The organism is Myxosarcina sp. GI1 (assembly GCF_000756305.1).
GTDB lineage: Bacteria > Cyanobacteriota > Cyanobacteriia > Cyanobacteriales > Xenococcaceae > Myxosarcina.
In genome coordinates, this window is the sequence record NZ_JRFE01000006.1 from 1 (window position 1) to 115,343 (window position 115,343).

Here is a 115,343-nt window from a genome sequence, read left to right on the forward strand (position 1 = left end):
AGGAAGATCTAATAGTACACCAAAAGGACTTTGTCTAATTAATTCGTTGGGATTGCCTTCACCACTTTGTTCAAAAGTACTAAAGTCGTAATCGGAGTTGGTATTGCTATTAGGAGCACCGCCGCCTAAAGGGTTTCCTCCGCCAGCACCGTCACCGAAAGGGTTTCCTCCAGCAGTAGAGTCTTCGCCACCCATTGTGGAGCTTTCGCCGCCATCGCCAGGGGCATCGCTGCCACCCATCGTGAGGGCTTCGTCACCTTTGCCTAGTGCAACATTACTAGAACCATTGCCAGCACCGCCACCAGTACCGCCACTCGGTAAAGAACTCGTACCAGATTCGCTCAAGCTTCCGTAAACCCCATCGATAATATTCTGACCTGCCGAATTGTCATTTCCAGGCAGTTCGCTATCGGCAGATGCTCCAACTACCCCGTCAAAGTCAAAAGTGTAGTTGGAATCGCTAGCAGATTCATCGCTAACCAGGGATACATTGCCGTCTGCATCTGTTTGTAAGTAGCGATCGGCATTACCAGTGATGTTTGAGTTATCTTTGTCTAAGTTAAAGCGGTTGCCGTTTATGCTGTTACCATCGCCAGCAACGCTATTACTGTTACCAGAGATATTGTTATTGTTACCGCTCGGACGATTGCCGTTGCCATTAACTTCGTTGTTATCTCCTGTGTTCCGATTACCATTACCGTTAGTAACAACATTGTTATCGCCAAAATTCCAGTTGCCGTTTCCAGAAGTGTTGTTACTGCTACCAAAATTCCAGTTACCGTTACCGTTAACAGTGTTTTGATTGCCAGTGGGATTTTTTGCCGTATCTGGTGTTTCATCTTCGCCAACTGGAGCTGGTGTAGTACCACCGCCAGCAAAAATTGGGTTATTGCCACCAAGTGCATCTGCTGGAATACCGCCTTCTTCGCCAACGCCTTGCGGATTGCCACCAGTGAGAGGATTATTTTCCCCTTCAAAAATGGAATTGAAGGGAGTACCGCTTTCTTTGTTTAGGTTCCAATTACCGTTTCCGTTAGTCTGATTGCCATCACCAAAATTCCAGTTGCCGTTACCTTCAGCTTGGTTGTCATTTCCGTAAAACCAGTTACCGTTGCCGTCAGCCTGGTTGTTGCTGCCAGAATTTTCTTCGGAATCGCCAATAAAATTGTTGCCATTACCGTTTTCGGTATTGTCAACACCAGTATCGATACCACTAAAATCGGCGTTCATCATCGAACCACCTCCACCAAACGAATTCTTTTCAACGCCGTCGGCAGTCTCATCAGCAACGTCATCGCTGTCAGTAAAAGGGCTACCGTCGGTATTGGGGTTGAAGGAATCGAAGGGATTATTGCTGTTGCTTTCAGGAGTGCTATCGCCTCCAGCACTCGGAACCGATGTTGGTTCGTTTATCGATCCGTTTAATGTTTCTTCCATAAGAAGTTTGAATTAAATGCCTGTATAAATAATCTTCAAAAAAAGCGATCGAGTTCCTGCCGATGCTAATTGCACCTCGCCGCACTGACAAAATGGCAAAACGCGATGGTTATGTCGATCGCGTAGCGAAGCCATTCCGTAGGCTTATCGTCCGAATATCTGTAAATACGACTGTGCGATCGGTAGCAGGTGACTACAAGCACTCTTTAGTTAAAAGCTCATTAACCCTGATTTTTCGTAAGTCAAGAATTTATCAGAACAATGACAATTTTGCTTCACAAGCAGCTTAAAAAATCTTATGTGAGGAAACAATGAATAATCTTTTGATTGAGATTTCTATTGTTTTGATTATTTGTATATAGCTTAAGCAATAAAAAACAGCAAAAATTATTGCTGCCTTATGTTGGATTTTGTGTTTTGCCGATATTAATTTGTTACAGAATGATAGAAATTTAAAAAATAAATCGCGCTTCTACCTAAAGACAGATTTTTGTTAGATAAATCAAATGAAATTTAAAAAATAAAACGTATCTAGCGATACAGAAGTTATAAAGCAACAAAATTGCCAACCCACCCTAAAGATTGTTCATTGAAGTGAATCTAAACTAATTGTTAAGTTGCAAGATATCTGCATTTGTCATTACTTTACTTTTGCAGTAACTGAAATGAATTTATCAATTCTACTCTAGTACTTCGGCTCTTGTAAAAAAACAATTGTCTTTAGGTCTTCATAACAGTATTAAAATTTTCTATGAATTTAAAATCCCATTGCTACACGACCCAAGGCGGCATTAATGTTTCTCGCTCTGCTGTTGAGATGCAAATGGACGATGCGATAGAATCCGTTCTCTCGTGTCTGGATTCTCAACGGGGAGGATTGTTAGCTAGTAGCTATGAATATCCTGGACGCTATAAACGGTGGGCAATTGGATTTGTCAATCCGCCCTTAGAACTGGCAACGCGAGATCGCAACTTTACCTTGAAAGCTCTTAACGAACGCGGCAGAGTTCTTTTGCCCTATTTAGCAGAGCGGCTTTATCTGCATCCGCAGCTTCAAGAGGTTTCAGTAGAAGAAGACCGTATTTTGGGTTCGATCGAGCAGGCAACTAAGTTTTTTGCCGAAGAGGAACGAAGTAAGCAACCTTCTGTGTTTAGTATTGTCCGCGAAATTTCTCAAGCCTTCTACAGCCATGAAGACGAGAATCTGGGTCTTTATGGAGCCTTTAGCTACGATTTAGTCTTTCAATTCGAGACGGTTGCCAAACATCGCGATCGCCCTGCCGATGGGCGAGATTTACTGCTATATCTGCCTGACGAGCTATTTGTTGTAGACTACTATCTTCAACAAACCTACCGATATCAGTACGAGTTTGCAACCAAACACGGTAGTACTCAAGGAATACCTCGTACTGGTGAGTTTATCGACTATCGAGGAAAGCGGTTAACCCCCGAACAAGAATCGGATTGCGTACCTGGGGAGTACGCTGAGAAGGTGAAAGAAGCTTTAGAATACTTCCGTCGTGGCGATCTATTTGAAGTCGTTCCGAGTCAAAACTTTTATAGTGCCTGCGTAGCCTCGCCTACAGATTTATTCCGTACTTTACAGCAAATCAATCCAAGTCCTTACGGCTTCTTGCTCAATTTGGGGGGAGAATACTTAATTGGTGCTTCTCCAGAAATGTTTGTGCGGGTAGAGGACAAATGCGTAGAAACCTGCCCGATTAGCGGTACAATTGCTCGCGGTTCCGATGCGATTGGCGATGCGGCTCAGATCTTTCAACTGCTCAACTCTCATAAAGACGCAGCCGAGCTAACGATGTGTACTGACGTAGACCGCAACGACAAATCGCGGATCTGTGAGCCAGGATCGGTACAAGTAACTGGTCGTCGTCTGATAGAGATGTACAGCCACCTGATTCACACCGTCGATCGCGTCGAAGGAATTCTTCGTCCTGAGTTCGATGCCCTGGATGCTTTTCTAACCCACACCTGGGCTGTCACTGTTACAGGCGCACCCAAACGCTCTGCCATGCAGTTTATTGAGAAACACGAACACAGCTCTCGACGTTGGTATGGCGGGGCTGTAGGCTATTTAGCTTTTAATGGCGATATGAATACAGGTCTAACCCTACGGACAATACGGCTTAAAGATTCAATTGCCGAAGTGCGGGTGGGAGCAACTGTTCTGTATGACTCAGATCCCGATGCTGAAGAACAGGAAACCCTGACCAAAGCGGCTGCGCTGTTTCAGACCCTTAACGAGGCCGGTCAGATTTACGAAACTGGAAAAATGACCAAAGCCAATATTAGTAGTGAATCCCCTCAGTCTTTAGTTCAAAAGCGAGTGCTGCTGATCGACTACGAAGACTCGTTCGTACACACTTTAGCTAACTACCTGCGTCAAGCTGGGGCGATTGTTACTACCCTGCGTCACGGTTTTCCCGAATCAGTGTTCGATCGCGAAACTTTCGATCTTGTCGTTTTCTCGCCTGGTCCTGGCAAACCAAGTGACTTTGGCGTTCCCGAAACCGTCATGAGCTGCGTCCGTCGCGAACTGCCAATTTTCGGCGTTTGTTTGGGTCTACAAGGCATTGTTGAAGCGTTTGGAGGCGAACTGGATATTCTAGATTATCCCCAGCACGGCAAGACATCTCTTATTGACATTGTTGAAGATTCGCCACTTTTTGACAACGTTCCCAAGTCTTTTGAGGTCGGTCGATATCACTCGCTGTTTGCCAAAAAAGACCGTTTGCCAGACCAACTAAAAATAACAGCAATGTCGGAAGATGGCGTAATTATGGCAATCGAACACCAAACTCAGGCGATCGCCGCCGTTCAGTTCCACCCAGAGTCGATTATGACCCTGGCAAATGGAGTTGGCTTGTCAATTATTGAGAACGTGATTCAAAACTACGCTAAATCCATACCAACCAAGGCGGCTGTATCTGTTGCCTAATTCAACAATGAACAATGAGCAACGAATATTGAACATTGAAAAAATGCAAAATGCTAAATAGTTGAATGAAACGATCGAATCGCGTCACATCCTCGGAAAATAAGAGTTAACTAATCGTACCAATGACTTCAATTTCTCAACGCTTTCAAATATTGCGATCGCGCCAGCAGTGCGCTCTTATTCCTTTTATCACGGCAGGAGATCCAGACCTGGAAACGACAGCAGAGGCACTACAGGTACTGGATCGTAACGGTGCCGATGCGATCGAGTTGGGGGTTCCCTACTCAGACCCCCTAGCCGATGGACCCGTGATTCAAGCGGCGGCTACCCGCGCTCTAAAAAAAGGGGTTAATCTCGATCGGGTGCTAAAACTGGTAGATTCTGTTAGTCCCGACCTACAGGCACCGATAATTCTCTTTACTTACTACAACCCAATTCTGAACCGAGGCATCAAGCCGTTTATGGAGCGAATCTCCCAGGTGGGAGTGCGAGGACTAGTGGTTCCCGATCTCCCTGTCGATGAGTCTGACGAACTGTTAGAAACGGCTGCCAGCGTTGGCGTTGAAGTTATATTGTTGGTCGCTCCCACTTCTTCTAAGGAGCGGATTGAAAAGATTGCCCAAAAGTCTCAAGGATTTATCTATTTAGTAAGCGTTACGGGCGTTACGGGCGTGCGATCGCAAGTTCAGGGACGGGTTAAAAATTTACTAGAGCAGATGCGCCAAATGACTGATAAACCCATCGGCGTTGGCTTTGGTATCTCTGGTAGCGAACAGGCTCGTCAGGTAAAAGACTGGGGAGCCGATGGGGTCATTGCTGGTAGTGCTTTTGTCAAACGGTTGACTCAGGGGACACCAACTGAGGGATTGCAGGCGATCGAGTCTTTCTGTCGAGAACTAAAAGAGGCGATCGCGTCAGTAGAAGAAAAAGCCATTTCAGTTTAGTACCGCTACACGGAAGTAATAGGTAATAAGTATAAATTTAGAAAGTAAACAATGGTCAGTACGCAAGATATTCAAACAACACAATCCCGTCCCGATCCGATGGGTCGATTTGGACGGTTCGGTGGCAAGTACGTGCCAGAAACTCTGATGCCTGCTCTTGCCGAGCTAGAAACTGCTTTTAAGCAGTATCGCGACGAACCAGGCTTTCAAGCAGAATTACAAAATTTGCTGCGAGATTACGTCGGTCGTCCCAGTCCTCTCTACTTTGCCCAGCGACTCACCGCTCACTACACTAAACCAGACGGTAGCGGACCACAAATCTATCTCAAGCGCGAAGACTTAAACCACACGGGCGCGCACAAGATCAACAATGCCATAGCTCAGGTGCTTCTCGCCAAGCGTATGGGCAAACAGCGCATTATTGCCGAAACGGGAGCGGGACAGCACGGAGTAGCTACCGCTACCGCCTGTGCTCGCTTTGGGTTAGAGTGTATCGTCTACATGGGCATCCACGACATGGAACGCCAGGCACTCAACGTATTTCGCATGAAGCTAATGGGCGCGACCGTTGCTCCTGTAGAGGCAGGGACGGGAACCCTTAAGGATGCTACTTCAGAAGCAATCCGCGACTGGGTAACAAACGTAGAGAACACACACTACATTCTGGGCTCTGTTGCTGGACCGCACCCCTATCCCCAGCTAGTTCGAGATTTTCACGCCCCGATCGGTACGGAAACCCGCGCTCAGGCGAAAGAAAAATGGGACGGACTGCCAGACATTCTATTAGCCTGCGTCGGCGGCGGTTCCAATGCGATCGGACTCTTTCACGAGTTTGTTAACGAACCGTCAGTGCGTCTCATTGGCGTTGAGGCAGCAGGGGAAGGCGTTGAAACTGAAAAGCACGCCGCTACCTTAACCAGAGGACGAGTTGGCGTTTTGCATGGTGCTATGAGCTACCTACTACAAAGCGATGAGGGGCAGGTAATCGAGGCGCATTCAATTAGTGCTGGACTAGATTACCCAGGCGTTGGACCAGAACATAGTTATTTAAAAGATAGCGGACGCGCTAAGTACTATAGCGTTACCGACAAACAGGCTCTAGAAGCTTTTGAACGCTTGTCTAAATTAGAGGGAATTATTCCAGCTTTAGAAACGGCTCACGCCTTTGCTTATCTAGAAACTCTCTGTCCGCAGTTAGAAGGAAATCCTCGAATTGTAATTAACTGTTCGGGACGCGGGGACAAAGACGTACAGACTGTTGCTAAATTCTGGAACAGTGAACAATGAACATTGAGCAATGAACAATGAGCAGTGAACAATGATAAATGAATTATGGTAGAAACTCCCGTTGCCCAAAAGCAATCATCAACGTCTGTCTCCTTCCTCTGGTCGAGTTTGCTGCAACAATTGCTAGCTGGACAATCGCTTTCGGTTGACCAAGCGACTGATTTGATGCAGGGCTGGCTGACAGAATCAATTCCTCCCGTCCTATCGGGGGCTATTCTAGCGGCGTTTCAGGCAAAAGATGTATCGGATCGAGAACTGATAGGCATGGTTCGGGTTTTGCAGTCTCAATCAGTACAACTCCAAGACTTTTTAACAAATACTTCAACCCTAATCGATACCTGCGGTACTGGAGGAGATGGAGCATCAACCTTTAATATTTCTACAGCGGTTGCTTTTGTAGCGGCTGCGACTGGGCTGAAGGTAGCCAAACACGGCAATCGCTCCGCGTCGAGTCAAACTGGTTCGGCAGATGTCCTAGAAGCTCTGGGAGTGAATCTGAGGGCGGAACCAACCAAGGTTCAGAGGGCAGTGAACGAGGTCGGCATTACTTTTCTGTTTGCTCCTGGCTGGCATCCTGCCCTGAAAGCCGTTGCTACCCTGCGAAAAACCCTCAAAATACGCACGATTTTTAATTTGCTTGGTCCCCTCGTCAATCCTTTACAGCCTACGGGACAAGTAATTGGAGTAAGCGATCCTACATTAATAAAAACTTTTGCCGAAGTTTTATCTCAATTGGGAACTAGAGCGGTCGTCGTTCGCGCCCGAGAAGGATTAGATGAGGCAGGATTGGCAGATATTAACGATTTGGCGATCGCCAGCGACAAGGTGAGCTTAATTGAATTAAACCCCAAAGAACTTGGCATTAAAACTGCTCCTACGTCTGCACTACGAGGTGGCAACGTGCGAGAAAATGCAGATATTTTAAGGGCGGTGCTTCAAGGTAGCGGCACTCAGGCACAGCAAGATGTCGTTGCTTTAAACGCTGCTTTAGCACTTTTTGTTGGCGAAGCCATTGGCGAAGAACCTAGTCTCGATAATTTTGCACGGGGTTTTGCCCTGGCTAGAGAAGTGCTGCAAAGCGGAGAAGCCTGGAGAAAGTTAGAAGAACTGGCTCAATTTCTTCGGTAGCGGTGTGTTCCCCTAAAGAATTCTTTAGTTGCTCATGAGAAAAAGCTAAGAAAACAAATTATATCAATAGATTGAAGTGGGTTAAAGCCACTGTACATAACCAATAAACCAAGAGGAATCTAAACATGATCGTTGTTGTTAAATCTGGTACGCCAGAACAAGAAATCAATCGAATTTGCTTAGAGCTGAGTACCACCTGGAGGATAACTCCAGAAAAAATCGCTGGCAAGCATAAAGTCGTCATTGGCATGATTGGCGATACGGCGGATCTCGACCCGCTACTGGTGCAAGAAGTAAGTCCTTGGATAGAACAAGTTCTGCGAGTCGAAAAACCCTTCAAGCGAGTCAGCCGAGAATATCGTCACGGCGAGGCGAGTGAAGTTACTGTGTCTACGCCCAACGGTGCTGTTACCTTTGGGGAGAATCAACCCGTTGTACTAATAGCTGGTCCCTGCTCGGTAGAAAACGAGACGATGATTGTAGAAACGGCACAGCGAGTCAAGGCAGCAGGAGCTAAGTTCCTTCGCGGTGGAGCTTACAAGCCTCGTACGTCGCCTTACTCCTTCCAGGGTCACGGCGAAAGTGCCTTGGCATTACTGGCTGCAGCGCGAGAAGCGACGGGACTGGGAATAATTACCGAGGTAATGGATACAGCCGATCTCGACAAGGTCGCAGAGATAGCCGACATTCTGCAAATTGGTGCCAGAAATATGCAGAACTTCTCGCTACTTAAAAAGGTAGGAGCGCAAGATAAACCAGTAATGCTCAAGCGCGGTATGGCTGCCACCATCGATGACTGGCTGATGGCTGCTGAATACATTCTGGCTGCTGGTAATACCAACGTCATTTTATGCGAGCGCGGTATTCGCACTTTCGATCGCAGCTATACTCGCAATACTTTAGATCTTTCTGTCGTGCCAGTACTGCGCTCTTTAACTCACCTGCCAATCGCGATCGATCCCAGCCACGGTACGGGGGTATGTGCGTTAGTTCCGACGATGGCAAAAGGGGCGATCGCTGTGGGAACAGATGCTCTGATGATTGAGGTTCACCCCAACCCTGCTAAAGCTCTGTCTGACGGACCCCAATGTCTGACTCCCGAACGCTTCGAGCGTCTGTCTCAGGAACTGGCTATTGTTGCTAAAGCGGTAGGTCGCTGGCAACAACCTGCCATAGCGCATGTTTAATATTTTTGAGCAATTAATTATTAGCGAACAGTTATCAGCGAGCAGTAAATTGTTCCCTGCTACTTGTTTTCTGTCAATTGTTCGGTGCTCATTGTTCACTGTTCAAAAGAGGTAATTTCAGTGTCAGAAACTCTAGAGCAAATCGATCGCAAATTGATCGAGCTGCTGGGCAAAAGAATTTCTTGTTTATCGCGTTCTCAACAGAATGATTGTGGCAATCGCGTAGAGATTGCTAGTTTGCTCGCTCGATCTGGCATTCCTGAATTTGTTTGGCAAAACCTAACCATCAACTGTGCTGCCGCTAGCACTGCTACCTCTTCGTCTCTTCCCATCAAACAACGGCGAGTGACAGTAATTGGCGGAGGCGGTCAGATGGGACGCTTTTTCGTCGAGCAGCTATCATCGTCAGGTCATCATGTAGATATTCTCGGACGGCATGATTGGGGCAATGCTCGACAGCTATTAGGAAAAGCAGACTTAGTTATAGTTAGTGTTCCTATAGAACAGACAGTATCGATTATCGAACAAACGGCTCGATACCTTAATAATTCCACTGTACTGGCAGACGTTACCAGTATTAAAACGCCCATAGTACAGGCAATGCTCGATCGCCACCCAGGTCCAGTACTTGGCTTGCATCCCATGTTCGGTCCGAGAACTGACTCATTTTTATCGCAAAATGTGGTGGTTTGTCCCAGTCGGCAGCAGCAAGCCTATCAGTGGTTTTTAGATTTTATTGTCAATAGAGGTGGCAAACTAATCTGGTGTACGCCCCAAGAACACGACCGAATGATGGCAATTGTGCAGGCAGTCAGACACTTTTCTACCTTTAGCCTTGGTGCTTTCTTAGCAGAAGAAGGAATCGATCTGTCTCGTACTTTAAAATTTGCTAGCCCACTCTATCGAATGCAGCTCGATCTAGTTGGTCGCTTGTTTACTCAGGATGCATCCCTGTATCTGAATGTGATGTTACCAGGAGAGCGTCCCCAAGTAATTAATCGATTAGCCGCTACCTACAACCGCCTGGCGGAACTAGTAGAAAAAAGCGATCGCGCTGCTTTAACTAGAGAGTTTGAGGTTGCCTGTAGTTTCTTCGAGCAAGAAACCTGTCGCGCTTTAGAGGAAAGTAACTATATGATTGATAGTTTGAGCCGTCTTTTAGCTGCCAACGAAACTGTAGCAAAAGCGGATAAAGCTTTATTAGATGAACGGAATTCTATTTTTCCTGCCGCTAGTTGAAAAATTTATCTATCGGCATCTATATAAGTCTTTTGCATAATGCCAACAGACATTGTTTGTGTAAAGGATGAGAGACAATAATATTATTTCTGAAGCTGTATTTAGAGTAGTTTTCAACAACGTATTTGAATATGCAGAACCTGCGTTGCTTTTGAAGATATGGCTTTTCAAAGCAATATCTTCACGCTATTTTAATTTCCTAGCACTTCGTACTAAATCTGATTGGCAAAACATACTTTTTAGTGAGAGTTTTTTATTTGGCTTTAACGCCTCTTTATTTTACTTCTTTAATTCTGCCTTGTTTTTAGGTTTGAGTTGTTGTATCTAAAAAAGATTTAGTATCACTAGTAAATGTAAACTTGTCTTTTAATAACCTTAAAATATGCTTATAATTTAAAGTTGCTAGCTGCCGATCTGATGTGTATCTAAATTTCCTATTTTTAAGTTGGCAGTTCTTTGCGTCCGTCGGTGTTGCGTTGAAGCAGTCCGGACTTCGTTCGCTTGGATGCCAGACTGCAGTTTCGCGCTTTCTAGCCAAGCTTCGATGTCGCCACTTCCTTGAAGTGCGGCGAAGACAAGGACATGGCGAATTCATTTCGCCACCGTAAGTTGTCCGCTTGCTTTGAGGTGGGGGTTACAGGCTTTTGAAATCACAAAGTTTGCGGCGCATTAGCGTCAAGTTTCAAAAGACAGCCTCTTGGCTTCTTGCGGAGGAAACCAAACGATCCTCGTGACGCTAGTACAGGGACTATCGCCCCAAGCCATCGAAGACGGCTCGTGCAGTAACTGCTGTTGGCGTATCCTTATAGAAAAAGAAAAGTACCCTTTAGGGGGTCTGACCCCTCTTCTCACTCAGTCTCAACTAGTAAATTAAAGGCGCAATAGCCTATACAGTTGCCTGGGTAAAGAGTTATTAACCTCTAAACACTTGATTTGTAAATTTTTTTTACTAAAATTTTATAATCTTAAAATTGTGTAAGCTGTTTGGGAAATATTAAGACTATATGTAAGACTATATGCAATCTTTAACTATTACAAACATGAAACGGGTTGGTGCAGAAAATGATTTTGATAATTTATATACGTTAGAGCAAATGGTTTCAGCCAATTCTGGCTGGAAGGTCGTTTACAACATAAACGAAAAATACTTTATTGAAGATATTATAGCCTACGCACTAATTAGAAACGGTTCTTATTGCGAATTAATTCCTCTCACTCCCCAAGAATTACATCTCTCTCAGTCTCTACAAGAATATGTCTTAAAGGATGGCTATGTTGGTTTGATTACTCCTGATAACGAGTTAGTAGTCAACGAACATACTGTGGAGGATATTAAACATCTAAACGTTCGAGCTATTAAAGAAGCCTTGAAAAAAAACAGAGTTAAATTGGATTAATTTAAGTCTTAGGTTTTCAATTCTGCCTAGTACCTCTTTTCATCTAACGCTTATGATGTTCTATGCTTCTTTCTCCATTCTTGAGGAGTTGTTCCTTGATATTGACGAAACTGGCGGAAGAAGTGACAAGTATTTTGATAGCCGACTGCCGTAGCGATTTGTTCTACTGATTGCTTAGTAGTGCGCAGTAAGAAAAGCGCTTCTGCCATACGACGTTCGATAATCCAGCGGTTTACCGTACGCCCTGTTTCTAGCTTGACTCTATTTGTTAAATAGGCGGGAGAATAACCTACTGCCTTAGCTACATCGCACAAAGTAATTCCGTTATTGTAGTTAACTTCAATAAACTCGAATACTTTGCCAAGCTCTGGAATATTCGGAAAAAATAGCTCGGTTTCGCGTTCAGAAACTGTAGAAACGACTGAAACTACTGAAGGCTGGCAATTAGCAGAGTAGTAACGCTGTAAGATAGCTTGTTTCTCTAGTCGAGCCGAAACCGCTTCTAATAACTCTTCTACAGTGGAAGGCTTAGTAAGATAATCATCGGCTCCTAGGGTCATTCCCTGACGACGCTCGGCTTTCCCTATTTTAGCAGTAATAAAAATAAAAGGAATAGTCGCAGTCGTAACATCTTGGCGTAGCTGGCTCAAAACCCCATAGCCGTCAACTTTTGGCATAACTATGTCGCAAAGCACCAAATTAGGAAAATGTTGTCTTGCTAGTTCGATGCCAGCTAGACCATCTTCAGCCGCGAGAGTTTGAAATCCCTCAGCTTCTAAACAGTCCCGAAACATATCGCGGGTACGCGCCTCGTCTTCAATGACTAAAATTTTTGACATAAGTTCGCCTTTAATTTTTTTGTGTGGATGTGAAATAAAGTAAGTTTTGCTTGTCTAAAAATAATTACAGAGCCGACGCATAGCGACATTAACTTAAAATAATAGAAGAATTTTATTAAATTTTGTTTAAAAATTTTCAGAAAACCACTTAACCTTGGTAAGCCTAAAGCTTGTAGAGTTAGAAAAAACTTATCGTTACAGTGGCAATAATTACATCTATCTTGGGATAGTAATATGCTATTTGTATGTATCTATCTATACTTTTGTTCTGGTAAACTGAATAAAATACTCTCAACAAAGTAAGTAAAAACAAAGCCAGAAAAATTGTCATGTATTGATTATGTACTGTGCTACTTTAATAAAGGCTTGTATTGCGCTACTAAAATAAGTTAAATTAATTTATAAATCTTTACAATAAAATGAGCCGTGGTAACTTTTTATGAAATTTCGTCCCTATTTTTATTTACTCCCCCCATTTCTTTTTTTGTCCCATACTGAGTGTACGTTTTCGTGCAGAGATGCTCCCTAATATATGTGCATACTTAAACTCGTCCATTCAAATCAAAATTATTGTTTAAGTTTGCTCGATACAAACTTTGAAGTGATGAGATTTGCTGAAAGACTCAACTCATGCTGAATTTACTATCGGGTTATTGAAATAACTGCGGCTGGAATCAAACTAGTCAAAAGCTACCTTCTTTAAATTAATGATGCCTGAATCTCCGAAGCTTCGAGAAGAAGAACCGTTTTTCTCTAGATACCTTGTCAATCACCTTCCAGATGCGGTCTTTTGTTTAGGAGCGGACGCTCGCTTCCTCTATCTCAATGATGCTGCCTGCCGCCTACTTGAATATTCTCGCCAGGAACTGCTATCTATGAAGCTGTCGGACATAGACCCAGACTGCTCGCAAAAGACTTGGTTAGAGCAATGGCAATCTCTCAAGCAGCAAAGTTCTCTTGTTATTCAATCTCGACATCGAACTCGAAGCGGTAAACTCTTGCCAGTAGAGCTTATTCTTACCTATGTAAGAAATCGAGACCAGGACTTTAGCTGTGCTTTTGTTCGTAGAGTAGAAAAGACGCAACCTACTCAAGATGGAAATTTGTTCGATCGCAATGGTAGCATCAATAATCTTTACCAGGAGATTTCTCAACTCACAGAGACAGAATCCCAACTGGCAAAAACTTTGTCTTTAGTACGTGGAACCCTCGATTCGACTGCCTATGGAACTGTTGCTGTCAGTGATAAAGGAGAAGTTCTAGGTCACAATCAAAAATTTTTAGAGATGTGGCAAATTCCCGACTCGTTGGTTTTATCAAAAGACTCTGAGGAATGCCAAAACTTTTTCGCTCGCCAGCTTAAAAATCCAGAAGTTTTTCGCCGTTCTGTTTGGGAGATTTCTAGAGAATCTGAGGCTGAAACCTTTGACATTCTTGAGTTAAAGGACGGTAGAGTGTTCGCGCAATACTCCAATCCCCAGCGACTGGGCGACAAAATCATCGGTAGAGTCTGGAGTATTTGGGATCTTACCGAACTCAAACAGCAAACCGAAGAAGAACTACAAAAAAACCAAGATAAGATAGAGACTGTTCGGGCGGTAGAAGAAGCCAAGCAGCTGAGCGAACTGCGATCGCGCTTTCTCTCTATGCTTTGCCATCAATTTCGTTCCTCATTAAACATTATTTCATTCTCTAATAGTTTATTAAAACGCTACGTAAATAGATGGACTGATGACAAAAAGCTACCTTATCTCAATAATATTCAAACGGCGGTCGAACAGATCGCCGAACTGTTAGATGAGGTAGTGTTTTTTGGCAAGTCAGAAGTCGGACAAATTGAGTTTGAGCCAAATCACATCGATCTAGCTGACTTTTGTCGAGAGCTAGCAGCACAGATAGAACCAATAAGCGACGACAAGCAACAAAACATTGAATTTACTAGTTGTGGTAACTGCAAAGCGGTTTGGATCGATAAAAACATGTTGCATCATATTCTTACCAACCTACTCTCGAATGCAATTAAGTATTCTCCCAACGGCAGCAAAATTAAGTTTGAAGTGTTTTGCGATCGCCAACAAGCAGTTATTAAGGTCAAGGATAAGGGAATTGGTATTTCAGCAATAGACCAGCAACGACTATTCGACCCTTTTTTTCGCGGCAGCAACGTTGACAATATACCAGGTAATGGCTTAGGTTTGTCGATCGCCAAAAATCTTGCCGAAATCCACGGTGGCAAGATCGAGGTAGAAAGCAAACTTGGGATAGGTACTACGTTTTCACTTACTCTAGCAGCCAGGAGTTTGGAAGATGGGAAACAGATAGCAGAGCAGTCTCGCTCTAACAACTAGTGGTTTGTCAATGCAGAGGGGCAGGGAGCAGGGTGTAGGGGAGACTGCGTGATGAGGAGACTTAGAGACTTGGGGATTTCACTTCTTTTAGAGAGATCGCTCCCTGGCAAAGCGATGCTCCCTGTCTGGTTATCCCTTATTAATTTATTCTAAAACTCCAGGTTGGTAATCCAGGCAGACTGATAGGGCTGAAGTACGAAGCGATCGTTAATATCTTCAATTATTCTGCCGCTAAGAAGATCGTGCCAGGGATCGATGCAAATTAGATTGATGTCAGTAAGCTGTAGTTCTTGAGTGCGATCGCTCAAATTATTAATACAGAAAATACTCTGGTCGCGATAGATACTCTGTCGCCAGAAAGCAAACAGCGAGGGATTCATTGGATGTAAGGTGTACTGGGTGGCATTGGGATGAAAGGCAGGCTGACGACGGCGTATTTGAATACGTTGTGACATTTCTTTCATCACAATTGCTTGAGGTGATTTGGGATCTTTAAGCTTTGCTTCCAACTCTTCATAGTTCCACTTGTAGCGATTGATCGAACGGTTATGCCCTGTTTCAGCTACTCCTGCATGATGGTTGGGAGTTGCCAAAAAACTGTGAATATAAAATGCGGGAACCCCTTCTAAAGCCATCATAATTGTTTGAGAACAGAGAAATCGCTCGATCTGCCATTCGTCCTCTCCTTTAGCAGTTCCCTTCATGGCATCAAACAGAGAAATATTAATTTCATAGGGGCTTTCTGTGCCGTCGGGCTTTCTTCTCATGCTAATTTTGCCCCCAAACTGCCGCATCATCTCTAGCATGGTTTTGTATTCGTTTTCAGTTAGTAGTCCTTCAGTAGGACGCAAACCAATACCATCGTGAGAAGCCGTAAAGTTGAAATAGGCACAACCCATTGGGGCGGGGGGCATACTCATCATCCAAGTTTTCAGGTGCTCGGACTTACCCTGTAATAGCGCATTGAGAATTAAAGGCGGTAAGCTAAAATTATAAATCATGTGCGCCTCGTCGCGATTGCCAAAATAGCTAAGATTTTCGCGGTTTGGCACATTGGTTTCGGTGATGATCGCAACATCGGGATTCAACATTTGAGTGATTTCCCGAAATAGTTTAATCAGGGCGTGAGTTTGGGGTAAATGGATGCAGTAAGTGCCGATACATTTCCATAAATACCCAACTGCATCGAGTCGAATATACTTCGCACCTTTTTGAACGTAAAAGAGAATAACTTTAATGACTTCAATTAAAACATCGGGATTTGAGAAGTTAAGGTCTACCTGATCGGCACTAAAGGTAGCCCAGACATATTTTTGACCTTGGGCAGTGTCTACTTTTACCAGTAATTCACTACTACGAGGACGTACTACCGTAGAAAGATCTGCTAGCGGATCTGCTTCAATAAAATAGTCACATCCTGGTTTTATTCCCTGTTTGAACTGCTCGAACCAAGTGCTTTGACTGGAAACGTGGTTGAGAACCAAATCTGCCATCAAATCGAATTTCTGAGCAATGGTTTCTACATCCTGCCAACTTCCTAGTTCGGGATTAACTTGCAAATAATCGATTACGGCAAATCCATCGTCAGAACTATAGGGACAAAAAGGCAAGATATGAACCCCTGTAATTGTGCCTTGTAAATTCTCTAAAAAACGATCTAAGGTGACTAACGGTTTTTCATCTGAGGCACAGACGCTATCCCCGTAAGTTATCATCACCACTTCATTCTGACTCCACTTTTCTAAATTTTCGGTTACAGAGTCGGAAAAGTGTTCTTGTAATAGGGAAAATATTTGCTCTACCAATCGTTCTACCGTTTGGCGATCCTCGTAAACTTTTCGCAACAAGGGTTCGATCTTTGTCGAAAAGTATTTAAAATCTTTGGTGGTTTGGGCTTGTTGTTGTGAGGTAAAGTGTTTAGACTTTTGCATAGATAAATTTTTTTTACATAGATCTGAACCTTACCAAAGTAAGTAATCAAAATTTGCCCGACAAAAATGTTCTATAAGAGCTTTTTTGTAGTTTTTCTACATCACAGACATGGTTTGGTAGCTCGTAATTTAACCAAACAAAAAGACTGAGGGGAATCCTATAAACATTCCATCACTCAGTCAAACCAGTTTTTCTAAAATTAAAATGTTCGTACCAAAATCGCTCTGGACTTTTTCCTATATCACTCGCGGTTAGAAACGATTATCAATGAGCGCACGATCGTTTAACATTTAACTTTTCAATGAACAGAGAACAATAAACAATAATGACTGAATAATTGCTCATTGCTCATTGCTCATTGCTCATTGCTCATTGCTCATTGTTCATTGATGAATTATTTCGTGCCAGAAGAATCTTTACCCATCAACACATCCCATGCTGCTTGAGCGGCTTCTTGCAGGCGATCGCCTAATTTATAAATTTCCTCAACAGTTTTTTCCCAGTTTTCCCGAGCATCTCTCTGAATAATTTCTACTGAATGTTCGATTCGTTTGGGATCTAGTAGTTCGTTTTGCTCGACTGCCTCTCTAGCACTGCGAACGGCATTTAGATAAGCATCCTGAGTTAGAGTTTGAGCATTTTCAATTTCCGACTGCGCCCGCATTCTAATTGCTTCTACTAAAGCTTTAGTTTCATCTTTTACTGCATCGTTTTCTCCAGCCATTTCTCTTTCTACAAGGGCATCGGTTTCGGGACTGACGGGAACGATGTCTGTTTCCATATTTTCAGCAGGTTTGTTGGTTTCATTCATAGTATTCGCTCCTATCTCGATATAGATGTATGTATTCTAATGATATTGAAATTAATTAAATTAATAGTTTGGTAGAAGATAGCATATTTATCGAAACGCGATCGCCTTAATGCTTTTCTTCGATACTAGCACGACTAGACTTCTTACACGAATCATTAATCTTGGTTGGGTATAAAGTCTAAAGTCTAAAGTCTAAAATTAGTATCGAAAAAGTATATTTATGCAAGAAGTCTAATAAAAGATTTCCTATATCTCTAAGCTTTAGTTTTAAAACCAAACGAGGTTTATGTAAATTTAACTACAATAAACCTCAAAACAGAAACGACGCGATCGCACCTTATCTAAAAACTGCGATCGCGCCGATAATTCAATTAACAACCAGATATAAAAAACAATTAGCCAATAAGCATCATCTCAAAAACATCATGACTGCCGCCACGAAGAACCGATTCGGTGTGAGTAGGACGATAACGCTTGCCTTGAATAGTTTCAATAGCACCGCACACTGCGCCCATACTATAGGTGCATTTGCGAGGGCTACCTTCTGGTTCTCCTGCCGAACAAACTGTTTCGTGAGTATAGACTTTTATTTTGTCGCCGTGATCTTCAATTTTATCTACTTTACAGAGACGAGTGCCGTTTTCACCTAAAGCATGGTCTAACTTGCTAGCTAGATCTTCTAATGAGGGATTAGCACCAGCTAAACCCAGTTCCGTAACTAAATTTTTACCTCTAGTACGTCCCGCAGAGATTAGGGCGATCGCCGTTGCTTTTTCACCCAAAGCCTCTTCCATGCCTGTAATTACGCCTTTAAAACAAACGATACTTATAAAACCACCTAATTTTTCTCTTTCGTACATTGATTTCTCCTTAAAAAATATAAATTTGGTTGAGGTTATTTTGTATTGAGTTAAATAAACTCAAAAAAAACTTAAGATTAATTGAAATAAAAAAGATAATTGCAGCTACGTTTCTGCTTTAGCTACGTGTTACTATCCCAACATTGGAGATAAATCTTTGACAATTTTCTTGATTTCTAAGAACAATATTCCTTGTTTTATTTCTTTAGAAGCTAATACTAATAAAACCGCATCTTCGCCGCAAGAAACCATTATGCCGTAGCCTTTTTCACCTTCAACTACAATGCGATCTATAACTCCTCTCGATAGTTCTCGTCCTATTCTTTCACCTAAAGAAAGCATCGCTGCCGACATAGCAGCAGTTCTTTCTTCGTCCATATCTTGAGGCAAAACAGAAGCGAGAGATAAACCATCGGGTGTTACCAATGCAGCCCCTTGGATATCAGGAGTAGCGGTAACAAATTTTTGTATTACTTCAGTCAACATTGATGCTTGTCCCATTTGTGTTTCTCCTTATAAATATTTCATACTAGATTGTTAGCTGTTACCAAAAAGATAAAAATGCCACGACTAAAGATATAAGTAGTGCAAAATTAACTAAGTCTTCTTGACTAAAACACTATTGTTTTGTAAAAAGCCTTAGTTCTAAGTTTCCCAATTTTGTAAAAAATCAATCAAAAGAAAATGTAAATTATTGCAACAAAATTAAAAATCAAAATCTAAGCGTTGCGCTTTAATCTAAGTGAATACTATGTATTAGACAATAGATTTTTTTGTGTTTAAGGTTAAATCGTAATTTATACTTAACCTATATGAAATTGCTGTTACATATGTACTAAAAATTAAAACCTTAGTACATACGATAAAATATTTACAATAATAAAAATCAAAAACGTTTTAATCTTTATTTATTTGCATCACAAAAGTAGTTATAATTGTTAATATTTAGTGCCATAATTACAATCAAAACAGTTAATGTACAGACTGAGTAGTTAGTTCAGAATAGCTGTTAGATCGATCGGCAGAAGCTGACATTAATTCCTCTAATAAAACTACTAAAGACTGAGCTACAGAAGCAGGATCTTCTGGATTTACTTGTACTATCGGAGGATAAGTTTCTCGATTAGAAAGACCTAAAGCCAAAACAATATCATCTGCTTGCCATGCACCTTCGCAGTCGGTATGAGTCAACCCAATAATCATTGGAATTTGAACTCTTTGATTTATAAAGTTAAGAATTTTTCGCGCCCCCCGAAAATCTTTAGGACGATGGGCTGCAACAAGCAGAATATAAGCCTGAGCTTGATTGATGACAATATCCCACATAAAATCAAAACGCGACTGACCGGGCGTACCATATAAATACACAAGCTGTTCGGGACTTAATGTCAGACGACCAAAATCAAAAGCAACAGTAGTATTTTGTTTTAAAGCTGCTGTCTCATCTGTAGCTCGACGGTCGGTATCGACCACTTCAATTTCACTAATAGTACGAATAAAAGTTGTTTTCCCCGCACCAACATTTCCTGTTATTGCAATTTTAAAAATTTCCATTAAAAATTATTCCTTAAAAAACCGAGCAAATTATTAACTAAAGATTTACTAACTTGAGATTTGTCTTTCGTTACTGTAGCTGCGCTGCTTCTTCCTGCAAAAGCAGGTTGCTTGGCAAATTGAGCAGCAGACGGCATATTAGTATTGCTCTTAACTACGGGTGTTTCTTCAACTAATCCCGCAAAAATCATCGATAGTGCAGTTTGCCGAACTTCTTCTAGCGAAATTCCTACTTTGCGAGCTACATCCTGTAGACTGGTAGAGCGATCGGCAACATTCCATAAATAACTCTCTAAAAAAACAAGCTGTACGTCTTGAGGAGGAGGGGTCAGTTGCTGTAAACCCATATCACCAGTAGGCATTTCGTCAGCAAAGCGCGACCAATCCGAAAACTTTCGCATTGCTTCTAGTGATATTACCGAGGCTTGTTTTTGTTTTCCAGTCATTTGTTGATAAGGAAATTGCTTACCATCACTAGGAATTTTATTATTAGAATCTAATTCTTCAAATTGAAAAAAAGCAGAGCTAATACTAAACAATTTATGAATCTTATTTATTTGCGATTCAAACAATGAATCGATTTTAGCTTTGGCGATCGCATTTTGCTCTATAAGACATTCGCCCAAAGCTTTGTTTGGAGGGCAATTATACTTAGCTTGCATTAAAAGCTTGCCTTTATCCCAGGAACTTTGTTCGATTTCTTCCGCAATCAAAGAGCGATCGTTTAAAGAATTAATAATAGATACAAAATTACCGCGATCGAACCAAAGTTCAAAGCTTCCTTTGAGATCGAACGAAGTATCTTTTGAATCTATATTAAATAACAATCTTCCCGATTTTTTTCCAAAATCGATAATTTGAAATAACTCTGGTAAAGAAAATGTCTCCAGAGAACCACTTATTGTCATATATAGTAGATAACTGATTGTGTTTAAATGTATATCAAGATCTTAATCCCTGATAAAATTAAGTCGCTACAGTGATTTTACTTAATAATCTAGTTTTGTAACAAAACGAAACTTTTTATATTTCATAATTGAAAATAATATTTTTTTAAATAGAAGAATATATTTTATTTTTTTATTAATAAAGACAAAAAAATAATTTTAATACTTTAAAGAGGGCAAGCCTTTTCTAACGATAACTGCCCTCTTTATTTTTTTACATTTCTGGTAAAAAGTAGTATTTGGTATTAATAAAAACGCCTTGTAGCGGTTTTAAAATTAATGAAGTACAAATATATACTTAGATTAAAAACCTAAAAATTTCTTTTCTTATAAGATGTACCTCACATAACTGAGAATTGCTGTAAATAAATTCATCTAATTTACAATCGCATATTTTCTAAACTGCTTCGGGGATTGTAACTACTAGCTTGACGAAGTTTTTGGTAATATTCTCTTTCTGAAGTAGTTAATTGTTTGGGGGTAACAATTTTCAACTTAACGATTAAATCGCTTCGTTTGCCTTTCCCATCTCGCCACCCTTTATTTCGTAGACGCAGAGATTGTCCTGAATCTACCCCAGAAGGCACTTTCAAAATCGCGCTACCATCAACAGTGGGAATTTTAATGTCTGCTCCTAAAACTGCTTCTTCGGGAGTAATGGGAATTTCGCTCACAATATTGCCACCTTCAAATTTAAATAGCGGATGGGGCTGTAGCTCGATAGTTAAATACAAATCTCCCCGTTGCTGTGAATAAGGACTAATGCTTCCTTTACCTGGTATCCTTAGTCTACTACCAGGTTTTGCACCAGAAGGAATCCTAACTTTAATAGTTTCTCTGTCTAACTGCAGGCGTTTTTGAGTACCGTTAAAGGCTTCTGAAAAAGTTAGAGTAATGCTAGCTTCGGTATCCGCAGCAGGTATATCTTGCTGAAAGCCACCACCGCCAAATACTTCTTCAAAACCACCAAAGTTTGAAAAACCTCGACTACCAGTACGATAAGTATAAGCATTTCGACCAGCAGCAGCTCCAGCAGCACCAAAGCGTCCTAAAAGTTCGTTAATAAAATCATCGAAACTACCGTATTGTCCAAAATCAACTCCAGCTGTACCCATTCCCGTTCCAGGTGAAGTTCCTGTAGCAGCTTGTTTCCAGTATTGACCAAACTGGTCGTATTTAGCCCGTTTTTCAGAGTCTGATAGCACCTCTTGTGCTTCATTAATATCTTTAAAACGCTGTTCTGCTTCCTTATCTCCTGGGTTAAGATCGGGGTGATATTTTCTGGCTAGTTTGCGGAAAGCCTTTTTAATTTCTTCTTGGGTAGCAGTTTTACTTACACCTAAAATTTGATAATAATCTTTAAAGTCGGTTGCTGGCATCTTGGCTTTTCCCTCCTGAGACAACTGACGCTCGAATGCGATCGGGTTTTGATTTGCTTTTGCCATAACCAAAAAGACCCGATCGCCAAATTATAATTTATGATATTTAATTACTCGCTCGATCGAGTAAATCGAATTGCTAAAGAATAGAAAATCAGCCAATATTGACTTTGACAACTTTGTTTTTTTCTTCTTCAGCTTTAGGTAGAGTTAAGTGCAAAATACCGTCTTGGTACTTGGCAGTTGCATTAGTATTTTGAATGCGGACTGGTAAAGGAATGACGCGGCTAAAGCTACCGTAACGAAATTCGCTTTTAGTCATGCCTTTTTCTTCTGTTTTAACTTCAGATTTACGTTCGCCGCTAATTGAAATAGCGTTAGCAGTAACTTGAAGATCGATATCTTTGGCATCCATCCCTGGAATTTCTAGTTTGAGATGAATTTCTTCTGCCGTTTCTTCCATTTCCGCAGCAGGAACAAAACCTGCCATTATTTCGTTATTTCGTGGTGCTAAACTGTCAAACAGACTGTTCATTTCTCTTTGCAAATCATTCATTTCCGAGAAAGGTTCCCAACGAATTAGAGCCATAGTTGTTACCTCCTAATTGCACTTTAAGCTTTCAAATTTCAACAAAAGATTTAATTTTTATGGTTTTGGCTTGTTTACCTCTGACTGATAAAACCGTAGTAGTTTAGCCGATGTTCACTTTGACTACTTTGTTTTTTTCTTCTTCAGCTTTGGGTAGAGTTAGATGCAAAATACCATCTTTGTATTCTGCGCTGACGTTGTTATTTTGAACGCGAACTTTTAAAGGAATTACGCGACGGAAGCTACCATAACGAAACTCGCTGCGCTTTTCACTTTCAGCGTTGGTTCTAGATACAGATTTACGTTCGCCACTAATAGCTACAGAATCAGCAGAAACTTGGATCTCGATATCTTTGGCATCCATCCCTGGAACTTCTAACTTGAGATGAATTGCATCGGGTGTTTCTGACATTTCGGCAGGAGGTAAAAATCCCGCTTCGCTGCCTCTTTGATTTGCTGTAGTCAGGCGATCGAAAAGACGGTTCATTTCTCTTTGTAAACTATCCATTTCTGAATAAGGTTGCCAACGAATTAAAGCCATATTTAATCCCTCCAAAAACTTAATTTTCTGGGTTTGAATTAGAGCGGAAAATAGTATTAATTAAAGTTAGCTGTAAGTCTTAATATTTATTTTGCTTACACTATTTAATATACAATTAGCACTAAAAAAGTAAGGTTCGGTTTTATCTCCACTGCGAGTTGAGATTTCCGCTATTAAGATTGAAAAAAAGCCTAATTTGTTGAAAAAAAGCCTAATTTGCGATCGCTTTATTCGATTAACAAGAGTTTCTCCTGGCGATCGCCTAACTGCACACATAAACCCGATGTGTAGACAACCAAAGTCGAGTAAATTTAAACGTTAAGAAGATAGCATAAAGTACTGGACATCCTGCCTCATGCCTTTTGCATCGCGGCGCATTCCCTTGCGTCTTTCGCCGAACAGCGCGTACGCAAGGGCGCGTGGCTTGAAACAGAGCCTAACGGCTCAAAGCCGCTTTGCGGCGTATGCGCGAACGGGGTCGGTTGTTTTAGTTTGATGCCAATCAAATCCACCTCGTTTTATGTCTTTGAAACTACATTCAATCCAAGAACGCATCGCATACCAGCTAGAATTGGCTTTTTGCGGAGCTAAATCAGTAACAATCAACCAAAGGTTGAGCATAATCTCTTTCCCAGCAAGCTAGTAGAGTGCAATCAATCGAATGTTTTTTGAAACAACGAAGCGGAACGGTTGGACTTTTTAACCAAGGAAACTATCGATATTTCTCTATTTACCCAAGAAATTTATAGCAAAATCTGCAAATTAGCTCAACGAAACTGGCAAATTGACGGTCGAAGACGAGGTACATTTTACGGCGAGCGCCAGCGTCTGACGCAAGCCATCATTAATTTGGCTCAAAATGCCGTCCAACATACTGAAGAAACCGATACTATTACTTTAGGTTCTAAAAGCAATTTTCAGACTGTTTCTTTCTGGATACAAGATACAGGAGTAGGTTTTAACCCCCAGGACAAAGAATTAATTTTCAAACGTTTTGGTCGTGCAGGTAAGAATCATCGCCATTCCCAAGGTCAGGGTTTGGGTTTATCCATCGTTCAAGCGATCGCCCAAGCCCATAAAGGACAAGTCGAAGCAATAGGTGAACTTAATTCAAGATAAACTAGTTGGACTTGAAGGAGGGGCAAATGATTACATGACCAAACCCTTTCGCTATTATCTATTTTCAATACAGGTCTACTAACTAAGTGTATCTACAAAAGAAATGGTAATTGTGGGCAAAAAGCAGGGAAAAGATCGATGGAATTTTTGCCCCTGCCTCAAACAAAACTACTTACTATTCTTATTTAGACTTTTGTGCGAGAATATTATTAATGGTTGCAAACAATTCTGGTTCGGCACAAGGCTTAACTAAATATGCTACAGCCCCCAATTGTAAAGCTAATTTTCGATGTTTTTCGCTATCTCTAGAAGTTAAAATAATTACGGGAATATCTTTAAGATTAGAATTTTGGCTCAAAGCCTGCAAAAATTGAAATCCATTCATCAAAGGCATTTCGAGATCGCAAACGATCAGTTCGACTTCACTGGATTTTTGCAATTTACTAAGAGCATTAATTCCATTATCAGCCTGAATTACTTCCTGGCTGATTTTTTCTAAAGACATAGCAATAGTTTTACGCAAGCTGCTCGAATCATCAACTACTAACAGAGTTTTTGCCAGTGAAGAGGCTTCGGGAAGCAGTTGCGGGGTCTCTGAATTGCCAGGCAAAGCTTGAAAATTAACATCGGCTAGAAATGCTTTTTGAGTAACAAGATCTTTTTTGGACTGTGCATCTCTGAGTAAAGCTGCCCCGTCGATGACTAATGTCAAACTGCTGTCTTTGAGAACGCTACAGCCATAAATGTAACTAGGAGGAATAATCGCACTACCTAAAGGTCTAATAACTAATTCTTGTTCACCTAAAACTTCATCGACTTCTAAACCGATTAAACCTCCCTGTCGGCGCAGCAATAAAATAGGATTGTCAAGTCTAGATTCAGAAGGTTTCCTTTGAGCAATCGTTCTAGGATATTCAATCAAACTAGAAAGCTGTCGTACGGGAATCATATCCGTACCAGATTCAGTGTGCCAATGTAAAACTTTCTGTCCTTCAAACATTTGCACTTGCGAATTGTTAGGAATTACGATTCTTTCGATCGCATCAATTAACAAAGCATAGGTCATACCTGCGGCTTTAGTCAGCATTAGTTTGGCGATAGTTAGAGTTAGAGGAATTTGCAGCGCGAAAGTAGTTCCCTGTTGGGGAATGGACTCAATTGATATGGTGCCATTCATGGCTTCAATTTGCGATCGCACTACATCCAATCCCACGCCTCTGCCAGATAAATCGCTGAGTTTATCGGCAGTAGAAAATCCTGGCTCAAACAAGATCTCTAGTAGTTGCGATGGAGACAAACTATTAGCTTCTTGTGGGGTAATAAGTTTTTTGTCAATACCTTTTTGTTTGATTTTTTCAATATTGATTCCACCGCCATCATCACCTACTTCGATAATAGTTTGGCTGCCTTGATAGTAAGCTCTCAAAAATATAGTTCCAGTTTCTGGTTTGCCCATTTGGACGCGATGTTCGTTACTTTCCAAACCATGATCGAAGGAATTACGAACCAAATGTAATAAGGGATCGTATAGTTTTTCTTCAATTGTTTTGTCAATTAAAATATGACTGCCGCTAATACTTAATTCGGTTTTTTTACTATGAGTAATTGATAGCTGCTGTAGCAAGCGAGGAAAGCGATTGAACAGTCTGCCTACTGGCGACATTCTAGTTTCAATCAACTCATCTCGCATATTTAACAACATTCTTTGTTGTTTTTGGGCATCTAGTTTTGCTTGCTTATTATGGGTTTTAATTTTTTCTGCTAAGTCGATTATTTCATAGTTGCTAGTTTGAGCAGATTCTAATAGCTTACTTAAATCATTTTGATTTTCGACTTTTGATATATTAATGTTTTTTCGTTCTTCTATGTTTGAAGCATCGGTTAATAGCTGTAATTTTTCAGGCAAATCTTTTAAAATTTCTTTTTGATGTGAAGAAAGTTGAGCTTCATCAATAAGACCGATAAGCTGCTCGATTACTTTTTCGTTATGATTGATTTTATTTATTAACTCTCGAACTAAATAATGAATCTGTTCGTCTTTAAGAACGCTTTTATTGCGATCGATTAACAATTCACCAACTAGATCGTTTAGTCTTTCTAAAGATTCTAAATTAACCCTAACGGTCTGATTTACAGCAGGTTGTTGTTTGGGTTTTTGGTGTCCTGGAGAGGAAAAGCTGCCGTATCTGTTTGCCGTTTTAGATTTAGATATTTGAGAGTTTTCTGCGACCGCAGGAACTGAGACTTCTGAAGGCACAATTGCTTTTTCTGCTGCTCGCTCGGAATCTTCTTTAGTAGAATCTTTTCGAGTTTCGTTAGTAGTTACTTCTGTAACTTCTTCGCTCATGCCCCAAATCTGGCTGAGATCGGAGTCTTCCTCTTGGTTTTCAATCGTCGTCGCTTCTGCTGTCTCTGTCGATTCGTCTTCTGCGCCGATGCCCCAAATTCCACTGAGAAATTCTGTGTCTTCTTCATCAGCTTCAGCAGTAATTGCTTCTGCTGTCTCTGTCGATTCGTCTTCTGCGCCGATGCTCCAAATTCCACTAAGAGATTCTGTGTCTTTTTCCTCATCAGCTTCAGTAGTAATTGCTTCTGCTGTCTCTGTCGATTCGTCTTCTGCGCCGATGCTCCAAATTCCACTAAGAGATTCTGTGTCTTTTTCCTCATCAGCTTCAGTAGTAATTGCTTCTGCTGTCTCTGTCGATTCCGCTTCTGCGCCGATGCCCCAAATTCCACTAAGAGATTCGGATTCTTCCACTTCAACCGTCGATATCGCTTCCGACTCATCAATTGCGGAAGCATCCAAAGTAGAGACAAATTTTTGCAATTCGGGAATGGGTTCGCCACCACGCTCGCGATCGCCTTCCATAACCTGTTTTTGCGCTAGTTCTAAATTGGCGATCGCTGCTTCGGTAATTGCCGCAGCTTGGTGAGGATTAGTATCGATCGCGGTAATAATAGTTTGAGAGATTTCAGCAAGTCCCAAAAGATTGAGAGATTCTGCCAGACCGAGAAAAATTTCTGCTTGAGAGCGCAGAGTTTCGGCAATCTCTTTATTGTCGTTGCTGGCTAAAGCTACAGACAGTTCTTGAATCCGTTCGGGAATAACTGCTTGAAAGAAAGATTCGACCACATCTAATCCCAATTCTTCGGAGGTAGGAAAAGCATCCTGATCGCTGAGATAATCGCCAAATTTATCTTGTAATTCGGTAAAAACTGTTGCGGTTCGGTCTAAGATTTCATCGCGGTCTATAGGAGCCTGACTAAATTCAGCGGTTAGAGGAATTCGCAAGCAGTCTAAACTTTCATAGAGTAATTTTCTGGTTTCGTTATCGATTACTAATTCTTTATTGTATAGGGCTTTAAAAACATCTTCCATTGAATGAGCTACGGTTTTGATGGTTTCCAAACCCACATTTGCCGCTCCTCCTTTAAGAGTGTGGGTAGCTCGCATCAACTTATTAACTCTCCTCGGTCGTTCGTTGAGGTCGGAAAGTTCGTCATTAATAGCCAATAATTCTTCTTCAATGGTTTGCAATAGTTCTGGAGCTTCTTCTAAAAAATACTGATAGGCTTGGTCGCGAATACTAGGATCGGTAATCATCGTCGGAGAGTTCTCTTAGATATAACTGTAACTGCTGTTTAAACATAAAAAAGATGACTTCTGAAACGGATATTCTCAATCCGTTCCAGAAATTCAGCCAAAAAATTCAGACTTCTACTTGACTTTGAACTGAGAAACGCTGGCTTGTAAATTTTGTGCCAGTTGTTCTAGCTGTTGGAACGAAGCCGAAATTTTACTGGAATCCTGGGTAGTTTCGTTAGCAATTTCTGCTACTTGCCCCATAACCGCAGTTACCGATTCTGCTTCTTGAGTTTGGGCATTAGCCGCAGAAGTAATTCCTCTAACCAAAGTACGAATTTCGGCAGTAGCGGTAACGATTTCGTTCAAACTCTTGCGAGTGGTAGTAACTAGATCGGTTCCCTCTGCTACCTGTACGACTCCAGCTTCCATTGCTGCCGCTACCTCTTGAGTTTCCTCTTGAATTTCTCTAACAAGTTTTTCAATTTCGGTAGTAGCTTCGCTCGACTGAAGCGACAAATTTCTTACTTCATCGGCTACTACGGCAAACCCTTTACCGTATTCGCCCGCTCTAGTAGCTTCCAGGGCAGCGTTTAGTGCTAACAGGTTGGTTTGAGTGGCAAAAGTACCGATGAGACTGACTACCTTAGAGATTTTTTGCGAAGAATCGCTCAAGCTTTTAACTCGCTTACCCGCTTCGGCTACGGTTTGCCGCAGACTAACAATACTGTCTACCGTGTCATTCATTGCCGCATCGCCAGCTTGGACGGTACGATCTGCCTGTTCGATCGCCATTTCTACTCTTTGAGCATTGTTGGTAGTAACAGTCGATGCATCGATCATTGCCTGGACGCGACTTAATGCCTGGTTTAGCTCCTGCAACTGTTTTTGAGATTGCAAGGATAGACCATCTACAGCATTACTACTAGAACTAGTAGTTTGAGCGACCTGAGCGGCAGCTTCCTGCACCTGCATGACAATTCCTTTTAGAGAATCGAGTGTAGTATTATAAGCTCCAGCGATCGTACCAATTTCGTTTTCTGTTACCTGAGCGCGAACGGTTAAATCGCCAGTAAATGCAGGTCTTACTGTCCGTAGCATTTCTACTGCCTGTTTTTGCAGTTCTTCTTTAGCGGCTCTCTCACGTTTGATAGTTGCTTCGAGTTCTGCTGATTGGGCTTGAATGCGGTCTAAATAAGTGGCTTGCTGGAGAGCGACTGCTAGCTGATTGGCAATTTGCACCATTAACTGAGTTTCTGTTTTTTGCCAAGCACGAGTACCCGAATTTTGGTAAATACCTAATAGTCCCCAAAGCTTCTCTCCCTGAAAGATAGGGACGAGAATATAAGCTCTTGCCTGATATTTTTCTAAGGACTCGACATAGCAGTCGGGAAAGCCTTGGGTGTAGATATCGTCTACGGCAGTAAACTTTTGACCTTGAGCGTATTTATTACCTTCTCTGGTATCTTCAAAATAAGTATCGGTGACGGTAATATCCTTAGTCCCCCACTTTCTGAGGATACACCGGTCGTTTTTGACGCGAGCATCCCGAACGACTTCTTCTAGTTCGCCGCCACTTTTTTGCTCTACCAGTAGCGATACCCAATCACCAGCGACAGATTCGGCTACTACCTGTCCGCTCCAGTCTTCTTCAAACTGATAGACGATACAGCGGTCGGCTTGTAAAACTTTGCGTACTTCTTTGGTGGTAACTTTAAAGATCGAATCGATATTTTGAGATTGTCTGATTTTATCGATTAGATCTGTAGTAGTTTTGGCACGCTCAGCAGCGATCGCCTGTTCTTTTGCTTGCTGTTTGAGCTTATTTATATACTCTGCTTGCTGGAGAGCTACAGCTAGCTGACTGGCAATCTGAATCATTTGTTCGGTTTCAGATTCTTCCCAAGTGCGAGTTCCAGAGTTTTGATAGACTCCCAATAGTCCCCAAAGCTCTTCTCCTTGAAAAATGGGTGCGATTATATAGGCTCTTGCCTGATATTTTTCTAAGGAAGAAATATAGCAGTCGGGAAATTTTTGCTTGTAAATATCATCGACGGCAGTAAATTTTTTACCTTTGGCATATTTACCACCTCTGGTACGCTCGAAATAAGTATCGGTGTCGGTAATATCGTCAACTGCCCATTTTCTTAAGATACAGCGATCGTTTTGAGTACGGTTGCCGCTAAGGACTTTATCTTCTTGCTGTTCTACCAGTAAAGATACCCAGCCACCAGCAACCGATTCTGCTATTACCTGTCCGCTCCAGTCTTGGTTAAATTGATAGACGATGGCGCGATCGGTTTTGAGGACGTGGCGCATTTCATCGGTAGCAACTTTAAAAATTTCATCGATATCCTGCGCCTTACGAATCCGCTCGATAATGCGATTGCTGGCTTTTTCCTGTTCTGCCTGTTTTTTAAAGCGATCGAGATAGCTAATTTGCTGGATGGCAATACCTACTTGTAAACCCAACTGTCTGACGGTTTCTACTTCGTAGTTTTGCCAGCGACGCGCTCCCGTATTTTGATAGACGGCAATCAAACCCCAGAGTTTTTTGCTAGCAAACATATTGCTGTCGCTAAGGAAGACAGGAGCGATAACATAAGCTCTCGCTTCCATCTGTTCTAGTAGTTCGATGTGACAGGCTTTATGATCGGTAAGATAAATATCTTCAACGCTAAAGCACTCACCATTCTTGTAGCGACCGCCTTTGGTATTTTGCAGGAAAGTATCTTCGATAAATGGAACCGTATCTAACAGGCTAGTCCATCCAGGAGCGACAGATTCGGCAATAAAATTACCACTATAATCTTCATTAAAGCGATAAATCGCTACGCGATCGACATCGAGGATTTTTCTACCTTCGGTAGTAGCAATTTGAAAGGCTGCTTTTTCTTCTTTAGCCAATCTGACTTTTTCCAAGATTTTAGATAGACTTTTTTCGCGTTTAAAAGTCTCATCCATCTGCTGACTTTGAAATTCTATGTTTCGCAAATAAGATGTTTGCTGTAGCGGTAAAACGAGGCGAGCGGCAAACTCTTTTACTTGCTTGACATCGGATTCTTGCCAGTTACGAGAACCAGAGTTTTGATAAACGCCTAGCACTCCCAAAAGCTGGTTATTGGCATGGATTGGAACTACGATATAGGCTCTTGCCTGCATTTGCTCGAATTTTTCTAATACCGCACGTGCTAGTCCTTTAGATTGGACATCGTTGGCAATGTAGTACGACTCAAATTCTCCGCCTTTAAAATGAAAGTCTTTATCTAATACCGAACCCATAGGATTCCAGCTAGAACCAAAGGATTCAGCCAAGACTTTCCCACTCCAGTCGGGATTGAAGCCAAAGACAGCGGCTCGATCTAGTTTCATCGAAGCGCGAACTTTGTCTAGCAAATTCTGCATTTGCTCTCTAGCTTCATTGTTGATTGAGGTTAAAAAATCTTGTTGCGAAAATTGCTCGAATTTTTTAGCCTGAAATTTCAGGTGACGAGTAGAGCTAATTTGCTTGAGGGGATGACTAAATCGCTCGGCATATTTTTGCATCTGCTCGATTTCTGCTGGTTGCCAATTACGAGGTTCCGAATTTTGGTAAACGGTAAGTATGCCCATTAAGCGATCGCCAGCTTTAACCGAAACAGCAATGTAAGCTTTTGCCTGTAAAGCTGCAACAGATTCTTTCAAACAGGGAGCGACATTTTGTGCATCGATATTGTTAACCACGTAGTAGGGTTTGTGATTTTCAGTGGTGATAAAACAATCTTTGTTAAAAGAATCACCAGCTTTTGTCCACTGAGAATCTACTGACTCGGCTAATACTTCCCCACTCCAGTCAGGATTGAAACCATAAATTAGTACTCGATCGGCTTTCATAGACTGGCGAATCTCGTGCAGCATACGCTGCATCGTGTGATGAATTTCACGATCGATAATTCCTACCAAATCTTCCGATCCTGACTGTAATTTAGGTAATGGAGGCTGCAAGGCGCGAGATAGTTCGATACTCAAGCGATCTAACAAATTGATTTCGTCTTCCTGCCATTGGCGCGGTTGGCTGCACTGTTGAACGACCAATAAACCCCAAACATTAGTAGCAGTATTGGCATTGTCGGGCAAAAAGGAATCGAATACTATAGGAACGGCTAATGAAGATTTTATTTGAAATCCTTCGAGTAACTGTTTTTGGTACGGGGTCAAGCTACTGCTGGCAACGTTGGCGATCGCTACATAGCCTTTACTCTGATAGTCTGCTACCGATTGACCTCCAAAACAATTTCCAGGTATGGTTTGCTCTAAAGCAGGAGTCCATCCCGAAGTTAATGCTTCTGCTACTATCTGACCGTTGCTTTCGTCATCAAAACGATAGATAACAACGCGATCGGCTTTTAGTTCGCTCTGTATCGCTTTAGTAGTGTTGTTTAAAAGACTGTTGGAATCTTTTGACTGACGAATTCGTTGGAGCACTTTCCAAAGGCGTTCGCGCTCTTGCTTGAAAAGATTTTTTTTGATTTTTTGAACGATTTCAGTTTTAGAAGGATTGGCACTCGATTGACTACCATTTTCCAGGTTAGTTTCGGATGAATTTTCAGTGTGTAGTGTAGTTGATAAATCCATAATTTCTACTAGTAAATAATTTAATTTTTGAGTTTTAGTGTTTAAATTAATTCTGTATTTTAGCTACGATAAGAGTAGTTGAATTCAGTCTTCATTGAGAAAAAATTAAAAATTTCTCTGGCATCAATGGACATAATTATTTGATTATTGGTGTTAGTAAAATAACCTTGCAGAAAAGGTATTACTTCGGCTGAAAATAATTCCGAAGAAGGTAACTTAAACTGTTCTGTTTCATATTCGACTAAATTATCAATTTTTGGGACAACAAAACCAATAGACTGTCCTCGATCTTCGACCACCATAACTAATAATTCACGTTTTTCTGCGTCTGAATCTAGTGAGGGAGGATAACCCAAAAGATTTTCTAAATCTACAATCCAAAGCATTTCGCTGCGCCAGCTATAAGTTCCCAAAATACAGTAAAACATCTGCGGAACGGGCAAAATATCGTCTGTAGAAACAGTTATTACTTCAGTAACAAGTTTTGCTTCTAATAAAGCGATATCACCTGAAGCAGCTAAAGATTGAGTTCGCTTTTCACCCAACTTAAATTGCAAATATTTACGAACTGGTTGGGAAAAGTTAGTTGCTTTTGTAGCAAGGCTAAATGACAGTGAGTCAGATGTGGATGAACCTAACATATTAACTTTTGAAAATATCTTTATTTAAGCAGTAATCAGCTGTTGAACTTTATCAATTAGTTCATCGCGGTTTACGGGTTTGGCAATATAAGCATCTGCACCAACTACATCGCCCCAAATTTTATCGGCTTCTGTAGACTTAGAAGAACAGAGAATAACGGGAATTTTTTTAGTATCGATATCTGCTTTAAGACTGCGGCACATTTCAAAACCACTTTTACCACCCATTACCACATCTAAAACAATTAAACTGGGCTGATATTGACTCAATTTTTCCATTGCTTCTTCGGCACTATTTACATCGAGTACCGTTAATCCCATTTGTTCTAAATAAGTAGTTATTACTCTGCGATCGGTCAAACTATCATCAACTACCATGACTTTACTCATGATTAAATTATTCCTCTAAAAAATAGCAATACTGTTAGCTTTAGAGTTCCCCAAAACTTTATGAAACTAACTGGTGAATTTACACAAATTAAAACTTTTACTCTGTTACTAAGCTTGAGTTGTTAGAAGCTATAAATTTATTAACTTTAGATGAAGTTTTTAAATTTTTTTCTATAGCAGCGATGATTTTTTCTATTTCTATAGGTTTGGCAACAAAAGCATCTGCCCCAACAACTTTGGCTCTCATGCGATCGACAATACCATCATTGCCAGTTAAAAAGATTATAGGAGTATTTTTAAGTTTGGAAACTCTTCTAACTTGAGCACAAATTTCATAACCGTTGACTACGGGCATGCCGATGTCTAAAAAAATCAGGCTGGGATTATCTTTGATTAAAGCAGGCAAAGCCTGTAATGGTTCTTGAATACTGATAAAGCGATATCCTTGCTTGGTAATAATCTGTTCCATGATTTTACAGATTTGAGGACTATCATCAACACAAGCAATTAATGGAACGTTGCTATCATTTTGCTGCTGCCGAGTAGATAGCTGGGTCATATGTCTGGGAGGTTCGATATCTTTTACTTCCAGTAAAGTTAAAAGACCCTGTTTAATATAAGGAACTAAAGTATAAGAGAGCTTATGTACCTCTTTGTCCATTCGATAGCTCAAATCTCTTAAAGTTTGTCGACCATCTAACAATCTTAAGAAATTTTGGTAGACAATACCCGATACTTCTTCGCGTAGCTCATTCTGTTTATTCATCATAGGAGCTAAATTTGGCGACCAATCTGCAAGTCCTTTTTGCTGCCACTTTAGCCAAGTTTGTAGGGCGGTATTAAGAGTATCTTCAATGTCGATTAAAGCAACCGATCTTGATGTAGTTGAGACTAGAAATGAAGAAGCAGACTTAGGTTCGAGCGAAATTTTTAGAGATCTTTTGCTTTCGATTTGTAGTATATCAAATAAACATTCAATTGCTCTTATTTTTATTAGTTCGCTGGCATTTTCTTTATCAATTAATTGTTTTTCAAACAAAAATTTTAAAATTGAATAATTTGGACATTCATTCTCGTTAAAATTTTTTACTTCGAGTTCTTTCCAGTTGACATGAGGGCAGTATTTATCAATAGCTCTTTTCCAGGCGCGATTGGGATGTATGCCGCCACTAGTCCAAACTAAGCGTCCCAAACGCAAACAGATATACCATGTTGTTATTTGCTCAAACTGTACGATGATTTTACCAGTAAACTGTTTTTGTTTGAGATAAATTAATTGATGATAAAATTTACCTTGAACTTGATTCATGACGAATTAAGGATTATGTTTTTTGCAATCCTCGGTGACAATTCAATATTAATACAGATAATCTGTAAACGACTTGCTTTTCAAACAGCGAAACATTTACACCAAAATGGTTGACGCATTAAAACTATCAACTAAAAGTTTTAGACAACGTAACTTTAGTAATATTTACTATTCTAAAGATGAAGCGAGCGAATGCAAATAGTAAATACACCGAAAACAATATAAAAAGGTTCAAACTATAAGTTTTTTAGCTGCTATGTATTAGTTTGTTTTTGTACCATAGGCTATTTCCTGAGTCAAATATTTTTCAATAACGTTATTAATCTTACTTATTTCTATAGGTTTACTCAAAAAATCTGATGCGCCTGTAACTTTTGCTCTCACGCGGTCTACAATACCATCGTTGCCAGTTAAAAAGACTACAGGAATGTCTTGTAGTTTAGAAACTTTTTTAATTTGCAAACAAACTTCGTAGCCATTTACTACGGGCATTCCAATATCTAAAAAAATTAGCTGGGGATTAACTTTAATTAACGTTGGCAATGCTTGTAAAGATTCTTGAATACTAACAAAGCGGTAGCCCTGTTTGGTAATAATTTGCTCCATAATTTTGCAAATTTGTGGGCTATCGTCTATGCAGGCAATAAGTGGAGCAATAGAAGTACTAGAAGGAACTGCTGCCGAAGCTGCGGTTTTTGAATTGTACTGAGGGGGATTGATGTCTTTGACTTTTTGCAAAGCTAGCAACTCTTGACGAATGTAGGGGAGTAGAGAAACTGCTAGCTTGCTTACTGGTCTGCCCATTAGATAACTCAAATCCCTAAGTGTTCTTTTGCCATCTAATAGTTTGTGAAAATTCTGATAGATGTCTGGCGATACTTCCTCTTTTAGCTTTTCTGAGTTGTGTATGGTAGGAGCTAAATTAGGAGATACATTTTTAAGTCCTATTTGCTGCCAATTTTGCCAATCTCGTTCGGCTTCATTAATAAGCTCTTCAATACTTACCAAAGAAATTGACCTTGTCGAAGCTGAAACCAAAAAAGTAGAAGCTGAAGTGACCTCAGTGCTAATTTTTAAACTTTGTTGGGTTTCTAACTGTAATAGATCGAATAAGTTTTCTATAGCTTTGACTCTAACAATTTCAGTTGCCGTTTCGGGTTTAATTAGTTGTTTTTGAATTAAAAAATTTAGAATGCAATAATTTATACGCTCAAAAGTTTCAAGATTTTCTAGTTTCAGTTCGTTCCAGTTTACTTGAGAGCAATATTTATCAGTCAGTCTTTTCCAAGATCGATTGGAATGAATTCCGCCATCGCACCAAACCAGTCTTCCCAAACATAAATATATATACCAAGTAGTTTTTGGGTCGAACTGTACGATAATTTTGCCCGTAAATTGTTGTTGGCTGAGATCTATTAACTGATGTGAAAATTCACTCTGCATCTGATTCATGGCATTTTATAAACTACAGTTTTAAATCTTTTATAGCACTTAACATTTCTTAAAGATCTATATTTTTTGAATTTTACAGAAAATTTATTCTAACAATACAACAGCATTAATATTATTTGTTAGCGGGCATCATTTTATACTGTAAATAACCGAACAATAATAGAAAATTTACTTAAATAAATACTTTATTAAAAAAGTTATATCTAAATTTCCATAATTATACTTAGAGAAGCTGTAATTAATACCATTTTTTAAAAGAGTATTTTTACAAAATTGTATGCTTTAAAAAAAATACAAAAATTTGGTTTAAATATCTCCTCATTTTCCTGGTTCCTTAATTCTCTATCGATAGCGCGATCGAATTTTTAAAACATACTCTTGAAAAGTGATGGTGTAACGAGGGGACGGAGAGGAAGTTTATTCGTAGAAAAATTACTCAGTCCCTTTTTCTCCCAATCTCCCAGTCTTTTTTTATTTTCTAAGTTTCATAGCTTACAGCTTTCTTAGTATTTAAATTGACTTTTGAAAATGAGATCGAATAGTCAACTTAGTTTTTGCATCCTAAACTATCTCTTGTAGATACTCCCGTTGTGGGATTGACACCATCCGCTCTTTTACAGAGAAGATATATTTGGTAGCGGTCTAAAATTGCGTTAGTAAAATCTGCACCATCAATAGTAGTACCGTCAAAAGAGGTACTTGTAGCTACAGCTTCGCGAAAGATAGTGTTAGTTAAGTTTGAATTATCTAAAGCTACTCGATCCATTAGAGAGCTAGTAAAATTAGCTCCTGATAGATTGGTATTGATAAAAGTTGCTTTGGTCAAAATTGAATTGCTGACATCAGAGCCTTCAAAAGTGCTGCCTCGCGCATCAGCAGCAGCAAACACCGCGCCTACTAAATATTTATGAGAAAAGTCGCGATGGCGTATTTCGCTATAAGTATAGTTAACCGTATTTTCTTGAGCTAGAGCAGGACGAGCATCGAGCAATAGCCAGATTATTGCGATCGCCACTACCAAGAGTAAGCTTAGTAAATATCGAATAGTTAAAAACATATTTTTTAAAGTTAGTCGTTTTGAATAATAATTATCTTAAAACAGCGATCGCGTTTTTTTGTCGTTACTAATATTTAAATCTTTAAGGGAATTTCCTAGCAGATTCAGTTTCAATTTCGGCAATTTTTTCTTGAGTTTGCCGAATTTCTCTTTCTAGAGGTTCGATTACCGATTCTGGTAGCTGTTCGGAATAGTCGGCAGCTATGGCAAAATTTTCTAACGCTTCTTCAAGAACGGTAATATTGCTTTGCTCTTTACCAATTTGGCGTAAAATTTGTCCTTTAAGATAATAATGTTCTGGATTTTCAGGAGCGATTTCTAAGGCTTTGTTGGCGTATTCTAAAGCACGCTGGTATTGTTTTAAATCGCGATAGGCAACGGCTATACCTCTGTTTACTAAATAATTGGGTGCGGCATAGGTTTCAAAACGAGCGATCGCCTGTTCGGGACTGGAAAAGGGAAGATTTACTGCCAATAGTAAATCCATATAGCCTTTAATCAAGTTTAGTTCGGGATCGTCGCGGTCGATATCTTCAGCGCGATCGAGATATTTAAATACCATCTGTAGCTTATCGATGGCAGCAATAGCTCCTTGTTCGTGATAGAGATATGCTCCATTAAGAAAATGTCCTACTGCTAGATAAAGATTGCTGCGTAGAGGATCTTCAGAGCCGATCGCACTGGCAGTTTCTAAAGTCTTTAGAGCGTATTGCTGCAAACTCGTCCAGTCCTCTTTGGTATATGCCAACGAAGCCTGCATAGCATAAATCAAAGGTTCGTTGGTTTCTTCGGTTTCTGCTAAGTCTAGTTGTTCTTCGACTGTTAGATAGTTTCCTCGTAAAAAAACCGTTTTAAATGCAGATTCTGTCAGTTCGCCGATCTCACGGACGTTTTGTTCTCTAAAAGGATCGGCAGCTAGAGCGAGACTATTATCTAAGGATAATAGAGATCCTACTGCTAGAGATAAAGCAAAGAAAAGATTTTTCCAAATCGATTTACTTTGATTTTCCATTAATCTAATCTATCTGTTGAGTTTTTCAATACTTTGACGATTCAATTGTTAGCTAGTTCCGATGCGCTTGAGATTTTCTCAAGTGAGCGATGTGCGATTGGCGAGAGCTACCGCCAGAGCCTAAAAAGTATAATTTTTAATATAAACTGAGGTACTTTTTTATTAATGCTCTATCTTCAAGATTTGTGTTATCATCCCGCTGCTACAGTGACTCCAATTTTAACAAACATCAATCTAGAACTAGCTCCCCGTGAGTTAGGAGTAATTATTGGTGCTAGTGGTTCGGGAAAGACAACTCTACTAGAGATTTTAGCTGGACTGGCAGAACCAACGGCGGGAAAGATTATGTGGCGCGATCGCCAACTTACGGATCTAGAATTACAGCAACTGGCAGGATTGGTGTTTCAGTTTCCCGAACGACATTTTTGCGGCGGTACTATTTTAGAAGAATTGCGTTTGGGACATCCCGAACTAAGTTCGGCAAGAGTTAAAGAAGCTCTAAGCGAGGTAGGATTAGATCGTATATCTTTGAGTACGTCTCCTAATGCTTTGAGTGGCGGACAACAACGTCGTTTGGCTTTAGCAGTACAGCTAATTCGTCAGCCAAATATTTTAATGCTGGACGAACCTACAGCGGGATTGGATTGGTCGATGAAATCGCAACTGGCAAAACTTTTGTCAAAATTAAAAGAACACTGGATGCTGTTGGTAGTAACACACGATCCTGGAGAATTAGTAGAGATAGCCGATCGCTGTTGGACTATAGATAGAGGAGAGTTAAAGCAAGTAGCAGCAGCAGCGATGGGTAAATGAGCGATAGCAATCATTTGGAGCAGATACCAGAATTACCAAATATGATTGAGATTTGGCAAGCAACTCTTGATTGGCAGCCAGATCGACAACAGCAGCAGCGATTTCAGCGCGTCTATACCGAAATTTTAAAGGGCAATCGCCTACAAAATTTAACCCGTATTTCTGCGCCTGAAGCTTTTTGGGAAAAACATCTTTGGGATTCTCTATCGGGAACTATCGGTATTGATACAGATCGACCTTGTAAAGCGATCGACCTGGGTACGGGAGCGGGTTTTCCAGGGATTCCTCTGGCGATCGCCTATCCTCATTGGCAGATTACCTTACTCGACTCAACCCGTAAAAAAATTGCCTTTATCGAAACTTTAATTTCCAAGCTAAATTTACAGAACGTCAAAACTATAGCCGATAGAGCCGAAACAATCGGACAGCAACCAAATCTACGAGAAACCTATGACCTCGCTACAATTCGTGCCGTCAGCAAGGCTTCTGTCTGTGCTGAATACGCTCTGCCTTTGGTAAAAATTGGGGGTTTGGCTATTCTCTATCGTGGTAGTTGGAGCGATACAGACACTTTAGAGATCGAATCTGTAGCCGCTCAATTGGGAGGAAAACTTGAAGCGGTATATCCTTTAGAAACACCCCTAACTAAGAGTATTCGTCACTGCATTTATTTACGCAAGCATTTTCCGACTAAAAAACAATTTCCCAGAGCGATCGGTATACCCGACCGCCAACCACTACAAACGGCTTAAATGTTTCATTTCTACAGCGATAAGAGCTATTATGTATACTGTATGCGTAACACTGAAGTGATATTTACTTTAAGACCCGCGATAATTTACTCCCAGTTTCGACTTTATCTATGATTGCTATTCAAAGAAGTAAATCTTTACGAGAGCAAGTATATCAAGCTCTAAGAAAAATTATTCTGGCAGGAGAAATAGCTTCGGGAGAACGAATAGTTGAAACTAAATTAGCCGAACAACTACAGGTAAGCCGCACGCCAATCCGCGAGGCGATCGGTCAATTACAACGGGAACAGTTAATTGTTTCCAATCCTAATGGCGGTTTCAAAGTTGCTACCCTATCCGTCGAGGATACCATACAGCTTTATGATTGTCGTATTGCTTTAGAACAGCTTTCGGTAGCTAAAGCCTGTGAAATTATTAATGCCCAACAGCTACAAAAACTAGAAAGTTACGTAATTGCTGCCGAAAAAACGGCTTGTTCCAAGTCGGTTACTAGTTATGAGCTTTTGGAATTAGACTATCAGTTTCATCGGTTGATAGCTGAAGTATCGGGTAATCGCTGGCTATTAGATTTGCTCAATCGAATTTTCGATAAAATGGCGTTGCTGAGAATTCAAACGACCAAGCATAATCCAGAGGTGTTGGAAATTCGCTTAGAACACCGTAAAATTTATGATGCGATCGCTTCTAAAGATCCTGACATAGCCAGTCAAACTATTAAAGAACATTTGATTGCTAGTAAAAATAGAGTAGTCAGGGAAATAGAAGTTATCAATCTAAAAAGACACAAGGGAACAAGCAATAGTGACAACTAAAAAATCGGGTATCGAGCGGGTTTTTATTTGTGGTTCGGCTTTGAGAGGGCAGCCAGACCATCAAAATCTGCAAGCGGCAAAATTTATTAGAACTACCAAAACACTTCCCCAATATCGTCTTCATGCAGCGGAAAACGGCTGGCATCCTGCTATTTATGAGGTGGAAAGTGGAGGAATTAGTATTCCTGGGGAAATCTACGAACTGACTGAGGAACAATATGAGTATTTGTTAGCTAACGAACCCCCTCATATGTATCCTGATGTAGTGAATCTAGAGGCAGACGAAAAGGCGATCGCCATGCTCTATCCACAAGAATTAGTAAAAAAATATCAGTGGCCTGATATTTCCGATTTTGGCGGCTGGGCAGCATACAAACAGGCAACCAGCAATGAACAATGAGCATTTTTAACTGCTCAATGTTCAGTTATTCAAATTTATCTCGTTCCCAGTCGGGGCAATTATCATCCTGCCAACCGTAGGGGTGCATGGCACAAACCAGAAGATTGTCGTCATAAATTCGACCATGATAGTGAGCGCAGTTTATACAGGCAGGGTTGTTGTCGGCTGTAGGGCGTTGAAAACCTACTCCCATAAAATCTTCTTCTACCAGTTCGTCAAAATTTTCCCAAATGCTAACTTCAAAATTATCTTCAGTTTCATCAATTAAATCGATAAAGTCTCGAACAAATGAGTCTATTTCATTGGCAACTACATCTTGAACCCGATCGATAAAATCATCTACAGTTTCACCGATTTCCTCGGCAAAAGACTCTGCTGCTTTACTAGCATCGTTAAAAAATTCTTCCATTTCAGTCGCAGTTTTTTCTAGCTGTTTCCACAATTCTTGTTGCCAATTCATAGTCAAGCCGTTCGAGTTACATCTATTTCGATTATTTGACGATAAAGATTGCTGCTATTCAGAGTTTCTTTTTAGACGACGCAATTCTTCTTGTAAAGATTCTACCTGTTGCCGCAACTCATCTTTATTATTGGTTGTGGTTTCTTCTGTATCTGTTTCATCTACTATTTCAATACGGCGGGGTTCTCGGTTCTCGGTTTTAGTAGATGTGCCTTGTCCTACCTCATCCTTTTGAGCCTGTTCGACAATCTCATTGACAAACTTACGTGCCTCTTCGGCAGTCATTTCACCCCGTTCTGCCATTTCATCGGCTAACTTTTGCGCCTGAATTCTTAAGTCGTTAAGAGTGCCTCCCGCTTTTTCCTGAGCATAAGAAGCAAATCCAACACCCATATAAAAAGCTTTTTTAACAATATTTTCAAAACCTGCCACAGCTAGCTAACCTCTTTAATACTTTAGATCGCTTATGTCTCTATGATAAAAGAAAATAAATGCACTACGTTTGAGCGAGTAGACTAAATTAAAGCGAACTGTGATGATTGAAAGACAGGAGACAGTAGTAACAAAAGTTTTGGATAATTACTAACTTCTATTATTTTGTATTTAATTCTGTCTACCTACTTAACGTTTTTTCACAGAAAAGACTGCTAGAGTGTGGTTGGCAAAGTTGTTACTGCTGTTGGCGACGGTTTGAATCTTCGTCTAACAAATTCTGAAGCTCTTCAAAAGCATCATCATCAGACATATAAGTTGTTTCGTGTATTGAAACAAGTTCACTGTAGTTGTCATCGGCATCGACAGTAGTTTTGGTCGAGTGTCCATTGGTAACGGAAGTCGTTTCGTCAGCTTCTAAGCTATCAAGCCACTCAGAAATATCATCTAGATCGCTGTCATTTTCTGTACCCTCTAAACTTGCCAACCATTCGGTAAGCTCGTCATCTTCTTTGGTGTCTAGAGTTGGAGTAAATTGAGATCGTTCATCAAAAGTAATTTCATCTAAACTAATTTCTTGGCGATCGAGATTGTTTAACCCAAAAATTGCGTCTGCTTCTGATTCGAGAGCGATTTCTTGAGAATCGATCTCAGCTTGAGAAGGGGAAACATATTTTGACTCAGATTGTGGAACTTCTGTAGCGCGATTGATATCTACTTCAGAATAATTATTTATAGCTACTGAATTGCTGGTAAAATCTAAATCGCGAGTAGTTGAATCTTCTAAAAAAGCTTCGGTATTAGTATCCGACGGGCGATCGTCTACTGCTGCCTGACTGGCAACACCGTTGACATTGCTTGAAGCTAGATCTTCTCTAACTTCGATATTATTAACCTGTGAATTATTATCAAAATTATAACTATCGGGTTCTCTAGTTAAAGTAGTTTCTGGTTCGATATCTTTGGGTATACCAGTGGCACCAGGAGTTAAATTGGCATTGACGATTTGATTTGATTCTGGTGAAGTTAGCTTGTTGTTTGCAGAAGTAGCTGGAGTATTAGGGGTAGAGGTTGTAGTGTCTGCATTGGTTGGAGTGCGACGAGCCAATAACAACCCTCCCAAACCTAAAGGTATTAACAATAGCAGTAACCAATACCACGAAGCTCCTCCTCGATCTTCAGTATCGGGTGGAACTTCATCTGTGTTAGCCTGGGCGATAGTTGTTTTAGTAATAAGTTTGGATTCTGACGAATCTGCTATTTGCGGAATGCCAGCTAAACCAAAAAGTAAAGCTATTGCGATCGCCGAATTGGGTAATTTATTTAACATTTTTTATAAGCAATATCTAATCGCTTGCTGATTTTATAATCAGGTAAACCAAAATTATTTACCAACCAAGTAAAATCACGGTAAAGTTTTGCTGTATTTAACTACTTAAAATACTGTGGTTTTTACTTAATATATCAAAAACATAAAACTATTGCTTATAGAAGTCAACTTGTAAAGTTTGCGATAATATCTATTTTTAACAACCTATTTTTGTAAATAGAGCAAAATTAAGCTATTTTTTAGTTACGTAAAAATTAACCTTTACTTTAATTGCGATCGCAGCTTTATCTGCTGCCTTCTATTCTCTACCTTTTTTCAAGACTAACTAACAGTCTTACGTTCTGACGAACTAAAGTTATTTGCTGTTGTAGAAACCATTGCTGCCGCTAACAGTTCTGATGAGACTGTAAAAGGCAAACGATGAATATCAGAGCTTGAATTACAGGCAATCTCAGCAGCGTGGCGTAGTTGAGATAAGCTAATGTTTGCTAGTCCTAAATCTTCTAAAGTTTTGGGCAAACCAATTTGAGTATAAAACTGTAGTAGCTGCTGGCGAGAAGAAGTTGCAAGTTGATTTCCTTGTACCATTTCTTCTAGTCGCAACTGCACTAAGATTCCATAGGCGACTTTTTCTCCGTGCAAAGCATGATGAGTTTCGGGGATATGAGTCAATCCGTTATGAACGGCATGAGCGGCAACAGTCCGACAGTCAGCCCCGCCAATACCGCCAATTACTCCTGCAAGTAATACCGTAGCATCGACAACTTCACGCCATTCATCGCTGTGGGGGTTTTCTAAAGCGGTTTGAGATTTTTGCCAGAGAATATCGCGGAGAATTCTGGCTTGCTGTACGGCAGAGATAATTAAAGTTGCTGAAGAACTACCGCTACTAACCGATGCCTCATACCACTTGGCGATCGCATCACCAATTCCTGCGACTAAGGTTCTTTTGGGAGCGGTACGCAGCAAACTATAGTCGAGTATCAACAAATCGGGACAGCAAGACAGAGTAACGTCGTATTGAAATGCTCCTTGAGGAGAGTATATATTTGAGAGAGCCGTCCAGGCAGCGCAGGTAGCTCCCGAAGTCGGGATAGTTACTATTGGCAGACGACACTGATGTGCCAGAAGTTTGGCAGTATCTAGAGCTTTGCCACCACCTACGCCGATAATAAAATCGGCTTGATGTTCGGCAACTGTGGCTTTTAAACGAGCCAGGGATGTTTCGGCACAATCTGGAGTATAGCTAGCAGCAGCCCAACTTAACTGCACCCTCTCGCAAACTGGCTGTAAATATTTCTCCACCATCTCTAAAGTGCGATCGCCGCTTATAACCAAAGGACGATTGCCATATCGAGCGATTTCTTTTCCCGAATTTGTCAAACAGGTTTCTCCTCTCAATACTCTGGCGGGAGCAATAGATAGAGGAGTAAAGGTTGTAGTTACTGGCTGTGATAACTTAGTAGATTTTTGGCTCATAAGTTATTTGGTATTTGCAGTTGCTGGCGGTAGTTGGGCGATGTTTTGGGCAAACGATTTTATTTTTATATTATCGTCAGTTCTAGAATTAAGAGTACGCTCGGCAGAACCTAAGTACAAAGGAACTGAAACTCCTGGCTCGGGATGTATTACAGTTCTTAGCTCTATTAACAAACTATTGTTTCCACCCGCTCCCGTTCTACCATAAGAGTAAAGATCTGCTGCTGCCTGACGTAGAGTAGGTTCGATCGCCGACTTTTCTATTTTTGGCGGTACTGCCACTACAGCCAGGCTAGAACCATTATCGTAAACTAAAGTATATCGCGCGGCACCTGGTATTTCGACTTTTGGAGTTAAGCTCAAGCCCAAGGTAAATACACCTGCTGTTAGCACTCCCATAAAACCAGTAGCACCAACTAAGCGAAAACGATAGCCCCAGCCAAAAATAAAAGCTCCTATAGTAACTAACAAAAAAACAATGGTGAGAATTCCCGACCATTGGGCATAAGTAAATATATTAGTAGGTAAGTTCATTATTAGTTTTAACTTTTAGCTTTTGACTTTTGCTATAGGTAGCTTTCAAAAATTAGTTTACTAAAAAATGCGGGTTATTTCCTACTCATGGCAGCAAAATAACCCGCGATGTTTAATTTGTTGTTAATTTAATTTAGTTAGTCGCATCATTGACGGCATCACCAGCTTCATTACCAGCATCTTCTACAGCATTGCCAGCATCGTTAACGCCATCTTCTACAGCATCACCAGCTTCATTACCAGCATCTTCTACAGCATTGCCAGCATCGTTAACGCCATCTTCTACAGCATCACCAGCTTCATTACCAGCATCTTCTACAGCATTGCCAGCATCGTTAACGCCATCTTCTACAGCATCACCAGCTTCATTACCAGCATCTTCTACAGCACCGCCAGCATCATTGACGGCTTCACCCGCACTATCGCCAGCGTCTTCCATTTGACTTTCTGGATTACCTTCTGGAGTTTCAGGAGACTCTTGACACGCTCCAAACAATAGAGATAAGCCTAAGATTAAGGGAAACGTTAATTTTCTTAAGTTCATAATTGATAGATATTTAGTTAACCGATCGCTCTAATTAGACATTGAAGTGCTATTTAGAAGTTTCACTATAGCTAAAAAAATGTAAAAAAAGTGGAAATTTACAAACTAGAACACATCAGCGGCATTAAAGCAACCGTTTAAAAATATCGAAAGCCTTGCTCGGTAAAGCTTTTGATTTTTAATTTCTTGGCGAACGTCGAACCGCTCCAGCGGCTGATGAGGAGGTGGCGTGTGCGGAGAAAACCTCCGCGCCCTGTGACCGCCATGAAACCTCCGATACGCTTCTCGCCGCTTTTGACTTTTGATTTTCGCGTAGCTGTACTAGCCCCGTTCTATTTGAGCAAATATTTCTGCTAGTATTTCTCCCGCGCCCTGTTCTCGTAACCGAGCGGCTAAATCTTTGCCGAGTTGTTCGGCATCGCTTCTATTGCCAGTTACTGTGTCTTTAATTAGTTGTTTCCCATCCAGGCTGGCCACCATACCCACTAAAGTTAAAGTATTGCCTTCAATGCTGGTATTTACGCCGATGGGAACTTGGCAACCTCCTTCTAGTTCTCTTAGAAAAGAACGTTCTGCATAGGTGCGATCGCGACTGTCGGCATCTTCTAAAACTTTTAATACTTCTAAAATTTCTGTATCTTCTGCCCGACATTCTATACCCAAGGCACCTTGTCCTACTGCATGGAGCGAAATATCGTTAGGAATAACCTGATGGATGCGATCGCTCATATTCAATCTTTGCAAACCTGCAACTGCTAAGATAATGCCGTCGTATTCTCCTGCATCTAGCTTTGCCAGACGGGTATTGACATTACCGCGAATATCTTTAAACTCTAAATGAGGATAGTAGTGTCGCAACTGCGCCAACCGTCTGAGAGAAGAAGTACCGATAACTGCACCTTCAGGTAGGGTATCTAACTGTTTGTCCTGATGTTTGACATTAATCGCCAAAGCATCGGCAGGATCGACTCTTTTAGTCACGCAACCGAGCATCAATCCTTCAGGAAGGTTAGTTGGTAAGTCTTTGAGGGAATGAACCGCAAAATCGGTTTCTCGCTCCAGCATTCCCACTTCCAGTTCTTTAGTAAATAAACCTTTATCGCCAATTTTAGCTAAAGCAACATCAAGTATTTTGTCTCCTTTAGTGCTGATTTTATCGACCTCAAAGTCAATATTAGGAAAGTGCTTTTCCAGTTCGGCTTTTACCCAGTAAGTTTGCACCAGGGCAAGTTGACTTTTACGAGTACCAATACGAATAGTGCGTGTAGAAGTGTCAACGGATGTCATCAAAAATATTTTATTAAAAATAATGGGGACTCGATCTAGGGTATCGCAGTTCTCGACTCGGATTAATTAATTTTTGTCGATTGTGCGATCGCTACTCACAAAAAACTTTTAATGTCAAAGTCTCTAACAAAAGCTTGCTAAAAGCTACAGTTGAAAAACATCGACAAAAATACTTTTTTCTCCTCTAATTCTTTTAGGGTTGGGAGAATCGTAAAAAATCATTAAGCTATCATTTTCCTCTAAATAGGAATATATAGCCAATCCTTCTGCATGGTCGTAGCCAATTGTAAAGGGTAGGTCGAATAATGGTATTAAATCGTCATCTTGTTCGTGAACTTCACTTTCAGAAAAATCTAAAACGTCTTTCCAACGAAATAACTGCATTTCACCTTCTAAATCCATTGTCGGACCTGCCAAAATAATCAAGTCTTTTTCTTGAAAACATAATTCTCTAATACCCAAACCGTTGAGGTTGAGAAAATGCTTTCTGTATTTTGCCTCATCATCGCCAATGGTTTTAAATGTAAGCACTCCTGGTTCGCTTAACTCTAATTCCAGTTCTAAAACAATTGCCCAGCCTCGCAGTACGGGACCGCGCAACCCCAAAAACAGGCGATCGCCTTTTACTGCCAGACCTTCAATATCCAAACCATTATCTTTAGAAGGAATTTCTGCCTCGATAAACGGTTTGAGATGAGCGTCTTTTTTAAGAATTTCAATCAATAGGTTGCGGTTATCAATTGTCTGCAAACAGGCCGCACTTAAAGGTTCTCCCTCTTTGGGAGTACAGGACTTGACTAACTTACCGTTGATAACAGGAATTCTGGCAAATATAAAGCGGTTAAGATCGGTGGTAACGGTTGCCAATCTTTCTATAGCGTCATCTTTTCCTTTGGGTTTTTTGCGTTTGGTGCTATGAGAACCAGTAATCCATAAGTAGCCGTCGGCATAGTCCATACCTTCAATATCGATTTCATCGTCTGTATTGAAAAGCTCTACATAGTCGTTCAGTAGAAAACGTTCGTGTTTGCCATAGCTATGATTGCCAACAGGTGAAAGACGTTCGATTCCAATCATTTCATCAGAACCCACCCATAAATTACCGTCGGGAGTAAAAGCCGCAGCAGAAATATCGCTGATAATTTCGTCTGCTTCGTCTTCAAAATTGAGTAAAATACGGGTTAACAAGAAAGATTCTAAGGGATTCATGGCAATTTGCCTTTATAAACTGGTTCTTCTCTAGCAGCTTAATAAAAACTTTCTGGGGATAAATCTATCTTAAAATATAAAATGCGATCGCTAGAGCAATTAATTTTTATTTATAAAATAGCTCTATATAACTTTACTAGTTTTTCTTATTGACTTTAAAATCAAGAAAGTGCAAACTCTATATGTCTTTATGGTTTTTGACTTGTTTTCCTTGCTAAATTGGCATTTTAATTGATAATTAGTATGAATATTTACTTAGTATTTTAGATCAATGTAGACTACTTGATTGCGCGGTCAATAGGGTTGCTACTGTCGAAAATTACAGCTACATAACGAGACAAAGCTGTAGCAGACATAGAAGTTATTTGCCGCTCGAATTTACTGTTGTATTCGGTTTATCAGTAGTTTTTATGGTTTATTATTCGATAATTAAGACTACGCTTTATTTATGCAATATCGTCGAGCTAATAGTTGGCGATCGCTTTAATTCAATTGCTATCTACTAACTACTAACCACTAACCATCACAACCAGTTAACCTTATACGTCTCTTTACATTCAATGTCCTATACCGTAGTTACTTTTTATAAATTCATTACCATAACAGAACTAGAAACCAAACAAGAGCTTATTTTGGCATACTGTTTGGCTCAAGATATCAAGGGAACGATTATTTTGGCTGAAGAAGGGATTAACGGCACAATTGCGGGTACGCAGGATGCAATTGATGCAGTTATAACTTACTTGCATTCTTTTGCTGGTTTGGCAGATTTAGAAGCCAAACAATCTACTGCCGACAACTTGCCTTTTGCCAGAATGAAAGTCAAAATCAAACCAGAAATCGTAACTTTTGGCATACCAGAAGCCAAACCAGACTGTCAGGTAGGTAAATATGTCGAACCGCAAGACTGGAATCAAATAATTAGCGATCCTGATGTTACCGTCATCGATACTCGCAATGAGTACGAAACAAAAATAGGCAGTTTTCAAGGCGCGATCGATCCTAAAACCAATTCTTTTCGCGAATTTTCCCAATATGCAGCAAAACTAGACCCCCAAGAGCATTCTAAAGTAGCCATGTTTTGTACTGGAGGCATTCGCTGTGAAAAAGCTTCTTCTTATCTACTTTCTAAAGGATTTAAAGAGGTCTATCATCTTAAAGGTGGCATTCTTAAATATTTAAAAGAAGTGCCACCAGTAGAAAGCCTTTGGCAAGGTGAATGTTTCGTCTTTGACGAAAGAGTGGCGGTCAAACAAGGTTTAGAAACAGGCAGTTACGATCTTTGCTATGCCTGCGGTCATCCTATTTCCGCTGCCGATAAAGCTTCTACCCATTACGAACTCAATATTTCCTGTCCTTATTGTTACGATAAGCTGACTCGCGAAAAAAAGCTTCGTCAAGAAAATAGAAAAAGACAGAGAGAACAAAAAAAGTCTCTTTAGCGATCGCGATCTAATTTTTCTAAATCCAACTCCATCGGTGTATAGTCACTATTGCCACCATTGGAAATTACCGATCTCATTCCTTCAATAGTAGAGATCATACTACGGGGGTCCATAAACATGACTTTGCTACTTTCACTGCTGCCAACTTCTTTACCCATATCGAGATAGCTTTGAGCGAGAATATATTGCAGAGCTTCTCTAGCTTTGGGGTCGTTGCGCAATTTTTCAGTAACTATTTGTAGTGCCTGCGCCGTAGCTTCAGCTTTTAGCACTTGTTCTTGGCGTTCGGCTTCGGCTTTGAGGACAATTGCCTGTTGTTGGGCTTCAGCTTGTAAAATTGCAGCTTTTTTCATCGCTTCAGCATCTAGTACCCTTGCCTGTGCCTGTCCCTGGGCGGAGTTTACCGCCGAATCTCTTTCCCCTTCAGAAGTCAAAATCGCGGCTCTTTTTTTTCTTTCGGCTGCCATCTGGAGTTCCATCGAATCCTGGACGGCTTTAGAGGGCATAATGTCTCGCAGTTCTACCCTGGTGACTTTAACTCCCCAGGGATCTGTGGCAATATCTAATTCCCTTAGCAGGATTTCGTTAATTTCGGTACGGGCGGTAAAAGTCTGATCTAGCTCTAGTTTGCCCATTTCCGAACGAATTTGAGTAAGAACTAAGTTTACCATCGCATCGCGAAGATTTTCGACTTTATAATATGCTTTGTACATATCCATAATCCGCCAGTAAACTACAGCATCGACCGTAATCGAAACATTGTCGCGTGTAATGCAGGTTTGAGCGGGAATATCTAAAACTTTTTCCCGAATCGTATTTTTATAAACAATTTGGTCGATAAACGGGGTGACAAAGTTTAAACCTGGTTCGAGTTTCTTTTTGTAGCTGCCCAAGCTTTCAACTAAATATTCTTCTTTTTCTTTAACGATTTTGACCGAGCCTGCAAGACCAGAACCAAATAATACTAAAAAGACTAAAGTTATAAACTGTCCCATAATAAATTTTCCTCATATTTTATTCATTTAATCCGAAAGCATATTTACTGGTAACACAATTAAAGTGTTCCCTTTTTTGCCGACTACATAAACAAGTTCGTTAGCGGCAATCTCTCTGGTTTCATCGGCACATTTAGCTCGCCAGGAGTTCCCTTCATATAAAACTCTGCCGCTTTTCCCAGCAGGAATAACTGTGAGAGTTTCTCCTTCTGAGTCGTCACTTGTAATTGAGGCTTTTCGCTTGGGAGTAAAAAATCTTCTGGTAAGAATAGTTAGTAGAGTTGACAACAACAACCACAAAGCAACTAAAACACTATCTTGTGCTAAAACCAGAGATACTATTGCTACCAACAGGGCAGCTATCCCCATCATAAAAGTTACAAATGCTGTCGGCAGGAAAAATTCTAAACCACAAAGAATTATCCCTGCAATCAGCCACATTAAGGTCGGATCTGGCATAGGCAGTCTTTAAATAGCTAGTCTGGCAGAGACGGAGTCAAGGTATCTTTACTTCTATGATACTTAGCCTCAATCGCGATTGTCTCGATATCTAGTTGAAAGTACCTTCCTATGCAAAAATGATAAAGTTGCCTGAGCCAACTTAATTTATAGGAGTAAAATAGACAATATGAAAAAAGGCGATCGCGTTAGGGTTAAAGAATCTGTTATCGTATATCACAATCCCAAACAAAGAAGGGAACCTTTTGATATCAAAGGTATGGAAGGAGAAGTTTTAGATATTATGGAAGATTGGCAGGGAAGACCGATCAGTCCCAATTTACCTGTAGTGGTAGAATTCGAGCCTAAATTTAAAGCTCACCTGCGCGAAGATGAATTAGAAGTAATTTGATTTAAGGTTCGGTCGCTCTTGACGAACTAATGAAGTTAGTTAAGCAATAGCCATTCAATTAGTACGCAGATTTTTCCATCTATTAGCAAATAGCAAGCAGACAGTAAGAATTTGGTTTTAAATAACTCAATTTTTACTTACAGCTATTTTAAGTTGATGAAACACGACTAATAGACATTTTTCTTCTATTTTTTCCCTCTGCCCCCTGCCCGATCTCAAAATGTAATCTACTTAGTGAAAAACTGCTGTTAATTACTCCCAATCGTTTTCTGTAGCTCGTTCTAGTTGAGTTATTGCCAGAGAGATAGCTCTTTTTACTCCATCTTCAGTTTCTCGCTCGCGAGCATTTTTTAGCGGTTCTAGCGCATCGAGATTTTTAAGCTTCATTAACGATAGAGCCGCAGACTTTCTGGTTTCTCCGTCTGGGTAGTTTAGTAGTTCGATTAAGTGGGGGACTGCTGGCGGATAAGCTAAATTTCCTAATGCTGCTGCCGCTTCGCTACGGACGTTAGCTGCTGAATCGTCTAAAGAGTTAACAAGTAACTCTAAAGCATGCGGTTCGCGATTTTCTTCGGCTACTTTGGCGATCGCTCCTACTACCGCCGCTCTAACTTCTGGTGAATCGGAATTGTAAGCTTCATACAGTTTGTCTTTGGCTTTAGAACCAATAAATGCCAATCCCCAAGCTGCCAAACCCTTAGTGCTTTCTGGCGAATCTGGCGAACTCAAAACTTTTAGTAAAGGTGTTGCAGAGACTTCACCCGTTTGCGCCAAAGCACCGACAGTCGAACCTTTAACTACTGGATCTTCATCGGTTAATAACGCCCGAACTAAATGAGGTACGGCAGTAGGATCGCTAATTAAAGTAAGAGTCTTGGCTGCGGCTCTCCTGACAACGACATTTTGATGATTGGCTAAAGCATCTAATAGCGAAGGAACAGCAGGTTTTCCTACTTTCCCCAATGATTCGGCAAAATTTAGTCGTACCAAACCGCGCTTGTCTCCCATACTTTCTACCATCTGAGTAATCAAAGCGCGATCGCTGGTGTCAAAGGTATCTTCGGCTAGCTGTTGTTTTACTTTAACGAGCAGGCGGTCGGTTTCTTCTGGAGACAACTGTGGCGAATTAGAACTGTTTCGAGCAATGTCAGAAGTATTATCCATTTAGTTACTGGCGGTCATGTTATCCTTTTGTTGGCGAAGTTGCTCTAGTTTGGCATCCAGGGTAGCGATTTGCGGCTCTAGTTTTTCTCTAGCATGTTTTTGAGATAATTTAGCTTTCTTTGCTGCCTCTAGAGTCTCGGTAATTAGGCGTTCTCGATACTGCTCGAATTCTGTAATAATATCGCTTAATTCTTGAGCGGTTACTGGAGTTTGTTCTGACATATTTGCTTTCTCAGATTAGAATACTCGATCGTTATTTTCTCAGATAGTTAGTCTAGAGTAAATACAAGCTATGGTTGGAAGTAGAGGCAAGGCAGTATCTTACCCGTACAGATGTATGATAGCGTGATAGATTAGGGTAGAAAAATTGGGTAATGGATAATCGATTTGCTAATATCTTTAATTTAACGGAAGACCAGGCGATCGCGCTGTTAAAAAAACCGATCGACGAAACAGAGGGGGCAGCCGAGCGTTATGTAGCTGCGTCCCATTTGATTAGTTTTCCCTCACCTAGAACTATACAGGCTTTGATCGAAGCAGTAGAAGATCGCCATCCCCATCAGGATCAGCGTCTGGCAAGGCGTAAGGCAATTGAAAGCCTGGGAAGGTTAAAAGCCACTGCTGCCCTACCTACAATTGTTGCTTGTTTGGGCGATCGCGATCCCTATACCGTAGAAAATGCGGTTTGGGCAATTGGCGAAATTGGTACTGACGATGAAGTGACTTTGGAAAGTATAGCCAATCTGTTAACCAAACCAGAGCAAAGTTATCGCACCATTATCCAAACTCTAGCTAAACTCAACTATCAACCCAGCCTCACCAAGATTGAGGCTTTTATCGATGCTGAAGATAAATCTATTGCTAGTTCCGCGATCGCCGCTGCTGCCCGTCTATATAAGGATAATAGTCAAGTTCCCAGCATAGTTGAGTTTTTGCAGCACGACAGCGTTAATGTCAGACGAGCCAGCATTCAAGATTTAATCGATCTCCAATACTATCCTGCTATTCCCCAAATTGCTAAATGTCCCACTTCGATCGCCTTTCGTCTTAGAGGGATTAAGTTATTAGCTATGGCTGGTTTGTCTGCGGGTGAAATTATTTTTGCCGATGTAGAACCGAGTTTAGATTTAGTCATTCGCGATCGCCCGCAGGATATTATTCTAGTACACGAGTATGACCAAAAACCCGCTATAGAGTTTTTAATTCGCGAACTCTACCACACCGACTTCGGACGCTGTTATTTAGCCTGTCAGACTTTACTTACAGAATACGCAGACGAAGCACCAGCAGCATTGATGCAAACATACGAAGCAGAAGCTTATAACGATTATGGAGGGCATTTTCACGTAGTCAAGCTTTTAGGATTGCTCGAATACCAACCAAGTTACGAACTTTTAGTAACGGCTTTAAATTACAAAGCACCTCAGTTTCAAAAATCGCGAGGCGCAGCCGCGATCGCTCTTGCCAATCTAGGGGCGACTCAGGCAATACCTTTACTCTTAGAAAATCTTCAAACGCCAATTTTCGATCTAAAATATGCCTGTTTGTTAGCTCTCGAACAGCTAGGAGAAACTAGCGGTTGGGCATTAGTTCGTGATGATAGGGATTTATTAATTCGAGCTAAAGCAGAGCAAAAAATTTAGCTTTTGGTGCGATCGAATTTACTCTATAGCAAAAGTCAAAAGTCAAAAGTTAAAAGTTAAAACTAAAATACTTAACTCATAAGGTTTCCAGTAGTTCGCGATGTCTTACATTCTTCTGTCTACTACTGTAATTGAAAACTAAAAAAAAGCTGAGATATCAGCTTATACGCAAATTATTGCGGGGTTAAAATACAGGAAAGACTTAGTTAGACAACTGTTTAGAGAGGGTATGATGCGAGAATCGGTAATTTATCAAGATATCTTAGAAGAAGGTAGACAAGAAGGCAGACAGGAGGGATCTGAAAGAGAAAAATCTCTCGTTCTCCGTCAACTTACACGACGAGTTGGAGAAATTCCTGCTGAGTTGCGCGATCGCATCTATAGTCTTTCTCTAGAAAGTTTAGAAAATCTCGGCGAAGCCTTACTAGATTTTCAAGGAATGAATGATTTACAGACTTGGTTACATCAGGAAGATACTTAATTAATTATTGTGATAACGTTGGGTTGTTTTATCTTCAATCTCTAAAGTTTTTAATCGACTCAATAGTAGCGCGATCTGATAGAAGCATTTTTGACTTCAGAGCCGTTAATAGAGATACTTTGGAAAAACAGTATGACTTTTTCCAATTAACGGTAATTCGATTTAATTTATTAATTTAAGTGTGGCAAATTCCCGATCGTAATTTAACCCTATCCAATCATGAGGTTCACATCTGGCAAAGTCGGCTAGATCTACCGACAGAAAAAATAGAGCAATTGGAAACTCTATTGTCTGAAGACGAAATACAAAGAGCCAATCGCTTTCATTTTCCCCAACACCGCAGACGTTTTGTGATCGCTAGAGGCACTTTACGGCAGCTTTTGAGTAATTATCTCAATCTCAGTGGCGATCGCCTGAGATTTGAATATAGCGATCGCGGCAAACCCAAATTAGCAGCATCTTTAAATTCGTCTAATCTACAATTTAATCTTTCTCACTCTGAAGAATTAGCTTTATACGGATTTACTTGCGATCGCCGCATCGGTATCGATTTAGAATACTTACGCAATATTAAAGATGTCGAAAATATGGCGCGACGCTTTTTTTCAGCCACAGAAGCCCAACAAATATTAAATTTGAGCGGCGAAGCTCAAAAAAAAGCTTTTTTGCAAATGTGGACTACCAAAGAAGCTTATCTTAAAGCTACGGGAGAAGGATTATCGGGTTGGTTAGAAAGCGTAGAAACAACTTTAGATCGAGGAGCAATTAGTTTGTCCTCCATTAGAGGCAACAGCAGTATTGCCGAGCTTTGGTTTATCGATAATTTTATTCCCGCCTCCGAATATATAGCCACAGTTGCAGTGGAGAAGAACCAAGTACTGCCCAAGGTTTGCTTTTGGATCGCTAACAAAAACTATTAGATTAGAAAAAAACAACCGAGTAACTGTTGGTCAATTTAGAAACAGAGGAGACTTCAAAAGTTTGTGTCAGACGCTTGCACCTGTCTCGCTCGGCGTTCCCTTGCGTTCCCGTGCTGACGCTGGTTCCGACCGCTTTCGTCGGCACAGGGACACCCCGCTATTGGCTACTTAAGCGAAGTGGTACTAGCAATGAGAATTTCTACCTATCGCTACAATTTAGCTTATAAGTTTTTCTCAATTCCCTCAAATAACTGATAAATAAGAAATTTATTGTGAGAATAATAGCTCTTTTCTTAATATTATAAGTATAGAGACATTTAAAGAGAAAAATTTTTATGACAACCATCACTTTTGTGAAGGATAAAAATGGCAAAGAAGTAATTACCGAAGTTGTTGCGGCTAACGGCTCTAATCTAAGAGAAAAAGCCCTGCAAAATAATGTTGATATTTATAAGCTCAAAGGTAAGCTAACTAATTGCGGAGGAGTCGGTCAATGCTCTACTTGCATTGTTGATATAGTCGAGGGAATGGAAAATTTGTCTCCTAGAACTGATTTCGAGCAAAAAAGACTGGGCAAAAAACCCGACAGCTATAGACTTTCATGTCAAACTGTGGTTAAAGGACCTATTACGGTGAGAACAAAACCGTAGGGATCGATACAGTTGATGCAGCAAGGTTCTGAGTGATGATATTCTATTAAAGTACGATCTTTAAAAAACTGCATAGGGAGTTGCTGTAGCATGCAAGTTAACGATTTAGGATTTATAGCTACTATATTGTTCGTTTTGGTTCCAACCGTATTTCTGCTTATCCTTTATATTCAAACCGACAGAGGACAAAAAAATAGCTAATTATTGGCAAGAGATAAAAAGTAGAAATTAAGCGATAGAGCAATTGCTACTGGTAGTTGACTGTAATAATTAAGCAGTAGCTAATAGAATCTAACTTTATTTGAAAATGAGTTTGATAGTATTAGAGCAATTATTAATTGCTCTTTTTTTATTTATCTTGAGTGGCTAAAATGCTAACAAACTCGACGATGCACTTAAAATCTTGCTCGATCGCAGGCAAATTTTGTGCCGTTAACAGAGGAACGTGAACGAAAATACAAGGAAGCTCTCGATGAGACGCGTAGAGAAACTTTAAGATTTGATAGTATAATCCCTCGCAAACAAATTTACCTGCATCATGACTGAGAGAGGTATGAGGTAATTGCCTTACGAGTTTATCTACATCGATTTGAGTGTAAAGACAATTATCTCCACAGGTAGCATTAGTTTCTACAGTTAGCTGTTGTCTCGATTCTGCCATACCGCAACAGATAATACCTTGAGGCTGAAAAGATTTAATTGCCGCGATCGCTTTTTGAGTTGCTAATTCGACATCGACAGGAAGTTGCCTCAATAACACCAACTCAGTTTCTGCAAATTCCCATTCCTCGACCATAGCCAACAAGCGATCTGAAGAATTATATGTTTGGCGATCGAGCCAAGTTTGGAACGAAGTTAATAGTAGTTTGTTTTTCATACAGATAATTTTAAGTAAAGCGATCGCTTAGACTTTTTTTACTCAAATTTGGTTGCAAACGTTAACCGACAAATATAACGGTTTCAATTAATTTCTTTTCTCTAAAACATTGCGATTGCAAAATCTATAACTACGATAATGCCAAATCATATGTTAAGCTCACGATCTCCTTGTGTTGGCATTTAAGATGATTGAGATAGATTACACAATTACTTATCAAGACGATTTGGATAGTTTAGAAACTAACAACGAATATAGTTTCGGTCGAACTTGGGTAAAGTGGTTTGCAAAAGGTTCCACGGCATTTCTTCTAATACTTGGCTTGTTTTATATTATCGACGGAATTATAGAAACAGGAATAAAATCATAATTCCTATAAAGAGTATTTAAAAATCGTTTGGAAATTGAAAACATTCGACAGCTTCTCAACTCCAAGATTGAGAGTAAAAAATAATTTTTGGCGATTGCGCTCCGCGCACTAGCAAAGCCAATCGCCTCAAAGCCGTTTTGTACTGAGTTAAATAACGACTATTAATCTAAATGGTTTGTCCCGCGATTCATAATTGAATATGATAACCACACATTCTATCCATTCAACAACGTAAAATATGGAAGTACAATTTCGAGAATTTAATCCTTTCGATCTATGGATTTGGCTAAAGTTCTATACAGTTCCCTCTAGAATAGAGCAACAGTATGTCGAAGAACTATTTAACTCCTGGTTTTACATCGGCAAATTAGGTGGATTTAATGCTGAAAATCTTCAAGTTCAAGATGCAGGAATTGATATTAGCTATCTAAACTATACTTTAGACGAGAGCCAAACCCTAATGGCTCCCATGCACAATATGGGTGGCTTTGAATTTCTCGGCGTATGGGGAAGGTGCTGGTTTGATTTGGGTACGAGCGATTTAATTGCGATCGATGTTTTGCTCAATGCTTTAGAGCGTTTAGATAAAGAGTTCGTACAGATTGAAACTGCTATTGTAGGCGGACAAAATGAAGACTGGTCGGTAGACGGGAGCGATCGCCACAATTATTTAGAATAATTACTATAGCTCTGTACCGTATTACTAAGCAACATAGCAACCGTCATCGGACCTATACCCCCAGGAACGGGGGTAATATAGCCTGCCACTTCAGCAACGCGATCGAAAGCAACATCACCGACTAACTTTGCCTGTTTTTGGCTGTTTTCCAAGCGATTGATTCCCACATCAATTACTATTGCACCAGGCTTGACCATATCTTCGGTAATTATTTCGGGCTTGCCTACTGCCGCTACTAAAATATCGGCATCTCGACAGACAGCAGCTAAATCTTGAGTACGTGAGTGGGCTATTGTTACCGTAGCGTTTTGTTCTAGCAGCATTAACGCTAGAGGCTTACCAACTAAAATACTGCGCCCTACTACTACCGCTTTTTTGCCGTTGAGTGTGAGATCGTATTCTGCCAGCAGTTTCATTACCCCCGCAGGAGTGCAGCTACGCAAACCAGATTCACCCCGAACCAATTTACCTAAATTGACTGGATGCAAACCATCGGCATCTTTATCGGGATGAATTGTATGTAGCAGAGATACCGTATCTAAATGATTTGGTAGAGGTAGCTGAACTAAAATACCGTCTACTTCCTCATCTTTATTTAATTCGGCGATAACGCTTTCCAACTCCTGTTGGCTCGTATCTGCGCTGAAATGCTTCCCCTTGGAAACAATGCCTATTTGTTGACAGGCTCTTTCTTTATTGCGTACGTATACGGCACTAGCAGGGTTATCTCCTACCATTAAAACTGATAAACCTGGAGGACGACCGATTTTTGGCTGTAGGTGAGCAATGCGTTCTTTAAGCTGTAGCCGAATTTTTTGGGCTAAAGTTTTACCATCTAGTAAACAGGGAGTACGAGCAGACATAGAATTTTTGAGTTAGTATCGATTGCAATAAGTTAGGCTGGCGATGTTTCCAGGCGGAGATGCCTTAATATGTTGTTTATTGCTCGGGTTGAACCCAAGACAATTAAATTTTTAACTTGGAGTATGGTCACAATTTTACTTGGAAGTTTAACAGGTTGTGGCACGCCACAAGTTACTACTGCTGAAATATCGCGCTACAAAAGCGGTAAGATTGTATATCTCATGGGAAATGTAACCCAATCCGCGCCTTTTATCGGTAATGGTGCCTACCAACTCAACGACGAAACAGGTAGCATTTGGGTAGTTACAAAACAAAAACTACCACAGACAGATCGAGAGCTAGCTATTAAAGGCGAAATTCAATATCAAAATTTACCCGTCGAGCGACAAGAATTAGGCGATTTTTATCTGATCGAGTTGGAGCGGTTAGAGCCAGCCAAATTTTAAGTAGCAAGTAGCAAGTAGCGAGTAAAAAGTTTTTACTTTTGCCCGTTCCCCAAAGCCTAAATTTTTAACTCAAACTGCGAATTGCTTCCAGCAGTCCTTTAGCCTTATTGAGAGTTTCTTGATATTCGGTTTCGGGTACGGAGTCGGCAACCAAACCAGCACCTGCCTGTACTGAAACTAAATATTCATCTTCTTGGTAATGGCGGACGATCATCGTCCGAATGGTAATAGCAGTATTTAACTGCCCTTCAAAATCGTAATATCCATATACTCCCGAATAAGGTCCACGTCTTTCTGGCTCTAGTTCGTTAATAATTTCCATCGCTCTGATTTTAGGCGCGCCGCTTACCGTTCCCGCAGGAAAACAGGCTTTAAGTAAGTCCCAAGCAGTTGTGTTGGCTGCCAACTTACCAACTACATTACTAACGATGTGCATGACGTGAGAGTAGCGTTCGATAACCATCATTTCATCTACCCTGACGCTACCATTGACACAAACTCTGCCCAAGTCGTTACGTCCGAGATCGACTAACATAATGTGTTCGGCAATTTCTTTGGGATCTTGGAGTAACTCTGTAGCTAAGGCTTCATCTTCAGCTACTGTTTTGCCGCGCGGACGAGTTCCCGCAATCGGTCTGAGGGTTGCTTCTATTTCTCCAGTAGCAGTTTTTTCGGCTTTGACCATGACTTCTGGCGAAGAACCGATTAGCTGCCAGTCGCCAAACTGATAGTAACTCATGAAGGGAGAAGGATTGATAAGACGCAAGGAGCGATACAGGTTAAAAGGATGACCTTTGTAAAGAGTGGACAATCTTTGAGAAAGCACCACCTGAAAAATATCGCCAGCGCGGATATATTCTTTAGCTTTAGTGACGTTATGGCAAAATAGCTGGCGGTCGGTATTGCTAGTATAGATAACATTTTTACCCTGCTGAGAATCGCCTGAATCGGTTTCTTGCCACTCTAATGATTTGGCTTCTACTGGTAAGGGCAACTGTAGTTTTAAAATCAGCTTGTTGACGCGATCGCTAGCAATTTGATAGGCTTGTTCTTCGCTAACATTAGGATCGCGTAAATCTGCATAGGCGATCGCCCAAATTTTCCGCTTTACCTGATCGAAAACAATCAAGTTATCTACCTGCATCCAGACTCCATCGGGTAGATCTTCGGCAGTAGGAGAATGAACTTTAACTCTCGGTTCGATCCAGCGAATTAGTTCGTAACCCCAAACTCCAAACAGTCCGCCAATTCCCGGAGGCATCTGAGGTAATGTTACGGGATGAATAGATGCCAGACAGAGGGATAAAACTTCTAATGGGTTACCTGTAAAGCGATCGACCCGACCGTGGCGATAGGTCTGAGTTGTCGTTTCGCCTCTTGCCTCTAATACCCAAACGGGATCGCAACCTAAAAAGCTATAGCGTCCGAGTTTTTCTCCTCCTTCTACCGACTCTAGTAAAAAGCTGTATGGTTGACCCGCACAAACTTTATACCATGCTGAAACGGGGGTTTCTAAATCCGCTACCAATTCTTGATATACGGGAACGAAGTTGCCTTGTCGTGCTAGTTGAGAAAACCGAGTGAAATCGGGAAAGATCATTCAATAAAGATAGAGAATAGAAGACTAAAATATTAACAATATAGCTTTTTGCTAACGGCAACCGAAGTAAATTGCCTTAAAAGAAAAAAGAAAAAATTAGCTGTTATTAACGCTAATTTTTTCTTACTATTTTTTAATTTTATTCCTTGGTGGCTAAACTTCGTAAGGAGCTTTGCCAGAAAATTTGAGGGTAGAGGGCTGAGGATTTTTGCCAATACTGCGGTCTATTTTACCGTTGTATTCTCTGCCTTCATTAACTTTTTCTGGGAAAACTCCATCGGCAGGATGTAAATATTGAGTTTCGCCGTTGGGATAAATACGATAGATTTTGTAATCTTGAATTTTGGGTTTGAAGTTATTTCTAAACTGCGCTCCCAAAGCCAGACAGTGTTCTTTACGGGCTAAATACAATAGGTTTTCACCTTCGTGCATAGTTGCCGCGCCGCCAGTGGGCATTTCAAACACTTGTTCTTCCTCGCTAGTCCAGGTAATAGCATATTTTTCTTCAACAAATGCCTTGGTTAGCAAGCCGCCAGTACTGCCACCAAATTTGGGTGTTTTACCCGAAAGTTGTTCTTGGTCTGCCATTTTTAAAAGAGCCTCATAAAAGGTATTTACGGCATCCTATCACTGAGTACCTAGCAATTTTACGAGTTGTCAAGAACTGTAACAGTTTTTCGATCTTTTTAAATGATTCTAGATAGCTTTTGCTGAGAAATTATGCTTTTTTGCGGCGTTTTGGAGTTTTACCAGGCTTTTTTCTAGCAGACGATCGCCCATCATCTAGATTGCTGGTTTTGACGGCGATGGGAATTGTAAAGTGAAATTTACTACCCCGATCTTTACCCAAAGATTCTGCCCAAATTTCTCCTCCCCAGTTGTGGACGATTTGGCGGCAAATAGCCAAACCCAAACCCGTACCGCCCGCACTGCGACGTAAGGCTCCTTCTTCTTGATAGAAGCGATCGAAGACAGTTTCTAGACGTTTGGGTTCGATGCCCCTTCCCGTATCGGATACGGTAACTTCCAAATGATTGCTGCCGTTAGATTTTACGGCTATAGTAATTTTGCCATCGGGGTTGGTAAATTTGCAGGCATTATCTAATAATTTGGCTAATACTTCTACCAGCCATTCTCCGTCGGTTTGCACTAAAGGTAAATTTTTTGAGGTCAGTGGCTCAATAGTGGGCAAGGCGCGATCGCTATTACGGGCTTTAACGTTGCTAACTGCTAATTCCACACATTCAACTATAGATAAGGTTTCTAAATTCCACTCTACACGCCCGCTTTCCAAACGAGACAGGGTTAAAAAATCTTGAACTAAATTGCGTAACCTTTCGGCATCGTCTAAAGCCGTGTCCAGCATTACCTGGCGTAGTTTGGGATCCATATCTGGTTCTGCTGCCAAACTTTCCAAACATACTTGGATAGTAGATAGCGGGGTGCGTAATTCGTGTCCCGTAATTGCCACTAGATTAGACCGAGTGCGATCTAAGGCTTCTAGCTGTTCGTTAAGATCTTCTAAATTGGTGTAGGCTTCTGCTTGAATTAGAGCTATACCTACCTGTGTGGCGATCGCATCTACTAAGGCCAGATCGTCTTCTTGCCAAACAACGGGAGGTTCTTGACAGTGATGCAATTCGAGCGCACCTAACAGTCGATCCTGGTAAAAAATAGGCACTATTACCCAGGAAACAATCTGATAATTTTCGACAATGTTTTGCAGTTGCTCTCCAGTTCCTCGTTCCCAGGCTTGTTGCGTCAAACGAGTATCTTGTCGGGTATCATCTGCGCTTACGGTTTTGCGTTCGGCGATTGCTTCTTCAAACAGAGGATTATTTTTTAACTGCCAGATTTTTCCTAGCACTGAGGGAATTTCCTCGCTGACAAATTCGCGCTCGATTTTGGCTACGTTATCTGTTTCCCTACAGCGATAGATAATACAGCGACAAACTGCCAGTTCTTCTCCGATCTTTTGTACCGCTATCTGCAAAATTTCGGTCATATCGAGCGATCGCCTGACGGCATCGATTACCGAATTGAGCAGACGTTCTTTTTGTTGTTTGGCAGCTAGAGATTTATTGGCTTTGAGTAGTTTGTATTGACCTGCCTGTAAGTATGTTACCAATCTTTGTACGAAGGGATCGGGATTGGTCAACGGAGAATTAGATACCAGTCCAGTTGGAGCTTGAGTATCTTCTAGGGTTATATATAGTCGATACGCCAACTCAATTTTGGCTTGCAGTTCGGGACGATAGATGGCAATGCGATCGAGCAGAATTGAGGCTGCTCGACGACTTACTGTAGGATCGAACGTCCAAATGCCTTCAAAACGACGTTCGCTGTCAATAAATGAATCAGACATTGTCGCCGTTTCGGGTTGAGTTTTTTCATGACAGACCAAGCAGGCTGTATAGCGGTTGCCAATTACTACTAAATGCCATTCTTCCGCCAGAGCGTCTGAAGGCTCAAAGGCAACCGTTTCATAGACATCAGAACAGTTTTTGAATTCTGTTTCTGGTGCCGCCAACACATACACCTGATTGGTTTTTCTAGCAATACGGCGATAGCGATGGGCTTCTTGGCGATAAAAACGCTCTCGTTGAAAACAGGCAATGATTAACGGCGAATCCGAATCGGTTAATACCAAATCTTCCATGGCATGAGACAACGCCGTCAAAGATGACTTAAAATACATTTGCGCTCTCTGGCGATCGCAAGATTGCAGCACTTGAGCTACTACAGAATTAGAAATGCCCATCTATTAAGCCTTTGCTCTACGAAATCGTGAGTTTCAATAACGAGAATTTGAGAATTTCTCGCCAGGGTCAATCGCCAGTAAATTGCTTTAACTGTCAAACAATTCAGCAGCCTCCCCCAAACACATCCTATCAAGTAACTCGCTCTTAAGAGTCGAGAAAAACTTTTCTATCATCAGAATAGATCCGTCTTGAATTAGCATTCACAACCCAGGAATGAAAATCGAATCATCTATGAATCTACGTTGTTCTAGCTTCTATTTTCAAGCTAGGTCTAATATAAAGTACGCCGTTGTCGCTCAAAGACTTAACTTTTGTTCGCTACATCATTAATAGCCAGTCCTAAGACGGTTAGCTGAGAGCGTTTTAAATGGTTAAGAGCTTCAGTTAGTGTTGCAGTATTAATTTTACCCAAACCAGTAACGACAATGATTCCATCAGATTTGCCTGCAAGCAGGTTAACATCAGCAAAACCAATAATAGAACAGAGATCGTAAATTACTAAGTCAAAATTAGTTTTCAGTTTTTTCATTAATTGATACATTTGTACCGATGCCAGCAAGCGACTAGAATCGATTTCATTAGACTCGGAATCTAGACTTTCAAAACCAGAAGTAAGAACAAATAAATTTTCTTCTGTGGGCATTTGTTTGAGGCAATACAATAAATCAAGTTCTGGCTCTTCCCGGTTTAAAAAATTCATTAAGCCTATTTCTGATTCCCATCCCAATCTTTTAGTGAGGCAATCGCTATTACGTAAATCAGTATCGACTAACACTACCCGTTTGCCCATAGAAGCAGAGGCTCTAGCTAGATTGAGAGCGACAGTAGATTTTCCCTCTCCGGAAATTGCCGAAGTAACAACTAAAGATTCGATTCTAGAGTCAAGATCTAAAATTTTGGAATTGCTGCTAAAATTTAACAGTCCTAAATTAGCAGCAAAAGATCGGAATGCTTCAACTGAAGGAGAAGCCAGTTTGGAAATAGAGAACTCTCGTATTTGTAATTGGGAACTTGGTTGGGGAAGTTGTCTTGCGGTTGTTCTAAAATTCAGCAACTCACCAAAAAATGAACTTTTACTGTCATAACTGTAGGGAATCTTTGCCAAAATCGGCAAGTTGGTAATTTCTTCAACTTTGGCTGAAGTGTAGACTATCTTTTGATATCTATCTAAAGTAAGTCCTACTCCCACACCTATTAATGTACCTAATACAGAGCTAAGTAATAAATAATTAACCGCACTAATGTTTTTAGTTTGTGGTTCTGAGGCTGGTGTTAGCAGTTGCCATGGTGCTTCTCGTTGAGCAGCATCAATTAGTAGCGCATCTTTTTGCAAAATAAATTCATTCCTTTTTTTATTAGCCAAAGCTAACCTTTGCTTGAGATTGTTATATTCGCTAGAAATAGTCGACCATTCTTCTATTTGTAATTTGAGATTTGCCGTTTCTGTTTTGATATTTTGTTGTCGTTTGTTTAAAGTTTCTATTTGGTTGTCAAGTTTTTGACGAATTATTTCTCCTTCGTCAGTTATCAAAGCAATAAGCTCTCTTCTTTCGCGTTTTAAAGTTTGTAATTGTGTACTTTTGTCCGAGTAAATAGCAGATTTGCGGCTAATTTCCACATCAAGCTGCCGTAATCGATCTAAAAGGCTTTCATACTGAGGTGTAGCTAACTGAAGTGCGATAGTCGATTTAGCGGGCTGAATTTTTAGTTCACGTTCGAGTTTTTCTGACAATAATTGCAGTTCATTTAGTTCGATAGTGTTCTGCTCGCTCTCTCTACCCAGTCCAGTGTTAAGTCGTGTAGTAATTTGTTCTAGAGAAACCTCGGGATTAAAAAAATTGTATTTAATGCGCAATGTTCTTATTTGGTCTTCTAAATCGTAAATTTCAGCAGAAATTTTTGGTATTTGACTGTCTAAAAAGGAAATTCCTCTTTGAACCACCTCTTTGCGTTTTTCTAAACTATAGTCAAGATAGGTCTGAGTTAAAACATCGATAACGTCTGAAACTTTAAATTTGTTAGGATTTTCATATACTACCTGCAAAATATTTTGCTCGCTGCTGTCTCCCGTGATAATATCAATCGAAAGACTGCTAATTAAATTTTGGTAATTAAGATCTGGATACTTATCTTTGAGGGATTTTGTAACCCGCGAAATTAATTTGGGACTTTTTAAAATTTTGAGCTGCACTTCGTCTAGTTCTACTGAAGTAATTTCTTCTCTAGTCTCTCTAGATTGTTCATCAGTTGATGTTACCTGGGTTTCTATATTTAGTGGTTCCGACAAAAGTTCAAAACTAGCTACATAGCTCGGTGGTGTAGTTGCAATTTTGTAAAACCCAAAACAAGCCATAGTTATGGTGCAGCCTGCAATTATAGGCAGCTTTCTGAAAATAGCATCTTTGATGTCATTAAGGTTTAAACCTCCTTCAATTTTTTCAGAAGTCAAAGAATCATTAAAATAATATAGTTTTTGAGTTTCTAAATTTTGTTCCATTAGTACTATTGATTTTGTTTACTTATCATTAGTATTAAAAATACTTATTGTTTGTATCGAAACTGACCGAAAAAGGCAATCAAAACAGATTCGTGAATTTACCCAGCAATATAAATAGTGTTTTGATATACCAAAAGCAATCGAGCAAATATAAAAATAATTTTAAATTTTTATTTGTGCTTGACTTATTTGCACGATCTACGTATATTTACATATAATACACAATCAAACATTCAAAAAACAAATTAATGAATAATTATCATAAAATGAAAATTACTTTGCTGCATTCATAATGTCTTACGGCAAAAAGATTTTTTAAAGTGAATAAGGTTCTTTGAGTTTTCATTACGATTTATTTGTTTTATCCAAGTTTCATAAAATCTTTAAATTAAAATAAAAGTTGGCAAAGTTGCGTACAATAATCAAGTCAAAAAACCGTTAAAAAGTATTTTTTTGACTGGCCAGGTAAGTTTCACATTCAACATAATTCAAAGCAGACGTATCTTTACAATAAACATTTTAATAAATAGCAATCAGGCAATTAAATAAATAAATTCTGTACTGATGTTTTTTGTTTGAAATGTTACTGACAAGTAAACTACGTAATTGCAAATTTAATATGTTTTTATATCTACAAATATTTTGAGAAGACACCCGCGAGTGCACTTGAATATTTGATAGTTAAGACCAATATGTTGCTGAATTTTCTGAAATAACACCACTGGTCTTTAAAAGAATACAAGTTTTTTTTGCTTTTATTAAAATAAAAATATTATAAAATAATCACTGTAAAAAAATTTTATGCCTAACAAAAGAAGTAAAAGAAAAAAAACTGAAAAATTTTTTTGTCCCTATTGTGAGGATAGGTTATGGAGATTGGGAAGTTCTAAGTACTACTTATTTTATGAAAATGCTCGTGAAATAAGACAACAAATGGGAATTTCTGCCAAAAAAGCAACTTTTTTAGCCAGTCATCATACCACGTATTTAGACACTACAAAATGGATCGAGTCATTTTGCTGTTCGGCTCACGGAATGCTTTGGTTGCTAATAATATCTCAAAAAGATGTTTGGCAGTATAGGTTGGCGATGGAAAAAGACTGGTTGCAGACAAGCAAAACAGTAGATCCAAGAAGACCCAATCCCTCGGTTAGCGAATTTTCTCTAAGAATGAGTCGAAATCTTTGTTAAGAAACCCAATTATATAGAGATCGGATTTATGATACCTAAGAAAAACCTGCTGAATACTCCTGTATCTTGTTTGCCTTTTGAAGAGCAAGTCATGTTAATCTTGCGCTGGGCAAAAGCTAGAGCTAGCAGAGTAGTTTGTTTGGCAAATGTCCATATGCTGATGGAAGCTCATTGGAATCCCCCTTTTGCCGAAGTGCTACACCAAGCAGATTTGGTTACTCCTGATGGTAAGCCGTTAGTGTTAATGTTACGTAAGCTAGGTGTTTTCAATCAAAATCAAGTAGCGGGAATGGATGTTTTTCTGAATTTGTGTGATTTAGCCGAACAGACAGAAATTAAAACTTATTTTCTTGGTTCTACCAACGATATATTAGAAAAAATCAGGTGTAAATTGGATCGAGAATATCCACTCTTAAAAGTAGCTGGAATGAGAGCAATTCCTTTCATGACACTTAATGAAATCCTAAGTAATCGGGATCGAGCTTTAATAGATGAAATAAATGAAAGCGGTGCGGGAATAGTATTTGTCTGCTTGGGATGTCCTAAACAGGAAATTTGGATGTCACGGTATCAGGGTTCGATTAAAGGAGTGATGATCGGTGTTGGTGCAGTTTTTTCTATGTATGCAGGTATTAAACCTAGAGCACCACATTGGATTCAACAGCTAAGTTTAGAGTGGTTATATCGCTTATTACAAGAGCCGCGCCGCCTTTGGCATCGATATGGTTCTACAATTCCTCCATTTGTTTATTTAGCTATCCGACAACTATTTGTTCCCTCCAAAGAAAAATTTAAGCGAGTAGATTCGCAACTTTGTGAAAGAAACATGGTAGTAGATATTGCGACTCTAGATTTTTCTTGCGAACAGCTTGGTGAAATTTTAATTCGGCAGAACGTTATTAATAGAGAAGAGTTAGAAGAAGCTTTACTAGAACAGAATTTACACCCACAATTGAAAATTGGGGAACTTTTAGTGCGTAACCGTTCGATATCTTTGTCGCAGCTAAAATTTTATCTCAAAAATCAAAATATTAAGCTAGGTGAACTTTTAATAGAGAAAAAACTTCTAAATCAACGCAGTTTAAATCGTATTTTACGCTCACAAAAAAACGCAGACGTTAGATTGGGAGAAATTTTAGTTAAGCATAAAGCTATTTCCGAAAATCAACAAAAAGAGCTTTTAATAGAACAATACACGAGACGTAAAGGTCTGTTTTTAATAGAGAGCCAGTCAAATAATTATAATTTAGTAGATTTTCAAGTATCGACATCTATAACCAATGATAATCTTGCACAAAATACATTATCAAGCACGAGAACACAAACAAAAACATCAATTTCTAAATGATTTATTAATTTATTTTAAAGTATGAGTAAAAAATAAATACTCAATTTTTTTAACAATCAGATGATAGAAGTATCATTACTTTAATTTGAGCCGAATAAGCCACAATCATGATAATTATTATTGTAGTTAGCTATTAATAGTTTTCAATAATAAATAATCAGTAAAATAAAACATTTTCATTCATGTCTTAAATCATGAACATGAAACACCTCAATAAAAAAAATTTTACTTATTAAATTGGTTCAATTATATTTTACTTTTTTTAAGAGTTGTAGCGTTAGGTAGCGTTAGTTTTATTAAGTAAATTTGTAAAAAAAATAAAAATGAGTAATTTGTACGATGTACAAGCAGAACGAACATCAGTGAAGTTAATGCAAAACTTTATTGAATATCCTCGATATGAATGTCTTCACCAGTTATTTAAAAAGCAGGTAACAAAAACACCAGACAAAATCGCTGTTGTATTACCAGGTACCAAACAAATAAAAAATAAGTACATAAGTTATGAGGAACTCGAACGCCGCGCTAATATTTTAGCTAGTCTTTTACAAGAACAAAACGTAAGGCGCGGAACTTTTACTGCTGTAATGATGGAGCGTTCGATTGAGTCGATTGTTGCTATTTTGGGTATTCTCAAAGCAGGAGGAGTTTACGTTCCAATAGACCCTACTTATCCTCAAGAACGTTTGAAGTGGATGTTAGAGGATAGTCAATCTCCCATTATCTTAACTCAGTCAAAGCTTATTGACAAGCTTTCATTCGCTAGAGCAAAAATTATTTGTTTAGAACGAGATTGGGGCAAAGATTTGAAATTAAATTCATTAATTCAACCCTTTGAAATAGAGTCTACCGCTCCCGCGTACATTAACTACACTTCTGGTTCGACGGGAAAACCTAAAGGGGTTGTAGTTCCTCATCGTGGTGTAGTGAGACTGGTTTTTGGAACCAATTTTACGCCGCTAGATGGAAATCAAATTTTGTTACAGCTCGCACCAATTTCTTTCGATGCTGCTACTTTAGAAATTTGGGGAGCATTGCTACACGGAGGCTGTTGCGTATTATATCCAGACAATAGCTTACCAGAACCCCAAACTTTGCGTAGAGTAATTGAAGAAAATGGCGTAACTACCGTTTGGTTGACGGCTGCTTTATTTAATACTCTCATTACCGAAGCACCAGAGTGTTTGCAAAATGTCAAAGAAATTCTTACGGGTGGAGAAGCCTTATCCGTACCTCATATAAAAAGAGCACAACAACTATTACCCAATACCCAATTAATTAATGGTTACGGTCCAACAGAAAACACGACCTTCACCTGTTGCTATCGCATTTCCAATCCTCTAGCTGATAGCTTAACTTCAATTCCTATTGGCAAGGCGATCGCCAATACTGAGGTTTACATTTTAGATGAACATTTACAACCCTTGCCTTTCGGGGAAGCAGGAGAATTATACATTGGGGGTGATGGATTAGCACTAGGCTATCTCAATCGCCCCGAACTAACAGCAGAAAGATTTATTTCTCATCCTTTTAGCGAAGAGCCCGAAGCTAAAGTTTACAAAACAGGCGATAAAGTACGCTATCTAAAAGATGGCAATATTGAATTTGTAGGTCGTTTGGATAATCAAGTCAAGCTGAGAGGTTATCGCATCGAACTGGGTGAAATTGAAACGACTTTAATTCAAAACGATGTGGTTAGAGAAGCTATAGTTATTTGTCGAGAAGATAATCCAGGCAACAAGTATTTAGCTGCTTACATCACGATAGCAGGCAAGTCAGTACCAAATATCGACAAACTAAAAGAGTATTTATACGCCAAACTACCAGAATATATGGTTCCTACAGCCATTATGGTAATTGAAAAAATTCCTTTGACGGCTAATGGCAAGGTAGATCGTAAAGCTTTACCAATACCCCAACAGAAATCTAAACAAATAGTTGCTGCGACAACAGACACCGAACAAAAACTGGCTCAAATTTGGCGTGAAGTTTTGGAATTGCAACAAGTAAATATTGAAGACAATTTCTTTGATTTGGGTGGTACTTCTTTACTGGGATTACAATTAATTGCTCGAATTCAAAAAAGCTTTGGAGTAGAATTACGAGCAGTTAAACTCTATCAATATCCCAGTATTCAAAAACTAGCTGCTTATTTAATACAGAGATCGCCACAAAAGAAAATTCAGCTACAGCAAAACCTTGCTAATTCGACTAAAACTTCCGAAGGTATTGCCATTATAGGGATGGTGGGTAGATTCCCTGGTGCAAATAATGTCGATGAATTTTGGAATAATCTCTGTCAGGGTAGAGAAACTAATACCTTTTTTAGCCAAGACCAAATCGATTCTAGTGTAGATAGAGAATTATTAACAGACCCTAATTACGTTCGCGCTAGAGGAATAATTGAAGGTGCAGAATTATTCGATGCCAGCTTTTTTAATATTTCGCCGAGAGAAGCTGAAGTAATGGATCCTCAGGCAAGGGTGTTTTTAGAACTTGCTTATGAAGCCTTGGAAAGTGCGGGGTATAGCACAGAATCTTTTGCTGGCAAAATTGGATTGTATGCAGGATCGGGTCAAAATACTTATTTTGAAAATCATCTTTGTGGCAGAAGAGAAATAATCGACCGCCTGGGTGCTTTTCAAACCATGTTAGCTAACGAAAAAGACTTTGTTACCACTCGTATTTCATATAAGCTCAATTTAACTGGACCTAGCATTAGTATCAATACTGCTTGTTCGACTTCTTTAGTGGCAATTATTCAAGCTTTTCAGGGGTTAAAAAGTCATCAGTGTGACATGGCACTAGCAGGAGGTATTTCTATCACGACTCCCCAAAATCGGGGCTATTTGTATCAAGAAGGAGGTATGCTTTCTCCCGACGGACACTGTCGCCCCTTTGATGCCAATGGTGATGGCACTTTATTTAATAACGGAGCGGGAATCGTCGTTTTAAAAAGAGTCGAAGATGCTTTAAATGATGACGATCGCATTTATGCTGTAATTCGTGGAGCTGGCATGAATAACGATGGCTCGGATAAAGTTAGTTTTACTGCACCGAGTGTTAATGGTCAAATGAATGCCATTTTAGAAGCTCAGCTCAGTGCGGGAATCGATCCTACAACCATTGATTATGTTGAAACTCATGGTACGGCAACTCATTTAGGCGATCCTATCGAAATAGAAGCTTTAACTCAAGCTTTCCGTATTCAAACTGATGCCAAACAATTCTGTGCGATAGGTTCGGTAAAAAGTAATGTCGGACATTTAGTAGCAGCAGCAGGAGTTACGGGTGTAATTAAAACTGTTTTGGCTCTTTACAATCGAAAAATTCCACCCAGTCTAAACTTTGAATCTCCCAATCCAGAAATTGACTTAGAGAATAGTCCTTTTTACGTCAATACCAAATTAATAGATTGGAAAAAATCTGATAATCCGCGTCGGGCTGGCGTTAGTTCGTTTGGAGTGGGTGGGACGAATGCTCACATCATTATAGAAGAAGCACCCTTTAATCATTTATCAGTTATTAGTAATCAGTTACCAATAAGAAAGTATCAAGTTTTAGTACTTTCGGGAAAAACTGAAACTGCACTTCAGCAGAAAACCGAACACTTAAAAAATCATCTAAAACAACACCCAGATATCAATTTAGCGGACGTGGCTTATACGCTGCAACGAGGAAGACAGGTTTTTAATTATCGACGATTTATTGTCTGTCAGCAATCTGAAGCGATCGCAGCTCTTGAAACTTTATCGCCAACTCAAAGTGCTACTCGTCAGACAGACAGACGTAAACCCGAAATAGTTTTTATGTTTCCAGGACAGGGTTCGCAGTATGTAAGTATGGGTGCCAATCTGTATCGAGATGAACCCGTATTTCGTAGCGTAGTCGATCGCTGTGCTGAGATTTTGCAATCTTATTTAGATAGAGATTTACGCGAAGTTCTGTATCCTAAAAAACAAACTGAAGAATCGGCAGCTTTACTCAAACAAACAGTTTATACTCAACCTGCCCTGTTTACCATTGAATATGCTCTGGCGCAACTATGGATCGCCTGGGGGATCGAACCAGTAGCAACCATCGGACATAGTATTGGTGAATTTGTTTCGGCAACTCTAGCAGGAGTATTTTCTTTAGAGGATGCACTGAAGCTAGTAGCAATTAGAGGCAAAATGATGTGGAATTTGCCTTCTGGGGCGATGCTATCGGTGAGGATGTCGGCGGCAGAAGTAGAACCTTTATTAACTGAAGATTTAGCGATCGCGGCGATAAACGGACCAGCTTTGTGTGTGGTTTCTGGTTCTCACGAAGCTGCTACCCAACTACAGCAACAACTAACAGCTAAAGAAATTGTTTGTAAACCCCTGCATACTTCTCATGCTTTTCATTCTCCAATGATGGAGGCGATCGTAGAACCTTTTGCCGAAACCGTAGGTACAGTTGAACTATCGCCGCCGCAAATTCCATTTATTTCTACAGTTACAGCAGATTGGATTACAGAAGAACGAGCCACAGATCCTTCGTACTGGGCACAGCATCTCAGGGCAACGGTTCGATTTGCCGAAGGCGTAAAAACTTTATGGCAACAACCAGAACGAGTATTGTTAGAAGTGGGGCCACGTACTACAGCTGCAACTTTAGCCCGTCAACAAGCTAAAGATTTAAAGCAACAGATTGCTATTTCTTCTCTAGGTAGTCAAACCGAAGACGATTCAGAATGGTTCGCTATTATGCAGGCAATTGGACAGTTGTGGTTATCGGGAGTAGCAATTGACTGGCAGAGTTTCTATGCCAATAAAAAATGCAGTCGTCTTCCGTTGCCAACTTATCCTTTCGAACGGCAACGTTATTGGATCGACCCGCTTCCAGCTAATAGAGAATGCAAAAGTAACTCCCACAAGTCTACAGAAAACACTGTTAAAGAAAATCTTATTAACACACAAATAAAAGAAACTATTTATATGTCTGACCGCAAACAACGTCTGATTCCAATTTTAAAAGAAGTTTTAGAAGCAACATCTGGTTTAGAACTTGCTGCTGTGGACAACGATCTTACCTTTTTAGAGATAGGTTTAGATTCTCTGTCTCTAACTCAAGTCGCGATCGCACTTAAGAAAAAATTTAAAGTCAAAATTGCCTTTCGTAATCTATTAGAAGATTATCCCAATCTAGACACTCTAGCAGAATTTTTAGACAAAACCCTGCCAGCAGATGCATTACCAGCACCAGCAGCGGTAGAAGCTATAGCCTCTAAACCTTCACCAGTATCCTTTATGAGCCAATCACCCGAACCGAGCAATGGCAGCAATGGTCATAGTATTTCCATTCAGTCACAGTCAAAGGTTAGTCCTGTATCAGGCGGACTGGAAGCTTTAGTCGCTCAACAGCTACAAATTATGAATCAGCAGTTAGAACTGCTGCGTCAAGGAGGTGCATCGGTAACACCCAACAATACTCCCCTACAAGCTACCGCTGTAAATGTATCGGCTAATGTTCCTTCTTCATTTCAGCCAAATTCCGAGTCTACCAAACCACAAAAAATACACGGTCCTGGGGCTAAAATTCAAAAATCACAGGATACAACTTTAAGTTCCGAACAACAAAAAGCATTAGAGCGTTTTATTTCTCGTTACACCGTTAAAACTCAAGAATCTAAACGTCAAACCCAAGAACACCGCCCCTACTTATCAGATCCTCGGACAGTTTCAGGCTTTAGCCCCCTTTTAAAAGAAATAGTATATCCTATTGTTACAGACCGCTCTGCTGGTTCTCGTCTTTGGGATGTCGATGGTAACGAATATATCGATCTTACCAATGGTTTTGGACTCAATTTTTTTGGTTGGTCACCCGAATTTATCAAACAAGCAGTAATCGCTCAGATGGATAAGGGAATTGAAATTGGTCCTCAAACTCCCTTAGCAGGTAGAGTTGCCAAAATGGTAAGCGAATTTACTGGTATGGAACGGGTTGCCTTCTGTAATACAGGATCGGAAGCAGTTATGGCAGCCTTACGCTTGGCTCGAACAGTTACAGGGCGTAATACAGTAGCCATTTTTAATGGCGGTTATCACGGTACCTTTGATGAAGTAATTGTTCGTAGTGGTGCTAATCTCAAGTCTTTACCTGCTGCACCTGGGATTATGGCTTCGATGTTTGAGAACATTTTAGTGCTAGATTACGGTACTGATGAATCCTTGCAAATCCTGCGCGATCGCGCCGAAGATCTAGCAGCGATTATGGTCGAACCAGTTCAGAGTCGCAGACCAGGATTGCAGCCAGTAGAATTCTTGCGAGATATCAGAGCATTAACTGAAAAATCGGAAACGGCGTTTATTTTTGACGAAGTAGTCACGGGATTCCGCGTTCATCCAGGCGGAGCGCAGGCTTACTTTAATATTCGCGCAGATTTAGCGACCTATGGCAAAGTAGTTGGCGGTGGCATACCGATTGGCATTGTGGCAGGTAAAGCTGAATACATGGATGCTTTGGATGGAGGTTACTGGCAATTTGGCGACAATTCTATTCCCGAAGTAGGTGTTACTTTCTTTGCAGGTACTTTTGTCCGCCACCCGATGGCACTGGCAGCAGCAGAAGCGGTTTTACTGAAACTTAAAGAAGGCGGAGTAGATCTACAACAATCTCTCAGTGTCAAAGTCGAAAAGTTTGTCAAAAACTTAAGGCAACATTTCGAGCGTGTAGGCGCACCAATTAATATCGACTATTTTAGTTCTTTCTTCTATGTTACCTATCCCCATGAAGTAGCTTACGGCAGTTTACTGTTTTATTTACTGCGGGAAAAAGGAATTCACATTTGGGAATATCGTCCTTGTTTCTTTACTCTGGCACATACCGATGAAGATATTGAGTTTGTAACCAGAGCATTTAAAGATAGCATTGCCGAACTACAAGGAATGGGTTTGTTGCCTGGAAAAGCCAATCAAACCAATGGCAAGCTCGACAGAAATAGTCCTCCTCAACCTGGTGCGAGATTGGGTAAAGATCCTCAAGGTAATCCCGCTTGGTTTATTCCCGATCCAGAAAGACCTGGAAAATACTTACAAGTATGCAATGTTTAATCAAGATTGAACTGTTGAGAAGAGAGATTTATGGAAACTAGCAATTTCTTAAATGAAACAGCATTATCTACTGACGAAACAGAACCAATTGTAGTTGTCTGTGCTGCCGATAATAACTATGCTATGCCTCTTGCTGTAACTATACGTTCGGCAATGGAAAACTTTAATAGTAGTCGCCAACTTTTGTGGTTTGTTATGGATGGAGGAATTACCAAACGCAATAAAAATAGAATTTTAAAATCTTTAAAATCGGAAATGTTTACTTCAGGGCAATTTGAGATTAGATGGCTACCTAAACCAGAAGTTTTTGATAATGACGTTGTTTTGTCAGATCGCCTGCCGAGTTGTCAATCTCTTCCCAATGCTGCGTTTTACAGATTAGTACTTCCCGAAGTCCTACCAAAACAATTTAGAAAAGCAATTTACATTGATTGTGATATAGCTATTAATGCAAGCTTGAAAAAACTTTGGGAAATAAACATTGAAGATTATTACCTCTTAGCAGCAAAAAATATCAACTCTCATACTATTTCTCATCCTGAAGCCGGTTTATTGAACTGGAGGGAATTAGGATTTTCTCCAGACGATAAAAAATTTATGTCAGGAGTGTTGGTTTTTAATCTCGAAAAGTGGCGAGCTAACAATATGTGTACTAAAGCACTAGATTACCTTGAACATAATATGCATTATATTCGGTGGCATGATAGTGATGTTTTGCATGCAATCGTAAAAAATCAGTGGGGAGCAGTGGATGGAAAATGGAATTTTTATAAAGGTAGACCGCTGACTAAAGAAGAAGTAGATAGTGCATTTATTATTCACTATATATCCCCAGCAAAACCTTGGATAGCGATTGAGAAAACTAACGAAAACAATCTTTTCTTTCATTATCTTAGGATGACAGATTGGTCTGGATACAAACACACTATTCCTCAAAGATTATGGCGCAGGCTCAAGCGAGAAAACAAAAAAATTCGCTCTAAACTTCGATAATTTAATTATTTTAAAAAATAAAAATCTAAATAAAATATATGACTTCATACTCATCAAATTTAATAACGACTGCTAACAAAGCAGTAGATTTCGATCCCTTTGCCGAAGGCGAAGTTTTATTAACTGCTTTAGCAACTGAGTCTCAAAAAGAAATTTGGGCATCGGTACAAATTGGTAGCAAGGCTAATTGTGCCTACAATGAATCTGTCTCGCTGCGGTTAACAGGCGAACTAAATTTAAAAGCTTTAAAAAAGTCATTTCAACAGCTAGTTGAAAGACACGAGGCGTTGAGAACTACTTTTAGTCCAGATGGCAGTAACCTTTGTATTACAGATTTTTCAGAAATAGACACTTCTTTAATAGATTTGTGTCAATTGAGCGAATCAGAACTACAACAGCAGATTGCTAAACTACGTCAACAGTCAGTAGAAGAACCATTTGACTTAGAACACGGAGCCTTATTTCGCGTTCAAATATTACGGGTAAAACCCCAAGAGCATTTAATTATATTAAGCGCGCATCATATTATTTGTGATGGCTGGTCTTGGGCGGTATTAATTACCGACTTGGGTAAAATATATTCGGCATTAAAACAAGGCACTATAGCCGAACTAGAAGCTAGCGATCGCTTCAGCGATTATGCTCTAATGCTAGAGGAAACTGCAGATGACCCAGAAACTATTGCGACAGAAAAATATTGGGTACAACAATTTTCTGGCTCTGCTCCTATTGTAGATTTTCCTACAGATCGTCCCCGCCCGCCTCTGCGGACTTTTGATTCTAAGAGAGAAGATTGGCAAATTTCAGAAACTTTAGTTACCGATCTCAAACAACTAGGAGCAAAATTTGGGTGCAGCTTCATGACCACGCTGTTATCTGGTTTTGAAGTTTTTCTATATCGTTTGACGGGACAAGTAGATTTGGTTGTGGGTATTTCCGCAGCGGGACAGGCAGCAACAGGTAATTATAATTTGGTAGGGCATTGTGTAAATTTATTGCCCCTACGTACTCAAATAAATTCTCAAGAATCTTTTAGTGATTATTTGCAAAAGCGTAAAACAAGAGTTTTAGACGCTTATGACCATCAACAATTTACTTTTGGTAGTTTACTGCAAAAACTAGCTTTACCCCGCGATCCGAGCCGTATTCCTCTAGTTCCCATTATTTTTAATATCGACCAAGGATTAGATAGTAATGCCTTAAATTTTGATGGACTGAAAGTAGAATTCTTTTCTAATCCTCGTGCTTATGAAAACTTTGAAATATTTATTAATGCTACTGAATTACAGGGAAAATTAACTTTAGAGTGTCAATATAATACAAATTTGTTTGATCGCGAAACTATTTGTCGTCGTTTGGCAGAATTTGAAACTTTATTAACCAATATTGTAGCCAATGCCGATGAGATAGTTGCCAATATTGGATTATTACCAGAAACAGAAAGGCAGTTACTAGAACGGTGGAATCAGACTGAAACAAATTATCCACAAAGTTGTATTCATCAATTAGTAGAAGCTCAAGTAGCCAGAACTCCAGAAAAAATTGCGGTTGTTTTTGAAGATAAACAAATTACCTATAGAGAACTAAACGAAAAAGCGGATTGCTTGGCTGCTTACTTGAGCGGTTTGGGTGTGCAACCAGAAGTTAAGGTAGGCATTTGCGTGGAGCGCTCGCTAGAGATGGTAATTGGGTTACTAGGCATTCTCAAAGCAGGTGGTGCATATGTTCCTATCGATCCTGCCTATCCTGTCGAACGTATCGCTTTTTTACTAGAAGATGCTAGAGTTCCCGTTTTAGTCACCCAGGCTTCTTTGATTTCTGCTCTTCCAGAACATACAGCTACAGTTGTTTGTATGGATTCCGATTGGGAAACTATCGCTAGTAGCCAAGTATCTGGTTCTGTTGAGGTTAAACCTAATAATTTAGCCTACGTTATTTATACTTCAGGTTCGACAGGCAAACCCAAAGGGGTATTAATTCCTCACAAAAATGCGGTCAATCTTTTACATGCAATTCAAGAAAAACCAGGACTGGCAGCAGAAGATGTTTTGCTTTCGGTCACTACTATTGCCTTTGATATTGCTATATCAGAAATTTTCTTGCCTCTATCTGTAGGAGCTAAATTAGTTATAGTCAGCCAACAAATTGCTGCCGATGGCGATCGCTTGCTACAAATTTTAAATGCTTGTCAGGCAACCTTTATGCAGCCTACCCCAATCACTTGGCGATTGTTGTTAGAGGCTGGATGGCAGGGAAGTTCAAACTTAAAAATGATTTCCACTGGAGAAGCTTTACCTAGAGAGCTAGCCAATCGATTATTACCGATGGGAAAAGAGCTTTGGAATCTTTATGGCCCTACAGAAACAACCATTTGGTCTACTGGTTGTCGGGTAGAATCAGGAGATGAAGCGATCGCTATCGGATATCCAGTTGCCAATACAAAAATATATATTTTAGATGCAAACTTACAACAAGTTCCCATTGGCGTTCCTGGAGAACTATATATTGGTGGAGCGGGGGTAGCCAGAGGATATCTCAACCGTCTCAAACTTACCACAGAAAAGTTTATTGCTAATCCTTTTAGTGCAGATAGTGAAAACAAACTATACAAAACTGGCGACTTAGCTAGATTCTTACCCAATGGACAGGTTGAGTGTTTGGGAAGAATTGACTATCAGGTAAAAGTAAGAGGATTTCGGATCGAATTAGGCGAGATCGAATCTGTTATGGCGCAATTCCTTACGCTTAAAGAAGCAGTGGCAATCGTGCGCGAAGATGTTCCAGAAGAAAAATTGTTGGTAGGCTATTTTGTCGCCGCTACAGATAATCTTGAGGCAGCTAACCAATCTATTCCCGAATTACGACTGTTTTTAAAAGCAAGATTGCCTGATTACATGGTGCCAACACAGTTTATGGCGTTAGATGCCATGCCACTAACTCCTAATGGCAAAGTCGATCGCAAAGCTTTACCAAAACCCGATAATTATCGAGCAGATTTAGCAGCTAATTATGTCGCTCCTCGCAACGAACTAGAATTACAAATTGCCGACATTTGGGCTGAAGTTCTTAAGGTAGAACGAGTTGGAGTTCATGATAATTTTTTTGAATTGGGTGGTTACTCTCTCTTAGCAATTCAAATTGTCTCTCGCTTGCGACAAAATTTGCAAATTGAAATTCTTTTACCCAATTTATTTGAATTACCTACAGTAGCAGATTTAGCTACGCGAATTTCTACTTTGCGTTGGGCTGCTTCTAGCCAATTATTTAGCACGGAGGAAGTAGATGATGATTACGAAGAAGGAGAACTGTAGAATCTATTCTGGATTTAACTGACGCTAATCTTTGAAGTATAAATCTGATAACCAAAAATTTAGTTTTGCAGTTATATAAATAAAAAATCGCTAAACAGACAAGCAATTATATAGCTTTAAAAAATAGTCTTTATGAATAAAATGAAAAATTTGTTTAAAAAAACTTTAAAAGAGTTTTTAAGTAAAGGGGGAGTCGATTTAATTTATCATAAACACGATCCAACAACCAAAGATTTTAAAGCCCAGACTTATGAAAGAAAAGCCCATTTATCCCGTATATTAGATTATCTTCAGATTAACTGCGTTCTTGATATAGGAGCAAACGAAGGGCAGTATGCAAAGGAGTTAAGATTACTTGGTTATCAAGGGTATATTTTTTCGTTTGAACCAGTGGCGAAAACCTATCATAGATTAAAAATTGCTGCCGATAAAGATCCAAAATGGTACGTTTATCAAGTTGCTCTTGGTTCGCAAAATACAACAAAGGAAATTAATTTATTTGATAATTCAAGACTCAACTCTTTTTTATCTCCTGGTAATATTAAAGAGGAAGTATTTAGTAGTTCTCACTTTGCTACTCGTACAATAAATCGTGAAGCTGTTGATTTAAAAACCCTGGATTCTTTTTACAAAGAAATAATTAGTATTGTTGGCACTGAAACGGAATGTAAACTATTTGTCAAATTAGACACTCAAGGATTTGATTTAGAAGTGGTCAAAGGAGGATATAGTACTTTGCAAAAAGTATTGGGTGTGCAAGCAGAAGTTTCTTTTATATCTATTTATCAAGATATGCCAAATTATGTTAATTCTCTTCAAATATTTCAATCATTAGGTTTTCATATGACTAACTTTTTTCCATTAGCTCAACACTTTGCAGCCGTTGAATTTGATTGCTTAATGATTGCACAAAAAGCTTTGTCGCCCGAAAATACTTAAATGTCTTGATAAATCAATAAAGCTTTTAAAAAATATAGTGTTATAACAAAATTAACAGTTATTTTTTATATTTAAACATCTCAATAATTTTTTTTATTTAAAACAACAATAGCTTTACTGTTGAGTTTCATCGATCAAGGTGTTTGTATTTTACATTTTTAATTTTCGATACTTTTTTAAGGTTTTTAAATAATCCTATAAATTATGGCAAAAATTGACCAGTTATTATTTAAACTCAGTCAAAGAAAAGTCAAATTATGGCTTGAAGGCGATCGCTTGCGTTATAAAGCTCCCAAAAATGCTTTGACACCAGAACTTTTAGATCGGGTCAAAGAACATAAAGCAGATATAATTACTTTTTTGCAAGAAGCAACTAATAGTAAGAGTACTCAGCTACCGCCAATTGAAAAAGTAAACCGCAACAGTAATTTATCCCTTTCTTTTGCCCAACAAAGACTTTGGTTTCTCCATCAATTTGAACCCGAAAGTTCTTCTAATAATATGCCTGTGGTTGTAAAACTTACGGGTTTGTTAGAGGTTAAAGTATTAGAGCGCAGTATTTCTGAGATAGTTCGCCGTCATGAAGTATTGAGAACTAAGTTTCCTTCTCTCAAAGGGCAAGTTCAACTAAACATCAATCGTGCCGAACCAATTAACTTACCTTTAATTGATTTACGAGATTTACCACAACAAGAACGAGATGCAGCTGCTTTTCGCCTGGCTACTCAAGAAGCTCGTCAATGTTTCGATCTAGCTAATGGACCTATTCTGCGAGTCAAGCTGTTTCGCTTACGAAACGACGAACACTTACTCATTTGGAACTTACACTGTATCGTCTGTGATGGTGCATCTTCTGATGTCTTTTATCAAGACTTAACCTCGATTTATACTGCTTTTGTAGCAGGCAAACCATCACCTTTACCAGAGTTGAAAGTTCAATATGTAGATTTTGCCCATTGGCAACGTCAATGGCTACAAGGAGAGGTTTTAGAATCTCAAGTTAACTACTGGAAGCAAAAATTAGATAACTTACCTCCTTCTTTGAAGTTACCGTACGATCGACCTTATCCTAAAGGAGTTTTGACTTATCAAGGCGATCGCGCAGCTTTGATGTTACCAAAAGCTCTCAATGTAGAACTCGAACGTCTCAGTCAAAAATCAGGTGCTACCCTATTTATGACCTTGCTGACGGCATTTAAAACTTTACTTTACCGCTATTGCGGACAAGAAGATATATTACTCAGTTTTGCTAGTGCAGGACGCGCTCAAGTAGAAACAGAGCGACTAATTGGTTTTTTTTCTAATACCTTAATGCTTCGTACTCATTTGACAGGACAGTTAACTTTCAAAGAAGCATTAGCAAAAGTTCGTCAAGCATCTTTAGAAGCTTATGCTCATCAAGATCTTCCCTTTGAAAAATTAATAGAAGAAATTAGACCTAATACTAGACAAAAAAAATCTCCTTTATTTCAGGTAAAATTTGCTCTTAATCCTCCCTGGTCTGGAGGTAGAGGTATGGCATCTGTAAAACTGCCAGAGTTAACTTTTACCTCTCTATTCGGTTACATCTATCACGGCAAAACTAAATACGACCTTACTTTAGTTATGCGAGAACAAGATGAAGGTTTGGGTATGGTTTTTGATTACAATGCCGATATTTTCAATGCCAGCACGGTCGAAAAGATGCTTCTGCATTTTCAAACTTTACTAGAGGGTATAGTTACTAATCCAGATTGCCTTCTTGAAGAACTACCGATGCTCGCTCCTGGCGAACAATTGCCCCAAAGTTTTTATAGTTTTGATGATCGGGAAATTGAAATTAAGTTATCAAATGCTAAAAGATCGGAGATTCTAGACGAAACCGAAGCTAAATTAGTTGAGATTTGGCAAGAAGTTTTAGAAGTTGATTTTGTGAGTATTCAAGATAACTTTTTTGACTTAGGAGGTAACTCTTTATTAGCTGTCAAAACTTTCGCTCGAATCGAGGAGCAGTTTGACAAAGTTCTACCGCTATCAATCTTACTCAAAGCTCCTACTATTGAAAAGTTATCCAGTTTTGTACGTCAAGATAAGGCTTTTGCATCGTTTTCCTCTCTTGTGCTTCTTCAAGAAGGTAACAGAAACTATCCCCCACTTTTTTGTATTCACGGAGCTGGATTTAACATATTAATATATCGCGAGCTTGCTATTAACTTAGGCTTAGAGTATACAGTTTATGGTATAGAAGCTCAAGGATTAGATGGAACCTCAATTAAGGAAAGACTTGAGGAGGTGGCAGCAGATTATTTAAAGCTGGTTCGTTCTGTTCAACCTAAAGGTCCCTATTTTTTAGCTGGGCTGTCTAAGGGGGGGGATATATGTTTAGAAATGGCTCAACAATTAGTTTCCGACAAAGAACGAGTAGCTCTAGTTGGTTTATTCGACAGTTATGGTCCTGGGGGAATAAAATTACTTCCACCTTTTCCAAGATTAATGTCATCACTTTATTACGCTTTTCGCTATAGTCTACTTAGAGCTCAAAACAAGTGGCGAAGACAAATATCAATCAAATTAATAGATAAATTTCAAAGGCCGAAAAAAACTGAGACAATTATTACTAAGCGAAAAAAAGAAATCGATCTTCAAGTACACAAAAATCAGATATTTATAAAAGATGGAATATTATCGTTAAATCAAAGCAAAATTTTTCTAATTTTTTGGATGGAGCGTTTAAGTCAATCTATTTTAGAACATTCTCCCTATATTGACGTTTTCGATCCACTTTGGGGTATAGATGAGGATAACAATTCTATATCTGAAGCTCTTAAACGAGCTAGATACTCGTATAATGAAATTTACAAAAAATATCGCTGTAAAAGTTATTCAGGGCGTATTACGCTATTTAGAGCTATGGAGACTCCACCTGGGTATTGGGTAGATCGACATTTGGGCTGGAATAAAATTGCATTAAAAGGTGTAAAAGTTTACTGGATTCCTGGACATCACATTTCTATCGTGACTTCGCCAATTTTAGCCCAAAAGTTAAAAATTTGTATTGACAAAGCAAATCAGGACACGAGCTTGATTAACCAAGAAGAAAAATAGTCTGATAAATAAAACAATTAAATTGACAAAAACGAAGTTGGGTAATAGTTGGTTTTAACCTTTTTATATTAAAAATATTTTAATAACATTAACAATAATATTACTCATGTTTAATTATAAATTAAATAAATTAAGGTTTATAGTAATTGTTCTGTCTATTTTTACTATATATTTAAGTTGGAAAAAAATACTAGCAAATGTTCCCGAACCATTACCCGAACAACCTACTTTGGAGGATAAAAACAGACTTGCTCGTGGTACTTATTATCAGGTGTCTATTCCTCCCGCAAAAAAAGATAAATATGTCAAGGCAGATTATAGAATCTGGGTTCCTGATAACGTAAAATCCATTCGCGGCTTAATTGTTAAACAGCACGGATGTGGAGATGCTGCAGCTGCTAGTGGTTTGGCACACGCTAACGATCTTCAGTGGCAAGCATTAGCATTCAAGCATCATTTTGCACTTTTAGGCACTAGATATTCTACGCACAATGAGTTTTGTGATGATTGGGCTTATATAGATCGTGGTTCAGAACAAGCTTTCTTAAAGGCTATTGCGGCTTTTGCTGAAAGAAGTCGTCATCCAGAGTTAGTTAAAGTACCTTGGGCACTATGGGGTCATTCTGGTGGTGCAGACTGGGGAGCCCAAATGTTGCAAAAATACTTTAATCGTACTTTAGCTTTGGTTGCAGTTCGTTGTGGTGGAGCTACTTTTCCAAAAAGGATCGATTCAAAATTATTTGGAGTGCCAGTTTTATTTGCTGTAGCAGAAAGAGAAAATACTTTGATAGATGAATGTCGGGATTTACCTCTAAGAGTTTTTAAGGGTTACAGAAAACAAGGTGCTTTATGGGCTGTTGCGGTAGAAGCTAATACTGCTCACGAAGCAGGCGACACGAGATTGCTTGCTATTCCTTATTTTGATGCGATCGCAACTGCTCGACTTGCTAAAGATAACAACAACTTGTTTCCAATCAATCAAGCTAAGGGCTGGCTAGCCGACCTTACTACAAATAAAATTGCTTCAATCGGTCGCTTTGAAAGTAAACCATCACAAGCAGGTTGGTTGCCAAATGAGGAAACTGCACGTAAGTGGAAAGAATATGTCGCCACGGGAAAAATTGATTCGAATGATGCTTTGGAGCGACCAAAAGCTGTGAAGGTCGAAAGATTGAAACCAAACACAGCACTAATAAGTTGGAAGTATACTCCCGATTTGAAAAATGGCTTACCTTACTTTAAAATTTATCGTAATGACTCTTTAATTCAAACTTTTCAAGGGCAAGAACACAACTTTGGGGATGCTCCAGAACCTGTAAATGTTGTTCTAGAGTTTCGAGACCATAATTCTTCTCTAAATGCTACTTACACTGTAGAAGCTTTCGAGCCAAGTCGCTTTGAGAAAAAAATTTACTATCAAATTAAAAAAATAATAGGTTTTTTTGGTAAATCGTAATATTATTACAAAAGTCATATTAACTATCGGCTATTACTAAAATAGCCTAAAATAATGAGGCACTATTTACATAAATTTTTGTATCTAAACCAAGGAAAATATCAAGAGCTTGTTTTGATGATTTTGCTTTTTATACTTATTTCAATTTTAGAAACTGTAGGCGTTGGTTTAGTCGGACCTTTCATTAGCTTGGCTACTAATTTTAATTCTCTCGAACATGATTCTTGGCTTTATTCAATAAGTAACTGGTTCAATTTTGCTTCAAAGATTCACCTACTAATTTTTTTAGGGTGTTTAGTCATCACTATTATTTATATAAAATCTTTTCTCAGTTTCTTTATTCAAAAATATGTTTTTGAATTTGGTTATAAACAACAAGGTAGCTTAACAGCAAGACTGATGCATGCCTATATGAGTGCCCCCTATACTTATCATTTAGAAACAAATAGTGCTGTTTTAATTAATAATATGATTAATGAAACATCCAATTTTACTAATGGATTCATGATGCCTTTATTGACTTCTGTTTCTAACTTGGTTGTTATATTTGCTTTGACTTTGCTATTAATTAAGACTAATTCAATAGCCATGATAATTATTTTAGGTATTCTAATAATTGGTTTTTTCTTATTTAACCGCTTAAAAGAAAGAATGGGTCGTTGGGGAAAAGAAAGCTCTGACGCTATTAATGAAATGATTAGGCTCATTAATCACAGTATGGGAGGTCTTAAAGAAACTAAAGTAATTGGTTGCGAAACTTACTTTGAAGAGCAGATGTATAACCAAATAGATAAATATGCAGTTAGTATAAGTTCGGCGATCGGGTTTTCTAATTTGCCTCGATACATTATTGAAGCTTTTTTAATTACATTTTTAGTTATTTTTACCTTTTTATTTATTACTATAAATCAGAACAATACACAAAATCTTAGTTCGGTTTTAGGTATTTTTGCTCTTGCTTCCATTCGCCTTCTTCCAGCTACAGGTAATTTACTTACCTCTATTACAGGAATTAAAAGCAAATCTTATACTGTTGATAAACTATACTTGGATTTACGAAAATTAGAGAAATTTAATAAATCTCGTATAACAAGCGAATCAAGTTTTGTAGCAAAAAGCAAAACATTAAAGACGCTTCCTTTTGCTCAAAATATTACTATTGAGCAGATTGATTTTAGCTATACAAATGCTAGCAGAAAGAGTATAGATAAAATTTCTTTAACGGTCGAAAAAGGAGAAGCAATTGGATTAATTGGTAAATCGGGAGCGGGAAAAACTACCTTAGTTGATATCATTTTGGGACTTCTTACTCCGCAATCAGGAGATATTAAAGTCGATGACAATTCTATATATACTAATCTGCGTTCGTGGCAAAAATTGGTGGGGTATGTTCCTCAGTCTATTTATCTAATTGATGACACTTTAGCGCACAATATTGCCTTTGGCGTTCCAGACAGCTTGCTCGATCGCGGAAGACTAAATAAAGCTATAGCAGCAGCGCAACTAACCGAACTCGTCGAACAGCTGCCTCAGGGAATCGAGACTATGGTTGGAGAACGTGGTGTCATGCTCTCTGGTGGACAACGACAGCGTGTTGGTATCGCTCGCGCTCTTTATCACGAAAGAGAAATTCTGGTTTTTGATGAAGCAACGGCAGCACTAGATAATGAGACTGAGAAGTTAGTTACAGAAGCAATTAATTCTTTGAGCGGGACAAAAACTATGATTATTATTGCTCATCGTCTTTCGACGATCGAACATTGCGATCGCATTTATATATTAGAAAATGGTCGCGTAATCAAGTCTGGTAGCTATCAAGAGATTGTTTTGAAAAAATAATATTTTATATTTATAATATCTCCAATATTCAATACATAAAAAAGAAATTAGCTTTATTTATGATATGCAAACAGTAGTACTAGTTTGTGCCGCAGATAATAACTATGCTATTCCTCTAGCTGCTACAATCTGCTCTGTACTAAAAAACCTAGAAGATAGTAGAAAGCTAGAATTGTTTATTATTGACGGTGGAATTGAAGAAAACAATAGAATTAAAATAACAAAATCCTTAAGTTCAAGCCAAGCAAAACTTCAATGGTTAAAGCCTTTGAATAATATATTAGATAAAATTGATAATCCAAAATTTTATTACTCAAAAGCAATTTATTATAGATTATTTATTCCTGAGTTACTATCACCTTACAAAAAAGCAATATATTTAGATTCTGATGTGATTGTTAATGAAGACATTGGCAAGTTGTGGAATATTGATATGGAAAATAAAAGTATTTTGGCAGTAAGAGATTTGTTTCCTTCTCCACATTTATCTTCTGGATTTACAAAATTTCTAAATCAAACAGACTCTAAAATTGAAAAAACGTTTAACTCTGGTGTTTTAGTTATGGATTTAGAAAAGTGGCGGAAAGACAAAGTTGCTGTGGAGACAATGGAGTATGTCTCTAAATGGAATTTACATACAGATCAAGAAGGATTAAATATAGTTTTTCGAAATAAATGGAAAGAAATCGATCCTAGATGGAATCGAACTAGTGGTATTTATGAATATAATTCTTGGGAAAATAGTCCATTTTCTAAAGAGGAATTTAATAAGCTACTAAATGAACCTTATATCATTCATTTTACTTCGGCTGCCAAACCATGGAATAGTATTAATAGTTGTCTCGATCGCACTTTATTTTACCGCTATTTAGATATGTCTGCTTGGTCGGGTTGGCGTTTTACTCAATGGAAAAGGTTAATTCAAAAATTAAAGCGAGTTAAAATCAAATATATGTCAAAACTGCACAAATAATCATGAATAAAAATTTAGTACTCGGGCTAGTTCATGGCTACCAATTCCAGCACATTCGACCATTTCTTTCTTCTTTAGTTAATTCTGGATACAATGGCGATATTTGTCTTTTGATTTCTGGTTTAAGTCCAGCAACTATGGCAACTCTTAAAGAGTATTCAAAAAACTATAAAATAATTTTGCATCCTGTCAATGCAAATGTTTCACTATTTAGTATTCCATATACTATAAAAAATAGTCGGTTGCTCTTTAAAACTGTTTATCCATATCAATTGCGAAAAATTAGTTTATTAAACAAAGTTTATGTTCAAATAGTAAAGCTTTTATCTCAATTTGATAGAAAAAATATGTATCGAATAAAAAGTAGTATTATCAAAAACTTTTTAACTACTTGGTGTGTTCGATATCCACTTTATTGGCTTTATCTCTATAAGCTTGGGAATTTTTACTCTAACGTTATGTTAACAGATGTTAGAGATGTTTTGTTCCAAAAAGATCCGTTTGATTTTAGTTTTAATGGTTTGTGTTTTTTTCTAGAAGATAAAACTATTGTTGACTGCAAAATTAATTCACAATGGCTTATAAATGCATATGGTCAAGAGACTCTAAACAAAATAAGCAAAAATAAAATATCATGTTCTGGAACCACAATTGGTACTTATTCTGCAATTATGAATTATTTAGAGAAGATGATAGACCAACTCGTAAAAGTAAACGATCGTTCTGTAGGAATAGACCAAGGAATTCACAACTATATTTTGCACACAAATTTAATTCAAAATGTATCTGTTTTTGAAAATTTCTATGGTCCTGTTTTGACTATACACAACACTGATGAGAAAAATATCTTTTTAAATACAGATGATTATTTAATTGATCGAAATGGTTGCATAATTAATGTTCTACACCAATACGATAGATTGTCTAAAAAATTCAGAGACCAAATAAAAGTATATCGCGAAGCTCAAGCAGATACAGCCATTTTTTACACATAAATGTTGCTATTTTGTTAACCGCTCGTCTTAAAGAAACAAGACAAAGTAAAAGATCGCCAGCACACAAGATAGATAAAGCTTTTACTACACTTATGCCACCAGTTTACTTTTATATTCCTCTAGAAGATTGGCCTAGTTATAAAATTCCGCAATTCAAGAAAGCAGTGGATGTCAGTTCCTATCTTCAGAATGTGTGCATTGTTCCGACTTGCGTTGGCACTATCTACAGTTGGATTTTACAAACATACCTTTGGCTCAAGATAAATGATTTTCCCTGCAAACTTACAGGAGTTCTACCCTCTAAAGGTATTGTTATTACATACTGGCAGTCTATACCCATCGACTTTAAGCCATCTCCAAAGTTGTTAGTTGTAAGTGTTTTGGCTGACGGAGTTTACCCTCATCCCTACACTCAACTTCGTGTTGTCCAAAATCCTCAACAGTCACTATTTTTTTCTAACAGCTACTATATTCCTCACTGGCCTCAACCTGGTATGATTCCTCGCAGCCCTAGTAGAGCCGATCGATTTGAAAATATCGGCTTTTTCGGTGCCATCTCAAATTTATCGCCAGAGCTTAAAAGCTTATCCTGGCAATCTCAGCTTGAGAAACTTGGATTGAAGTGGAGTATCGTAAAACCCAATTACTGGAATGATTACAGCAACATTGATGCCGTGCTGGCTGTTCGAGACTTTGAAAAACGTGACTATTTTCAAAAGCCTGCCACCAAGTTATTCAATGCTTGGCATTCAGGGGTACCTGCTATTCTAGGGTGTGAATCTGCCTTTCAGGCAGAACGTAAAAGCGACCTGGATTACATTGAAGTTTCTTCTGCAGATGAAGTTATAGCTGCTCTCAAACGACTTCGGGATGACGCGAATTTGCGTCAGGAAATGATTGAGAATGGTCGATTACGAGCCCAGGAAACTAGTATCAAAAGCCTCACAGCGCGATGGCGTGACTTTATCACACAGGTAGCGCTACCTGCTTATGAAGACTGGTGTTCAGCTTCTTATTTGAATCAACAATCTTTATTTATACAGCGGTTTTTAGCCAAAAAGATCGATGGGATCGACCATCGCTTTAAGAAAATCTTCACTGCTGCAAGAGACTGTTAAATTCATCAATAATAAAGCTGTTTTTTATCAAAAATTTATAATAATAGCAGTAAATTATGAAAAAATAGTAGAAGGGTATGATTACCAAATTATTAAACAACTGGATCTCTTAATTAATCATCCTTTAATGATTCTGACAGAGTATAAAAATCTCACATATTGGGAAACCTTTAAATTAGTGATTAAGTTAAGAAAAAATTACAAAATTTTTGCAACCAGTGATAATATTCTCGCTGTTGACATAGGTTTCAATCGATTAGTTTCATAGAAATAGAAATAAATAATAATTGTGTGTGTGGCGAATGAAAGTTATACGAAAAGCCATAAAGTCTATAGAAAATGGCTTTTTATCTTTTCCAGAGAGAGAGTTTACTCAGAAGTTAAAACAGAGGAAGCAACTACATTTAAGATTATGGATCGACTTCGTTGGAAAGGTTTTAAAGTGAAGGGTCGTTACCGATGATTATTGATGCGCGATCGCTCTCTCTAGACAAAATTATCGAAGCAGACATCTGTATTGTCGGAGCAGGAGTAGCAGGAATTACTCTAGCTCGTGAATTCATCAATCAGAATGTTCGGGTTTGTCTAGTAGAAAGTGGTGGAATGGAATCAGCTCCTGATACCCAATCTCTGTGTGAGGGAAAGATAATCGGCGATCGATATCCCGATTTAAAGAAAGGTCGTCGTCGTCAGTTTGGCGGCACTTCCCATGCTTGGGAAGCGCCCGTTGGCTACAAAAAATTTGGCTGGCGGTGTATTCCTTTAGACGAGATTGATTTTGAACAGCGGGATTGGCTACCTTACAGCGGTTGGCCGTTCACCAAGTCTCACCTCGATTCATTTTACCAGCGTGCCCATCAAGTCTGTCAGCTTGGCCCATTTACTTACCGCGTTGAAGATTGGGAGGGGTCTGCCGGACGTCGTTTGCCTCTTAATAGCGATCGCTTAATGACTACTATGAGCCAGTATGCCTCTCGTAACCCCTTCACCCAAGAGTATCGAGAGGAGATTGGACGAACTGAAAATATTATGACTTTGCTTCATGCCACAGTTATCGAAATTGAAACTGATGAAGCAGCTCATACGGTTACTCGTCTGCGAGCAGCCTGCATAGGGGGTAAACAGTTTTGGCTCTCAGCTAAGGTGTTTATCCTAGCAACCGGTGGCATTGAAAATGCCCGATTGCTATTGCTCTCCAGTCAAAGACAACAAGCAGGGCTGGGCAATCAACATGATTTGGTAGGTCGCTATTTTATGGAACGGCCAATCGTGAGTTGTGGGATGCTGATTCCTTACAGTCGCAAACTCTTCGATAGGACGGGGTTATACGACGTTGTTTCCGTAAAGGGTGTCCCTGTAATGGCAAGGGTCAGACTGACAGATGAGATCATGCGCCGCGAACAACTGCTCAACAACGGCGCGCAGTTATTTCCCAGACCTCAACCTCGACAAAAAGCATCGACCCAGGCTCTCAGGTCTCTGCTAAAGTCCATGGGTCGTGCTGAATTATCCCAAGATATTCTCAAGAGTCTAATTACAGTCATTCGTGGGGGCGATTACATTGCCGCCGCTGCCTTTTGGAGTGCGATACGGCAGCTACCTGGTTTGCGTCGAGGAGACTGGTCTTATCTACCATATGAGAAGCAACGATTTTCGATGTTTGAGGTAATTTATCAGATCGAACAAGCACCAAATCCTAATAATCGCGTTGTTCTTACCAGCGATCGCGATTTTTTAGGGCAAAACAAAGCAGAAATTCATTGGCGGTTGAATGATATAGATTTGCGCACGGTCGAGCGAGTTCGAGAAATTTGGGTAGAAGAATTTGCTAAAGCCAAATTGGGAGATTTTAAGCTTTCGACGAGTCAAGGAAAACTAAACTTTGAACAACCTGCCATGTATCATCATATGGGAACGACTCGGATGCACGATAATCCGCAAAAGGGAGTTGTAGATGCTGACTGCCGAGTTCATGGCATGACCAACCTGTTTATTGCTGGTAGTTCTGTTTTTCCAACATCGGGTTATGCCAATCCTACTTTGACAATAATCGCTCTAGCAATTCGACTGGCAGAGAAAATTAAAATTTTAATGACTTAATAATCATAAATAAAATGATCAAAATTGGTGTAGTCGGCGCAAATGGATTCATTGGCAATCGAATAGTGGAGATTTTAGATCGAGACAGAACAATAGAAATCTGTCCAATTTTTCGCACGGTAGAAGCAATGTCTCACTCGCCTTATTGTAGTTTAGATTGTCGTATTGCAAATGCCTTAGATCGAGGTGCTTTAGAAACAGCATTTCAAGGCTGTGAAGTTATAATTCATTCAATTCTTGGTAGTTCTGGATTGATTCGCGCTAGTGTGACAACTGCCTATCATGCCGCACAAAAAGCTGGTGTGCGCCGCCTGATTTATCTAAGTTCGATGTGCGTTCATAGCCAATGTCCACCTCCAGGAACAACAGAAAAAAGTCCTCTAAGTAAAGAGCAACCTTTTCCTTATAACGCTGCCAAAGTAGAGGCGGAAAGAAGGCTGATGAAACTAAGAGCACGAGGTTCTGTAGAAGTGGTCATTTTCAGACCTGGTATTGTTTTTGGGCCGCGATCGCGTTGGGTAAGGGAACTAGCCGAACAACTTTTACAGGGGACTGCCTATTTGGTCGATGAAGGAAAAGGCATTTGTAATACAGTTTATGTTGATAATTTAGTAGAAGCAATTCGCCTTGCAATTTATGTAAAAGAAGCCGATAAGCAAGCTTTTTTTGTTGGGGATAAGGAAACAGTTACTTGGTTAGAATTTTACCGTCCTTTTGCTGAAGCCCTGGGAATCGAGCCTCTTAAAGTTTCTAATGTTGATGTGCCTGAATTTTCCATTCCAAGTTGGAAGCAAAAACTTAAAACGAATATATGGAATTTAGAATTAACGCAAAAATTACTATCGCTTATTTCTGATAAATTAAAGCAAACAATAAAAAAAAGAATTCTTAAGAAAAGCTTATTTCTAAATTTCAACCCTCAAACACAATCATCAAAGCCGCAAACTGTTGTGACAAAAGAAATGGCATTATTACAACAGTCTCAGTACAAACTTCCTTGGAAAAAAGCAGAAAAAATTTTAGGTTATAAACCAACTGTTTCTTTTCAAAATGGTTGTCGTCATTCTATTGATTGGTTGATTTTAAATAATTATTTAAAGTAACCACACTCTAAATAAAAACTACAAATAAAAAAATGAATAAATTCAAGAAACTCTTAGGGATAGATTTATTTCGAGGGTTAGCAGTTTTTGCAGTAATTATTTTACATACTGATGAAGGAGTTGATATTTTACCTACTGCTTGGTCATGGGTAGTCAAATTTTCTTTTTTTGCAGTTCCTTTTTTTTTGGCTACTGCTTTCTATTTATCAACTAGAAAGCTTTATTACTTTAACAATAAATATAAATTTAGTTCACGGCTCTATCGTCTTTTAATCCCTTATATTTGTTGGTCAATTTTTTATCTAGTTTATAAAACTGCTAAATATTTTGCTGCAGGAGAATCTGACAGAATTATAAATTTATTTAGCGATCCCGTAGGATTGTTTTTTTTCGGGGGAGCGGCTTTTCATTTGTATTTTTTACCTTTACTTGCAACAGGAACATTTACTCTCAAATTAATAGAATACTTCATTCGTAACAAAACTTCTACAAAAACAATAGTTTGGTTATCTTTAGCTAGTCTGATACTATATCAGGTAGTTTTGTCATCTAATAATGCTTTTATAAACGGAGAAAATATTGCCTTCAAGTATTGGTTGAAATATATTTTACCTTCGGAAAGTTTATCTCCAATCATTAGAGTATTTTTTGTCGCAATAGCTTTTATGATTCGCTGTTTACCATATGCGACGGTTGCTGCTCTTATAAACCATCCAGATAATCAAAAGTTTAGCAACAAACTTATAGAGCAAAGTTTTGCTATTTGGTTGATAGCATTTATTACTTGTAATGCTTTTGGTCAATTTTTGCTGCCTTCTGCTCTTGAGGAACTTTTTCGAGGCTACACGGCTTTATTGGCTGCGATCGCAGTTTCTCGAGTTTTACAAGAAAGTTACTTGCTTGCTAGTTTAGGAAAGTGTTCTTTTGGAATTTATTTTATTCATTTGTTTTTCGTAGAGACATTTCAGTCAATTGCTGTTAGATTTTTTCCTAATTACGGAGCGCAAATAAATACATTAACTCTGTTGATTGTTTCTATCTTAATTTTCACAATTAGCTGGATAGTTACCAATTTACTGATGCGATCTAAGAAGCTATCTCAATTATTATATAGTTATTGATTTATGAAAATTTTGCATCTCAGTACTTCAGATATTGAAGGCGGTGCTGCTCGCGCTAGTTATCGACTGCATCAGGCTTTATTGTCTAAAAAAAGCGATTCTCAAATGTTGGTAAGAGCAAAATTTAGTTCCGATCGAGAAGTAATTGCCGAAAAAAGCCTTTTGACAAAATTAGGTCCTCCAACTACTAGTTGGCCGCTCCGTTTTTATCCACAACGCGATCGGGCTATGTTTTCTGTGCAGTGGTTTCCCGATATACTATCTAAAAAAGTTAAATCAATTAATCCAGACATTATTAATTTACATTGGGTTTGCAATGGCTTTTTGCAAATAGAAACTTTGGCAAAATTTAATAAACCCATAGTCTGGACGTTACACGATATGTGGGCATTTACAGGTGGATGTCATTATGCGGGAGATTGTGACAACTACCAACATACTTGTGGTAGCTGTCCTCATTTAAAAAGTAACCAAAAGCAAGATTTATCTTTTTGGACCAAACTACGCAAAGAGAAAGCTTGGTATAAGTTAAATCTAACTATCGTCAGTCCCAGTCAGTGGTTAGGTGAATGCGCGCGTAATAGTTCTTTATTTAAAAATAAACCAGTAACAGTAATTCCTCATGGACTAGATCTTAAGAAGTATCAGCCAATTGACAAGTCTATAGCAAGGACGATTTTGCATTTACCTTTAGACAAAAAGTTAGTCTTGTTTAGTGCGGTAACTGGAACTAGCGATTTAAGAAAAGGATTTCCTCTTCTCGAAGCAGCTTTGCAGTCTCTCAGTCAATCTGTCTGGCAAGATAAAATCGAGCTAGTTGTAGTAGGCTCAGCTAATATTAACCACTTTTCTAATCTAGGATTTAAAGTTCATTGTCTCGGACAATTTTATGACGATCTCTCTCTAGCTGTTGCTTATTCTGCCGTAGATGTTACGGTTATTCCTTCCACACAAGAAGCATTCGGACAAATTGCTTCTGAATCTCTTGCCTGTGGTAGTCCAGTAGTTGCTTTTAATACTACGGGGATATTAGATATTGTCAAACACCAACAGGACGGTTATCTAGCAGTCCCTTTTGAAATTCAAGATTTAGCCAGAGGAATTACCTGGATATTAGAAGATTCTCAGCGTTATTTACAACTATGCACTCGCGCCCGTCAAAAAGCAGAACGAGCGTTTCCTTGGTCGACACAAGCCGACCGATATCTGTCTTTGTATGATGAAATACTATCTAAAAATAAATAAATATGCTTAAATATTTAAAGCATAAAACACAAATATTACCCAAGTGCTCAATTAGCTTAGAAAATGGAAATTAATAACAACATAGCTAATGGTAGCGAGCGAAAATTAATGCTTTTCGACCTGGCAATAGGAGGTCATCACGGTAATTATATCAAACATTTAATTGATTATTGGTGCCAGTATGACTCGCTTGGCAGTTTAGACCTTGTTGTTTTACCGAAGTTTTTAGAAATTCATCAAGAAGTAGTAAAAACTATCTCAATATACAAGCATCCTAAAATTAGTTTGATAACTATAACCGAAACTGAAGCAAACGCTTTAAATTCAAGAAAATCTGGTTTGAATAGGCTAATTCGCAACTTTAAAGAATGGGATTTATTTTGTCATTATGCCAAACTACTTCAAACAACTCACAGCTTAATTATGTATTTGGATACCTGTGAGATACCGTTAGCAGCAGGAAAATTGTCTCCCTGTCCTTTTTCAGGAATATATTTTCGTCCTACCTTTCACTATAGTCAGTTTCCTGGCTACAAGAGTTCTTGGAAAGTTAAATTACAAGAGACTAGAGAAAGAATTACTTTGTCTCTAATTCTCCAACACCCACAATTAAAAAATATTTTTTGCCTCGATCCTTTTGCAGTTAAACATTTACAACACTTTTCTACTCAAACAAACATTGTTTATTTACCAGATCCCGTGGAAATTGATAATTTAAATAGTTTTGATTTGGCCAGTTATTTAAAAAAAAGTTTAGCGATAGAGCCAGATAGAAAAGTTTTTCTGTTATTTGGAGCTTTAGATAGTCGTAAAGGAATCTATCAATTATTAGATGCTATTGCTCAGTTACCCGAAGATTTGTGTCAAAAATTATGTCTGCTTTTAGTTGGAGGAACTAATGCCACCGAGCGTGCCGAAATTAAGTTAAAGCTAGAAATAGTTTGTAAAGTCAAATCCATTCAAGTTATCGAACACTACGAGTTTGTCCCCGCAGAGGAAGTTTCTGCTTATTTTCAAATTGCCGATGTAATTCTAGCTCCCTATCAAAGACACGTAGGCATGAGTGGTATTTTATTGCTCGCTGCTGCTGCTGGTAAACCCGTTCTAAGTTCCAACTATGGGCTGATGGGAGAAATGGTAAGAAGATACGAACTTGGTTTGAGTATCGATTCTACTGTCTCTGACGAAATTGTTAAAGGATTAACCAAATGTCTGAAAAAGCTGCCTCAACAAATTGGCGATAGCTCTAAAATGCAAGCTTTTGCCAAGATGAATTCAGCAGAAAATTATACCAATATTATTTTTGAAAATCTTAAGTTTGAACAAATGTAGATTAGTGTGTAATACGCTAAGTCTTGCTGTTATTTTTTGCGAGTAAATAAATGACACTACCAATCGTTTTAATAATGTGCACGGAAGGCGGACAACTAGAAAGAGAATCATTGTTGATGGTTGAGAGTTTTCGTCGTTTTGCTGGCAATTTAAACAAACTACCTATTTATAGTTTTCAAGTTAGAGATAACAACGATGTATCTACCGAAACTTTAAAAGCTCTAAAGACTTTTGGAGTGAAACATAAAAAAGTCGTCCTCAATTACAAGTATCCTAATTATCCATTAGCAAATAAACCTTTGCTCTGTGCTTATGCCGAACAAAACATTGATGCCGAAGTAATTGTCTTTTTAGATAGCGACTTAGTATTTTTTAGCGAACCAAAGGAATTTTTGCTTCCTGCGGAATATGATGTAGGAATTCGCCCAGAACATGAAAAGATGATTGGTTCTGAAGGCAAAGACGATCCTAACGATGAATATTGGCAACATCTCTATAGACTAGCAGGAGTTAAAAACAAAGAAACTTTTATTACTACTACAGTCGATCGCAAGAAAATCAAAGCTTTTTGGAATTCTGGAGTAGTTGCTGTTAGAAGAAGTGTTGGAATTTTTTCTGCTTGGGAAAAAACTTTTCTCAAACTTCTTGAAGAAGGTTCAGAGATCGACAAGAAAAACTTCTACTACGAACAGTCAGCCTTGTCAGCAACCATTTGCGCTAAAACAGATCGTATATGGTGTTTTTCTAATAGCTATAACTATCCAATTCACTCTCATAACCTTATTTCAAAAGCGAATAGATTAAATAGTTTTGATGAAATTGTTTGTATTCACGATCATCTTTTTCGAGCTAGAAAGGAATGGTATAGAGAACGAACTTGGGTCAAAACTTTAAAAAGACTAAAAAACTTTAACAAAAAGAATAATAAATACCAGTGGCTATATCAATACTTAAACAAGCACAATTCAAATCCAAACCTTGCTCAAAGTTTTTTAGAATATGTTCTTTTTTTTCCTGGAATTCAGTGGTTATTACCTTACCAAAGATAAATTGATAAATATAAACGCAATTTGTACATTTGTGTTAATTAAACAATGATTATGTAGCAAAAATGAATATTATACGCGAATCGATAAAATCTCAGTTATCTAGTTTTTTGGGGAAATTTGTTCAAAAACAAACCCAAAACAAAGTAATTGCTGGGCCATTTAAAGGAATGACGTATGTCAAACATGCTGTAGGAAGTGCTTTTAGCCCCAAACTTCTCGGTATTTATGAGCGCGAATTGAACCATGTAATAGAAGAAATTATTGAGGCAGACTTCGACTATATTATCGATATAGGAGCTGCTGAGGGCTATTATGCAATTGGGCTTGCCTTACGTATAAATAATTGTAAAGTTTATGCGTTTGAAATGGAAAATAAAGGACGTGTTCTACTTGCTGAAATGGCAAATTTGAACAAAGTTGAAGACCGTATATTCATAAACGGTAAATGCGAAACATCTAATCTTTCTAATCTTATGTCAATATTACCTGCTCAAGCAAAAACAGTAGTAATTTGTGATGTTGAAGGATACGAAACCGAGCTTTTACAAATAGAACGAATACCACAGCTTATATACTCTTATATATTAATAGAGCTTCATGAATTAATGCAGCCAGGAACCACCAAAATGCTTGAGTCTCGCTTTCAAAAAACACATGAAATTGAGAAATTTAATTTCAAAGATGACCATTCTATCAAAGATCTTCCTTACCGAAATTTTGTAACAGAACGATTTCCAAAACGTTATTTAGTCAAATGGACTGTGAGCGAACTACGTACCGATGGAATGTCTTGGCTATGGATGAAACCGAAAAAAAATTGAGCTGATTAACTGGCTTTCTGCACATTTACGACAATTTAAGTACTTTCGTCAAAATCAAATTTTTATAGAGCGATACGACAATTTTTTTAAACGAGCGCTAGAGCAAAAAAAAATTTTATAAGTAGCTGAATTTTAAAATATTTATGTTAGATATTTAAACTAATGAGTGATTATCGCAATAGTAAACTAAATAATTAAAGTAAAAAAACCGCATGCAAATAGCTTTCATTAGCCGTTATCGAACAGAAATCATGGGTATTTCTATCCTATGGATTATTTTATATCACTTAAAATACCTGGATTTTGGTAATATATTCCCACTATTTTTGTTCAATTATTTAAAAACAATTGGTTATAGTGGAGTAGATATATTTTTTCTTTTGTCAGGTTTTGGATTGGCTTTTGGATGGTTTCAAAGAAAGCCTAAAATTTTAGAATTTTACAAAAAAAGACTTGTTAGAATTTTACCAGCGTATTGGATTATTTTATTTATTCATGCACTCGTTCATCTTACATATTTTAATGACTTCAAGCTAAAAGGATTTACAGCAGATTTATTAGGAATTGGTTTCCTTAGTTCGCGCAGTTACAATTACTGGTTTATACCTTCAATTATTATATGTTATTTTTTATTTCCTATAATTATTTATTTATTAAATACAAAACTTGTTGAAAAAAAATTTATTGTCAATTTTTGGAGTATATTGCTTGTTTCAACAAGTTTACCATTGTTGCTCTGTTTAATTGCCATCATAACAAACAAATATCAATTACTAATTTTTTTCACTCGCTTACCTGATTTTATTCTAGGTGTAATAATCGGAATTTTGTTCCATCGTAAAAAATGTAGTTTAAAATACCTAAAATTAAATTCATTTACAATAATTTTAATTTGCTTTTTTGGGTTTTTGTTTTTATTTTTGGTTAATTTTTGTGTACAAAAAAATATTAATGAGCGATATGGTTTTTTTTGGTATCCATTGATGTTTTTTACTTTTCCTCTATGTTTAGTTTTATCATCTTTATGTAAATGGATTGATGAAAATTTTGTCGCTTTGAAAAATTGTCTATCATTTTGTGGTAAATATAGTCTTGAAATTTATTTAGCTCATTCAATGGTTTTTGATATTTTGCATCAATTTATCAATTCTTTCGGTTCAACAATGGTACTTACTATCATAAATATTACACTATATATAATTTGTGTCAGTATTTCATTTTTATTAGCTTTATTTGTTAAAAGACTGACTAACATTTTTCATAAACAAGTTTTGGAGGTGACCAAGTGTCAATCGCGCATATAGTTAATAAACGCATTGCATGGTTACTTCCTGCAATGGGAACTGGAGGAATTTCGTTTCAACACATCATTGCTGAATTTGTCCGAGAGTTGCCCAAAACAATTGTATATACTGGGCAATGGCCTGGTTATGCAGCAGGATTTGAAAATACTTTTGTTGTTAAAGAGGTTGGGACAACTAAATTTATTGAAATTAACAAAACTAGTCAAGGATATAATATAGGTTTTTCTTTAGCTTCTCCTGAAATTATTTGGCATTTAATAAAATTCCGACCTCAAATAATTTTTGCCAATGCTTTTTCTATTTGGACGGCAATAGCGATCGTTTTGAAATTTTTCTTTAGTTGGAAAGTCATCATTATTTATGAAGGAGGTTCACCTGGTATCGACTATCGTGATTCTTTCCTACGTTTGTTCTCTCGTCGATTCATGGTAAAATTAGCAGATGCTTTTGTAGTCAATGGAAAATCAGCACAAAAGTATTTTTTAGAAGTATTAAAAGCTAAAAAAAAGCAAGTTTTTTCTCGTCCTTTTCTAGTACCAAGTATCAAAGCTTTAACCCAATATACGGAACAGGAAAAACCACGACTAAATTCTTTGCTGAAGCGTCCTATTTTTCTCTATGTCGGACAAATAGTTCCCAGAAAAAACTTAAAAACACTTTTAGAAGCTTGTTTGTCTTTGAACAGGTTAAATTATCGAGACTATTCGCTTCTTATTGTTGGTGATGGAGAACAACGTCAAGAGCTAGAATCTTTTGTTTCTACTAATGGTTTAGAACAACAAGTTAAATGGATTGGTCAAGTCGAATACAAATATTTAGGTGTTTATTTCCAACAGGCTGATATTTTTGTTTTTCCAACTTATGAAGATATTTGGGGTATGGTACTTACTGAATCAATGGCTTTCGGTAAACCCGTTATCTGTTCTCTAGGAGCAAAAGCTGTAGAAATGATTGTAGAAGGTGAAAATGGTTTTGTTTTCAATCCAGAACAACCACAGCAGTTGGTGAAATACATGATTCAGTTTTTAGAAAATCCTAATCTTATTAAAATTATGGGACAAAAATCTCGACAGATAATGGTTAGTCATACTCCAACAGATGCAACCGAATCTTTTATTCAAGCAGTAGATGTTGTAAATGCTAAACTTTAAATAACCGACAAACAAGTGAAGAGTAATAATTTACTTTATTAGCTTGAAAAAAAATATGTAAACAAAATAATAAAATATTTAATTTTAAAAATTTTATAATGCGAATAGCGCTTGTTCGTAGAGAAAGAGGCAATGCCATAAGTATGGATGTTTATGCCGACAACTTGATATCACAATTGAAAAAAATTCGCTCTAATTGGGAGTTTATCGAAATTGCGCCTCAATCTTGGAGTAACAAAATAGAAAATTCTTGGCATTCTGGCAATCCCGTAAAAAAATATTACGAACGTTTTTGGCGTTATCCTCAAGTTGTTTGCCAACAGAATGTCGATCTATTTCATATTATCGATCACACTGATGGTCATATTGCTTACTGGCTCAAAAAGTCAGGAAAACCAATATTAATTACTTGTCACGATTTGGTTCAGTTTGTATATCCTGAAATTCTTAAAGATCAATCTCGTTTACCAGCATTGAGCATGGCAAGTTGGCGTTACTCAGTAGGAGGAATGAAAGTAGCAAATCGAATCATTGCTGTTTCAGAAAATACAGCTAAAGATGTCAGTAAAATGTTAAATATAGAATCGCAAAAAATTACTGTAGTTTCTAATGGAGTAGATCCACAATTTAGAGTTTTATCTGGCGATAGCATCGAACGACTTCGACAGCAATATTCTAATTCTCCAAAAGAAATTTGTTTGCTGAATGTAGGTTCTACTCATCAGCGCAAAAATATTTTGACTATTTTAAAAGTTTTGGAAACATTGAGAGAGCGAGACATTTTGGCTCGCTTATGGAAGGTTGGCAGTGACTTTACGGTAGAACAAAAAAAATACATTTGCGAGCATCATCTCGAATCTCAAATAAACTTTTTAGGACAACCAGATAAAAAAATGCTAATAGCATTATACAATGCTGCCGACACACTACTAGCTCCTTCTCTCTATGAAGGTTTTGGTCTGACAATCCTTGAAGCAATGGCTTGTGGAACTCCTGTAATTACTTCTAACGTTTCTTCTTTACCAGAAGTTGGTGCTAATGCGGCTATTTTGCTAAGTCCTTTAGATGTTAACGCAATTGTCGAATCGATTTGTTTCTTGAAATACGATTTATTATACCGTCAAAGTTTAATCGATTCAGGCTTAATTAGAGCTAGTTTATTTACTTGGTTAAATACAGCTAAAAAAATGACTTCTATTTATGAAAACTTAAGTGAAATTAAATAATATTTAGAGTTTAAATTCTTAAGTTATCAATTAGAGCAATTATTAATGAACAAAATACCTAAAACCAAATTTTTCAAAAATTGCAGCAGCATAAACTGCTGTAGCAAATAATTACCATTTGAACTTGAAGTGATGTCTGAGATGAAAATTCTTATATCTGCTTACTCTTGCGAACCCAATCAAGGCTCTGAACGTGGAGTAGGCTGGAATATTGTTTGTCAAGTTGCAAAGTATCATCAGGTTTGGGTGCTAACTCGTCCAGATGAAAGTAAAGCAGCAATTGAAGCTGAATTAGCTCGACACTCCATTCCGAATCTAAAATTTGTTTATTTTACTCTACCTTTCTGGCAAGATAGTTTGCGCTGGGGGCAGGCGGGTGCTATGCAAATTCATTACTATCTTTGGCAAATTCAAGCCTACTTTGTAGCTCGTCGTCTTCATCGAGAAATTGGCTTTAATATAATACATCATGTAACCTTTGTTAAATATTCTAGTCCTAGTTTTCTTTCCCTGCTACCAGTACCATTTATTTGGGGACCAGTGGGAGGTGGGGAAACTTATCCTATAGCTTTTTGGCAAGATTTCAGCCTTCAAAATAAAGTTTACGAAACTTTTCGCTCTCTAACTCGTTGGATCGGTCAAAAAGATCCTTTTACTCAGGCAACTGCCAAACAAAGTGCAGTTGCATATGCTGTCACAGAAGAAACCGCTAAAAGAGTTTCCCAGATGGGAGCCAAATCAGTCAAAATTTTTCCTGCTATTGGTCTGTCTCAAACAGAAATTGAACGACTCGCTCAATATCCACTACCTAACAGAAAACCAGTTAGGTTTGTCAGTATTGCACGTTTGCTTCACTGGAAAGGCATTCATCTGGGATTAAAAGCTTTTGCTAAAGCTAATTTGCTAGATAGCGAATACTGGATTTTGGGCGATGGACCAGAAACCGCAAAACTTCAACAACTAACTTTAGATTTGGAAATTAGCAAGCGTATTAAGTTCTGGGGATTATTAGATCGTGATGAAGTACTGTATAAGTTAGAACGATGCTCTATTTTGATTCACCCTAGTCTTCATGACTCAGGAGCAGGTGTTTGTTTAGAAGCAATGGCAGCTGGAAGACCAGTTATTTGTCTGGATTTAGGAGGACCAGCACAGCAAGTTACCTTAGAAACTGGATTCAAAATTCCTGCTCGCAATCCAGAACAAGTTATTACCAGTATGGCTGCAAAAATGAGCATATTAGCAAATGACCATAACTTACTTATAAAAATGGGGCGATTGAGTCAGCAACGGGTCATAGAATTATATAGCTGGGAAGCTAAAGGCAAACAATTATTTCAGACTTATCAAGAAGTTATTAAATGCACATTCTAATTGCTGCTTTACATAGACCAACTAAACCAACAGGAGTTTGCAGACACGCTGTCAATTTAGCAAAATGTCTTGCAATTACCAGTCAAGTAGATAAAATAACTTTAGTAATAGGAGTATGGCAACTAGATTATTTTAAAACAGCTTTTGTACTAGATTCTCCAAAAATAAATTTAATTCCCATTACTATTAAAAATAATTCTGTAACAAGAAATATTTGGTTTTTATGGGGATTATCTAAGTTAACCAATAAAATTAATCCAGATATCATTCATTTGTCATTTCCAATTCCTTTTTTTAGATCTTTATTTTATGCTCCTGTTGTTAGTACTATTCATGATTTTTATCCTTATGAATGTCCTGAAAATTTTGGCTATCCTAAGGTATTGCTTAATCGTTCGTTTTTAAAACAATGTATTAAAAATAGTGATGGTTTAAGTTGCGTTTCGCAAATTACATTAAAGAATTTATATCGATATTTTCCAGATCGCAGTTCAGAAAAAACAACTACTGTAATTTACAACTACGTTGATTTTAGTAAAGTCACACCAAGTATTCCCAAAAATATTGACCTTGAAAAATCTGACCAATTTATATTATGTGTTGGTCAACATCGCCGAAACAAAAATATAGATTTGTTGATTCGGACGTATTCAGTATTAATTAACGAACAAAAAATATTAAATTCAACTAAGTTAGTAATAGTTGGCAGTTTTGGACCGGAAACAAACAAATTTAAGGAGCTAATCGCTCAATTATCTATTGCCAAAAAAGTAATTTTACTTTCATCAATTGACGATGCACAACTCTGCTGGCTTTATCAAAATTGTGAAGTTTTTGTAATTTCTTCATCAACCGAGGGATTTTGCTTGCCTCTAGCTGAAGCATTATATTTCTCCTGTAAAGTCGTTTGTTCAAATATACCTATATTTCGCGAAATATGCGACACAAAATGTAATTTTTTTGATTTAGAGGAAAATAAAACAGATAGTTCAAATAATTTGTCTTCTGCGATTGTTCGAGCTTTAAAGCAACCAAACGATAAGTATAGTGGATTTGAATTTTCTAAATCTACCATAGCTCATCAATGCCTGCAATTTTATTCGCAAATTTTAGGCACAAAAATATAATATATTATTTTTATAATAAATAAACCGAAAATGCTTAGAAGGGTATTGATTTTAATAACATTCATATATTTAATCTTTTCTTTACCTATATTAGTAGTATTTATTTTAAGTGAAAATTTTAGATTTGCATATTTTGAAAAAATTACCGATAGTTCTTCAAAAATATTTACTTTAAAATATGTTTTCGTAGGTGACAGTATCACAAAAAATGGGGGAAACTGGAGTTTAAAACTAGAAGGAAATCCTTTTATTTCTAAAAATATTGCAGTCAATAACTACACCACAAACCAAATTACATTATTAGTAGAACAAGCATTAGGATATTCACCTAATTATGTCTTTATTATGGCTGGCACTAACGATAGCATTTCAAATGAAATTAAAGTCGATCAAACTATTCAAAACTATAAAGCTTTGTTAAAAAAGTTTGACCGAAAAACTATTCCTATTATTACTTTAGTACCATTGCAACAAGATAACACTATAAATAAAAAAATAAATCAAATTAATTATGGTATTAAGCGTTTAGCTAAAATAAAAAATATACATATTATCGATCTCAATCAGTATATCGCCCCATCAGGTTATCTTCTAGAAAAATTTACTATTGATGGAGTACATTTTTCAAATGCAGCATACCAAATTTGGCTTGATGAAATTAAAAAATTATGTCTTAGCTAAAATAAATAGAAGCTATACAAAAACGAAACAAGCTTTTTTAATTTTAATAAATGTATGTCAGATATAAAAATATCAAAAACAAAAATGAAAGTCGAGAGCAAAATTTACGGATTTGACTATCTTAGGTCGATTGCTTGCATTTTTGTAGTCGCTTTTCACTGCTCTCCAATACCAATGAATTTTATTCTTGGCAAAGTAATGCATGTATTTTTATTTGCTTCTGCCGTACCAATATTCATTATTATATCTCTTTTTTTGACCGAACTCAAAGGATTTGGCTATAAATATGTATTTAATAAAAGTCTGAGAATAGGAAAAATTTATTTTCTCTGGGGCTGGTTAATACCTTTATGTTTGTATACTGTTCAAAAATTTTTTTTTATCTTGCCTGACAAAGTTAATATTTCACAAGTCAACTATGGTTTATATGGTTTTTTAGTAAACGGACTTAACTGGCCTTTAAAAGTTCATGGAATCTATTTTTTAGTTTTTTTAATAGCATTAATTTGGATCTATTTTTTAGTCAAACCTTATATTAATTCTTATAAAAAAGCTTTATTTTTTTTGTTTATTGGAATTATAGTAAATATGTCAACTCCCTTTTTTCCCGATCGTTTTCAAATATTGAGAGAAAGTTTGCTTCCTTTTTTAATATATATACCTTTGGTAAAAACTCTTTATTGGGATTATAAATTTGGATGTAATTATTTTAATAAAATATTGTGTTTTTTTCTACTATATATTTTTTTCTCTGTTATCGAAGGAATTTTTATTATAACTGAAAATGATTTTTTCTTGTCTTTTCACTATTCTCCGTATGGAAGATTATCAATAGTTTTTTTGGCTATGAGTTTGGTTTATGGGTTTTTAAAATTAAATTATAAACCAAGTAAAACTCCACAAATTATTAAAGTAATATCGGATTATTCTTTAGGAATTTATTTGATTCACGGTTTTATGTTAGATTTTATATTTTTATACTTTCAAAATTCGAGCTTGTTTGTAGCAATCTATTTTTTGCTAATATTTTTGTTATCTTGGTTTCTAAGTTTTATAATCAAAACCGTTCCTTATCTAAAACGAGTTTTAATTTTGTAGTATAAATTAAATTTTTATAAAAAATAGCGGTTTTTAAAAGTATGACTATAAATAAGAAATTATTTTTTTTTATCATAGGATTTTTGTTGATATTTCTATTAAATCTATTTGTTTTTAGGTTTCCAATAAATTTTAATTCGACAATCTCTGTTTTAGCCAATACAGAAATCGAATTTCCTGCTAGTGGCGACCAGTTAAATGTCAAAAATTTTGGTGCAGAAGGCGATGGTACGACTGACGATACTATAGCTATTCAAAAAGCTCTTAATGCTACTACTCGCAATTTTCAAACAGTTTTTTTTCCGAAAGGAACTTATTTAGTAAATAACACGATTCAATTGGGTCGATTTAAAAATATTCGAGGAAGCAACGAAAGTCAAACAATCATTCGACTAAAAGATGACAGTCTTGAGTTTACTCAAATGCTTAAACCTGTGTTTCACAGTATTTATAACAACAATCAAACCTTTGGAGTTTATATTAAAGATTTAACTATAAATACTGGTAAAGGCAATCAAAAAGCGATTGGTATTCAATATAATACTCATAATACTGGAGCAATTGAAAATGTCACTGTTAGATCTGAAGATTTTTCTGGTGCGATTGGTTTAGATCTCTCAGAAACAGAATTTGGACCTGGACTAATAAAAAATGTGACAATCGAAGGCTTTGATATTGGTATCAAAACTCCAGCTAGTCCCTCAAATGCCGTATTTCAAGGTATTTTTTTAAAAAAGCAAAATGCGATTGGTTTTGAAAACAATATGCCTGTTTCTATTGAGGGTTTGAAAAGCGAAAATAAAGTACCAACGGTACATAATAGCTCCCATGTTCATTCTCATTTGGTTTTAGTAAACGCCAGTTTGTTTGGACTTCCAAGAGAAGCTACTAGTAACTTGGCAGCTATTGAGAATGAAGGACACTATTACCTGCGAGGAGTTCGTGTTGAAGGTACTTACACCTCTGTGTTAAAGGATCAAGGTCAATTAATAGCTGAAAAACAAGTAGACGAAAAATATAGTAATTCTTCCACTTCGACAATCATTGCTCCTAAGAGACAAGGTCATTTAAAACTTGCTATTAAAAATTCTCCAGTTCCGTATATAGAACCCATTGAGAAGTGGATAGTCCCTGATGATTCACGAGAAGATGATACCGCAGCAGTACAAGCGGCAATGAATTCAGGAGCGAGAACCATATTTTTTCCTGGGAATAAGACTTACAATATAACAGATACAATCGAAGTCCCTTCTCGCGTAAGACGAATTATCGGTCAACATAGTGGTATTTCAGGAACAGAGATATTTGTCGATCGCCCAATGTTACGTCTAGTTGGAAATACTTCTAAACCAATTAGTATAGAAACACTCGATATAGCAGCATGGCCTCATACTGCTATTGCTTTTGAAGTTGCTAGCGATCGCCCTGTATATCTAAAATATTCTGGAAGTCCCGCAGTTAAAAGTAAGGTTACTACCAACCGTAGCTGGTCGGGAGAAATTTATATGGATGAATGGCTGGGAGAATTGCGTCTCAAGGGGAATGGTTCTATTTGGTTGAGACAGTGGAATCCAGAGAACAATCCTTTTACTCTAGGAGAATCAGATCCCGAACTGACGTATGCAGTTAACAATGGTGCCAAGATGTGGGTATTGGGAACCAAAACCGAAGCTCCTGCAATTAACGTTTTGACACAAAACGGCGGTCAAACCGAGCTATTGGGTGGTTTTTTTCGCGATCACTACAGTCCCGATGAGTATAAGCCAGAAGTACCATACTTGATTACTAAGAATGCTTCAACATCGGCTTCATATCTTCAATATGCCTGGGCACCTGGCAAAGCAAGAAATTTTCAAGCTTTGGAAATTCAAAATGACCGACAGGAGAAAGTTGTTATTCCAGGTTTAGTAATTATGGATCTTTACCGCTCGACACTTGAGGCTGATTAATTCATTGAATAATAAAAGCATTACTAAAAACCAAAAAACAAAGCAAAAAGGTTTTATTACAAGCACAAACCTCATTTTGTTTGCTTTTGCTACTTCATTTTTTCCTCGTATTCTCGCAGCAGTGGGATTCCCCTCATTGATTAATTTTGCTCATTTTATTAGTGTTCCTTTTGCTTTGTTGGTAGCAATTACTCAAACTAAAACTAATTCAATAAAGCAAATTGCTATTTCTTATAAACTTTTAACTGGTTTATTTGTCTTTCTTTTCGCAATGTTTGCTAGCGCATTGGTAAATCAAGCAGGTGCGATTAATGCCATTATAGACTATCTTCTATTGGCAGAGCCTTTTATGCTTTTACTGGCAATAGTTTGTATACCTATTTCAGCTGCCAAACTCAAGTTTTTTAAAAAGTTTTTGCTTATTTGTGCTTCAATTAACTTGCTGCTAGCCTTTATCCAAAAACCACTTATAGATAGCGGCAAACTTAATGCAGAAGGATTTGACGGAACAGATGGGGCACAGGGAGTTTTTTTTGTTTCGGGTGCAGGTAATTATGTTTCGGCTACAGTCTCTCTAAAATTTGGTTTGTATTACTTTTTTTCAGCTAGAACAACTAATATTTGGTTTAGATTTGCTTGGTTGGGAGCAGCTTTTTTACAACTTATTATTTCTGACTCCAAACAAATAATAATTGCTAGTGGATTGGCATTTGCAATATTAGCCCTCGCTAATACTAAAGATTTAGGTAAAACTTTATTGTATGTGATAGCTGTAATTATAGGCTTCTCTGTTTTTATTTGGTGTGCAAACAACTTAGAAGCTTTTTCTGCTTTTAAAAATGGAATAGATAAATTGCAGGAATGGGGACCTGGTGGAGCAGCTAGAGAAATAAAAACCGCACCTTTTAGAATTGCTACTTCTTACTATACCTCTCTTTTAAACTGGCTTTTCGGTCTTGGTCCCGGTCATACATTTGGGCGTATGGGGGGTTGGTTTCTTCAAGATTATAGTAACTTGTTTATTCCCCTTCATGGAACTACTCATCCTGCCAGTTATGATGCTTGGTTAGCTTATTACGGTAACTGGATTGCTTTAGAATCTACCTTATACCATCCTTTTTTTGGCTGGGCTGGTATTTGGGGAGATTTAGGCTTTACAGGGCTGGGTTCGTATTTATATTTAGCTTCTATTGTTTGGCGTCATCTTTGCGTAGGCGAGTTATCAAAATTTTTTATGCTGGTTGTTTTTGCTGTCGGTCTAATTTTTACGCAAATGGAAGAACCTGGTTATATGTTATTTACCTCTATGCTAATTGGTTTACAGTGGCAAGAACAAAATCTTAAAACTTAACTTAAAGCTTATTTTAGAAGAAAGAAACTGATTTTGATTATCTATAGTAATGATTTCTTAAAAACCTACAATAACTTGCCACATGGCGATCGCCAAAACTATACTTGTTAAATGCTGTGGTAATAAAAACTTTAGCGGTTGACGAGCTATTTGTTGTGTTAGCAAAATTGATAGGAGTACGCCAAAAATAAAACTAGTTCCCTGTAAAAAAGCAATTACGGCAGGATGCGCCACTAAAATAGGTAAATTGGCTCCATTCAAACCAAAAGTCGCCATCGTAACTGGTAAAATTTTTCCTCCTTCACTCAAACCCAAACGCAAATAGTGAGCTAGATTACCCGCTAATACCAAAGGTAAATAACCATAAGCAAGCTCGATAAAAGAATAAGCTTTGAAGTTATTATTAACTAAGGCGATCTCCCTCATAAAACCTTGAGCCAACAAGGGTAAAATCGCGGGCAGAAACAGTACCACAATCGCTATTAATCCATGATTGGTAAATCGATCTAAATGCAAATTCAAATTTAGTCTGGCTTCTATTTCTGGTAAATGATGTAAAAACACCGCGTTCAACAGCAAAAATAGTAAGGCGACTTCATAACTACGGGCGGTATGGCTAGTCCATAACTCAATTCCAGGCGGGCGGAGATTAAATTCTACCGAACGATGGGGACAGGCTTTGAGGCAAGTCATACATAATACGCAGTCTCGATTATCCTCCATCTGGGCTGGATGAGAATAAAGAGGACATCCACCCGTTGCCATACCTTCGCCTTTTTGTGGTCCTCCTCGGTAACATTGATAGGTAGTACATTCAGCAGAGCAAGTTCCCTGTTGCGCTCTCAATTCGGTCATCGACAGCTTGGCAAACATACCGTTCATACCGCCAATCGGACACAAATAGCGACACCACAAGCGACGTTCAAAAATAGCCGAACAAATCATTGCTCCTGCGGTAATAATTAGCAACAGCCAGGCAGACAAATAAGCGGTGTTTGGCAAATCCCAAAGTTCTTCCCACAATAAAATTAAAGCAAACAAGCCAAATAAAAACCAACCACCCCATTTTTCAGCAGTTTGACGGGGCCATTTTTTTAATTTGCGGGGAAACAAATATAAGGAAATTTTTTGGGTAATTTCGCCATAGATCATAAACGGACAAAAAGCACACCAGATTCTTCCTAAAAAAGGGAAACCAAGTAATACCAAAGGCCACCACCAAGCCCAAAATATATTGAGGGCAAAGTTTTGTTGTCGGTTTTGAGGAGCGAGAAATAAAACTGCAACGATGAAGGCAAAAAAAGCAGCAGTAAACCAATAATTGATTCTATCGGGATACCAATCACTGCGTAAAAAATGCCGTAGTTTGGGATATTTATCTAATAAATTAAGACGATTTTGTTTTTTCCTGGATTGAGATTGCCAGACGACTTCTTCAGTAATATTTTCATTTTCCTGAAGTTGGGTTAAGGCTCTTTCTACAGTACTTTCTAGCTCTCTTAAATTATTAGGAAAGTCATAAGCCTGTAGTTTTCTCAATGCTTCTGATGTCAGTAATGGTTTTTTAGAAGATTTTTCTTTACCGATTAAGTTGACGTAATATTTGATTTGTTCGTCTAAATCGGCTTTTCTAACTCTTAGTGGTGGAACTTTAATTGAAGTATCTACTTCAGAATTTATCTGAGAAATATTTTTTTCTGAAATCAAAATTATGCGAGCTTGAGATTGTTTGGGGGCTGGTGTTTTCTCTGACGAACGATCGATTGGCGTATATGTTTTAGTTTTTAGTAATTTAGCAATCGCAGGCAATAATTCTGGAGGCAACTGTTCGACATTATTCAGTACTAAAGTCCCCGAGCCTACGGCTTCAATAAGTCCTGGTTTACCACCGCTTCTGCCAAATAAATCCGCACCGCTAGCTTGAATTTTAGCGCAGTCTAACTGAGCGATCGGCTGACGGCGATCGCTAGAACCAAAGTGAATTAATGCTGCAATATTGTCTTTTTCTAGTCCTGGTTCGCCAAAAATCAAAACCGAATCTCGATTGGTTGCAGCTTCTTTAATCTGCGATCGCAGGCGAACGGCGTAGCGACTTCTACCAATAATGCCTCGTCTGGCACGACTGACTAAATAAGGTCTTAAAATTTGCTGGCGTTCTTGCTCGAAAACTAATTGTTCGGATAATTCTTTGACTTCTGTAGCTAGTTGTTGAGAAAAGTTTTGCGTTACTTCGGGATAGCGAGCAACTAATTCTTTGAATTTATCTGCTGCTACAAACCATAGCTGACATTCATCTTTAGTTTTAGCTGTATATTCAGTATCCTTATCTAACAACAAGGCATATAAATTTAAAGCCGAGCCTGGTAAAAAACTCAGATTGCGTGACGGAATTTGACTGTTACTTTCTAAATGACCGCTTTCTAAAATATACAAGCCTTCTGGTGCTTCATTTTCCTTAATAATAGTGCGATCGCCTGCTATAGTTTTGGTTTCTAAAAGTTCTGCTATTTCTGTTAAGAATTCTGTCGATAGACCACTTAATGCAGTTCTTTCCTGTAAAAAATTTGCTAAATCGGGAAAACTCATAATCTTTTGCTCCCAAATACTCTTGCTGTTTGAAATGTGGCGATTGGCGTTGGCGTTGGCAAAGCAAGTCCTTTAAACTCCGACAGCGCATAAGGCGCGATTCGCATTTTTGGTTTTTTAGCTGACAAGTAATAATTAATCTATCTAAAGTTTAGAACAAGCGCAAAAAGGGGTTTTGCTTCGCTCTCCATAACTATCTCTTGAGTTTTTTAATTAAATTATGGCGATCGCCAAAACAATAGCTTATTTATCAGGCGTGCCGCTAAATTTTTTATACTCTTAGACTGAAAATTGCGTTTGAACTGAGTAAATTCTCCTGCATATAACCAAATTCCCTGGCAATCGGGACATTTTTCGTACCATAGTCGCTCTTTATCTATATCTACTATCTGAATCATAGTTTCCTCGCATCGCGGACACCGAATATCGATACTGGTTAAATCGTTCGGCGCGCTATAATTGACACTGCCAATATCCAATATCTCCGAACCTGCAATCGTTTTTAAGGTTTCTGCTTCTAAAGAATCAAACCAAATTCCATGACATCGAGCGCAGCGGTCTACTTCTACATTATGATAAATAACTGTTTTTAATAGACCGTTGCACCTAGGACACTCAAGAGCATTCATCAGTTTTACTGGTATTGCACTGGTTATCTCTTAGCTTATCTGAATCGACCGTAATTAATGATAAAGAATCTGTCAAGAAGAATAATTGGAGTAACTGGTGGTATTGCTACGGGGAAAACTACAGTTACTAATTATTTAGCTACTAAGTACAATTTTCCCGTATTAGATGCTGACCTATATGCTAGAGAGGCAGTAGCTATAGGTTCGCCAATTTTGACAGCTATTTTTATTCGCTATGGCGATCGCCTGAAGTTAGCCGATGGTAGTTTAAATCGCTCGGCTTTAGGAGAGATTATTTTTAATAACTCTGACGAAAAACGCTGGCTAGAAAGCCAAATTCATCCTTTTGTGCGCGATCGCTTTAACAGTGAGTCTCAAAACTTACATGATAAGACTTTGGTTTATGCCATTCCTTTATTGTTTGAGGCTAATTTAACCAATTTAGTAACTGAAATCTGGGTAGTTTATTGCGATCGCGCTATCCAAATCGAACGTTTACAACAACGCGATGGTCTGTCTAGAGAACAGGCTCTGGCACGGATTGACGCTCGGTTTCCTCTAGCTGATAAAATCGAGCGAGCAAATATAGTATTATGCAATAATACGAATAGAGACTTTCTATTGCACCAGGTAGATAAAGCAGTAAAGTCAAGCGATTAAGTGTAAGATTCGTAGCAGCGATCGCCATCTTACAAAAGAACAAATTTTACGTGTAATTTCGTAAGTATAAAGTTTTAGTTAAGTTTTTAGTTTATCAATAAACTGTAGCAACCGTTACAGAAAAAATAGATTATGATTTATGAGGGAAAAACGAGCGGTGAGAATTATATTTTTCTCACCGATTTGAGAAACAATTAGCAATCGCCTTAAATCAAATCTAAATCTCAAGATTACTTGAGAAAATAAGCAATTGGAGGAACAATCGC

Annotated in this window: 91 protein-coding genes and 2 pseudogenes; 53 read left to right on the forward strand and 40 right to left on the reverse strand. The window is 38.5% G+C overall.

The window, feature by feature from the left end:
• Positions 1–1,437 (reverse strand): annotated as a pseudogene (locus tag KV40_RS31720) (hypothetical protein); the annotation flags it as partial.
• Between the two features lie 62 nt (positions 1,438–1,499).
• Here KV40_RS31720 and KV40_RS01990 point away from each other — a divergent pair.
• From KV40_RS01990 to KV40_RS02025, 8 genes are all read left to right on the forward strand, one after another.
• A complete protein-coding gene (locus KV40_RS01990; RefSeq protein WP_036477498.1) occupies positions 1,500–1,727 on the forward strand; it encodes a hypothetical protein in 228 nt (75 codons plus the stop codon).
• A gap of 461 nt (positions 1,728–2,188) precedes the next feature.
• On the forward strand, positions 2,189–4,393 hold the full coding sequence (locus tag KV40_RS01995) for an anthranilate synthase (protein ID WP_036477501.1): 2,205 nt from the start codon (positions 2,189–2,191) through the stop codon (positions 4,391–4,393).
• A gap of 122 nt (positions 4,394–4,515) precedes the next feature.
• Positions 4,516–5,337, forward strand: a complete 822-nt coding sequence (gene trpA / locus KV40_RS02000; protein WP_036477504.1) for a tryptophan synthase subunit alpha — start codon at positions 4,516–4,518, stop codon at positions 5,335–5,337.
• A gap of 51 nt (positions 5,338–5,388) precedes the next feature.
• A complete protein-coding gene (trpB, locus tag KV40_RS02005) occupies positions 5,389–6,624 on the forward strand; it encodes a tryptophan synthase subunit beta (protein WP_036477507.1) in 1,236 nt (411 codons plus the stop codon).
• Positions 6,625–6,669: 45 nt separating this feature from the next.
• Positions 6,670–7,752, forward strand: a complete 1,083-nt coding sequence (trpD, locus tag KV40_RS02010; protein ID WP_036477510.1) for an anthranilate phosphoribosyltransferase — start codon at positions 6,670–6,672, stop codon at positions 7,750–7,752.
• A gap of 125 nt (positions 7,753–7,877) precedes the next feature.
• A complete protein-coding gene (aroF, locus tag KV40_RS02015) occupies positions 7,878–8,939 on the forward strand; it encodes a 3-deoxy-7-phosphoheptulonate synthase (protein WP_036477513.1) in 1,062 nt (353 codons plus the stop codon).
• 120 nt (positions 8,940–9,059) lie between these two features.
• Entirely contained in the window at positions 9,060–10,178 is a 1,119-nt protein-coding gene (gene tyrA / locus KV40_RS02020; protein WP_036477516.1) for a bifunctional chorismate mutase/prephenate dehydrogenase, read from the forward strand.
• A gap of 1,016 nt (positions 10,179–11,194) precedes the next feature.
• Entirely contained in the window at positions 11,195–11,575 is a 381-nt protein-coding gene (locus KV40_RS02025; RefSeq protein ID WP_216595497.1) for a hypothetical protein, read from the forward strand.
• Positions 11,576–11,625: 50 nt separating this feature from the next.
• Here KV40_RS02025 and KV40_RS02030 read toward each other — a convergent pair whose 3' ends face one another.
• Positions 11,626–12,414 (reverse strand): response regulator, encoded by a 789-nt coding sequence (locus tag KV40_RS02030; protein ID WP_036477519.1) that lies wholly within the window; start codon positions 12,412–12,414, stop codon positions 11,626–11,628.
• 707 nt (positions 12,415–13,121) lie between these two features.
• On the opposite strand from KV40_RS02030, the gene KV40_RS02035 reads away from it, so the two are divergent.
• A complete protein-coding gene (locus KV40_RS02035; RefSeq protein ID WP_072013754.1) occupies positions 13,122–14,762 on the forward strand; it encodes a PAS domain-containing sensor histidine kinase in 1,641 nt (546 codons plus the stop codon).
• A gap of 149 nt (positions 14,763–14,911) precedes the next feature.
• Here the strand turns inward: KV40_RS02035 and KV40_RS02040 are convergent, their stop codons facing one another.
• The 10 genes from KV40_RS02040 to KV40_RS34550 form a co-directional block, all read right to left on the reverse strand.
• Entirely contained in the window at positions 14,912–16,693 is a 1,782-nt protein-coding gene (locus KV40_RS02040) for a sugar phosphorylase (RefSeq protein ID WP_036477522.1), read from the reverse strand.
• 395 nt (positions 16,694–17,088) lie between these two features.
• The gene (locus KV40_RS02045; protein WP_036477526.1) at positions 17,089–17,505 is read right to left on the reverse strand and encodes a hypothetical protein; all 417 of its coding nucleotides are present in this window, start codon (positions 17,503–17,505) and stop codon (positions 17,089–17,091) included.
• A gap of 395 nt (positions 17,506–17,900) precedes the next feature.
• Positions 17,901–18,365 carry a hypothetical protein gene (locus KV40_RS02050; protein ID WP_036477527.1) on the reverse strand — a complete coding sequence of 155 codons (465 nt, stop codon included), beginning with the start codon at positions 18,363–18,365 and terminating at the stop codon, positions 17,901–17,903.
• 132 nt (positions 18,366–18,497) lie between these two features.
• On the reverse strand, positions 18,498–18,866 hold the full coding sequence (locus KV40_RS02055; protein ID WP_036477528.1) for a roadblock/LC7 domain-containing protein: 369 nt from the start codon (positions 18,864–18,866) through the stop codon (positions 18,498–18,500).
• Positions 18,867–19,337: 471 nt separating this feature from the next.
• Positions 19,338–19,919, reverse strand: coding sequence for an ATP/GTP-binding protein (locus KV40_RS02060; protein ID WP_052055270.1), 582 nt, complete (start codon positions 19,917–19,919; stop codon positions 19,338–19,340).
• Positions 19,919–20,827 (reverse strand): DUF4388 domain-containing protein, encoded by a 909-nt coding sequence (locus tag KV40_RS02065; RefSeq protein WP_036477529.1) that lies wholly within the window; start codon positions 20,825–20,827, stop codon positions 19,919–19,921. The genes KV40_RS02060 and KV40_RS02065 overlap by 1 nt, the downstream gene beginning before the upstream one ends.
• A gap of 419 nt (positions 20,828–21,246) precedes the next feature.
• Complete coding sequence (locus tag KV40_RS02070; protein ID WP_036478033.1) at positions 21,247–22,245, reverse strand: DnaJ C-terminal domain-containing protein; 999 nt, start codon at positions 22,243–22,245, stop codon at positions 21,247–21,249.
• A gap of 154 nt (positions 22,246–22,399) precedes the next feature.
• Positions 22,400–22,834, reverse strand: coding sequence for an Hsp20/alpha crystallin family protein (locus KV40_RS02075; RefSeq protein WP_036477531.1), 435 nt, complete (start codon positions 22,832–22,834; stop codon positions 22,400–22,402).
• A 103-nt stretch (positions 22,835–22,937) separates the two neighbouring features.
• Positions 22,938–23,375, reverse strand: a complete 438-nt coding sequence (locus KV40_RS02080; RefSeq protein ID WP_036477534.1) for an Hsp20/alpha crystallin family protein — start codon at positions 23,373–23,375, stop codon at positions 22,938–22,940.
• Positions 23,376–23,819: 444 nt separating this feature from the next.
• A complete protein-coding gene (locus KV40_RS34550; RefSeq protein WP_156113910.1) occupies positions 23,820–23,996 on the reverse strand; it encodes a hypothetical protein in 177 nt (58 codons plus the stop codon).
• A gap of 69 nt (positions 23,997–24,065) precedes the next feature.
• On the opposite strand from KV40_RS34550, the gene KV40_RS36890 reads away from it, so the two are divergent.
• Positions 24,066–24,494 (forward strand): ATP-binding protein, encoded by a 429-nt coding sequence (locus KV40_RS36890; protein ID WP_036477537.1) that lies wholly within the window; start codon positions 24,066–24,068, stop codon positions 24,492–24,494.
• Positions 24,495–24,675: 181 nt separating this feature from the next.
• On the opposite strand, the gene KV40_RS02090 is transcribed toward KV40_RS36890, so the two are convergent.
• From KV40_RS02090 to KV40_RS02125, 8 genes are all read right to left on the reverse strand, one after another.
• Positions 24,676–28,098 (reverse strand): response regulator, encoded by a 3,423-nt coding sequence (locus KV40_RS02090; RefSeq protein ID WP_036477540.1) that lies wholly within the window; start codon positions 28,096–28,098, stop codon positions 24,676–24,678.
• A 114-nt stretch (positions 28,099–28,212) separates the two neighbouring features.
• Entirely contained in the window at positions 28,213–32,691 is a 4,479-nt protein-coding gene (locus tag KV40_RS02095) for a GAF domain-containing protein (RefSeq protein ID WP_052055271.1), read from the reverse strand.
• A gap of 59 nt (positions 32,692–32,750) precedes the next feature.
• Complete coding sequence (locus tag KV40_RS02100; RefSeq protein WP_036477543.1) at positions 32,751–33,332, reverse strand: chemotaxis protein CheW; 582 nt, start codon at positions 33,330–33,332, stop codon at positions 32,751–32,753.
• Positions 33,333–33,356: 24 nt separating this feature from the next.
• Complete coding sequence (locus tag KV40_RS02105; RefSeq protein WP_036477545.1) at positions 33,357–33,722, reverse strand: response regulator transcription factor; 366 nt, start codon at positions 33,720–33,722, stop codon at positions 33,357–33,359.
• Between the two features lie 97 nt (positions 33,723–33,819).
• The gene (locus KV40_RS02110; protein ID WP_052055272.1) at positions 33,820–35,031 is read right to left on the reverse strand and encodes a response regulator; all 1,212 of its coding nucleotides are present in this window, start codon (positions 35,029–35,031) and stop codon (positions 33,820–33,822) included.
• Between the two features lie 261 nt (positions 35,032–35,292).
• Entirely contained in the window at positions 35,293–36,483 is a 1,191-nt protein-coding gene (locus KV40_RS02115) for a response regulator (protein WP_052055273.1), read from the reverse strand.
• 547 nt (positions 36,484–37,030) lie between these two features.
• Positions 37,031–37,540 carry a pentapeptide repeat-containing protein gene (locus tag KV40_RS02120; protein WP_036477549.1) on the reverse strand — a complete coding sequence of 170 codons (510 nt, stop codon included), beginning with the start codon at positions 37,538–37,540 and terminating at the stop codon, positions 37,031–37,033.
• An 82-nt stretch (positions 37,541–37,622) separates the two neighbouring features.
• Positions 37,623–38,552: a Sll0314/Alr1548 family TPR repeat-containing protein gene (locus KV40_RS02125; RefSeq protein ID WP_036477551.1), complete on the reverse strand. Its 930-nt coding sequence runs from the start codon at positions 38,550–38,552 to the stop codon at positions 37,623–37,625.
• 165 nt (positions 38,553–38,717) lie between these two features.
• Here KV40_RS02125 and KV40_RS02130 point away from each other — a divergent pair, with 165 nt between their 5' ends.
• The 4 genes from KV40_RS02130 to KV40_RS02145 all read left to right on the forward strand — a co-directional run bounded on the left by KV40_RS02130 (position 38,718) and on the right by KV40_RS02145 (position 41,329).
• The gene (locus KV40_RS02130) at positions 38,718–39,365 is read left to right on the forward strand and encodes an ABC transporter ATP-binding protein (RefSeq protein ID WP_036477555.1); all 648 of its coding nucleotides are present in this window, start codon (positions 38,718–38,720) and stop codon (positions 39,363–39,365) included.
• Positions 39,362–40,117: a 16S rRNA (guanine(527)-N(7))-methyltransferase RsmG gene (gene rsmG / locus KV40_RS02135; RefSeq protein WP_036477559.1), complete on the forward strand. Its 756-nt coding sequence runs from the start codon at positions 39,362–39,364 to the stop codon at positions 40,115–40,117. Before KV40_RS02130 ends, rsmG begins: the two co-directional genes overlap by 4 nt.
• Before the next feature lie 110 nt (positions 40,118–40,227).
• Positions 40,228–40,929, forward strand: coding sequence for a GntR family transcriptional regulator (locus KV40_RS02140; protein WP_036477562.1), 702 nt, complete (start codon positions 40,228–40,230; stop codon positions 40,927–40,929).
• The gene (locus KV40_RS02145) at positions 40,919–41,329 is read left to right on the forward strand and encodes a gamma-glutamylcyclotransferase (RefSeq protein WP_036477564.1); all 411 of its coding nucleotides are present in this window, start codon (positions 40,919–40,921) and stop codon (positions 41,327–41,329) included. The genes KV40_RS02140 and KV40_RS02145 overlap by 11 nt, the downstream gene beginning before the upstream one ends.
• A gap of 25 nt (positions 41,330–41,354) precedes the next feature.
• Here KV40_RS02145 and KV40_RS02150 read toward each other — a convergent pair whose 3' ends face one another.
• From KV40_RS02150 to KV40_RS02185, 8 genes are all read right to left on the reverse strand, one after another.
• A complete protein-coding gene (locus KV40_RS02150) occupies positions 41,355–41,789 on the reverse strand; it encodes a hypothetical protein (RefSeq protein WP_036477567.1) in 435 nt (144 codons plus the stop codon).
• A 54-nt stretch (positions 41,790–41,843) separates the two neighbouring features.
• Positions 41,844–42,221 carry a phasin family protein gene (locus tag KV40_RS02155; RefSeq protein ID WP_036477569.1) on the reverse strand — a complete coding sequence of 126 codons (378 nt, stop codon included), beginning with the start codon at positions 42,219–42,221 and terminating at the stop codon, positions 41,844–41,846.
• Positions 42,222–42,459: 238 nt separating this feature from the next.
• Complete coding sequence (locus tag KV40_RS02160) at positions 42,460–43,551, reverse strand: hypothetical protein (RefSeq protein ID WP_036477572.1); 1,092 nt, start codon at positions 43,549–43,551, stop codon at positions 42,460–42,462.
• 321 nt (positions 43,552–43,872) lie between these two features.
• Positions 43,873–45,030: an iron-containing alcohol dehydrogenase family protein gene (locus KV40_RS02165; RefSeq protein ID WP_036477573.1), complete on the reverse strand. Its 1,158-nt coding sequence runs from the start codon at positions 45,028–45,030 to the stop codon at positions 43,873–43,875.
• Positions 45,031–45,033: 3 nt separating this feature from the next.
• A complete protein-coding gene (locus KV40_RS02170) occupies positions 45,034–45,564 on the reverse strand; it encodes a Ycf51 family protein (RefSeq protein ID WP_036477575.1) in 531 nt (176 codons plus the stop codon).
• A 133-nt stretch (positions 45,565–45,697) separates the two neighbouring features.
• Positions 45,698–46,108, reverse strand: coding sequence for a hypothetical protein (locus KV40_RS02175; RefSeq protein WP_052055274.1), 411 nt, complete (start codon positions 46,106–46,108; stop codon positions 45,698–45,700).
• A gap of 321 nt (positions 46,109–46,429) precedes the next feature.
• On the reverse strand, positions 46,430–47,395 hold the full coding sequence (gene hemC / locus KV40_RS02180) for a hydroxymethylbilane synthase (protein ID WP_036477577.1): 966 nt from the start codon (positions 47,393–47,395) through the stop codon (positions 46,430–46,432).
• Positions 47,396–47,539: 144 nt separating this feature from the next.
• Positions 47,540–48,604, reverse strand: a complete 1,065-nt coding sequence (locus tag KV40_RS02185) for a DUF3616 domain-containing protein (protein WP_036477580.1) — start codon at positions 48,602–48,604, stop codon at positions 47,540–47,542.
• A gap of 560 nt (positions 48,605–49,164) precedes the next feature.
• Between KV40_RS02185 and KV40_RS02190 the strand changes: the two genes are divergently transcribed.
• Positions 49,165–50,046 carry a rhodanese-related sulfurtransferase gene (locus KV40_RS02190; RefSeq protein WP_036477582.1) on the forward strand — a complete coding sequence of 294 codons (882 nt, stop codon included), beginning with the start codon at positions 49,165–49,167 and terminating at the stop codon, positions 50,044–50,046.
• Here KV40_RS02190 and KV40_RS02195 read toward each other — a convergent pair.
• Both KV40_RS02195 and KV40_RS02200 read right to left on the reverse strand, forming a co-directional pair.
• A complete protein-coding gene (locus KV40_RS02195) occupies positions 50,043–51,044 on the reverse strand; it encodes an SPFH domain-containing protein (protein WP_036477584.1) in 1,002 nt (333 codons plus the stop codon). The two genes, KV40_RS02190 and KV40_RS02195, sit on opposite strands and share 4 nt — an antisense overlap.
• A gap of 27 nt (positions 51,045–51,071) precedes the next feature.
• Positions 51,072–51,503, reverse strand: coding sequence for an NfeD family protein (locus KV40_RS02200; RefSeq protein ID WP_036477587.1), 432 nt, complete (start codon positions 51,501–51,503; stop codon positions 51,072–51,074).
• A 169-nt stretch (positions 51,504–51,672) separates the two neighbouring features.
• On the opposite strand from KV40_RS02200, the gene KV40_RS02205 reads away from it, so the two are divergent.
• Complete coding sequence (locus tag KV40_RS02205; RefSeq protein WP_036477588.1) at positions 51,673–51,894, forward strand: ferredoxin-thioredoxin reductase variable chain; 222 nt, start codon at positions 51,673–51,675, stop codon at positions 51,892–51,894.
• 252 nt (positions 51,895–52,146) lie between these two features.
• Here the strand turns inward: KV40_RS02205 and KV40_RS02210 are convergent, their stop codons facing one another.
• Complete coding sequence (locus KV40_RS02210) at positions 52,147–53,058, reverse strand: HEAT repeat domain-containing protein (protein WP_036477591.1); 912 nt, start codon at positions 53,056–53,058, stop codon at positions 52,147–52,149.
• Positions 53,059–53,280: a hypothetical protein gene (locus tag KV40_RS02215; protein WP_036477593.1), complete on the reverse strand. Its 222-nt coding sequence runs from the start codon at positions 53,278–53,280 to the stop codon at positions 53,059–53,061. It lies immediately after the preceding gene.
• 152 nt (positions 53,281–53,432) lie between these two features.
• On the opposite strand from KV40_RS02215, the gene KV40_RS02220 reads away from it, so the two are divergent.
• The 5 genes and pseudogenes from KV40_RS02220 to psbM all read left to right on the forward strand — a co-directional run bounded on the left by KV40_RS02220 (position 53,433) and on the right by psbM (position 56,953).
• Positions 53,433–54,701: a HEAT repeat domain-containing protein gene (locus KV40_RS02220; protein WP_036477594.1), complete on the forward strand. Its 1,269-nt coding sequence runs from the start codon at positions 53,433–53,435 to the stop codon at positions 54,699–54,701.
• A 142-nt stretch (positions 54,702–54,843) separates the two neighbouring features.
• Positions 54,844–55,182, forward strand: a pseudogene (locus KV40_RS02225) (DUF4351 domain-containing protein); the annotation flags it as partial.
• Between the two features lie 179 nt (positions 55,183–55,361).
• Positions 55,362–56,102 carry a 4'-phosphopantetheinyl transferase superfamily protein gene (locus KV40_RS02230; RefSeq protein WP_036477596.1) on the forward strand — a complete coding sequence of 247 codons (741 nt, stop codon included), beginning with the start codon at positions 55,362–55,364 and terminating at the stop codon, positions 56,100–56,102.
• Between the two features lie 335 nt (positions 56,103–56,437).
• Positions 56,438–56,752, forward strand: coding sequence for a 2Fe-2S iron-sulfur cluster-binding protein (locus tag KV40_RS02235; protein WP_036477598.1), 315 nt, complete (start codon positions 56,438–56,440; stop codon positions 56,750–56,752).
• A 90-nt stretch (positions 56,753–56,842) separates the two neighbouring features.
• The gene (gene psbM / locus KV40_RS32985; protein WP_072013755.1) at positions 56,843–56,953 is read left to right on the forward strand and encodes a photosystem II reaction center protein PsbM; all 111 of its coding nucleotides are present in this window, start codon (positions 56,843–56,845) and stop codon (positions 56,951–56,953) included.
• 148 nt (positions 56,954–57,101) lie between these two features.
• Here psbM and KV40_RS02240 read toward each other — a convergent pair whose 3' ends face one another.
• A complete protein-coding gene (locus KV40_RS02240; protein WP_036477600.1) occupies positions 57,102–57,629 on the reverse strand; it encodes a peptidase C15 in 528 nt (175 codons plus the stop codon).
• A gap of 608 nt (positions 57,630–58,237) precedes the next feature.
• Between KV40_RS02240 and KV40_RS02250 the strand changes: the two genes are divergently transcribed.
• Positions 58,238–58,678 carry a DUF3531 family protein gene (locus KV40_RS02250; RefSeq protein WP_036477604.1) on the forward strand — a complete coding sequence of 147 codons (441 nt, stop codon included), beginning with the start codon at positions 58,238–58,240 and terminating at the stop codon, positions 58,676–58,678.
• On the opposite strand, the gene folD is transcribed toward KV40_RS02250, so the two are convergent.
• The gene (folD, locus tag KV40_RS02255) at positions 58,666–59,541 is read right to left on the reverse strand and encodes a bifunctional methylenetetrahydrofolate dehydrogenase/methenyltetrahydrofolate cyclohydrolase FolD (protein ID WP_036477606.1); all 876 of its coding nucleotides are present in this window, start codon (positions 59,539–59,541) and stop codon (positions 58,666–58,668) included. The genes KV40_RS02250 and folD overlap by 13 nt on opposite strands.
• Before the next feature lie 69 nt (positions 59,542–59,610).
• Here folD and KV40_RS31725 point away from each other — a divergent pair, with 69 nt between their 5' ends.
• Positions 59,611–59,988 carry a hypothetical protein gene (locus tag KV40_RS31725; protein ID WP_052055275.1) on the forward strand — a complete coding sequence of 126 codons (378 nt, stop codon included), beginning with the start codon at positions 59,611–59,613 and terminating at the stop codon, positions 59,986–59,988.
• A 64-nt stretch (positions 59,989–60,052) separates the two neighbouring features.
• On the opposite strand, the gene trpE is transcribed toward KV40_RS31725, so the two are convergent.
• The 4 genes from trpE to KV40_RS02280 all read right to left on the reverse strand — a co-directional run bounded on the left by trpE (position 60,053) and on the right by KV40_RS02280 (position 66,847).
• Positions 60,053–61,588 (reverse strand): anthranilate synthase component I, encoded by a 1,536-nt coding sequence (gene trpE / locus KV40_RS02265; protein ID WP_036477608.1) that lies wholly within the window; start codon positions 61,586–61,588, stop codon positions 60,053–60,055.
• A 153-nt stretch (positions 61,589–61,741) separates the two neighbouring features.
• Complete coding sequence (locus KV40_RS02270; RefSeq protein WP_036477609.1) at positions 61,742–62,176, reverse strand: photosystem I reaction center subunit II PsaD; 435 nt, start codon at positions 62,174–62,176, stop codon at positions 61,742–61,744.
• Positions 62,177–62,306: 130 nt separating this feature from the next.
• Entirely contained in the window at positions 62,307–64,349 is a 2,043-nt protein-coding gene (locus KV40_RS02275) for a DICT sensory domain-containing protein (protein WP_036477610.1), read from the reverse strand.
• A 305-nt stretch (positions 64,350–64,654) separates the two neighbouring features.
• Positions 64,655–66,847, reverse strand: coding sequence for a tyrosine-protein kinase domain-containing protein (locus KV40_RS02280; protein WP_036477611.1), 2,193 nt, complete (start codon positions 66,845–66,847; stop codon positions 64,655–64,657).
• An 801-nt stretch (positions 66,848–67,648) separates the two neighbouring features.
• Between KV40_RS02280 and KV40_RS02285 the strand changes: the two genes are divergently transcribed.
• The 29 genes from KV40_RS02285 (at position 67,649) to KV40_RS02420 (ending at position 111,202) form a co-directional block, all read left to right on the forward strand.
• On the forward strand, positions 67,649–68,038 hold the full coding sequence (locus tag KV40_RS02285) for a hypothetical protein (protein ID WP_036477612.1): 390 nt from the start codon (positions 67,649–67,651) through the stop codon (positions 68,036–68,038).
• Positions 68,039–68,198: 160 nt separating this feature from the next.
• A complete protein-coding gene (locus KV40_RS31730; RefSeq protein ID WP_253274137.1) occupies positions 68,199–69,386 on the forward strand; it encodes a WecB/TagA/CpsF family glycosyltransferase in 1,188 nt (395 codons plus the stop codon).
• Between the two features lie 323 nt (positions 69,387–69,709).
• On the forward strand, positions 69,710–76,462 hold the full coding sequence (locus KV40_RS02295; protein WP_216595498.1) for a polyketide synthase: 6,753 nt from the start codon (positions 69,710–69,712) through the stop codon (positions 76,460–76,462).
• 30 nt (positions 76,463–76,492) lie between these two features.
• Positions 76,493–77,455, forward strand: a complete 963-nt coding sequence (locus KV40_RS02300; protein ID WP_052055277.1) for a glycosyltransferase family 8 protein — start codon at positions 76,493–76,495, stop codon at positions 77,453–77,455.
• A 38-nt stretch (positions 77,456–77,493) separates the two neighbouring features.
• Positions 77,494–80,766 (forward strand): non-ribosomal peptide synthetase, encoded by a 3,273-nt coding sequence (locus tag KV40_RS02305; RefSeq protein WP_036477613.1) that lies wholly within the window; start codon positions 77,494–77,496, stop codon positions 80,764–80,766.
• A 132-nt stretch (positions 80,767–80,898) separates the two neighbouring features.
• The gene (locus KV40_RS02310) at positions 80,899–81,705 is read left to right on the forward strand and encodes an FkbM family methyltransferase (protein ID WP_052055278.1); all 807 of its coding nucleotides are present in this window, start codon (positions 80,899–80,901) and stop codon (positions 81,703–81,705) included.
• 204 nt (positions 81,706–81,909) lie between these two features.
• Positions 81,910–84,789, forward strand: coding sequence for a condensation domain-containing protein (locus tag KV40_RS31735; protein WP_052055279.1), 2,880 nt, complete (start codon positions 81,910–81,912; stop codon positions 84,787–84,789).
• 106 nt (positions 84,790–84,895) lie between these two features.
• Positions 84,896–86,245, forward strand: a complete 1,350-nt coding sequence (locus KV40_RS02320) for a hypothetical protein (protein WP_036477616.1) — start codon at positions 84,896–84,898, stop codon at positions 86,243–86,245.
• A gap of 117 nt (positions 86,246–86,362) precedes the next feature.
• Positions 86,363–88,084, forward strand: coding sequence for an ABC transporter ATP-binding protein (locus tag KV40_RS02325; protein WP_371260761.1), 1,722 nt, complete (start codon positions 86,363–86,365; stop codon positions 88,082–88,084).
• A 64-nt stretch (positions 88,085–88,148) separates the two neighbouring features.
• Complete coding sequence (locus KV40_RS02330; RefSeq protein ID WP_036477619.1) at positions 88,149–89,057, forward strand: glycosyltransferase family 8 protein; 909 nt, start codon at positions 88,149–88,151, stop codon at positions 89,055–89,057.
• Positions 89,058–89,059: 2 nt separating this feature from the next.
• Positions 89,060–90,052, forward strand: coding sequence for a hypothetical protein (locus KV40_RS02335; protein ID WP_036477620.1), 993 nt, complete (start codon positions 89,060–89,062; stop codon positions 90,050–90,052).
• Between the two features lie 11 nt (positions 90,053–90,063).
• On the forward strand, positions 90,064–91,170 hold the full coding sequence (locus KV40_RS02340; RefSeq protein WP_172657214.1) for a glycosyltransferase: 1,107 nt from the start codon (positions 90,064–90,066) through the stop codon (positions 91,168–91,170).
• Complete coding sequence (locus tag KV40_RS34555; protein ID WP_156113913.1) at positions 91,118–91,438, forward strand: hypothetical protein; 321 nt, start codon at positions 91,118–91,120, stop codon at positions 91,436–91,438. The genes KV40_RS02340 and KV40_RS34555 overlap by 53 nt, the downstream gene beginning before the upstream one ends.
• 191 nt (positions 91,439–91,629) lie before the next feature.
• Positions 91,630–93,270 carry a GMC oxidoreductase gene (locus KV40_RS02345; RefSeq protein WP_036477625.1) on the forward strand — a complete coding sequence of 547 codons (1,641 nt, stop codon included), beginning with the start codon at positions 91,630–91,632 and terminating at the stop codon, positions 93,268–93,270.
• 14 nt (positions 93,271–93,284) lie between these two features.
• Complete coding sequence (locus tag KV40_RS02350) at positions 93,285–94,373, forward strand: NAD(P)-dependent oxidoreductase (RefSeq protein ID WP_216595499.1); 1,089 nt, start codon at positions 93,285–93,287, stop codon at positions 94,371–94,373.
• Between the two features lie 32 nt (positions 94,374–94,405).
• On the forward strand, positions 94,406–95,494 hold the full coding sequence (locus tag KV40_RS02355; RefSeq protein ID WP_036477628.1) for an acyltransferase: 1,089 nt from the start codon (positions 94,406–94,408) through the stop codon (positions 95,492–95,494).
• Between the two features lie 3 nt (positions 95,495–95,497).
• Positions 95,498–96,739: a glycosyltransferase family 4 protein gene (locus KV40_RS02360; protein ID WP_036477631.1), complete on the forward strand. Its 1,242-nt coding sequence runs from the start codon at positions 95,498–95,500 to the stop codon at positions 96,737–96,739.
• A 63-nt stretch (positions 96,740–96,802) separates the two neighbouring features.
• Positions 96,803–98,071: a glycosyltransferase family 4 protein gene (locus tag KV40_RS02365; RefSeq protein WP_216595500.1), complete on the forward strand. Its 1,269-nt coding sequence runs from the start codon at positions 96,803–96,805 to the stop codon at positions 98,069–98,071.
• Positions 98,072–98,121: 50 nt separating this feature from the next.
• Complete coding sequence (locus KV40_RS02370) at positions 98,122–99,120, forward strand: hypothetical protein (RefSeq protein ID WP_072013757.1); 999 nt, start codon at positions 98,122–98,124, stop codon at positions 99,118–99,120.
• Positions 99,121–99,182: 62 nt separating this feature from the next.
• Positions 99,183–99,941, forward strand: coding sequence for a hypothetical protein (locus KV40_RS02375; RefSeq protein ID WP_036477634.1), 759 nt, complete (start codon positions 99,183–99,185; stop codon positions 99,939–99,941).
• Between the two features lie 251 nt (positions 99,942–100,192).
• Positions 100,193–101,245 (forward strand): acyltransferase, encoded by a 1,053-nt coding sequence (locus tag KV40_RS02380; protein ID WP_172657215.1) that lies wholly within the window; start codon positions 100,193–100,195, stop codon positions 101,243–101,245.
• Positions 101,227–102,396, forward strand: a complete 1,170-nt coding sequence (locus KV40_RS02385; protein WP_156113914.1) for a glycosyltransferase family 4 protein — start codon at positions 101,227–101,229, stop codon at positions 102,394–102,396. Before KV40_RS02380 ends, KV40_RS02385 begins: the two co-directional genes overlap by 19 nt.
• A 98-nt stretch (positions 102,397–102,494) precedes the next feature.
• Positions 102,495–103,622, forward strand: coding sequence for a glycosyltransferase family 1 protein (locus tag KV40_RS02390; RefSeq protein WP_036477640.1), 1,128 nt, complete (start codon positions 102,495–102,497; stop codon positions 103,620–103,622).
• A 141-nt stretch (positions 103,623–103,763) separates the two neighbouring features.
• Positions 103,764–104,996, forward strand: coding sequence for a glycosyltransferase family 4 protein (locus KV40_RS02395; protein ID WP_036477642.1), 1,233 nt, complete (start codon positions 103,764–103,766; stop codon positions 104,994–104,996).
• Positions 104,984–106,123, forward strand: a complete 1,140-nt coding sequence (locus KV40_RS02400) for a glycosyltransferase family 1 protein (protein ID WP_036477643.1) — start codon at positions 104,984–104,986, stop codon at positions 106,121–106,123. Before KV40_RS02395 ends, KV40_RS02400 begins: the two co-directional genes overlap by 13 nt.
• Before the next feature lie 30 nt (positions 106,124–106,153).
• Positions 106,154–106,804, forward strand: coding sequence for a GDSL-type esterase/lipase family protein (locus KV40_RS02405; protein ID WP_036477645.1), 651 nt, complete (start codon positions 106,154–106,156; stop codon positions 106,802–106,804).
• A 54-nt stretch (positions 106,805–106,858) separates the two neighbouring features.
• On the forward strand, positions 106,859–107,902 hold the full coding sequence (locus KV40_RS02410; protein ID WP_081942726.1) for an acyltransferase: 1,044 nt from the start codon (positions 106,859–106,861) through the stop codon (positions 107,900–107,902).
• 86 nt (positions 107,903–107,988) lie between these two features.
• Positions 107,989–109,851: a glycoside hydrolase family 55 protein gene (locus tag KV40_RS02415; protein WP_172657216.1), complete on the forward strand. Its 1,863-nt coding sequence runs from the start codon at positions 107,989–107,991 to the stop codon at positions 109,849–109,851.
• A gap of 4 nt (positions 109,852–109,855) precedes the next feature.
• Positions 109,856–111,202: a hypothetical protein gene (locus KV40_RS02420; protein ID WP_216595502.1), complete on the forward strand. Its 1,347-nt coding sequence runs from the start codon at positions 109,856–109,858 to the stop codon at positions 111,200–111,202.
• 57 nt (positions 111,203–111,259) lie between these two features.
• Here the strand turns inward: KV40_RS02420 and KV40_RS02425 are convergent, their stop codons facing one another.
• The gene (locus KV40_RS02425; protein WP_036477654.1) at positions 111,260–113,788 is read right to left on the reverse strand and encodes a sigma 54-interacting transcriptional regulator; all 2,529 of its coding nucleotides are present in this window, start codon (positions 113,786–113,788) and stop codon (positions 111,260–111,262) included.
• 218 nt (positions 113,789–114,006) lie between these two features.
• Positions 114,007–114,417, reverse strand: a complete 411-nt coding sequence (locus tag KV40_RS02430; protein WP_036477655.1) for a zf-TFIIB domain-containing protein — start codon at positions 114,415–114,417, stop codon at positions 114,007–114,009.
• A gap of 57 nt (positions 114,418–114,474) precedes the next feature.
• On the opposite strand from KV40_RS02430, the gene coaE reads away from it, so the two are divergent.
• Positions 114,475–115,077: a dephospho-CoA kinase gene (gene coaE / locus KV40_RS02435; RefSeq protein WP_172657217.1), complete on the forward strand. Its 603-nt coding sequence runs from the start codon at positions 114,475–114,477 to the stop codon at positions 115,075–115,077.
• Positions 115,078–115,343: the final 266 nt, after the last annotated feature.

What these genes read in the sequence shown, in the direction of transcription:
- KV40_RS02325 (WP_371260761.1), top strand. Translation starts at nt 86,363, where the DNA reads ATGATTTTGCTTTTTATACTTATTTCAATTTTAGAAACTGTAGGCGTT.
- KV40_RS02215 (WP_036477593.1), bottom strand. Translation starts at nt 53,280, where the DNA reads ATGTCAGAACAAACTCCAGTAACCGCTCAAGAATTAAGCGATATTATT.
- KV40_RS01995 (WP_036477501.1), top strand. Translation starts at nt 2,189, where the DNA reads ATGAATTTAAAATCCCATTGCTACACGACCCAAGGCGGCATTAATGTT.
- KV40_RS02095 (WP_052055271.1), bottom strand. Translation starts at nt 32,691, where the DNA reads ATGGATTTATCAACTACACTACACACTGAAAATTCATCCGAAACTAAC.
- KV40_RS02240 (WP_036477600.1), bottom strand. Translation starts at nt 57,629, where the DNA reads ATGAAAAACAAACTACTATTAACTTCGTTCCAAACTTGGCTCGATCGC.
- KV40_RS02280 (WP_036477611.1), bottom strand. Translation starts at nt 66,847, where the DNA reads ATGGAACAAAATTTAGAAACTCAAAAACTATATTATTTTAATGATTCT.
- KV40_RS02070 (WP_036478033.1), bottom strand. Translation starts at nt 22,245, where the DNA reads ATGCCAGCAACCGACTTTAAAGATTATTATCAAATTTTAGGTGTAAGT.
- KV40_RS02090 (WP_036477540.1), bottom strand. Translation starts at nt 28,098, where the DNA reads ATGATTACCGATCCTAGTATTCGCGACCAAGCCTATCAGTATTTTTTA.
- KV40_RS02365 (WP_216595500.1), top strand. Translation starts at nt 96,803, where the DNA reads ATGGAAATTAATAACAACATAGCTAATGGTAGCGAGCGAAAATTAATG.
- KV40_RS02300 (WP_052055277.1), top strand. Translation starts at nt 76,493, where the DNA reads ATGGAAACTAGCAATTTCTTAAATGAAACAGCATTATCTACTGACGAA.
- KV40_RS02150 (WP_036477567.1), bottom strand. Translation starts at nt 41,789, where the DNA reads ATGAATTGGCAACAAGAATTGTGGAAACAGCTAGAAAAAACTGCGACT.
- KV40_RS02375 (WP_036477634.1), top strand. Translation starts at nt 99,183, where the DNA reads ATGAATATTATACGCGAATCGATAAAATCTCAGTTATCTAGTTTTTTG.
- KV40_RS02210 (WP_036477591.1), bottom strand. Translation starts at nt 53,058, where the DNA reads ATGGATAATACTTCTGACATTGCTCGAAACAGTTCTAATTCGCCACAG.
- KV40_RS02170 (WP_036477575.1), bottom strand. Translation starts at nt 45,564, where the DNA reads ATGAACTTACCTACTAATATATTTACTTATGCCCAATGGTCGGGAATT.
- KV40_RS02400 (WP_036477643.1), top strand. Translation starts at nt 104,984, where the DNA reads ATGCACATTCTAATTGCTGCTTTACATAGACCAACTAAACCAACAGGA.
- KV40_RS02285 (WP_036477612.1), top strand. Translation starts at nt 67,649, where the DNA reads ATGCCTAACAAAAGAAGTAAAAGAAAAAAAACTGAAAAATTTTTTTGT.
- coaE (WP_172657217.1), top strand. Translation starts at nt 114,475, where the DNA reads ATGATAAAGAATCTGTCAAGAAGAATAATTGGAGTAACTGGTGGTATT.
- KV40_RS31730 (WP_253274137.1), top strand. Translation starts at nt 68,199, where the DNA reads ATGGAAGCTCATTGGAATCCCCCTTTTGCCGAAGTGCTACACCAAGCA.
- KV40_RS02350 (WP_216595499.1), top strand. Translation starts at nt 93,285, where the DNA reads ATGATCAAAATTGGTGTAGTCGGCGCAAATGGATTCATTGGCAATCGA.
- hemC (WP_036477577.1), bottom strand. Translation starts at nt 47,395, where the DNA reads ATGACATCCGTTGACACTTCTACACGCACTATTCGTATTGGTACTCGT.
- KV40_RS02065 (WP_036477529.1), bottom strand. Translation starts at nt 20,827, where the DNA reads ATGACAATAAGTGGTTCTCTGGAGACATTTTCTTTACCAGAGTTATTT.
- KV40_RS02275 (WP_036477610.1), bottom strand. Translation starts at nt 64,349, where the DNA reads ATGGGCATTTCTAATTCTGTAGTAGCTCAAGTGCTGCAATCTTGCGAT.
- trpE (WP_036477608.1), bottom strand. Translation starts at nt 61,588, where the DNA reads ATGATCTTTCCCGATTTCACTCGGTTTTCTCAACTAGCACGACAAGGC.
- KV40_RS02235 (WP_036477598.1), top strand. Translation starts at nt 56,438, where the DNA reads ATGACAACCATCACTTTTGTGAAGGATAAAAATGGCAAAGAAGTAATT.
- KV40_RS02190 (WP_036477582.1), top strand. Translation starts at nt 49,165, where the DNA reads ATGTCCTATACCGTAGTTACTTTTTATAAATTCATTACCATAACAGAA.
- KV40_RS02410 (WP_081942726.1), top strand. Translation starts at nt 106,859, where the DNA reads ATGTCAGATATAAAAATATCAAAAACAAAAATGAAAGTCGAGAGCAAA.
- KV40_RS02295 (WP_216595498.1), top strand. Translation starts at nt 69,710, where the DNA reads ATGAGTAATTTGTACGATGTACAAGCAGAACGAACATCAGTGAAGTTA.
- trpB (WP_036477507.1), top strand. Translation starts at nt 5,389, where the DNA reads ATGGTCAGTACGCAAGATATTCAAACAACACAATCCCGTCCCGATCCG.
- KV40_RS02355 (WP_036477628.1), top strand. Translation starts at nt 94,406, where the DNA reads ATGAATAAATTCAAGAAACTCTTAGGGATAGATTTATTTCGAGGGTTA.
- KV40_RS02405 (WP_036477645.1), top strand. Translation starts at nt 106,154, where the DNA reads ATGCTTAGAAGGGTATTGATTTTAATAACATTCATATATTTAATCTTT.
- KV40_RS02035 (WP_072013754.1), top strand. Translation starts at nt 13,122, where the DNA reads ATGATGCCTGAATCTCCGAAGCTTCGAGAAGAAGAACCGTTTTTCTCT.
- KV40_RS02430 (WP_036477655.1), bottom strand. Translation starts at nt 114,417, where the DNA reads ATGAATGCTCTTGAGTGTCCTAGGTGCAACGGTCTATTAAAAACAGTT.
- KV40_RS02200 (WP_036477587.1), bottom strand. Translation starts at nt 51,503, where the DNA reads ATGCCAGATCCGACCTTAATGTGGCTGATTGCAGGGATAATTCTTTGT.
- KV40_RS34555 (WP_156113913.1), top strand. Translation starts at nt 91,118, where the DNA reads ATGGGATCGACCATCGCTTTAAGAAAATCTTCACTGCTGCAAGAGACT.
- KV40_RS02030 (WP_036477519.1), bottom strand. Translation starts at nt 12,414, where the DNA reads ATGTCAAAAATTTTAGTCATTGAAGACGAGGCGCGTACCCGCGATATG.
- KV40_RS02380 (WP_172657215.1), top strand. Translation starts at nt 100,193, where the DNA reads ATGGGTATTTCTATCCTATGGATTATTTTATATCACTTAAAATACCTG.
- KV40_RS02025 (WP_216595497.1), top strand. Translation starts at nt 11,195, where the DNA reads ATGCAATCTTTAACTATTACAAACATGAAACGGGTTGGTGCAGAAAAT.
- KV40_RS02165 (WP_036477573.1), bottom strand. Translation starts at nt 45,030, where the DNA reads ATGAGCCAAAAATCTACTAAGTTATCACAGCCAGTAACTACAACCTTT.
- KV40_RS01990 (WP_036477498.1), top strand. Translation starts at nt 1,500, where the DNA reads ATGCTAATTGCACCTCGCCGCACTGACAAAATGGCAAAACGCGATGGT.
- KV40_RS02105 (WP_036477545.1), bottom strand. Translation starts at nt 33,722, where the DNA reads ATGAGTAAAGTCATGGTAGTTGATGATAGTTTGACCGATCGCAGAGTA.
- trpA (WP_036477504.1), top strand. Translation starts at nt 4,516, where the DNA reads ATGACTTCAATTTCTCAACGCTTTCAAATATTGCGATCGCGCCAGCAG.
- KV40_RS02045 (WP_036477526.1), bottom strand. Translation starts at nt 17,505, where the DNA reads ATGAATGAAACCAACAAACCTGCTGAAAATATGGAAACAGACATCGTT.
- KV40_RS02040 (WP_036477522.1), bottom strand. Translation starts at nt 16,693, where the DNA reads ATGCAAAAGTCTAAACACTTTACCTCACAACAACAAGCCCAAACCACC.
- KV40_RS02330 (WP_036477619.1), top strand. Translation starts at nt 88,149, where the DNA reads ATGCAAACAGTAGTACTAGTTTGTGCCGCAGATAATAACTATGCTATT.
- KV40_RS02425 (WP_036477654.1), bottom strand. Translation starts at nt 113,788, where the DNA reads ATGAGTTTTCCCGATTTAGCAAATTTTTTACAGGAAAGAACTGCATTA.
- KV40_RS02080 (WP_036477534.1), bottom strand. Translation starts at nt 23,375, where the DNA reads ATGGCTTTAATTCGTTGGCAACCTTATTCAGAAATGGATAGTTTACAA.
- KV40_RS02160 (WP_036477572.1), bottom strand. Translation starts at nt 43,551, where the DNA reads ATGTTAAATAAATTACCCAATTCGGCGATCGCAATAGCTTTACTTTTT.
- KV40_RS02055 (WP_036477528.1), bottom strand. Translation starts at nt 18,866, where the DNA reads ATGGGACAAGCATCAATGTTGACTGAAGTAATACAAAAATTTGTTACC.
- folD (WP_036477606.1), bottom strand. Translation starts at nt 59,541, where the DNA reads ATGTCTGCTCGTACTCCCTGTTTACTAGATGGTAAAACTTTAGCCCAA.
- KV40_RS02390 (WP_036477640.1), top strand. Translation starts at nt 102,495, where the DNA reads ATGCGAATAGCGCTTGTTCGTAGAGAAAGAGGCAATGCCATAAGTATG.
- KV40_RS02270 (WP_036477609.1), bottom strand. Translation starts at nt 62,176, where the DNA reads ATGGCAGACCAAGAACAACTTTCGGGTAAAACACCCAAATTTGGTGGC.
- psbM (WP_072013755.1), top strand. Translation starts at nt 56,843, where the DNA reads ATGCAAGTTAACGATTTAGGATTTATAGCTACTATATTGTTCGTTTTG.
- KV40_RS02335 (WP_036477620.1), top strand. Translation starts at nt 89,060, where the DNA reads ATGAATAAAAATTTAGTACTCGGGCTAGTTCATGGCTACCAATTCCAG.
- KV40_RS02220 (WP_036477594.1), top strand. Translation starts at nt 53,433, where the DNA reads ATGGATAATCGATTTGCTAATATCTTTAATTTAACGGAAGACCAGGCG.
- KV40_RS02100 (WP_036477543.1), bottom strand. Translation starts at nt 33,332, where the DNA reads ATGTTAGGTTCATCCACATCTGACTCACTGTCATTTAGCCTTGCTACA.
- KV40_RS02205 (WP_036477588.1), top strand. Translation starts at nt 51,673, where the DNA reads ATGAAAAAAGGCGATCGCGTTAGGGTTAAAGAATCTGTTATCGTATAT.
- KV40_RS02110 (WP_052055272.1), bottom strand. Translation starts at nt 35,031, where the DNA reads ATGAATCAAGTTCAAGGTAAATTTTATCATCAATTAATTTATCTCAAA.
- KV40_RS02120 (WP_036477549.1), bottom strand. Translation starts at nt 37,540, where the DNA reads ATGTTTTTAACTATTCGATATTTACTAAGCTTACTCTTGGTAGTGGCG.
- KV40_RS31735 (WP_052055279.1), top strand. Translation starts at nt 81,910, where the DNA reads ATGGCAAAAATTGACCAGTTATTATTTAAACTCAGTCAAAGAAAAGTC.
- aroF (WP_036477513.1), top strand. Translation starts at nt 7,878, where the DNA reads ATGATCGTTGTTGTTAAATCTGGTACGCCAGAACAAGAAATCAATCGA.
- KV40_RS02075 (WP_036477531.1), bottom strand. Translation starts at nt 22,834, where the DNA reads ATGGCTCTAATTCGTTGGGAACCTTTCTCGGAAATGAATGATTTGCAA.
- KV40_RS02250 (WP_036477604.1), top strand. Translation starts at nt 58,238, where the DNA reads ATGGAAGTACAATTTCGAGAATTTAATCCTTTCGATCTATGGATTTGG.
- KV40_RS02060 (WP_052055270.1), bottom strand. Translation starts at nt 19,919, where the DNA reads ATGGAAATTTTTAAAATTGCAATAACAGGAAATGTTGGTGCGGGGAAA.
- KV40_RS02195 (WP_036477584.1), bottom strand. Translation starts at nt 51,044, where the DNA reads ATGGGACAGTTTATAACTTTAGTCTTTTTAGTATTATTTGGTTCTGGT.
- KV40_RS02360 (WP_036477631.1), top strand. Translation starts at nt 95,498, where the DNA reads ATGAAAATTTTGCATCTCAGTACTTCAGATATTGAAGGCGGTGCTGCT.
- KV40_RS02050 (WP_036477527.1), bottom strand. Translation starts at nt 18,365, where the DNA reads ATGTACGAAAGAGAAAAATTAGGTGGTTTTATAAGTATCGTTTGTTTT.
- KV40_RS31725 (WP_052055275.1), top strand. Translation starts at nt 59,611, where the DNA reads ATGTTGTTTATTGCTCGGGTTGAACCCAAGACAATTAAATTTTTAACT.
- KV40_RS02185 (WP_036477580.1), bottom strand. Translation starts at nt 48,604, where the DNA reads ATGAATCCCTTAGAATCTTTCTTGTTAACCCGTATTTTACTCAATTTT.
- KV40_RS02115 (WP_052055273.1), bottom strand. Translation starts at nt 36,483, where the DNA reads ATGAATCAGATGCAGAGTGAATTTTCACATCAGTTAATAGATCTCAGC.
- KV40_RS02320 (WP_036477616.1), top strand. Translation starts at nt 84,896, where the DNA reads ATGTTTAATTATAAATTAAATAAATTAAGGTTTATAGTAATTGTTCTG.
- KV40_RS02305 (WP_036477613.1), top strand. Translation starts at nt 77,494, where the DNA reads ATGACTTCATACTCATCAAATTTAATAACGACTGCTAACAAAGCAGTA.
- KV40_RS02370 (WP_072013757.1), top strand. Translation starts at nt 98,122, where the DNA reads ATGACACTACCAATCGTTTTAATAATGTGCACGGAAGGCGGACAACTA.
- KV40_RS34550 (WP_156113910.1), bottom strand. Translation starts at nt 23,996, where the DNA reads ATGCTCAACCTTTGGTTGATTGTTACTGATTTAGCTCCGCAAAAAGCC.
- trpD (WP_036477510.1), top strand. Translation starts at nt 6,670, where the DNA reads ATGGTAGAAACTCCCGTTGCCCAAAAGCAATCATCAACGTCTGTCTCC.
- KV40_RS02140 (WP_036477562.1), top strand. Translation starts at nt 40,228, where the DNA reads ATGATTGCTATTCAAAGAAGTAAATCTTTACGAGAGCAAGTATATCAA.
- KV40_RS02345 (WP_036477625.1), top strand. Translation starts at nt 91,630, where the DNA reads ATGATTATTGATGCGCGATCGCTCTCTCTAGACAAAATTATCGAAGCA.
- KV40_RS02395 (WP_036477642.1), top strand. Translation starts at nt 103,764, where the DNA reads ATGAAAATTCTTATATCTGCTTACTCTTGCGAACCCAATCAAGGCTCT.
- KV40_RS02310 (WP_052055278.1), top strand. Translation starts at nt 80,899, where the DNA reads ATGAATAAAATGAAAAATTTGTTTAAAAAAACTTTAAAAGAGTTTTTA.
- rsmG (WP_036477559.1), top strand. Translation starts at nt 39,362, where the DNA reads ATGAGCGATAGCAATCATTTGGAGCAGATACCAGAATTACCAAATATG.
- KV40_RS02175 (WP_052055274.1), bottom strand. Translation starts at nt 46,108, where the DNA reads ATGAACTTAAGAAAATTAACGTTTCCCTTAATCTTAGGCTTATCTCTA.
- KV40_RS02130 (WP_036477555.1), top strand. Translation starts at nt 38,718, where the DNA reads ATGCTCTATCTTCAAGATTTGTGTTATCATCCCGCTGCTACAGTGACT.
- KV40_RS02125 (WP_036477551.1), bottom strand. Translation starts at nt 38,552, where the DNA reads ATGGAAAATCAAAGTAAATCGATTTGGAAAAATCTTTTCTTTGCTTTA.